The sequence below is a fragment of the Phyllobacterium sophorae genome (genome assembly GCF_003010965.1).
In the GTDB taxonomy this organism is placed as follows: domain Bacteria; phylum Pseudomonadota; class Alphaproteobacteria; order Rhizobiales; family Rhizobiaceae; genus Phyllobacterium; species Phyllobacterium sophorae.
In genome coordinates this window covers 1-115014 of the sequence record NZ_PGGM01000005.1, presented here as the reverse complement: position 1 = coordinate 115014, position 115014 = coordinate 1, and the positions used below count along the sequence as shown (strand labels likewise).

The window sequence follows — 115014 nt, the reverse complement described above, 5'->3', positions numbered from 1 at the left end:
GATGTGCCGCGGGAACTCGATCCCTTCGTCGGCTCGATCAACCATTTCATGGGGCGGCTCAACGAGCGGGTCGATTTGCTGCAGCGCTTCATCGCCGATGCTGCCCATCAGATTCGAACCCCATTGACCGCCCTGTCCGCACAGATTGATCTGCTCGGTGCTGACAAGCTCGACAAGGCCGGGCGCCAGCATTACGAGCGCGTACGGGAACGGACGGGTGAACTTGCGCGCCTGACCAACCAGCTCCTCAGCCACGCCATGGTCATCCACCGCGCCGATTCCGTGCAGCTGGAGCCGATCAGCCTGGTCGATGTGGCGCGCCGCGCCTATCGCGCCGCCATTCCGGTCACGGTCGATCCCGATATCGTCATTTCGTTCGAGGCACCGGATGATCGACCCTTCGTGCTTGGCGATGCGGTCAGTCTGCGCGAGGCCATTGTCAACGTGATCGACAATGCCCTGCGCCATGGCGCGGACCAGCGGCTGGAGGTGCGCGTCGGCGCGAATGCAGAACAGGCCTTCGTGGAGGTCGAGGATGACGGGCCGGGCATTCCGCCCGAAGGCTGGGAGAAGGCGACGCAGCGCTTCGCCACATCGAAGTCGCACGAGGGAAGCTCGGGTCTCGGCTTCGCCATTGCTCAAGAGGTGGCCAGCGCCCATGGCGGCACTTTGAGCTTCCGGGCCCGCGACGAGAGGGGATTTACCGTCGTGTTGACCCTGCCGCTGTATAAGGGTGACGCGAGATGATCCGCACATTTCTCGCGATCATAATTCCTGTTTTGATTGGCACCGCGGCTCTCGCTGCTGAGGATAACAAAACGCGGTTCCCTGCACCGCAGACCGAAGCTGGCAGGCTGACGATCTATTCGACGACGGACCTGGCGGCGATGAAGCCGCTCATCGAGGATTTTCAGAAAGCGTCCCCGGACGTGGCGATCGACTATATCGAATATCTGACCAATGAGCTGAATGCCCTTGCCAGCGAGGCCTGCCGCAAGGAGGAGCCGCTCGGCGATCTGTTGCTGTCATCGTCGGTCGACCAGTTGCTGAAGCTTGCCAATGATGGCTGTGCCGAGGCCCATACATCGCTCGAGACCGCCCGCGTTGCCGATTGGGCGAACTGGCGCGACGAGGTGTTCGGCTTCACCTATGAGCCCGCCGTCTTCGTCTACAACACGCGACTTGTGCCGCCGGCGGAAGTGCCGCGCACCCATGTCGAGCTCGCGGACCTTCTGCGGGAACGGCTCGAGTATTATCGCGGGCGTGTCGGCACCTACGATATCCGCCTGTCCGGCATCGGCTACCTGCTCGCCTTCAACGACGCCCGCCAGACCACCACCGTGTTCGGCCGCTTGCTGGAAAGCATGGCGCGCGCCTCAGCCGTGGCGCGCTGCTGCACCGGCGAAATTCTGGAGGAGGTCGCCAAGGGCAATCTCTACATCGGCTACAATATGCTCGGCTCCTATGCCTATGAAGCAGCGCTGCGTCACCCGGACCTTCGCGTGGTCGTGCCACGCGACTATACGCTGGTGCTCAGCCGCGGCGCTCTCATTCCGAAGGGTGCCAAGGGGGCCGATCTTGGCGCTCGGTTCCTCGACTATCTCCTGTCCGAACGGGGCCAGTCCATCGCCCGCACCAATGCCTTCTATTTCACCGAGACCGGCGGTTTGCCGCCGGATGTGGACGGTCCGCAGAACTTGAAAGAGTCTGGCATCGCCCAGCCGATCCGCATCGGACCGGCCCTCCTTGCCGTGCAGGACAGGGCACAACGCCAACGCTTCATCGAGGACTGGTCACAATCCCTGATTGAGTTGAACAGTCCGGCCTGGACACGCGAGTAGCGGATTCACTCTCGGACCGACCCAGAGCGATTGCGGCGGGAAGTTTGCGCAAGAATGTTTGAAATTGGCCTGCGACCGGCCGATTCTGGCCTGACAATTATCGATTCGTACCCGACTTCTTCAATCAAAGCGCGAAAAATGGTTGTGGTGACGCGAGCTGTTCCTAGAACAGCGAACCTTGCGACCCGCTCGGAACGGGTGGCTTTTTCACCGGGGAGGGACGCTCCGTTCGTATCCGTGGCGGACGCTCGTCTCCCTCTTTCGCCACGGCCTGGACCTCACCATCCTGGAACTTAAGGGTCAGCTCATCACCTGTTGCGATCGTTGCCGCCCGTTTGATAGGGACGCCTGAAGGATCAAGAACAACCGCAAATCCCCGCTCCAGAACCCCTTGATATGACAGGGTTTTCAACAGGCGCTCGAGTTCGCCGCTCCGCCGTTTCGCCCGGTCTAGAACAAGGCCGACGGCCTGTATTTGACGGCGGTCCAACTGCTGCAAATGCTGACGGCCGCGTTCGGCAAGTCGCGCCGTTGGTTCGATGGAAAGGCGGCCTGCACGTCTGGCGTAAAGCGATCGTCGATCACGCACGAATACCTTGAGTCCGCGCGGGAGCCGCGACGATAAGATGCTGATTTCACGGCGTTTTTCGCGGATACGCTGTTCGAGGAGGCGCGGTGACAATTGCCGTGCGCAGCCGTCGAATTCGCCGCGCTTCTTCTGCGTGTTTGCCTGTAATGCGCGGCCGAGGCGTGCCGCCGTTTCGTCGAAATGCCGTCTTGGCAGCGCCAGCAATTGATCGGCCGAGGGCAGGGCGCGGGCCAGCGCCCGTTGCGCCTGGCGGCGGCGGTCGAGGTAGCGCGACATGCCGGCAGATAGGCGGGCGCCCAATGTCGCCACTGTTGCCTGCAAATCCGCCTTGACCGGCACCGCCATTTCCGCCGCGCCTGTCGGCGTCGGGGCGCGGACGTCCGCCGCAAGGTCGATCAGCGTCCAGTCGGTCTCGTGGCCGACCGCGGAAATGAGCGGGATTTGCGAGGCGGCGACGGCGCGCACGACGGCTTCGTCGTTGAAGCCCCACAGGTCTTCGAGGCTGCCGCCACCGCGCGCGACGATCAGGACATCGGGTCTTGGAAGAGCTCCACCACGCTGTAACCCATTGAAACCATTGATCGCATTGGCAACTTCAGAGCCTGACGTCTCGCCCTGCACGCGCACCGGCCAGACGAGAACATGCAGCGGAAAGCGGTCAGTGATACGATGAATAATGTCGCGGATAACCGCACCGGTTGGCGACGTTATCACGCCGATGATGTGCGGCATGTATGGCAATCGCCGCTTGGCTGCCGGGTCGAAAAGGCCCTCGGCGCCGAGCTTGCGCTTGCGCTCCTCGAGCAGCGCCATCAGTGCGCCGGCTCCGGCCGGCTCCATCTGCTCGATGACGATCTGGTATTTCGACGAGCCTGGATAGGTCGTCAGCTTTCCGGTGGCGATGACCTCCATGCCTTCTTCCGGCCGGAAGCGCAGCTTGCTCATCGAGCCGCGCCAGATCACGGCTTCAATGCGTGCCTTGTCATCCTTCAGCGAGAAATAGGCATGGCCGGATGAATGCGCACCACGAAAGCCCGAGATTTCGCCACGGACGCGAACATGACCAAAAGTATCCTCGACCGTACGCTTGAGCGCCCCGGAAATCTCGGAAACTGTATATTCGGCGACGTTGGATGCCGATTCGGGCTTTTCACTCATGTCCTATTCCTAGTCGCGTGGTGATCAAGGTCAAGCCTCGGCAATCGTCGATTGCAGCATTGCCAGCGCGTAGAATATCGCCTTTAAGTGGGGGAAAAGGAGCCAACATGTCAGCAACAGCGTCTGTCACCGCCAAGGGACTGAAATTGCGCCATTATCTGTTGATCGCAGCGTTGCTGATTGCGGCAGCGGCCGCAATCCTGCTGCTGATGGGACGCAACCCGATATGTACCTGCGGTACGATAAAGTTGTGGGTGGCCGAAACGAATTCATCCGACAATTCCCAGCACATCGCCGATTGGTATACGCTTTCGCATATCATCCACGGCTTTCTGTTCTACGGAATTCTATGGCTGGCCGCGCGCAAATGGCCGGTCGGCGCGCGCCTGCTGGTCGCCATTGTGGTCGAAGCGGCCTGGGAGATCTTCGAGAACACCGACATGGTCATCAACCGCTATCGCGAGGCGACCATCGCGCTCGGCTATGTCGGTGACAGTGTGCTGAACTCCGTCAGCGACATATTGTTCATGGTCCTCGGCTTCTTCTTCGCAGCTCGGGCGCCAGTCTGGCTGACAGTGATCCTTGCGATATTCTTTGAATTGTTGGCAGGGTGGGTCATCCGCGACAACCTCACCCTCAACATCGTGATGCTTCTCTATCCTCTGGACGCGATCAAGGCCTGGCAAGGCGGGATGTAGTCCGCGTTACCAGCCTGGAACGAGTTCTGTCGCGCGTACCTGCCGCAGCCGCTGGTTCGCCAGAATTGGTGCGGAAGCCTGCGATATGGTGACGGGAGTGGGCATCGAAAGATTGTCGAGGCTTTCAACGATGTGCTGTGCCAGTGCATCGACAATGGCCGAAGGCTTCGTGTGACCGCGCATGATACCAATGCCGAATTCCGGCAGGCGGCCAAATCCGTCCGCTTCCGTCAAAACGCGCATTCCAGGACGCAAGGCGCATTCAGGCAATATGGAAACGGCAAGGCCAGCCAGCACGGCGGCGGCAAGCACCGTCGCCGACCAGCTGGTGAAGAGAATTCGGTAGTCATGGTGCTTGGAATTCAGCGCCTCGATGGCGGCTGCCCGCCAGATACAGGTTGGGCGGCCGACGGCGAGGGGAAGCACGAGTTCTTCATGCACATTATGATGCGCTGAGGTGACCCAGAGCAGCTGCTCACTCCGCACTACTTCGGACCGCCGGTGCTCGTCGCATTGGGTTACCAGTGCAAGGTCGAGCTGACCCTTGCGGATCATCTCATCGAGATTGACCGTCGGTTCGCAGACAACGGAGAGTTCGACGCGCGGATTGGAGCGCGAAAACCGCGCCATGATTTCGGGCAGGAAACGGTCGGCATAGTCGTCGGGCGTGCCGATGCGGATGTGACCCTGCAGCTGGGTATCATCAAAAGCTGCGATGGTTTCATTGTTGAGCTGTAGCATCCGGCGCGCATATGCCAACAGGCGCTCGCCATCCTCGGTGAGCCGGTTCGTGCGGCCATCCCGTTCAAAAAGTGCTTTTGAAACACGTTCTTCAAGCCTGCGCATCTGCATGGATACGGCAGATTGGGTCTTGTTCACCTTATCCGCAGCCCTGGTAAAGCTGCCAAGATCGGCGATGGCGGTGAATGTCTGCAATTGGTCGAGATCAAGCGGTGCGTTCATAGCGGTGTTCCCGTATGTTTGATCCATCATTATTATTGAACGTTTACATTAAAAACATTCGTTTGAATAATCAATTTTTATGGATCATTCTACAGATGTTCAGGAAGCGCCGGTGCCAGTGGTACGAAGCGTGGTGCGTGAGAAATGGTTTCCACGCGGTTTAACTTTCTTGATCAGCGCCCTTCAAAAGGAGTAACGGCGATGACGACGACAACGAGAATGACTGAAGTAAATGGTTTCACCCGCTCGATCGCAGCATTTGCGTCGCAGGCCGCCAACTTTGTCACCCGAATGATCGTCGCTCGCCGTAATCGTAAAACGATTTTGAGCCTCGGCGAATGGAATGACGAAATGCTGCATGACATCGGCGTCACGCGTGCTGATCTGCATTCGGCTATTGGCACTTCGCTGCTCGACGATCCAAGCGAACGGCTTGGCGCCCTGGCTGATGTCCGGGCCCGGCTTCGCGCCGCCCGCTCGATTGTCTAGGCTGACGATTTGACTGTTTAGCAGGCGCCCATTCACGCCGGAATCCCCTCCCGGCGCCCAGCCTGCCTCCTGCCCGGCCCACATTGCACATGCAACGTGGCCGGGCTTTTTCTTGCTTAGCGGTTCCGATCCATGCCGCGCAAATATTGATCGAAAATGGATTCCAGACCCTTCTGGTACTGATCGTTCGCCTGTTTTCCAGTTTCGAACATCTGGCCGAGTATGTCTTTCAGCGGGTTGTCCGATGGAGCAGTTTTTTGCTGTGGTTGTTGCGGCTGAGGCGGCGCTTCGGGGGCAGAACGCCGCTGCGCCCCGCCACCAAGCATCTCTTCGAAAATTTTGCCGAACGGATTGTCACCGAAAGGATTTTGTCCTTGTGCGGTGTCTTGAGGTGGATCGTCCTGCGGAGCTCTGCTGCGGGGCGTTGGCGCTTGCGGTGTAGCGGCGCCGGGAATACCACCGCGCATCATTTCCTCGAAGATCTTGCCAAGTGGATTGTCGCCTAGTGGATTTGTTTGGCCTTGCTGCTGTCCCGCAGTCCCTCCGCCAAACATTCCTTCGAGAATCTGGCCCCAAGGATTGGCAGCGGGTGCACCGCCTTGTTGGGAGGCGGATGGCTGCCCGCCACCTTGCCGCATCATCTGCTCGATGAGATCGCCAATGACATTGCCGCCGCCAAGACCGGCAGCCGCAAACTGACCGGTCGACTTCTTGTACAATCCTCCCATCATCATCGAGGCGACCACCGGCAGCATCTGCTTCAAGGTGGCGGCGCCGACACCTGCTGCGCTGGCAGCATGATCCGCTATGGCGCGCGACAGGTCTTTCGAACCGAAGAGCTGGCCAAGGACGTAATTGCCATCGGCAATGCCCGATGGATTAAAGGCCGCTTGAGGATTATCAAAATAGTTGACGTTCTGGCCGGCCGACAAAGCCTGGACGAACGCGCCAAAGCCCATCGGATCGGCGGCGTTTCGCTGCAGACCTTGCGAAAATGCCGGCATCAGTGCTTCGAGCGCTGCAACCGTCTGCTGCTGGGAAAGGTTGAACTGCCGGGCGAGAGCGTCGATATTCTGGCCCCCTTGTCCCTTCAGGAACATATCTATGAGATTCATGGCGCAGATCCTCCTTCGCGCTGGGCACGTGGAAGATTAGCGCCGCAAGTGCGCGAACTTCAATCTTTTTATGGAGTTAGAAAAAGCGCGCCAGATTCTTGCGGATGCGCTGTAGTGGATCTATCGCCGCATCGCCCGGTTCAAATTTCCGGTTGGTGATCGTCTCGTAGGCCTGAATATAGACTTTGGTTGTCGCATCGATCACGTCTTCAGGAATTTCCGGAATGTCGTCTTTGTATGGGTCGCAGCGCTCAACCACCCAGTTGCGGACGAAATCCTTGTCAAAGCTCATCGGCCGCTTGCCGGGGGCATAACTGTCGGCAAACCAGTAGCGGCTCGAATCGGGGGTATGGATTTCGTCAGCCAGCACGATGTTGCCTTCATCGTCGGTGCCGAATTCATATTTCGTATCGGCGAGGATCAGACCACGGCTAGCAGCAATTTCCTGGCCCCGGGCGAAGAGCTTGAGGGCATAGTTCGAAACCGCTTCCCACTGCTCCTTGCTCACCAGGTTCTGGGCTAAAATGGCATCCGCCGTGAGGGGTTCGTCATGGCCGCCGTCGAAGGCCTTGGAGGTCGGGGTGATAATGGGTGCGGGCAGCTTCTCATTGTCCTGCATGCCATCGGGCAGAGTGAAGCCGTACATATCGCGCTTGCCGGTCTTGTAGAGCGTCAGGATCGACGTTCCGGTGGTACCGGCAAGATAGCCGCGCACGACGATCTCCACAGGAAGGATGGTCAGCTTGCGGCAGATCAGAACATTCGGGTCAGGATATTCAATAACATGATTGGGGCAGATGTCCTGTGTCTGCTCGAATTGGTAGCGCGCGGTTTGGGTCAGAACCTCACCCTTGAGCGGTATGGACGCAAGGATACGGTCAAAAGCGCTGATGCGGTCGGTCGCGATGATAATGCGACGTCCATCCGGCAGGTCGTAATTTTCGCGAACCTTGCCTCTATAATAGTTCGGCAGTTCGGGAATATAGGCTTCGGACAGCGCTTTGTGTTTCGGCATGGTTCAGAAATCCGATTGAAAATGATCCGGCCCCCGCATAACACATATGGCCGCCGACGCGAGTCTAAATCGTCGGAATCTGCAGGCTTTCAGCGGCCGCCTGTCACATCGAGGAGAGCACCGGTCACATATGACGATGCATCACTGAGCAGCCAGACGATGGATTCGCCGACTTCATCGGCAGTACCGGCACGACCAAGCGGTGCGGTAACGCCGAGACGCTGCGCCCGGTCCGGCTGGCCGCCGCTGGCGTGAATGTCAGTCTCGATCAGCCCCGGGCGAACGGCATTGACACGGATACTCTCAGGCCCGAGTTCCTTGGAGAGGCCGATGGTGAGCGAATCCATTGCCCCTTTCGATCCTGCATAATCCACATATTCGTTAGGTCCGCCCAGCCGTGCAGCAGCAGAGGAAAGGAGTACGATCGAGCCCCCGTTTCCTCCGCGGGAGCGTGCAAGGTGGCGCGCGCCCTCGCGCGCGCAAAGATAGGCGCCGAGAATATTCACGTCGAAGACGCGGCGCATGCGCTCGATGTCCATATCCACCAGCCGCGAGGCAGGTGCTACGATACCGGCGTTGACTACGACGCCATCGAGTTTGCCGAGTTCGGCTGCTTGTTCGAACACCGAGATTACCTCGGCTTCAACGGCGACATCGCCTTGTATGGCCTTCGCCTTGCCACCGGCGGCGGTGATGGCGCTGACGACTTCTTCGGCCGCGGATCTATTGCCAACATAGTTGACGCCGACAGACCAGCCCCTCCGGCCGGCGAGGATTGCCGCAGAGCGGCCGATGCCACGACTGGCCCCGGTAATCAGAATGGTCTTGGTCATCGATGATCCTCCCCGCTTGATCAGTAGGCGTATTCCAGAAAGGCCGGTTCGACTGAACTGCCCCAGGCAGTATTGTACTGTGATAACATTTGTTCGGCGGAGGTCGTGCCACGCGCGACAACTTCCTCCAGGGACGCGAGGTAGTGCGTCTCGTCAAAGCCCTCGCTGTTCAACCGCGCACGGTTCGTCAGGCCGAGACGCGAAATTGCCAGCACATCACGGGCAATATCGTGCGCCGTGCGATTGCGCAAAGCTGCCCGCAGGCCCTTCGCGGGAACCTCATCGCGCAATGCCTGGACTTCGCGATAGGTCCAGTCGCGGGTTAGCGCCTCGGCGGCACTGAGAGCTTCGGCATCGTAGAGCAGCCCGACCCAGAAGGCGGGGAGGGCGCAAATACGCCGCCACGGGCCACCATCGGCGCCGCGCATTTCGAGAAAGCGCTTCAGCCGTACTTCCGGAAACAGCGTTGACAGGTGATTTGCCCAGTCGCCCATATTGGGCGTGCCCTCGGGAATATCATCCTTGAGTGCGCCGTTCATGAACTGCCGGAACGTCACGTGGGTACAATCGTGATAGCGGCCATGGCGCATGACGAAATACATGGGCACGTCTAGCGCCCATTCGACATAATCGGCAAAGCCGAAATTTTCATTGAAAATGAAGGGCAGGACACCGGAGCGATTGTTGTCCGTGTCGCGCCAGATATTCGACCGCCAGGAGAGAAGTCCATTCGGCCTGCCTTCGGTGAAGGGCGACATGGCAAAGAGCGCCGTTGCGATCGATTGCAGCTTGACCGAGACCTGCATCTTGCGGCGCATGTCCGTTTCGGACGAGAAGTCGAGATTCACCTGGATCGTGCAGGTGCGATACATCATGTTCAGCCCATCCTTGCCAACCTTCGGCATGTAGTTGGACATGATGTTGTAACGCGATTTCGGCATGCGCGGCGTTTCCGCAAGCGTCCATTTCGGACTGCCGCCAAGGCCGAGAAAGCGAATGCCGAGTGGTTCGGCAATTTCGCGCACCTGCGCCAGATGCGCATTGGATTCACGGCAGGTCTGATGAATGGAAAGGAGCGGCGCACCGGAAAGCTCAAACTGGCCGCCGGGTTCGAGCGAGATGGCGCCCTGACCCGTTGGCTCGACGAGGCCGATAATATTGCCCTCATCGATGATCGGTTCCCAGCCAAGCTTCGACTGCATGCCCTCGAGAATGGCGCGGATTCCACGCGGGCCATCATAGGGAACCGGGCTGTTGTCTTCCGTGTAGAACGGGAATTTTTCATGCTCGGTACCAATGCGCCATGCCGATTCCGGCTTGGATCCCTGCGCAAGGTACACTGCCAGTTCTTCGGTACCGGAGATGGGTGTTTCGTCTGTCGTGTCGCGCGCCATGGATGGTGCTTTCCGATAAGATGAGATTGTTGCGCGTGATTGGCGGTTTTCGGTCAGGAGCGCAAGCAAATTTCGCTTATGCTCTTATCAAGAGAATTTGTATCTCACCAATCGCCGATTGTCGCCTGAATCAGAGCGAGTGCTGCAACGGCCGCTGTGTCCGCGCGCAGGATCCGCTGGCCAAGCGGGATTGCGGTGACAAAGGGCAATTTACGCAGAACTTGACGCTCATGATCCGAGAAGCCGCCCTCCGGTCCAATGAGGACACCAAGCGGCCCTCGTGGAAGTGATTGCAACAGTGGCAGGGGATTGTACGTCTCGTGTCCCTCATCGCAAAAGATGAGGCGGCGATTGCCATCCCAGCCTTCGAGCAGTTTTTCCAGCTTCACCGGCTCGCGCGTCTGCGGGATCGCCAGTACCCCGCATTGTTCTGCTGCCTCGATTGCATTGGCTTCAATACGCTCGATTCCAATACGTGGGACCTGTGTGTGCTGGGTGACGACCGGCTGCAAGGTGCCGGCGCCCATTTCCACCGCCTTCTGCACCAGATAGTCGAGCCGGCCCTGTTTCAGCGGGGCGAAACAATAAATGAGATCGGGTGGGGCAGGCTGCTCGCGCGTCTGTTCCAGTGGCTCCAGTGACAGCTTCTTCTTGCTCTCAAACCGCAGCGCCGCGCGCCATTCGCCGTCGCGACCGTTGAAGGCAAGGATTTCATCGCCTTCCTTCATCCGCAGCACATTGGCAAGGTAATTGATGGCCTCAGGACCGGTCTCGGCGCGCTTTCCAGCGGTCAGACCGGCGGTGACATAGAGCCTCTGCATTTTGTAGTTGGCACGCATGGTATTTCCAGTGGAGCAGCGGTTCAGGAGAGAGGCGGCAAGCGGCGTTTGACCGGTGATGACTTGACGATCGAGGTGTTTGTCTCGGCTTTTTCCGCCAGCCGGTCAAGAATCGTATCGAGTTGCTCCATCGTTCGAAACTGCAGTTTTCCGATAAAACAGTCATCGCCCGTGACCTTGTCGCATTCAGTGATTTCGGGCGTCTCCTTGATCAGCCTTTCGACGATATGCAACATGCCGGGCAGGGGACGAACCCGCACGATTGCCGTCAGGCTGTAGCCGAGCGCCACCGGATCGATATCAACGGTGAACGAGCGGATCACCTTCTTTTCTTCCAGCCGCCGCAAACGCTCCGAAACACTCGGAGAAGAAAGCCCCACCTTCTGGCTGAGTTCCTTCAACGATATGCGTGCGTCATCGATGAGAATCTCGATGATCGTTCGGTCAAGTTCGTCAAGCATGGATTCCTCGTAAGGTGCTTCGCCAAATTTACCTGCAATATAAAGGTGAAGTGCAATTTTCGCCTTTCACAACTTATATCAAATTGGATGTCCGCCGCATAGTCTTCACCCATTGTTGAAATGGAGCGGTGACATGGAAAAAGATCTGTTCAGAGGCAGTGTCGAAATGACTGCCGCCATGATCATTTCAGGGACAATCGGCTGGTTCGTACTGATGTCCGGTCAGCCGGTTTTGTCCGTCGTCTTCTGGCGCTGCGCCATTGGAGCCGTCACGCTGCTCGCGGTCTGTGCAGCGTTGGGCCTGCTGCGGCCAGATGTCATCTCGCGCAAGCTTTTCGGCCTTGCCGTCATTGGCGGCGTCGCGATCGTGCTGAACTGGGTGCTGCTCTTTGCTGCCTATTCCCGCGCATCCATCGCCATCGCCACGACGGTCTACAATGTCCAGCCGTTCATGCTGGTTGGCTTGGGCGCATTAATTTTCAAGGAGAAGCTCACGGCCACCAAGCTGTTCTGGCTTGGCTTTGCCTTTGCCGGCATGCTCCTGATCGTGCAGGCCAAGCCTGGTGGTGCTTATAGCGGCTCGGACTACATGACCGGTATTGCATTGTCGCTCGGTGCTGCCTTCCTCTATGCGATCGCCTCCATCGTTGCGAAGCGCCTGAAGGGTACGCCGCCGCACCTTATCGCGCTTATCCAGGTCTGCGTCGGTATTATCATGCTCGTGCCGCTTGCCGACTTCACGAGCCTGCCGCAAAGCACAGGCCAGTGGGCAAGTATTGTAACGATTGGTGTGGTTCACACCGGCTTGATGTATATCCTGCTCTACAGCGCAATCCAAAGGCTGCCGACGCACATTACCGGCTCCCTGTCCTTCATCTATCCAATCGCTGCCATTATGGTGGACTACATTGCGTTCGGACATGCGTTGCAGCCGAGCCAGTTGGTCGGTTCCGCCGCTATCCTGATCGCCGCTGCCGGCACCAGCCTCGGCTGGACATTCCGCAGATCAGTCCCCGCCGATATCAGGGCCTGACTACAAGCGGATGAGCGGATCATAGCCCGCTCTCAAGGCCCGAACGGTCGAAGGCGGCGTAAGCAGCGAGACATTCATGGGGGGTGTCTGCGATGGTGCATAGCCTTCCCATGACCAAAGATGCGTCTCGCCCTCCATGACTACATAGGCAGTGTCGCCGCTGGCAACCATGGTGCCATCTGGTAAATCAGCGATCGAACCTTCGATATGATGATGCCGTTTGCCGCCTTTGGCGTCGATCCGCTCACCATGCAGGACTTTATCTATCGCTGGAGCCGATAAAGCAGCGGTTGTATTTCCTTCCGCCCAGGCCGCCTGAAAGGATTTTGCCCGTTGCCGCTGGCAATAGAAGCAGGGCCGGTGCCCCGCCGCCAGCGCCGCCGCTTCGTCAAAGAAGAACAGTTCGGTCCAGCTGCGGCGAGCCATCACGTCCCGCCGCACATCTTTGAATTCACACACGCAGATAATCCAGGCTCGGGTCGTCCAGCGTCTTTTCAGCAAGGTCCGGGTTGCCGGATCGTGAATGATGCCGCGATTGCCCATCAGCAAACCGCGCTGAGGAACTGCGACAATATCGCCAAAGGGCGTGACACGGTTTTGCAGGGGCATTTGACGGCTTCCGACTCTTGGGGGCCCATGCTATCCGAGAATCCCAGTCATTGCGATCAGTCAGGCAGGCTTCATGCGCGTTCTCGTCGTTCAGAACTATCAGCATACCGGGTTAGGACAGGTTGGCCACGCACTGGACGAGGCGGGCGCTATGGTTGATCTGCGTCAAGCCTATCTTGGAGAAGCTCTGCCCGCCGATGCCTCTGATCATGAAGCGCTGGTCGTCCTCGGCGGCGATCAGAATGCCCTTGCCGACGACGACTATCCCTACCTTCCCGCATTGGCGCGGCTCATCAAGCGGTTCGGCGATTCCAACAAGGCCGTACTCGGCATTTGTCTCGGCAGCCAACTGGTCGCGCGCGGCTACGGTGGGCACAATATTATTGGCCGGCCGACTGAATTCGGCTGGCATGAGGTAACGTGTAGGGTTGAGGCTGTGTCAGATCCCGTTCTCTCGTCAGTCCCCCAGCAATTTCCGATCTTTCACTGGCATAGTGATACGTTCTCGTTGCCCGACGGTGCAGTTCACCTCGCGTCCAGTGCCATGACAGCAAACCAGGCTTTTCGTATCGGCCGCGCTGTCTACGGCATCCAGTTTCACTTCGAAGCCGACACAAGGCTCGTGCAAGAGTGGACGCATGTCTTCCATGATCAGATCGCAACAAATCATGCGCAATGGCTGGATGACTTCGAAGCTCATGCCGGCCGTCATGGAACCGCTGCAGATGCGGCTGGCCTGGAGCTTGCTCGCGCGTGGGTCAAGTTGATCGCGTGACTCCGCGATTCAGTTGCAACTCTGCAACAGCCCAATTCTGAATTAGATCCCCCGCCACGATTCATGTGGAGCGTGTCTTTGATTCACTAGTTGGTAATGTTCGTGTCCTGTAGTGGCCGCACTGGTTAACTGGCATGAAGCCAGGCCAAGACAAACGATGGAAACGACCAAATGACCACCAAGAGTGCTGCACTTTTGACCGCCGTAATGCTCTCAGCCATTCTCTTCATGGGCGCAGGGCTGTTCTCGGTCGATGCCGGTGGACATGCGGTTTCCAGCGACGGCTACGGCGTCAGCACGGCTTCACGCTGAGGTCAGTTCTACACGCTCACTTCCAGGAAAAACTTGTTTCCTGCGTCGATCGCAATCGCGCTGAGCCTGCCACTGGCATAGGCGCCGGTGTCGAGATTGACCCGGTTCGTCCTGACTTCCACGTCGCTGACAGGCGTGTGGCCATGGACGATGATTTTGGGGTGAAGATGTGGATTTTCCAGAAATTCCCATCTGATCCAGATCAAATCTTCGGGGTCCTGATGGTCAAGGTCGACGCCAGGCCGGATCCCGGCGTGGCAAAAGAAAAAGTCACCAAAAACCATTGATCGCTGCAAACCGCGCAGGAATTGGACGTGCGACTGTGGAATTGCATCGGCCAGCGCCTTCCGTCCCGCTGCGACAGAACCCGGGTCTTCGAAATCGATATTAATGCCATAGGAAAGCGCTGTTTGACGCCCGCCATTACGCGCAAAAAGCCCGTAGCCGTCGCCTGTAGCAAGAAACTCGAGTAAACCAACGTCGTGATTTCCCGCGAGCGTCAACATTCGGTGTGTCTTCTTCTGTAGCTTGACCAATAGATCGAGCACGCCCTTTGAATCGGGGCCCCGGTCGACATAGTCGCCGAGGTGGACAACGACCCAGTCAAACGGCGGAGATTTTTCATTCTCAACCAGAATGCGCCGGTGCATCGCCTGCAATAGATCCAGCCGGCCATGCACATCGCCAATCGCATAGACCCGCAACTTGTCCGGACCGCGCGCATGTTTGAAGTCGACGGTGTTCATTTCGAGTTCAACTCCCGCTGATTGCGCCGCAGCCGGGAGACGTCCTGCCAGGCGCTGCTGCGCACCGCTTCTCTTTGTGCCTGCTCTATGAAGTCGATGTGTTCGCGTGCGGCTGTACGCGCTCCTGCCGGGTCCGACGCCATGATCGCATCGAATATCGCCCGGTGTTGTGCAAGGAGCTTGGCGCGTGCACCGGGAAATCCATAAATTACCGTACGGTTGTAGAAGACGTCATCGGCCAGCAGCCGGTAGCACGAGCGCAGCGTATGTAACAGGATGATATTGTGCGCGCACTCGCCGATGGCATTGTGCAACTCCACATCGAGTTCCGCTTCCCTTTTGAAGTCATCGGTCTCGTAAGCCTGCTCCATCGCCGCCATGATGCGGTGGAGCAAAAGCCGGTCATCCTCGGTGGCACGCTGGGCCGCATAGTCGGCCGCGATGCTTTCGATTTCGCGGCGATATTCGAGATAATCCGCCGCCGCCTTGCGGTGGCTGGAGATGAGGTCCATCATCGGCTTGGAAAACACCTCGCCAATGACATCAGCGACAAAGGTTCCGCCGCCATGGCGAGTCGTGAGCAGGCCCTTGGCTTCCAGTGTTTTGAGCGCGCTGCGCAGGATAGGTCGCGAAACATCGAACTGAGCGGAGAGATCACGCTCTCCCGGCAGACGGTCGCCAACGCGCAGCACTCCTTCAAGGATGAGCGTCTCGATCTGGCTGACAATGTCAGTAGCCGTGCGCGTAGACTGGATGCGGGCGAAGATGGGGCTGCTGCTCATGGATGATTCGATCCGCAGAAAACACTTGCAGTCATATCGTACCGGCAAAGAACGAAACTGGTCAATTAAATGATCCAATTTCTGAAGGGATCGTGGTCCTATTTGCCGCAGCCTTTGGTATGAGAAACGGTTGAAAGCGCAGCTCAATCCGTTCACGATCCCGTGACAGCTGATCAGCGAAGAAAAGACCGGTCAGGGGACGATGGGGAAGAGATTGAAGCCAGTAACAGCGCTTGCGAGCGCTGCGCCGAGCCCAGGTGGTGTCATGGGATTTCCCGCGCATGCGGAGCGCGCCATTGCGCTTGGCGAAGTACATGCGCGACCCTACCCCTTGGTGGATACGCCGCGCCTGTTGATCCAGCTCGCCTTCATGACCGAAGGCGGATCGAGCGTCGATCACGCTGTACTGGGAGAACTCAGTCGCAGTATTGGCATTGCGCCGCCGGCCCGCGACGCCCGGCACCACATCATGCCGTGGGGCAATGGCACATTACGCTGGGAGCGGCATACGGAGTTCTCGACCTACCTTTGGGAAGGTCCGGTACCGCGTAACAACAATGCTGCCCAGCATCCTTTCGGACACGGTTTCAACCCACCCGGCACGGTGATTGACGGCGTGCGGCTGGAGATCATCAAGAAGGATCGAAATGCGCTCGCGTTGGTTTCGGAATTCGATCCTGCGAGCCTGTGCTACAGCGATGTCGAGAACGGCTTGGCCTCGATCGTTACTGACTTCCGGCAGGACCGCGATGGTATGACGCGCATCCTGATTCTCGACAATGGCCTGTCGCCCGCTCGTGCCGGAGCGTTATCGCAACGCGTCATCGAGATCGAAACCTACCGGACGCTCGCCATGCTTGGCTTGCCGCTGGCACATTCGCTTTCGCCGCGAATCCGGCGGATCGAAGACCGGCTAGCCGGCCTTACCAACGAAATGCGCGATTCGACTTCAGACAGCCACAAATTGCTTGATGAACTGACCTCCCTTGCGGCGGAACTGGAAGCCGACGCGGCGTCCAGCCTGTATCGCTTTGGTGCGAGCCGAGCTTATAACGGCATCGTCCAGGAGCGTTTGGCCGCACTGCAGGAAGAGCCGGTAACGGGATATGAAACGTGGGGAGCATTCATCCAGCGGCGCATGGCACCGGCCATGCGGACCTGCCGTTCGGTCAGTGGACGCCAGGAGAGCCTTTCAGAAAAGCTCTCCCGCGCCGCGACATTGCTGCGCACATCCGTCGATGTGGAGCTTGAACGCCAGAACCGTGACCTGCTCAGTTCAATGGACAAGCGTGCGCAATTGCAGTTGCGATTGCAGCGTACGGTCGAAGGGCTCTCGGTTGCAGCGATCTCCTATTATGTCGTTGGGCTGTTCTACTATCTCGCCAAGGGTGCGGAAACTTATATTCCCGAACTGCATGCCTCTGTGCTGACGGCGATCTTTGTTCCCATCGCCATTCTGGCCATGTGGTACGTCGTCAAGGCCATACGCAAATCCCACGCGGACGATTGATCAATTCCGATCCCAAGGCGGGATTGGTCCGTAAAGCGCCGCGAGATAGTCGATGAAGAGCCGTACTTTCGCCGGCAGGTACTGCCGCGAGGGATACACGGCATAGATCGCGATGTTGCGTGACGCCGCGTAATCTCCAAGAACTCTCACAAGCAAGCCTGCTGCGAGTTCCGGCCCGATATCCCAGGTTGAGCGCAAAGCAATACCCAGTCCGCCGAGCACGGCTTCCCGCACCACCTCGCTGGAGTTCGTCAGGAGCGGACCAGCCGGGCGCCAACTGACGGCACCATAGGGCCCGACAAGCCGCCATGGATCGCCGTTGTGGGCAGCAAGGCAGACGTGATTCTCTAGATCGGAAAAAGATCTCGGTGTCCCATGTTCTGCGACATAGCGCGGTGCTGCTACAAGGAAGCGCTCTACGGGCGCGAGCTTGCGCGCCACGAGACTTGAATCTGATAGTTCGGCAATGCGGATGGCAAGGTCGTAACCCTCGCCGACAATATCGACGAATTCGTCGGCAAGCACGAGATTGACTGAAAGGTCGGGATTTGCTCGCATGAATGGCTCGAGATGCGGAGCAATATGCATACGCCCAAATGTCGTCGGCACGGCGACCTTCAGCAGCCCGTGCGCTTGCTCCGAGCGGCGCGAGACGAAGGCCTCTGCTTCCTCGACCCCTGACAGGATCGCCAGCACGCGCTGGTAATACCCCTGACCGGTTTCCGTCAGGGCGATCTGCCTTGTCGTGCGCTGCAGAAGCCGAGTACCCAGCCGCTCTTCGAGACGCCGCAACCGCTTGGAAACGACAGCGGGAGAAAGTCCAAGCTCCCGTCCTGCCGCCGACATGCTCCCGGCAGAAACCACGCGCGCAAAAATTTCCATATCGTTGAACTCGCTCATGCGCGCACTCTTCCGGCGGTCCATGATAAGGTCAAGTGCAAAGACGGGCGTGCGAAGAAACGCATCTTTACAAGACTGAAGCGCAAGAGGTAAACATAGTTTACCAGTGGTGCGAGGGAGTACGAGATTAGATGGCCGGATTGCTCATGCCGAAAGCCGATAACGCGACCATGTCTCGCCGTGCAGAGATTGTTGCGGCATTGCAAGCCATCGTGCCGGGCGAAGGCGTGGTTGATGTCACCAACGAAATGCGCGCCTTCGAATCCGATGCCCTTACGGCCTATCGCCAGCTGCCCCTGGTCGTCGTCCTGCCGCAAACGGTGGCGCAGGTATCACGAGTCCTCAAATATTGCTACGAAAACAATGTGAAAGTCGTCCCTCGCGGCTCCGGAACGTCATTGTCAGGCGGGGCTTTGCCCTTGGAAGATGCGGTGTTGCTGGTCCTGTCGCGCTTCAACCGGATCCTCGAAATCGACTATCCAAACCGTGTTGCCGTGGTGCAGCCGGGCGTGACAAATCTCGGCATCACCAAGGCAGTCGAGCATGAAGGCTTTTACTACGCGCCGGATCCGTCGTCGCAGATCGCCTGCTCGATTGGAGGTAACGTGGCGGAAAATTCCGGCGGCGTGCATTGCCTCAAATATGGTCTCACTGCCAATAACGTGCTCGGCCTCGAAATGGTGCTGATCACCGGCGAAGTTGTGCGGCTCGGTGGAAAGCATCTTGATTCCGAAGGTTATGACCTTCTCGGCCTGATGACCGGTTCGGAAGGGCTGCTTGGAGTTGTCACGGAAGTGACCGTGCGCATCCTGAAGAAGCCGACGAGTGCGCGCGCGCTGATGGTGGGTTTTCCAACGAGCGAAGAAGCTGGTCAATGCGTCGCCGATGTCATCGCGGCTGGCATCATTCCGGGCGGCATGGAGATGATGGACCGCCCTGCCATTCACGCTGCCGAGGACTTCGTCCATGCGGGATACCCCCTCGATGTGGAAGCCCTGCTGATCATCGAACTGGATGGTCCCGTGGTCGAAGTTGATCACTTGATCAGTATGGTTGAGACAATCGGACGGAAAAATGGTGCAACGACCTGCGTGGTGTCGCAAAGCGAAGAGGAGCGCATGGCATTCTGGGCAGGGCGCAAGGCGGCCTTTCCGGCAGTCGGGCGCATTTCGCCAGACTACCTGTGCATGGACGGAACGATCCCGCGAAAAGAGCTGCCGAAAGTGCTGGCGGGCATGCGCGAACTGTCAGAGAAATATGGCTTGCGCGTTGCCAATGTCTTCCATGCTGGCGATGGCAATCTGCATCCGCTCATCCTCTACGATGCGAATATACCGGAAGAGCTGCATAAGGCCGAGGATTTTGGCGCCGATATCTTGCGGCTCTGCGTCAAGGTCGGCGGTGTATTGACGGGAGAACATGGCGTCGGTGTGGAAAAGCGCGACCTGATGCCGGAGATGTTCAACGAAACCGATCTCAAGCAGCAGATCAGGGTCAAATGCGCTTTCGATGACAAGCACTTGCTCAATCCCGGCAAGGTATTTCCGCAATTGCACCGCTGCGCTGAACTTGGCCGTATGCACGTGCATCATGGTCAGGTGCCGTTTCCTGACATTCCGAGATTCTAGGCGTGACCACATTCAATCCTCACGCCGAAGGCGAGATCGTCGAAGCTGTCCAATGGGCGGTTGCAGAGCAGGCGCCTGTCGAAATCGTTGGTCAGGGCTCCAAGCGGGATCTCGGCCGCCCTTTACAGACCGAGCATACAATTATGCTCTCGGGTTATTCGGGCGTGACGTTGTACGAGCCAGACGAATTGGTCCTTGGCGCCAGGGCAGGTACGCCGATCGCCGAACTGGAAGCATTGCTTGCGGCCAATGGCCAGGCATTCCAGTTCGAGCCGATGGATTATGGCCCGCTGTTGGGAAAGCTTGCGGGGCAGGGCAGCCTCGGCGGCCTCCTGGCGACCAATTTGTGTGGACCGCGTAGCCTGAAGTCCGGTTCCGCCCGTGATCATGTGCTGGGCGTGCGCGTGGTGTCGGGACGTGGCGAACTGTTCAAATCCGGCGGCCGTGTCGTCAAGAATGTCACGGGCTATGATTTGTCGAAGGGGATGGCCAATTCCTGGGGGACACTCGGCATCGCCACGGAAATAACGTTCAAGGTCCTCCCTGCTCCGGAGACCGAGACGACGCTTGTCATTCGCGGTCTTGCCGACGATGAAGCAGGCCGCGCCATGGCGATTGCCATGGGTTCAAGCGGCGAGGTGGCATCTGCGGCGCATTTGCCAATCAATGTTGCAGGGCGGGTCCTCGACGGAGCGCTGAATGGGGAGGCTTCGACCGTGCTGCGCCTTGAGGGGTTCGCGCCCTCCGTCGCTGATCGAGTGGCAATGTTGAAGGGCCTTCTGGCGTCTGCCGGGACGATTGATACCATTTCCGGCGAAAGATCCCGCAAGCTCTGGCAGGAAATCCGTGACGTCGTCCCGTTTGCCGACGGCACCGAGCGCCCGGTGTGGCGGGTTTCCATGGTGCCGATGGAAGCCTACAAGCTTGTCGCCTCCCTCCGCATGGGAGCCGCTGTCGATGCCTATTACGATTGGCAGGGCGGCCTCGTCTGGTTGCGCATGGAAGGTGAGCCAGAAGCAGAAGCCGTACGTGCGCTGGTCCGCAAATATGGTGGCGGTCATGCAACTTTGGTGCGCGCGCCGACGAGCATACGGGCAGCGCTGCCGGTATTCGAACCGCAGCCAGCGTCCCTGGCCGCCCTTTCCAAGCGGCTGAAGCAGCAGTTCGATCCGAGCGGAATATTGAACCCGGGCCGCATGGTCGCAGGAGTATAGACGTGCAGACAAACTTTACCCCCGAGCAGTTGCTGGACCCCGGCGTCGCAGAGTCGGAAAAGATTCTGCGCAAATGTGTGCATTGCGGCTTCTGTACCGCCACTTGCCCGACCTACGTTACGTTGGGCAATGAGCTCGACAGCCCGCGGGGCCGCATCTATCTCATCAAGGATATGCTGGAAAATGGCCGCGCGGCGGATGAGCAGATCGTCAAGCACATCGATCGCTGTCTGTCGTGCCTCGCCTGCATGACAACCTGTCCTTCGGGTGTCAACTACATGCACCTCGTGGATAACGCCCGTGCCCACATCGAGAAGACCTACAAGCGCCCGGTCATCAACCGGCTGACCCGCGCGCTGCTTGCTCTTGTCCTGCCCTATCCCGGCCGTTTTCGTTTCGCCCTCAGTGTTGCAAGACTTGGCCGTCCCTTCGCTCCACTGTTCAGATCCGTGCCGGCGTTGAAGCCGATGGCCGCAATGCTCGAGCTTGCGCCCAAGTCCGTTCCCGCGAAATCGCGCTTTGCCCGGCCCGGTTCGCATGCATCTCAGATAGCGAAAAAAGGCAGGGTTGCAATTCTTACTGGCTGCGCCCAGCCGGTGTTGAAGCCAGGCATCAACGAGGCAACGATCCGGCTTTTGACACGGCTTGGCATCGAAGTCGTCGTACCAGGGGGCGAGGGTTGCTGCGGTTCGCTGGTGCACCATATGGGCCGCGAGGAAGAAGCACTCCACGAGGCCCGCCGCAATGTGGACGTCTGGATGCGTGAACTCGATGCGGGCGGTCTCGATGCGATCGTGGTAACGGCGTCGGGGTGCGGCACGACGATCAAGGATTACGGCTACATGCTGCGGCTCGATCCCGACTATAAGGACAAGGCAGCACGTGTTTCCGCACTGGCCAGGGACATCACCGAATATCTGGCAATGCTCGACCTGCCGGCGCCAAAGCAACCGGCGGGCCTCACCGTTGCCTACCACTCCGCCTGTTCGATGCAGCACGGGCAGAAGATCACGCGCCAGCCGAAGGATTTGCTTAAAGCGGCAGGTTTCATCGTCAAGGAGCCCGCTGAGGGTCATCTTTGCTGTGGTTCGGCCGGTACCTACAACATCATGCAGGCAGAGATTGCGCGTACGCTTCGTGACCGCAAGGTGAAGAACATTGAAGCTACAGGAGCCACCCTCATCGCTACCGGCAACATTGGCTGTATCACCCAGATCGCCAGCGGTTCGAAGCTGCCGATTGTGCATACCGTGGAGTTGCTCGACTGGGCCTATGGCGGCCCCAAGCCGGAAGGTATCGCCGCACCAGCGTTCTTGCAGGCGGAATAAAAGAGGGCAGCGGTTCCGAGGGAACCGCTGCCCAGTTCCCGGCACCGCCCCCGGTGCCGGCCCCCAGAACTGCTATCTCACAATAACCTTGGTACCGACATTGACGCGCTCGTAGAGGTCCGTGACGTCTTCGTTGCGCATGCGAATGCAGCCACTGGATACGGCATGGCCAATGGTCCAGGGAGCATTGGTGCCGTGAATGCGATATAGGGTCGAGCCGAGATAAAGCGCGCGTGCACCAAGAGGATTGGCGATACCGCCTTCCATATGCGCTGGTATGATGCGCCCCTTCTGTCGCTCGCGTTCTATCATCGATGCGGGTGGATTCCAGTCGGGCCATTCGGCCTTGCGGCTGATCGTATTGGTGCCGGACCAGCCAAAACCTTCCTTGCCCACACCGACTCCATAGCGTTGGGCCGTTCCGCCGGCTTCAACCAGGAAAAGGAAACGTTGTGACGTATCGATAACGATGGTGCCAGGCTTCTCGGGGCCGTCATAGGCAACTGTCTGCGGCAGGAATTCAGGGTCCATCGCCCGCTTCTTCGGCTGCCGGTCGTTCGCGGGCGATTCGGGGCGCTGGAATGACACTTCGCGAACTGCCGGATTTCCGGCTGCTGGGGCAACTTTACGATTGCGCTGCTTGGTATATCCGCGTGCAGGAGGCTCGCTGAAAACCACATAATTGCGCGGATTGACCGGCGAGCCCACTGGCCTTGCGCGCAGCTGCATCACCCAAGGTGCCGAGAGATCCGGGCTCATGACAACTGGCGGGCGTGTTGCGTAGCGTTCACTCGCCATCGCCCCGGTGGCAATGCCGGCCGTTAGGCAGGATGTCAGTAGCAAATATGCAATTCTCATCGGGTCTTTTCTCTAGGCGTGCAAACTCTGCTGACAGGTCTTGTCAGTTTTCGGATTGAGTTTGCCTGCGCTCAGGTAGAAAAAAGTGAATCGCGATCAATAAAATGCGATTCTTTGCGGAAACCATTTGGTGTGGTTACCGGCAGGTTTTCAAAACTGGTTAACATTCGAAAAAGGCAGGCGAAATGCAAGACGATACCCCGGTCAAGACTGGCCTGATCACCGGCGAGGATGGCGACATCAGGTGCTTCTGGCCCGGAACATTGCCTGAATATGTTCACTATCACGATCATGAGTGGGGCAGGCCCGTCACCGACGACACCCGGCTTTTCGAGAAGATTTGCCTCGAGGGATTTCAATCCGGCCTTTCCTGGCTGACCATCTTGCGCAAGCGCCAGAACTTCCGCGAAGCCTTTGATGGTTTCGATTATCATCGTATCGCGCGCTATGGCGAGAAGGATGTGGAGCGGCTGCTGGGCAATGCAGGTATCATCCGCCATCGCGGCAAGATCAATTCCGCGATCAACAACGCCAAGCGCGCCATTGAACTCGTCAAGGAAACGGGATCACTCGCTGCCTATTTCTGGCAGTTTGAGCCACCGGCAGACGAGCGCCCCAAGATTGTCGACTATCCCACCCTCATTGCAAACCCGACATCACCAACCTCGATCCGCCTGTCCAAGGACCTGAAGAAGCGTGGCTGGACCTTTGTTGGTCCGACGACGATGTATGCGCACATGCAGGCGATGGGCCTTGTCAATGATCACATTGAAGGTTGCAAGTGCCGCCAGGAGATCGAGAGGCTGCGAGCCAGGTTCAAGAGACCGGTTCCGGCTTCATAGAGTCGCGTATCCTTTGTCAGGGTCATCAATCCTTGCCCTTGAAGCGTTGATAGTCTAGAGCAAACGCGCTCCGGCAATCGCTAGAATTTCAAAGGTTTGGATCATCATCATGGCAACAAAGGCAGACAGGGTAAAAGCGCGGCTGCCGCGCGGTTTCGTGGACCGTGCGCCCGATGATCTGCGCGCCGCCGAAAAGATGATGGCGCAGATCCGCAAGGTCTACGAACTTTATGGCTTCGAGCCCGTCGAAACTCCGCTGATCGAATATACCGATGCGCTCGGCAAGTTCCTGCCGGATCAGGATCGTCCCAACGAAGGCGTGTTCTCGTTTCAGGACGATGACGAGCAGTGGTTGTCGTTGCGCTACGATCTGACCGCGCCGCTGGCACGCTATGTCGCCGAGAATTTCGAGAGTATTCCAAAGCCCTATCGCAGCTATCGTGCCGGCTGGGTGTTCCGCAATGAGAAGCCGGGCCCGGGCCGTTTCCGCCAGTTCATGCAGTTCGACGCCGATACGGTCGGTGCGCCTTCTGTCTCGGCGGACGCGGAAATGTGCATGATGATGGCCGATGTCATGGAGGCATTGGGCATCAAGCGCGGTGACTATGTGATCCGCGTTAACAACCGCAAGGTTCTCGACGGGGTGCTGGAGGCAATCGGCCTCGGCGGCGACGAGAATGTTGGCCGAAGGCTGACGGTGCTCAGGGCAATCGACAAGCTCGACAAATTCGGCCCACAAGGCGTGCGCCTGCTGCTTGGCGCCGGCCGGTGGGATGGCGGTAAGGAAGGTGAGGGCGATTTCACGAAGGGTGCGGGGCTCGACGAAGAATCCATTGATACGATCATGCTCCTTTTCACGCACGCGAGCGACCGTGCACCCGACTTTTTTATGCAAATGTCTCCCGATGAAGTGATGCAGGATGATGCATTGCTGCAAGGCGGCCAGAGTTCACAACCCTTAGTCATCGCCAATCCCCGCTTTCTTGACGTCTATGAGGAGCGGTTCCCACAAGCGTCGCTTTTCCAAGAGGGGTTGAACGAACTTCGCCAAATCAGCAGCCTCGTGAGAGCAGCGGGCTATGGGACACAGCGCATCAGGATTACAACCTCGGTCGTACGTGGTCTGGAATATTACACTGGTCCGGTCTTCGAAGCCGAACTCACCTTCGACGTCACGAATGAAAAGGGCGAGAAAGTTGTCTTCGGCTCGGTTGGCGGTGGCGGGCGTTATGACGGCCTGGTCTCGCGCTTCCGCGGCGAACCGGTTCCGGCAACCGGATTTTCGATCGGCGTTTCGCGCCTGATGACCGCCCTGAAGAACCTCGGCAAGCTCGACACTTCCGACAACATCGGCCCTGTCGTCGTTCTGGTCATGGACCGTGATACAGTAAGCCTCGGCCGCTACCAGAGGATGGTCTCGGATCTGCGTCAGGCCGGTATTCGCGCCGAAATGTATCTCGGCGGTTCGGGCATGAAGCCGCAGATGAAATATGCTGATCGCCGTGGCGCACCCTGCGTCATCATTCAGGGGTCGCAGGAACGCGACAACGGCGAAGTTCAGATCAAGGACCTGATCGAAGGCGCACGCCTTTCGGCTGAGATCGAGGACAATGTCACGTGGCGTGAAAGCCGTCCGGCGCAGGTCACCGCCAAGGAAGGCGATCTCGTGGCCGAGGTGCGCAAGATACTCGAGGCGCAGGCCGAAGATCGTGCCAACGCATCGAAGGGTCAGTAGTTTCCGATGACCGCTTCACGCGCCCCTGCTTTTTCTGGCGAACTTGCCGCGCTTATCGCTGGGCGGGATGCGGAGCTTGTCGATATTCCGGTCATCCAGCCGGCAGACCAGTTTCTGGACATGGCCGGTGAAGACCTGCGCCGCCGGATTTTTCTGACCGAGAACGAAAACGGCCAGAGCCTGTGCCTCAGGCCCGAATTTACCATTCCCGTTTGCCGAAATCATATCGAACGCAACGCCGCGACGCCGAAACGCTATGCCTACCTCGGTGAGGTGTTCCGCCAGCGCCGCGAGGGCGGCAACGAGTTCTTTCAGGCCGGGATCGAGGATCTTGGCGATGCCAACCGGGCCCGTGCCGATGCGCGTTCGCTTGCCGATGCCTTGGCTGCCATCCGGCTTGTTGCGCCGCACGCGGAACTGGAAACCCTGCTCGGTGACCAGGCAATTTTTGAGGCAGTGCTGGCAGCACTTGGCTTGCCGCGCGGCTGGCAGAAGAAGCTTGCACGCGCCTTCGGCAATCCTGGGCAATTGAAAGGTTTGCTTGAAGACCTTTCCTCCGATCGCCAAAATGGCGCGCTGCCGGATCGTCTTGCAGTGCTCGTGGCAAAGGGCGACGAAGCCGGTTTGGCGGCTGAGTTGGAACAGGATATGCAAATCGCGGGGATTTCGCCTGGTGCTGGTCGCGCGCCGATAGAAATTGCGCGTCGGCTGATCGAGAAATCAACGCTCGCTTCGGTAAAGTTGCCGGCCAAGGCATTCTCGGCGTTGGAAACCTTTCTTGCCATTCGCGTGCCGCTGCAATCTGCCGCGGGCCAATTGCTCAGCTTCGCGCGTTCGAACGAATTCGACCTCGGCCCTGCACTTGAACAATTCGAGGCGCGCGCGGCCTCTGTTATCGAGGCGGGAATCGGGCACGAGACGATCATCTATGATGCCGCATTCGGCCGCCCGCTCGACTATTATACCGGGCTGGTCTACGAGACCCGTGCGCTGAAATACGCCGGCACAGGCGCTATTGTCGGCGGCGGCCGCTATGATCGTCTGTTGACGATGCTCGGCGCCGTAGGGTCCATTCCGGGTGTCGGATTTTCGATCTGGCTCGACCGGCTCGAGCAAATTGCCGAGAGTGTTTCAGGAGATGCGCAATGACCATCACCTTGGCGCTTCCCTCCAAAGGCCGCCTCAAGGAAAAGGCCCTCGAAGTCCTTGAAAACGCGGGCTTGAGCGTAATCCTGCCGAAAGATCAGCGCAGCTACCGGGCGCAGGTCAAAGGCGAAAGTCAGATCGATATCCTGTTTCTCTCGGCATCCGAGATTGCTCGCGAGCTTGGCTATGGCAGCGTTGATCTTGGCGTGACAGGTGAAGATCTCATCCGCGAAACGCTGTCGTCTGCCGATGAGCGGGTGCAAGTCGAAGCCCGCCTCGGCTTTGGCCATGCGGATGTTGTCGTTGCCGTGCCGGACGTCTGGTATGACGTGTCGACAATGGCCGATCTCGATGACGTCGCCGCGGATTTCCGCCAGCGCCATGGCCGCCGTCTGCGCATTGCCACGAAATACTGGCGGTTGACCCAGCAGTTCTTCTCGCAAATGCATGGAATCCAGGTCTATCGCATAGTCGAGAGCCTCGGCGCGACCGAGGGCGCTCCTGCTTCAGGTTCCGCTGATATCATTGTGGATATCACCTCGACCGGATCGACTTTGCACGCCAACCATCTCAAGGTTCTGGATGATGGCGTGATCCTCAAATCGCAGGCGTGCCTGGTTTCGTCGCGCGGCACCACCGACGCCAATGCTGTTGAGGAACTATCTCAGCGCATTAAGGCGGCTCTGGCCGGCTGATCCTATCAACTCTGCGTGATTTAGAGCGAGTTCTGTAACCTTTCCAGCGATCCATACGTATTTCCCAGCAGAAGACCGAATATGATCGGTATAGTAACGCTAGGAGTTCAGTCATGATGACACGTCGAACGCTTTTTGGCGGTGCGATAGCGGGGCTCGGCGCATTCGTCGCGACACGATTTGCTGGCGCACCAGTCGCGCGTGCGGCAGGCCCGTTCGAAATCAAGCATACGGATGCGGAGTGGAAGAAACTCCTGACCGCCGAACAATATTACGTGCTGCGCGAGGAGGGGACGGAGGCCCCGTTCACCAGCCCGCTCAATCACGAAAAGCGTAAAGGCATTTTTGCCTGCGCCGGCTGCGACCTCCCACTTTTTGATTCAGATACGAAATTCGAAAGCGGCACCGGCTGGCCGAGTTTCTGGATGCCGATCAAGGGCGCGGTAAACGAGATTCCCGACCCTTCCTTCGGTATGACGCGTACAGCGGTCGAATGCCATCGCTGCGGTGGCCATCTCGGTCATGTCTTCGATGACGGGCCAAAGCCGACTGGCCTGCGCTACTGCATGAATGGCGTCGCGTTGACATTCAAACCGGCAGCTGCCTGAGATAGCAAAGGACCCAGATCCATGAAAGTTTATCATTTCCTGCTCGCTGCGACGATCTTGATTTCTCCCGGATGCGCGCTTGCTGGCGAAACTGTCACCATGGTTCCGCCACCTGCGGTCGATCAGACGGCCTCCGCGAAGCCTGAGACCATCGTCCTTGCCGGTGGCTGCTTCTGGGGCGTCCAAGGGGTCTACCAGCACATGAAGGGTGTAACGAGCGCTGTCTCCGGTTATTCGGGCGGCAAGAAGGAAACCGCAAATTATGAACTTGTGAGCAACGGCGACACCGGACATGCGGAGTCGGTGGAAGTAACCTTTGATCCGAAAGTCGTCAGCCTTGGCAAGATACTGCAAGTCTATTTTTCCGTGGTGCACAATCCCACGGAGTTGAATCGGCAGGGACCGGATTCCGGCACACAGTATCGCTCGGCGGTTTTCACGACCAGCAGCGAGCAGGAGAAGATTACGAGAGCCTATATCGCTCAGCTCGACAAGGCCAAGGTCTACTCGGGTCCGATCGTTACGAAGGTTTCATCGCTGGAAGAATTCTACCCCGCCGAAGCCTACCACCAGGATTATGCGACGATCCATCCTTCGCAGCCTTACATCGCTTACTACGATCTCCCGAAGATCGAAAACCTGAGCAAATTATTCCCGCAGGATTACCGCGACAACCCTGTGCTGGTCAGTGAGAACAAAGCGTCGAACTGAGACAACGCAACAAAAAAGGCCGCTCGAAGCGGCCTTTTTCTTGTTCAGTATCGGATCGATCAGCCGCGCTTGGCGTCGATAGATAGTGCGCCTGCCCCATGCTGAGCCAGCACAAAAAAACCGCCGGCAATCGCGAGGTTCTTGTAGAAGTTTATCTGGTTCGCCTGATCCCAGGGAACCAGATGACCGACGAGGGCAGCGCCGATCGTGAACAAACCGAGCAGGACTGCGGCGTAGCGAGTCTGGAAGCCAACCAGAACGGCGAGACCGCCAAGAAGTTCAACCAGGCCGACTATAACGGCAGTGATTGTTGGCAGTGGGAGCCCCTTGGAGGCGAAATAGCCCGCTGTGCCGCCAATAGCTGTGAGCTTGGCGAAACCAGCGGGAATGAACAGGATCGAAAGCAGGATGCGGCTGACAAGCGTAACAATAGCATTGTTGGACATTAGGAAACTTCTCCGGGGTTTGTCGTTACAGCCCAATATCTAGATTCGATTGTCAAGCAAAGCCACCATTTTCTCGACAGATTGTTCACAGTAAAATGATATTCGATTCCTACTCTGGTGCGATCATACGTTCTGGACGAACAAGGCGGTCATAATCTTCAGCCGAGACGTGACCGCTGGCGAGGGCCTCTTCACGCAAGGTCGTGCCGTTCTTGTGGGCAGTCTTGGCAATCTTTGCCGCATTGTCATAGCCAATCGCCGGCGCCAGTGCTGTGACGAGCATCAGCGAGCGCTCAAGCAGGTCCTTGATGCGGGCTTCATCAGCTTCGATGCCTTCGACACAGTTGTCTGCGAAGGAGACCATGGAATCCGAGAGCAGGCGGATCGACTGAAGAACGTTCAGCGCAATGACCGGCTTGAACACGTTGAGTTCGAAGTGGCCCTGGCTGGCAGCGACAGTGACCGTTGTTTGATTGCCGAAAACTTGCGCCGCGACCATGGTCAGCGCTTCGGCCTGCGTCGGGTTGACCTTGCCCGGCATGATCGACGAGCCGGGCTCGTTTTCCGGTAGTTTCAATTCGCCGAGACCGGAACGCGGACCAGAACCGAGGAAGCGGATGTCATTGGCGATCTTGAACAGGTCCGTTGCCAGTGCATTGAGGCTGCCATGGAAGTTAGCCAGGGCGCCATGGCTCGCGAGTGCCTCGAACTTGTTTGGGGCGGTCTTGAACGGCAGGCCGGTAATATCGGAAACCGCTTCGGCAAAACCTGTTTCAAAGCCGACAGGCGCATTGAGGCCGGTCCCAACGGCCGTACCCCCCTGTGCCAGCAGGAAGACGTCGGCAAGGCTCTGCTCGATGCGTTTGCGCGCGAATTCCAGCGCCGCGCGATAGCCCGAAAATTCCTGACCGAGTGTAACGGGCGTTGCATCTTGCGTGTGGGTTCGGCCGATCTTGATGATGTCGGCAAATGCCTTTTCCTTCTTCGCCAACGCGGCAGTCAGATGGTCCAGCGCGGGATAGAGCCGTTCGGTTGCCTCCACGGCCGTGGCGATATGGATCGCAGTCGGAAACGTGTCGTTGGAGGACTGGCTCATGTTGACGTGATCGTTTGGATGAACCGGCTTCTTCGAGCCCTTGGTTCCGCCGAGCATTTCAATGGCGCGGTTGGAAATGACCTCATTCGCATTCATGTTCGACTGTGTGCCCGAGCCCGTCTGCCAGACAACCAGCGGGAAATGCTCGTCGAGCTTACCTTCGATGACTTCTTCCGCAGCGACGGTGATGGCGCGGCCAAGCACTTCGTCGAGCTTCCCGAGTGCCATGTTGGTTTCCGCAGCGGCTCGCTTGGCAATGCCAAGGGCGCGCACGAGCGGGATCGGCATCCTCTCGCCGCCGATCCTGAAATTATGCAGCGAGCGTTCCGTCTGTGCGCCCCAATACTTGTCCGAAGCGACTTCGATGGGTCCAAAAGTATCTGTTTCGGTACGGGTAGAGCTCATCGTGTATTTTTCCTGTTGGGAGTTGGCGCAAGCACTACTGCGAAGCTCCGCGAGAGGCAAGGTTCGAGAGTGGAATGCCGACCTGGAATTCACGCGGGTTTGGGATAAAATCGATTAAAGGCAAAAAGCCACTTGAGGCGCCCCGCACATGTGCGCAACGGCTAGCGCCCTATTCGCAAGACTGCCTTGGTCATTTGAAAGTACGCATGCGAGTGACATTATCTGACTAATTTCCTGGTTCGTGCTAATTTTGAATTGAAAGTTTGATGTGTGGGGAGGACATCATGGCAACACATGAAGCGCGAACCCTTCAGATTTCCATTGGCCGCAATTGGCGTGATGTCTATGACTACGCCAGTGTTCCGGAACACCTGCCAGAATGGGCGTCAGGCCTTACATCCGGCTTGCAGAAATCCGGTGACGAATGGCTGGCCGATAGTCCCTCTGGCAAGCTTCGATTGCGGTTCGCACCTGATAACAAGTTTGGTGTTCTCGATCATTGGGTGACCACAGAAACGGGTGAGGAAGTCTATATTCCGCTGCGGGCGGTTGCCAATGGTGACAGCTGCGAGGTCACCTTCACCCTGTTTCGCCTGCCGGGCATGGACGATGAGAAATTCACTGCCGATGCCGCGTGGGTGAAGCGAGATCTGCAGAAGCTCAAGGATCTGCTCGAAGCACAACTCATAGAGTGAGAAAAGATATGGCAAGTTCAGGCAAAGACAAACGTATCGACTATATCGAATTCAATGTGAGTGATATTGGGCGCGCGCGCCGCTTCTATGGCGATGCCTTCGGCTGGACCTTCACTGATTACGGCCCCAGCTATTGCGAATTTTCCGATGGTGGTCTTAAGGGCGGCTTTACGTCAGAAGGCGAAGTCCGATCGGGCGGCCCGCTGGTCATCCTCTTTGCCGATAATCTTGCAGATGCATTGAAGCGAGTCGAGAAAGCGGGCGGAAAAATCCTGAAACCCGTATTCAGTTTCCCCGGCGGCCGGCGCTTTCATTTCGCCGACCCCGATGGATATGAGCTTGCGGTCTGGTCAGATAAATAGGATCCAGATCAGGACGCCAGTGTCAGCATGTAAGCGTCGTATTTCTTCAGAAACTCGCGTAACAGCTGCGGATACTCGACCGTTACTGCGTTTTGCACGCTAGGCCGCGCCGCAAGTGCCTTGCGCCATGCGCGAACTTTGGGATAGTTCGCAAACACCCCAAGGTCGCTGATCTCATCGAACGTATCAAAATACCGGAAGGCGGGCGCGAAGACCGCATCGACCAGGCTGAAATTGGCGCCCGCAAAAAAGGGGCCATCGCCGAGTTCGTCTTCTACACGCCCGAATTTGTCGATGAGAGCCTTGCGCTTTTCTTCGAAGACACGCACATCCCTGGTCGTTTCCAGCCCCCATATCTCGGAGAGAATGGAGGAGCCATATTCCATCCAGCCGCGATGGCGGGCACGCGTCAGGGCGTCTTGCGGGTGCAAGCGCGGTCCGGGTTGAGACTCATCGATATATTCGGCAATGACCGAGCTCTCGAAGAGAATTGCGTCGCTGCCATCCGGCCGGGGAACTTGCAGCAGCGGTACCTTTCCAAGCGGCGAAACTTTTAGGAACCAGTCGGGCTTCGTCTGCAGGTCAATGTAAATTTTCTCGAATGGAACGCCTTTTTCGGCAAGGGCTATAGCTGCGCGTTGCACATAGGGGCAAAGAGGATGGCTGATGAGGGTGAGGGAAGACAAGGCATGGTTCTCCGGATGATGGCCGCAAATGAAACGAGCGGCAGCCGAAGCCGCCGCCCTTCCGAGAATCAGGCTGCGCGAGCAGCTCTCAAAGCATTCGCCCACCAGACAAGCTGGGCGAGCTGGTTGTCGGCTGCCTCATTGAGATGCGCATAATCTCCAAGTTTCTTCTCGCCTTTAACGACGGTCAGATATTCGGGATAAGAGATATGAACCCCGGTCTTGACCGACGCCGAGCCCATTTCAACGAAGATCAGACGAAGCTGTTCCACTGCACGGGCACCGCCCACGCCGCCATAGCCGACAAAGCCGACGGGACGTTGCGAGAACTCACCAAGATCGATGGCGTTCTTCAACACGGCGGTCGGGCCGTGATTGTACTCGGCGACGGTCACGACGAAGCCATCGAATTCCCGCAGCTTTTTCTTCCACCGCTCCGCGGTTTCGTTTTGCTCCGTCGTGGTACGCTCTTCAGCAAAGAAATGCATCGGATAGTCAAGAAGATCGACGATCTCCACCTCGACATCGTCACGCTTGCCGGCAACCTCAGCGATCCATTTGGCAGGAAATTCGGCGAAACGGCCGATACGTGTGCTGCCAATAATGATACCGATTTTAGCTTTAGCCATTTCATGAATCCTTCATCTTGGGGGATGGTAACTATTTGTGACCGGCGCTATATAAGTGACTGTTCGAAACGGTCGCAAGGAGGCACTTTTTTGAAACCAGATCACTTCGAAGTAACCCCTGCATGTGCGGCGGTTCACCATCTCCTCGCACGCGTCGGCGACAAATGGACGGTGATGGTCGTCAAGTATCTCGGCAATGGGTCGATGCGATTCAACGAGCTGAAGCGGACAATCAATGGTATCTCTCAAAAGATGCTGACGAGTACGTTGCGTGGTCTTGAACGCGACGGATTTGTGACCCGGACAGTTTATCCGACCATTCCGCCACGTGTGGATTACGAGCTGACGGATTTGGGACGCGATCTGCTGGTGCCGGTAAAAGCGCTTGGAGATTGGGCGATCAAAAACGAGCAGCGCGTCAGCGAAGCCCGCGCTCGATTCGATGCAGCTAACGGCGGCAAGGAACCCCAGACTCCCTTCGCACAAGCTGCTGAATAGCTCCATTCGCCGGACGAATGAAAAAAGGCGGGTCGAAACCCGCCTTTTTCCATATGTCGTTGGGACAGGACTTCTTAGAAGTCCATGCCACCCATGCCGCCCATTCCGCCGCCTGGCATCTGGGGAGCGCCGCCATTGTCCTTCTTCGGAGCTTCGGCGATCATGGCTTCCGTCGTAACGAGAAGACCAGCAACCGATGCAGCATCCTGCAGGGCGGTGCGGACAACCTTGACCGGATCGACGATGCCGAGTGCGATCAGATCGCCATACTCGCCGTTGGCAGCGTTGTAACCGAAGGTTTCCTTCTTGTTGTCGAGGATCTTGCCGATAACGATCGAAGCTTCATCACCTGCGTTGGTTGCGATCTGACGGGCCGGAGCCTGCAGGGCGCGACGAACGATGTTGATACCTGCGTCCTGGTCGGCATTGGCGCCCTTGAGGGTAAGACCAGCCGAAGCGCGCAGGAGGGCAACGCCACCGCCAGGAACGATACCTTCTTCAACAGCCGCACGGGTTGCGTTGAGGGCGTCGTCGACGCGGTCCTTCTTTTCCTTCACTTCAACTTCCGTTGCACCGCCAACGCGGATAACGGCAACACCGCCAGCGAGCTTGGCAAGACGTTCCTGCAGCTTCTCGCGGTCGTAGTCGGAAGTGGTTTCTTCGATCTGCTGTTTGATCTGGCCGACGCGGGCGTTGATTTCGCCCTTCTTGCCATTGCCGTCAACGATCGTGGTGTTTTCCTTGGTGATCGACACCTTCTTGGCGCGGCCGAGCATGTCGAGCGTAACGCTTTCGAGCTTGATGCCGAGATCTTCGGAGATGACCTGACCGCCGGTGAGGATGGCGATGTCTTCGAGCATGGCCTTGCGGCGATCGCCGAAGCCAGGAGCCTTGACAGCAGCAATCTTCAGGCCGCCGCGCAGCTTGTTGACGACGAGCGTAGCAAGCGCTTCGCCTTCGACGTCTTCAGAGATGATGACGAGCGGCTTGGAGGTCTGAACGACAGCTTCAAGAACCGGCAGAAGAGCCTGGAGGTTCGAAAGCTTCTTCTCGTGGAGAAGGATGTAGGCGTCTTCGAGGTCAGCAACCATCTTTTCAGGGTTGGTCACGAAGTATGGCGACAGGTAGCCGCGGTCGAACTGCATGCCTTCGACAACTTCCAGCTCGGTGTCAGCGGTCTTGGCTTCTTCAACGGTGATAACACCTTCGTTGCCAACCTTCTGCATCGCCTTGGCGATCATTTCACCGATTTCGGATTCGCCATTGGCAGAGATCGTGCCGACCTGCGCAACTTCTTCCGAAGTCTTGATCTTCTTGGCGCTCTTGCCGAGCTGCTTGACGACTTCTGCAACAGCAAGATCGATGCCGCGCTTCAGATCCATCGGGTTCATGCCGGCAGCAACAGCCTTGCCGCCTTCCTGAACGATGGCCTGGGCAAGAACAGTAGCGGTCGTGGTGCCGTCGCCGGCAATGTCGTTCGTCTTCGAAGCGACTTCACGCACCATCTGTGCGCCCATGTTTTCGAACTTGTCTTCGAGTTCGATTTCCTTGGCAACAGTTACGCCGTCCTTGGTGATGCGCGGAGCGCCGAAGGACTTGTCGATGACAACGTTACGGCCTTTCGGGCCGAGCGTTACCTTGACAGCGTCTGCAAGGATATTGACGCCGCGCAGCATGCGCTCACGCGCGTCGCGGCCGAACTTTACTTCTTTGGAAGCCATTGTATCTCTCCTGGGGGTTATCCCGGTTTGATCTAAATTCGTTGGTGAAAGGACAGCCGGCGATTAGCCGAGAATGCCCAGAATGTCGGATTCTTTCATAATCAGCAGGTCTTCGCCGCCGATCTTGACTTCCGTACCGGACCACTTGCCAAACAGGATCAAATCGCCTGCCTTGACATCGAGCGGTACGAGCTTGCCGGCTTCGTCACGAGCGCCAGTGCCTACAGCGATGACTTCGCCTTCCTGTGGCTTTTCCTTGGCAGTATCCGGAATGATGATGCCGCCTGCAGTCTTTGCTTCGGATTCGACGCGGCGTACAACGACGCGGTCATGAAGCGGGCGGAACTTGGTCTTGGCCATGGTTAGAACCCTTGATGTTGGTGTCAAAACGATGTCGCGGACGGCTGCGCCATCCCCGTTATTAGCACTCGCCATAGGTGAGTGCTAACTGCGGCCGGAGATAGTGGGATGGCGCTGAAGAGTCAAGGGAAAGCCGTGCGAAATTTTCATGACAGCAGTTTCAGGATAGCTGCCTTTCCGGGGCTAAGCCGTTCCGGAATTCAAGCGGCAGAGACGAAAAGCAGCCTCCCATAATCATCGAACAATCCAGCGCTCAAGCAAAGTGCGGGTGCCGGCTTTGATCGCTTTCCATTGCAGCAGCTTATCCTTTGCAAAGGAGCCCTGTACGGCGATTTTCAAATCTCTGAAATAGAAAGTGAATTCGCAACCTATGTTGAAGCAATCGAGACGTGTGTCCCCTTGCTTTTGATCAAGATTTACGTAGATTTCTGACCAAAAATCGAGAGCCGAGATTCGGGTTAACTCGTTTTTGAAAGGGATGCGCTCCTTGTACATGTCCATGATGAATTCAATGCTTGAGAACGGAAATCCCGGTGCATCCTTGCCGTCTGGAATGGTTCGCACATACGGAACACGAACGAGATAGGACCCGCCTGGAGGATACCCTTCTTCAGGAGTCCATCCATTAGCATAGAATGCTTCTTTCTTCGAGGGAGCGAGGGTTGGCATCCAGAAGGCGAAGTCAAAACGATCCGGATAACAATTTACACGTTCCGGCGTTGGCCTGAAAAAAAGATAAGCATAGGGAATGTTGAAAGCCTGCGCCCCATCTTCCAAGCGGCGAAAAACGGGATATGTGGGGTCCATATTCTCTACTCTGAACCAGGCAGACTCGATGTCACCTTCAGGCTTGCACGGGTAGTCCTCGGCCATAGCGAACGTGCAAAAGGACGCGGTTCCGAACACGAACATGATCAGCATATACAGACGGGTGAACGTATTCTTCCGCATCAGATTCACCCAGAGGAAAGCCTAGTCTAAAACGATGAACGTCACGCGGCAATGCGACGTTCGTCGTAAGCTGGGTTCGGGCCTAATCTGCATTCTGCCAGGGGTGAAATTCTCCTTTGCTTTGCCGAATGTGGTAACGCATATTGAGCCTTTCGATTTTTGACCCATCGGTTACGTCGATTTCCTTAAGACGCTTATCCCGCGAAAACCAGCCGATCACGTTGTCATTTTCGTCAAAGCGGGGACGATAGCCATCAATATTATTAGGATCTCCGGCAAAACCGCCGCGCTCACCATTGATTCCATCAATTGCGCGATCAAGGATGTCAGATTTTATCTTTGCCGGCACCTGTGCGTTTAGCCCTTGAATTATCGCTTGGGCTGAATTTTCTGGATAGCGATCAAGTCTGAATTTTCTGACGGTATCAGCAAGGGCCTTGGCATTGACCGAAATGAACTTTTCATATTCGGCGGGGTATTTAGAAATACGGGAGCCCACCGTATCTCCTATTTCATTTGACAATGGTATATCCCAATAATTGAAAGCTCCGCCCCATCCTCCAATCGTTTGGTGCCCCCGTTCTTGGTCTGTTGCGGAGAGAGCATCTTTGGCAATGATTTCTTGCATGGATGGCAGCTTGCCATCCTGTAAAACGCTTCCCATGACATGCTCGCCAATAAGATTGGAGTTCGCCTGTATCTTCACAGGATCAAAAGGCATGCCATCAAAACGTAAGCCGTTTCGGGTTACGTTGCGAATAAAGAAACTGGCTTGGCTGTTCGGATCGTCGGCGTTGATTTCTCCCGCCTTGCGCAGCCAGAACTCCTGCGCTTCGAACTCTTTGCGGTCCATAATACTCAAACCAGGGTTCTGCAGACGATTTTGAACTTGCTGATGCAGATATTTATACGCTTCGACGTAGGCACCTTTTCCGCTGCCGATTTTGCTTCTGAGTTCGGCCTTCTGGCTTTCATTGAATTCAAGATTGCTGTGCTGTCCTCGACCGGAATATGAAGCAGGTTTGACACGACCGTTGTTGCTGCGCCGCTGAGCCGATGTAGCGTCTGTCTTGATCGGGTCAACAGATGGGCTCGATCGAAAAGAGCCGAACCTCCCGCCATCGGTCCATTGGCCGCCATCGGGATTACCCGCCGGTACACGCGGTTGGTTTGCGTCGTATTTGCGGGCGACCTCCTCCATTACGCGCAATCTCGACCGGTTAAAATCGAGGCCGAGCTCCACTTTGCGGATTTCCATGCGGGGATAGGTATTTGGCGGTGCCGACCGCATCAGCTTCAACCGCTCAGTCTCAGCGGTGACCATTGACCTGAGGTAAAGGATTTCGGAAATTTGGTAGGATGATAAGCCCATGAAATATTTTCCCGTTTAAAGGAAAATATTCCTATTGTGAGGTGAGCCTGTCAATTGGCAATTGGTCGTATGCGGGGTGTTCACCGATGGGCAATCCCGCTTGGTTTAGTCGTCGCCACTCTCCTCGCAGACGTGGTGCGCCATATCGACAAGCATATCGCTGACGTGTTTATCGGCCAGCTCGTAGAAAATCTGCTTGGCCTGCCGGTTGCCACGCACCAGACGCGCACCCCGTAAAAGCCGCAAATGATGGCTGACCAGCGATTGCGACAGGTCGAGGCTTGCTGCGATGTCGCCCACGGATCTTGGCGCCTCCAGGCAGAAAAACAGAATACGCAAACGCGTGGAATCGCCAAGCAGCCGGAATGTCTCGGCGAGGATCGTCGTCTCTGGCTGCGAGGGAAGGACCACCTTGCTCAATGCTTGTGGCCCTCGTGATTGTGGGCGTGAACACCGTGATCGTGGTCGCTGTGATCATGGTCCCCGTGGTCGTGGCTGTGCTCATGCTCGCCGTTGGAGTTCGTACAGAGACAGCAGTCGTCAGTGGCCATATCGGGCCAATCGATGGCGATCGTCGAATGCTCGATGTCGAATTTTTTCGCGAGTTCGGCCTCGACCGCCTTAACCAGAAGACGCGGGTCGGTATCGGCCTTTGGCAGCACATGCAATGTGGCGAGCGCCCTGCCTGACGTGATCATCCAGACGTGGACATGCCGCACATTGGCGATGCCAGGAATGGTCGTCTTCAAATACTGTTCAATTTCTTCCGGCGAAGCATTTGCCGGAGCGCCTTCGAGAAGGATGTGCATCGAATTTTGAAGAAGGGCCCAGGCACTGCGCAGGATCAGCAAGCAGACGAAGATCGACAGGATTGGATCGATGGGCGTCCAACTCGTATAATAAATGACGATCGCGGCAATGATGGTACCCACCGAACCGAGCAGGTCGCCCAGAACATGCAGCACAGCGCCCTTGATGTTGACATGCTCGCTATCGCCTCGAGTCAAGATCCAGAACACCGCTATATTGACGATCAATCCGATGGTCGCCACGATGAGCATGGGACCGGCCAGAACTTCGCCCGGATTGCGAAAACGATCGACAGCTTCGATGGTAATCCACACAAGTATGGCAAAGAGCGCGATCGCATTCATCAGTCCGGCGATGACTTCAAACCGCAAGTAACCGAAAGTGCGCCGCTCATCGGCAGCCCGCTTGCCAAAATGGAAGGCAGCATAGGCAAGGGCCAAGGCTGCCGCATCGGTTACCATGTGCCCGGCATCGGCAATCAGCGCCAGCGAGCCCGACAGAAGTCCGCCGATCACTTCAACGATCATGAAGGCAAAGGTAATAAAGAAGGCGATCAACACCTTACGCTGGTTGTCCGCCGTGATCTTCGGCGCGTGATCGTGACCTTCGTGCGAATGCGACATGGCTTGCTCTCGTTGCTAACAAACATATCAATACTTGTTCATATGTCTACTGTCAACGGCGGGCAGAGCATTTGATCCACCGGCGCCGGGGCCGGTGGATCGTGATCGGGGAGTGCCTATGCGGCGAGTCGTGGCTCGATCTCGGCGAGATCCACATGGCCGAGGAATTGGCCGCTTGTCACTGCTGGCTGACCATCCTCGATGGCGTGGGCAAAGATAACGCCCCTGTCTGTTTCAAGTTTCTGCAGGTAGCGCTGAAGCCCTGGATACTCGACCTTCAGATCGAAAAGCCTCAAGTCTTCGCCCCAGCGTGCGATGCCGATGAGGTAGGCATCGGCAATCGTCTTGCTGTCCCCGACAAGCCACTCGCGACCCTTCATATGCGTTTGCAGATAGGCGTAGCCTTCGGCAGCCTTTTCCCGGGCCAGGTCACGCAGTATTTTGATCGCCGGATCGCCATCCTTCAACTTGAACGCAACCCAGCCAGACGCAAAGGCGGAATGAAAGCTCGTGTGCAGATAGGCAAGCATCTGGTTGAGCCGGTCGGACTCTTTCGTTCCCTGCGCAAACCCCAGCTTGAGGCTCAGATCACGTGCCGCGATGTTTTGCAGAATGGCGAAGCTTTCGCTGAGCGGTTTGCCTTCCTCCAGAAGCAGAGCCGGCGTCTGCTGGTGGCTGTTGACGCGCCCATAAATATTGCTCTTCGTCTTGGCCAGCATGTCGATCCGGCTCAGGCGATAGGGCTGTCCCAGCCATTCCAGCGCAACAATCGATCCGAATGAGCAGCCATGCGGCACGCCATAAAACAGTACAGGTTCCATTTCCAATTTCCTTGATTTTGAGTTCACGAGCCGCGGTGAAATGGAACATGGCGATGGCGGTAACTATTGTAAAGAAGGCACAAAAATGTCATGATGGTACAAAATTTATACCAGCATCTAAAGATTGGACGAAAATGAAGGACACGGTTTCACACTGCCCCGTTGAAAACGCCATGCTCGTCCTTGCCGGACGCTGGCGCATCCTGTTGATCTATTATCTCCTGGAGGGGACCAAGCGATTCAGCGACCTTCGCCGCGACATGCCAAAGATATCCCAGCGCATGCTGACGCTGGATTTGCGTGCACTGGAGGCCGCTGGTTACGTCCGCCGCACCGTCTACCCTGAGGTTCCCGTGCGCGTTGAATACAGTCTCACCGAAGAGGGGCTGCGTTTGCGCTCGCTGGTCGATGTCCTTGGCGAATGCGGTGAGCGCCTGACCAGACATCGCGACGCAAAGGCAGCCTGAGCGCCTGTCCTCACCACAATCCCGCGTGACACGTTTGGCCCGATCGGTTAAGCGATTGCATCTCTGGGACTCGGAGCCAACACCACCCGCCTTCTGAAAGGATCGGCATGACCGACATGGTACATTTGCAGCGTCTCGACGCATTGATGGATCGTTATGACGTGCTTCTGTGCGATGTCTGGGGCGTCCTGCATAACGGTGTGGATTCATTCGCCGCTGCTTCCAGCGCCCTGTCGCGCGCGCGGCAGGCCGGTCTGACGGTGGTTCTCATCACCAATGCGCCGCGACCATTCGCTGGCGTTGCTCAGCAGATCCACGCACTCGGCGTGCCAGAAGCGTCCTATGATCGCATTGTCACATCCGGAGATGTAACGCGCGAACTGATCCGAAATGCGCCGCGCCAGATTTTCCACCTTGGGCCGGATCGTGATGAAACGTTGTATGACGGGCTTGATATCGAACTCGTCGAGGAGCGTGAAGCGGACGTTGTTGTCTGCACAGGCTTTTTCGACGATGAGACGGAGACACCCGAAGACTATGCTGAAATGCTGACGCGTCTTCGCTCGCGCAACCTGCCTTTCATCTGCGCCAATCCCGATATTGTCGTCGAGCGTGGAGATCGTCTCATCTGGTGCGCTGGCGCGCTTGCTCGCGACTATAGTCAGCTCGGCGGCCGCACGCTGATTGCCGGCAAACCGCACCGCCCGATTTACGAGGCGTCCGTTGCCGCCGCTGAAGCAGTACGCGGCAAACCTGTCGATCGTTCGCGTATTTTAGCTATCGGCGATGGCATGCTGACTGATATCAAAGGTGCCGACCAATTCGGCATCGATGCGCTCTATATATCCGGCGGTATTCATGCGGGGGACTATGTGATGGGCGGTGTCCATGATCTTGAGAAACTGCTGGCGTTTCTCGACAAGCATGGCAGTAATCCCGTCGCCACGATGCCCGCTTTGGCCTGAGGTATTATATGCCGATCTTGCGTCTGACTGATCCATCCCATCTGCCAGAGCATCTCAAGGATGCAGTCGTGGCGATCGGCAATTTTGATGGTGTGCATCGAGGACATCAGGCCGTTCTCGAACGCGCATTGGTAGCGGCGGATTCAGCAGGTAAACCTTCACTCGTCCTGACATTCGAGCCGCATCCGCGCAGCGTATTCGTCCCGGACCAACCGGTCGACCGGCTGACACCCGCCGCTGAAAAAGCTTTAATTCTGGAAGCGCTCGGGTTCGATGCGGTGGTTGAATGTCATTTCACCCGTGAGTTTTCTCAACTGACCGCGGATGTCTTCGTTGATCAGATTCTGGTCGGTGGCTTGGCGGCAAGCCGCATCGTTACCGGCTTCGATTTTCATTTCGGCAAAGGCCGCCAGGGTGGACCTGCCTTTCTAATGGACGCCGGCGAGAAACGCGGCTTTCACGTCACCCTGGTTGATGCTTTTCGCGATGAAGGCGGGCAGGCGATATCGTCGAGCCGCATCCGTGAGCTTTTTGGTGAAGGAGAGGTGGTGGAAGCTGCCGGTCTCCTCGGTTACCGTCACCGGATCAGGGCGGAAGTCGTTGCCGGCAAGCAGCTTGGCCGGACTATCGGTTTTCCGACGGCCAACATGATTTTGCCGCCCGAAACCCATTTGAAACATGGTATATACGCCGTACGCTTCCGTCGTGCGGACGGCACGCTTTACGACGGCGTTGCGAGTTTTGGCCGCAGACCGACAGTCGATACCGATGGCGAGCCGCTGCTCGAAACGTTCGTCTTCGACTTCAACGGCGATCTGTACGGTGAAATCTGTGCGGTGTCATTCTTTGGATATCTGCGCGGCGAGGAAAAGTTCGATGGCCTTGAGCCGATGATGCAGCAGATCAGGCGTGATGAGGAAGAAGCGCGAGCGCTTCTACAGGGCGTGAAGCCGCTTTCCGCTCTCGACCAGACGATCAACTTTGATTGAATTGGCAAATCGTTTACCAAAAGAATAAATCCAATTTTATCTATCTTTCAGTAGCTTCGCGCCAAAGCTTGCCGCCTCCCAGGCAAGATTCCGGAGTGATTTCATGTCCATTCGTCTTATTGGCGCTCTTTCGAGCGCAATAGTTTTTGCGGGCTCAGCAGCAGTCTTTGCCGATGAATATTACGCTGACAACCAGACAACCAGCAGCCCGCGCGGCGAGCATTGGTGGTCGGGTGACTGGTATCTGACGCTGGGGGCAAAAGGCTTCGTCGCGCCGCGTTACGAGGGCGCCAAGGACTATCTCCTGAGCGCCGCCCCAGTGATCTCGCTCGGTCGCGCCGGAAGTTCAGTTCGTTTCTCGTCACTCAACGACAATGCATCGTTGGGCTTCATCGATACCGGCGTTTTCCGTGCCGGTCTGACGGGTAAATTGATCACTGGCCGTGATGATGGTGATTCCGATGACCTCAAGGGCCTGAACGATGTCGACTGGGGCGTCGAGTTGGGTGGTTTTGCCGAGTTCTATCCGACGGACAATATTCGTGGCCGCGTTGACGTGCGCCGTGGCATTGGTGCACACGACGGTGTTGTTGCCGATGTGGCAATCGATGCCTTCCAGGACTTGACGCAGACCGTACGCGTGTCCGCCGGTCCCCGCGCAACGTTCGCCACAAAAGATTATTTCAAGGAATATTACGGGGTAAATGCCAGCGAGTCGGCGGCCTCCGGCCTCGCGCAATATTCGCCGGGTGGCGGTCTCAAATCGCTTGGGGTCGGTGGCCAGATCACCTGGCAGACGACCGAGAAGATCACCACCAGCGCCTATGCCGAATACAGCCGCTTGATGGGCTCGGCAGCAGACTCCAGCCTGGTGAAAGAACGCGGTTCTGCCAATCAAGCCACGTTTGGCGTCCAGGCAACCTATCGTTTCGATTTCTCGCTTTGAAGGACAGGACGGCAAACGTGAAGTTTATTGCGGCTGCCCCTTTATTCTCGCAGGCGTCGTTGCTAAAAGCGCGGTCATGAAAACCGTTTTCTGGACTTGCGTGCAGTCCATACCTATTCAGGCGATACGAATTACTGGCCCGGCCTTGCCGCATTCCTGAAGCTTCGGCTTTGCGGTGCGGAAGGTCCGGGGCGGCGCCGTTGCGCTTCATTGTGATTTCTTTAGATTCCCGCCTGCTGTGACCACGCGCGGGCCTTTATACAAGCTGGAAAAATGACCGATAAATCCACGACACTCGATTATTCGAAGACCCTTTATCTGCCGCAGACGGATTTCCCCATGCGCGCCGGCCTGCCCGCCAAGGAGCCGGAATTCGTTGCGCGCTGGCAGGAGATGAACCTCTACAAGAACCTGCGCGAGGACGCCCGGGAGCGCCCGCTTTATGTCCTGCATGACGGCCCCCCCTATGCCAACGGCAACATCCATATCGGCCACGCGCTGAACAAGATCCTCAAGGATGTTATCACTCGCTCGTTCCAGATGCGCGGCTACAACTCCAATTACGTGCCGGGCTGGGATTGCCACGGTCTGCCGATCGAATGGAAGATCGAGGAGCAGTATCGCGCCAAGGGCAAGGACAAGGACGACGTTCCGATCAACGAGTTCCGCAAGGAATGCCGCGAATTCGCCACCAACTGGATCAAGGTCCAGTCGGCGGAGTTCAAACGGCTCGGCATCGAGGGCGATTTCGAAAACCCTTACACGACGATGGCTTTCCATGCGGAAAGCCGCATCGCCGGCGAACTGCTGAAATTCGCCATGTCCGGCCAGCTTTATCGCGGCTCCAAGCCGGTGATGTGGTCGGTGGTCGAGCGCACTGCTTTGGCCGAGGCCGAGGTTGAATATGCCGATATTGAAAGTGACACGATCTGGGTGAAGTTCCCGGTCGCGAAAGGACCGTCTGATTTATCATCGGCGCATGTCGTCATCTGGACGACCACGCCTTGGACCATCCCGGGCAACCGTGCCGTCAGCTACTCGCCGCGAGTCGCCTATGGCCTCTACGAGGTCGAGGCGGTCGAGAATGATTTCGGACCGCGTCCTGGCGAGAAACTGATCCTTGCTGATGCGCTTGCCGAGGAATCGGCGATGAAGGCCAAATTGACGTTCAAGCGTATCCGGACCGTCTCCGCCGATGAGCTCGCGGCGATCACTCTCCTCCATCCGTTTGAAGGTTTTGGCGGCGGCTACGAATTCGTGGTGCCCATGCTGGACGGCGATCACGTCACCGACGACGCGGGCACGGGCTTTGTGCATACCGCCCCCGGCCATGGCCGAGAGGACTTTGAAGCCTGGATGAATGCCGCGCGCGACCTCGAAGCACGTGGCATCTCTCCTGCAATCCCTTTCGCGGTTGACGATGCAGGCTACTACACCAAGGACGCGCCGGGCTTTGGTCCGGATCGAGAAGGCGGGGCTGCGCGTGTCATCGACGACAATGGCAAGAAGGGTGACGCGAACAAGGCTGTTATTGATGAACTAATCTCCCGAAATGCGCTCTTCGCGCGCGGCCGCCTGAAGCACTCCTATCCGCATTCCTGGCGCTCGAAGAAACCCGTTATCTTCCGCAACACGCCGCAATGGTTCGTATACATGGACAAGGATCTCGGCGACCGGACCACGTTGCGATCCCGGGCTCTTGCTGCCATCGACGAAACCCGTTTCGTGCCGGCCGGCGGCCAGAACCGCCTCCGCGCCATGATCGAAGACCGGCCGGATTGGGTGCTTTCACGTCAAAGGGCATGGGGCGTGCCGATCTGCGTTTTTGCCGATGAGAACGGCAATGTCCTGAAGGACGACGGTGTCAACGCTCGCATCCTCGAAGCGTTCGAGCAGGAGGGCGCCGATGCCTGGTTTGCCGAAGGCGCTCGTGAGCGCTTCCTCGGCGAGAAGGCGAATGAGCCGTGGACGCAGGTTCGCGACATTCTCGATGTCTGGTTCGATTCCGGCTCGACGCATGTCTTCACCCTGGAAGACCGGCCGGACCTGAAATGGCCAGCCGATGTCTATCTCGAAGGCTCGGACCAGCATCGCGGCTGGTTCCACTCTTCGCTGCTGGAAAGCTGCGGCACCCGCGGCCGTGCGCCCTACAACACCCTCGTCACCCATGGCTTCACCATGGACGAGGAGGGCCGTAAGATGTCGAAGTCGCTCGGCAATACCGTGACGCCGCAGGACGTCATCAAGGATTCCGGCGCGGATATTCTGCGTCTCTGGGTCATGACGACGGATTACTGGGAAGACCAGCGCCTTGGTAAGAACATCATCCAGACCAATATCGACGCTTACCGCAAGCTGCGTAACACCATCCGCTGGATGCTTGGCACGCTCGCTCATGACGAGGGCGACGAGATTGCCTATGCGGACATGCCGGAACTTGAAAAGCTGATGCTGCATCGTCTTGCGGAGCTCGATGAACTCGTGCGGTCCGGTTACGATACGTTCGAGTTCAAGCGCATCACCCGTGCCTTGATCGACTTCATGAATGTCGAACTCTCGGCGTTCTATTTCGACATCCGCAAGGACGCCCTTTATTGCGATGCGCCATCGAGCATCAAGCGCAAGGCAGCGCTGCAGGTTGTCCGCCACCTGTTTGACCGCATCGTCACATGGCTGGCGCCCATGCTGCCATTCACGACCGAGGAAGCATGGCTCGACCTGCACAAGGATGCCGTATCGGTGCATCTTGAGCAGTTCCGGGATACGCGACCAGAATGGAGGAATGACGAACTTGCTGCCAAATGGCGCAAGGTGCGCGACGTGCGCCGCGTCGTCACTGGCGCGCTCGAATTGGAGCGCGCTGACAAGCGTATCGGCTCGTCGCTGGAAGCGGCACCTGTCGTCTTCATCACCGATCCTGAGTTGCTGGCCGCGGTGAAGGACCTCGACATGGCCGAGATCTGCATCACCAGTGCGATCACAATCAAGGGCGAGACTGCTCCTGCGGACGCTTTCATCGCGGATGAAGTCAAAGGCGTTGCCGTGGTGCCCGAACGCGCAACAGGTACGAAATGCGCCCGTTCATGGCGTTATACCCATGATGTCGGGTCGGACGCAGCCTATCCTGATGTTTCGGCCCGCGACGCCGCCGCATTGCGCGAACTGGCCAAACTCGGAAAGCTGGTGGCTTGAAAAAGAGATGCGGATCGTGATTTCCCGTAATCCGCATCTTTCTTGACAATAACTTTCACTGGCTTGCTTAAACTAGTTGGCCTCATGTAAAAGGATTGCCATTGAACTGCCTGATTTTAGAGGCAGGGCATAGATCAAGCAAATTTGATCAGCAGGCAATCTGCTCAAGGCTCGGGTTGGAAGTGGCAAGCATGGATTTGAACGGACGCATTACGGTTTTCGGTGCATTGATCGCGTCGCTGGCGCTTGGCGGCTGCGTTTCTTCGCCGACCTATGGCACGGATAAGACTGCCGGTGGCCAGTTGCTGGATGACGTTTCTAACCTCGCATCGTTTGGACCGAAAAAGCGCAATCAGATCGCCTACAACCCGCGTCCGGAACTGGTCCGTCCTGCCGAGGGCAAAGCGGCGCAATTGCCCGCTCCGCAGGCTGCTGTCGATACGGCGGGCAACCCAAACTGGCCTGAGTCGCCTGAGGCACGCCGTAAACGGATCCGCGACACGGCAACGGCAAATCAGAACAATCCGAACTTCACGCCTGAAGTCGAGAATGACATGCCGCTTGCCAAGGCGGATGCGGATAAATCCGATTATGGTTTCTTCGGTGACAAGGTGCCAAAGGTTGTACCTCACGGGCAAACGGACCAAAGCGCCGAGTTTCGTGCGCGCAAGCTTGCCTCGACCGCAGGGTCGCCCACGACACGCCGCTATTTAAGTGAACCGCCGCTGGAATACCGCGCGCCCGCGGCCACCGCTGCTGCCGATGATCTTGGTGAGGACGAAGCCAAGAAAGAGCGCGAGCGCAAGGCAGCTGCCCGCAAGGACAAGGGCTTCAGCTGGCGCAACCTTATTCCTTGGGAGTAAGGCCGTCCCACCCATCTGGTCTAGAATGCGCGCGGCGCCCTGCAAGGGCTTCCGAATAAAGTTTACACGAGTAAAGTATAAAACCAGCGCATGCTTATTTTCTGTCATATGGTGACTACAAAAACACGAATCGTGACGCCATAGGCAAATAAAGCGGCTGAATCCAACAAGTCAGAATTGCGTTCCATTTCTCACTTTGAGCGACTTTTTCTAGTGCAGATTGCAGAAAATATTTTGGTTGCATTTGGGCGATCGAGAGGTTGATTGATCATCGCCGCAGCAATGATCGCAATCCAGATAAATTAATCATTTCAAATAGTTATAAACAATCAATATCAATTGGCTTTGGCGGTTTCCTGCGACGGTAACACATCCCTCAATTGCCTATTCATTTTCATACAACGCTACCAAGGTCTAATTGACTTGGCTTTTTTGACCAGACTACACGGATTATACTCTACAAATTGAAGTCTATTTCGTGATGCCAATTAATCGGACTTTTATTTCCCAAGGAAGTAATTTTGAGCATTTCTCCAGCGGCTTTCATCAAAATGCATGGGTGCCTTTGACAACCTGACGTTGCCATCTCGGGAAGCAAGCATGTTCAGCTTTAGCGCTCGCCGCCATGGGGCAAGCGGCTTTTGCGCAGCAGATCACTGTAGGCGGCGACGTATTCTCCAATAATGCGCTGGTGACAGATCCCAACCCCGCAAGCGAGTGGGATGCAAAGACGAATTTTATCATAGGCAATACCAGCACCGGCACGTTGACGGTAGAAGGTGGCGGTTCTGTCAAACACACGGAACTGGCGGTTATCGGCAACGAGGCGGGCAGCTTCGGAACGGTGACTGTGACAGGCCCGGATTCAAAGTGGTCTGAGGAAGGGAGTTCAGACAGTATAGGACTGATGGTCGGCCTAAATGGCAAGGGCGGGCTTCTCATCGAAGCTGGCGGTGTTGTCGAACTTGCTGGACGCGCGGCGATTGGCCAGCAGATGGGTAGCAACGGAGCAATTATCGTGTCGGGCCCGGGTTCGTCACTATTGGCCAATGGTTCGGCGCGTAACACTCACTTTGGTTTGACTGTGGGGGAATTTGGCAGCGGAAATCTGATCATTGAGAAAGGCGGCACGGTAAAGAGCATGGGAAGCTCTCAGATTGGAACAGAAAATGGGGGTATTGGAACAGTTCGTGTCAGTGGTCCCGGTTCGTCCTGGGAGACAACAGACGGTGCGATGGCGGTTGGCAGTGGTAGAGGTGGGGTTGGCACCCTGATTATCGAAAATGGCGCAAGCGTGAGTGTAGAGTATTTTTCTGCCATCGGCTTTTCCAATGTGACTCCCCCCAGTACGGGTGTAGTGGAAGTAAACGGTTCAAAATCCGTCTGGAAAACGGGCACTGGCCTTGATATCGCTGTAGGAGGGACAGCTCGATTGACGATCACCGACGGCGGGTTTGTCGATAATGCCGGGGAGACATATGTCGGGGGTAGGGGCACTGTCACAGTGGACGGGTCCGGGTCAGGATTTAATACGGGCACTGATATGAAACTCGGCGGCTCGCTTGACATTACGAATGGCGGTCTTGTCAGCGTTGGCGCGTCATATGAGATTGGTATGACAGCGAGTGAAGCGGGCATCGCCAGCGTCAGCGGAGCGGGCTCAAAATGGACAACTGGAACTGTACTGACAGTTGGCGAGAACGGCAGTGGCACGCTCAATATCAGCAACGGCGGCGTGGTCACCAGCCAATCGTCTGTAATAGCGGGTCAGTCCGGTTCAACCGGCACGGTCAATGTCAGCGGAGAGGGTGCCCAATGGAACACGGAAAGTGTTCTGACTGTCGGTGACGCCGGCACCGGCACGCTCAATATCAGCAATGGCGGCGTGGTCAGCAGCCAATCGACGATCCTTGCGATCACAAACGCCAGCTCCATCAATATTGGCGAGGGCGGCACCTTCAATACCGACCTTCTAACCTTCAGCGATGGTGCCGGGACGCTCAATTTCGATACGAAAGCCGATTATGCCTTCGCAACCGACATGGAAGGTGCAGGCAATGTGAACATTCAATCCGGCCATGTCGATCTGATTGGCGACAGCGGCAATTTCAGCGGCAGGACGCAGGTCTTCGATAAAAGTGTTCTCTCCGTCAATGGTGTCCTTGGCGGCACGCTCGATGTGCTGGGCGGCGGGGTACTCGGTGGCATCGGCACTGTGGGTTCTACGACGATTGAAGATCTGGCGGCGTTGGCGCCGGGCAACTCTATCGGTACGATCCATGTCAAGGGCGATCTCACCTTCAACTCCGGATCGACCTATCGGGTTGAAACCAGCGCCGGCGGCACCGGTGACAAGACGGAGATTTCCGGTGTGGCGACGCTGAATGGCGCGCATGTACAGGTTGAAGCCGATAGCGGCAATTGGCAGCCGACGACGACCTACACGATCCTCACGGCTTCCGGGGGTGTGGCGGGGCATTTTAGCGGCGTTGAAACGAACCGCTACTTTCTTAAGCCGGAGATTGGCTACCCGGACGCCAATACCGTCATCCTGTTCCTGAAGCAGGATGAACTCCCGATTGACGGGAATTCTGAGCTGGTCGAAAATTTGCAGAAACTGGATAAGGAAAAGGGACCACGCACCGTTGCGCAGGTGCAAGGCGGGATTCATCCTTCGCTCTCCGGTGTGCTGCTCGATGACAGCCGCTTCATCAACGAGGCGGTCAACAACAGGGTGCGCTCGGCTTTTGGGGTTTCGTCCGCGCCCTTGCCCGTGCTGGCCTTCGGGCCGGACGGCGCGGACCTGCAGGCCGCCACGACCGATCGTTTCGCGCTGTGGGCGCAAGGTTTTGGCTCGTGGGAAGACAAGAAGAGCGACGAGGCCTTTACCGGTCTTGATCGTTCCATCGGCGGCATATTTGCCGGCGGCGATGCGGCGATTGGCGATCATGCCCGCCTCGGCCTCGTTGGCGGCTACAGCCACACGAAGCTCGATGAACCGGATCTCGCCGCTTCGGCCTCGGTGGACAGTTATTATCTTGGTGTCTATGGCGGCGCGCAGTTGGGCGCGTTTAATCTGCGCTCCGGCTCCAGCTATACCTGGCACGATATCGGCATCGATCGCCAGGTACAATTCACCAACACGCGCGAGTATCTCGCCGCAGACTATCATACGGCAACCGCACAAGCCTTTGCCGAGGCCGGTTACAATATCAAGACGGCCAAGGTCGATTTTGAACCCTTCGCCGGTCTCGCCTATGCCAATCTGCGATCCGGCGGCTTCAGCGAGACGGGCGGAACGGCGGCACTATCGGGTGCGGTATCCAACAATGATGTGACCTACACCACGCTCGGCCTGCACGCATCGACAGAACTATCATTTGGTTTTGCCGATACCAGGCTGCGGGGCACGGCCGCATGGCGTCATGCCTACGGCGATATCACACCTGTTTCCACGAGCGCCTCTGCTGGAGCCAATATCTTTGACATCTCCGGTCTGCCCATCGCGCGCGACGCGGCATTGCTGGCGGCGGGGTTCGACATGGACATAGCTCAAAATACGACGATTGGCCTGTCCTATCAGGGGCAGATCGCCAGCAGGGTTCAGGACCACGGTTTGAGGGCCAACCTCAATGTGAGGTTCTGAATCAGTTTAACAGGCAGTATGTGCCCGGATATGCAGGTCGCGTGGCAGGCTTGCTGCTATTGCAGAAGTACAACCAACTACATCAAAATGCATAGATTGTGATGACACTAATACTATAGTATTATCCCCATGCTTGAATTGGGGGCGCTCTGTTCTCTGGCATTGGCTGTTTTTCACTGCCAAGGCAAAGATGAGCGAAATTCACCATGGTGGCGGTTTTGATGTGGTTTCTGTTCCGGTGACGCGATCACTGGCGGACAAGATCAATAGGGGTATTTGGAAAAAATACCTGCTTCTTATCCTGCTCACTATCGGCCTCGCGGAGGTGCGGGATAACGCCATTGCGCAAGAGGTTGTGGTCAGCGGCGACGTGCTTACCGACCCTGATGCCGGCGTGGGCGTCAAACCGAACCCATGGAATGCCGGATATGTCCTTTACGTAGGAGCGTCGCAACAGGGCGCGTTATCCATCAGCAATGGTGGTATTGTCTTCCTGGGAACGGACAATCCCACCGGGTCATTCAAACATTCCCGCATCGGCGTATTCTCCGGAAGCGTCGGCGATGTCATTGTGACGGGAGAGGGTTCCACTTTCAATTTTGGGAATCTTCTTGTCGTCGGCGAAAGCGGGACAGGCTCGTTGACAATCGAGAATGGTGCCAGGGTGGTCAATGACGGTATCGCCATTGATGGCTCTGTTCCCCGATCGGCGATAGGGCTCAGTCCGGGCGGCATAGGCGTCGTTCGCGTTGCAGGAACGGATTCATTCTGGGCCCCCGGCGAACGCCTGTTGGTTGGGCAAGGCGGAACCGGCACGTTGGGGATCGCCGCCGGCGGTACCGTTCAAAGTTCCGTTGCAGTTGCAATCGGAAGGCTGGCAGGAGGTGATGGGACAGTCACCGTTCAAGGGACAGATGCGCTGCTGGATACAGGCCAGAACCTGTTTGTGGGGCTGGGTGGCACAGGCTCCATGACTGTGGCGAATGGTGGTTCCGTCCGCAGTGCCGGAATCACGGAAATCGGCGGGGGAGAAGGTCTTGCCTCTCAGAGCATCCTCCCGGGGGCAGGAACCGGCACTGTTGTCGTAACCGGAAGCGGTTCGATCCTTGCGGCCGGCGATGTGCTCAACGTCGGTTCGCGGGGCAATGGGACGTTGACGGTCGGCGAAGGCGCTGTGGTAAGCAGCGGATCGATCGGCAAACGGTACCATCAATCTCGAAGGTGGCACCTTGCAGGCTGATACCATCGCCTTCGGGCAAGGCACCGGCGCGATCAATTTCAATCACAATCAGATCTCGTACGTGTTCTCGCCTGGTATGAGCGGTGCCGGAACGTTGAATATGGCCTCCGGCAGGACAATCCTGACCGGCAACAGCGGTGGCTTTACCGGTAGCACCCATGTCATGGGTGGCCAACTCATCGTCAACGGTACGCTTGGCGGGGTGATCGATATTGGCGCTGGCACCTTGCTGGGCGGCAACGGCACACTAGGCTCCACGGCGATCGGCGATGGCGGTGTGCTCTCGCCGGGCAACTCCATCGGCACAATCAGCGTTAATGGCGATCTCACGTCCAATCAAGGATCGGTCTATCGCGTGGAGGTCGATCCGGCTGGCAGCAACGACAAGACACTCGTCTCCGGAGTTGCCGCCCTCGCCGGACATGTTGATGTCATCGCGTCAACAGGAAAATGGCGCTTTCAGACGGACTACACCATTCTTTCCGCTATGGGGGGTTTGAATGGCACTCGGTTCACGGATGTCTCGTCCAATCTACAATTCCTTGATCCCACGCTGACCTATGACCCGAACAACGTCATGCTGACTTTGCGCCGCAACAATATTGCCATTTCGGATCTGGCGGAAACGCCCAATCAGCGGAATGCCGCGCAGTCCATTGACGATTTTATCGCGAACAATCCGGCTGGGGATCATCCTCTGGTCCAGAACATGTTGGGACTCGATGCTGCAACTGCGCCTTTGACTATTGCCCAGCTTCCGGGCGAGATCCATGTCTCCATAACAAGTGTGCTGCTCGATGACAGCCGGTTCATCAGGGATGCCGAGAATAATCGGCTGCGTGCCGCGTTCGGTGGTGTTGCCGCGCCGGCAATACCAATACTGGCTTACGGTCCGGCCGGCACCGAACCCGATGCCGTAGCAACTGATCAGTTTGCTGTATGGGGACAGGGCTTCGGTTCATGGGCAGACTGGGACAGCAACGATAATGTACCAGGTGTGGACCGATCCCTGGGCGGTCTTCTGATCGGCGGCGACGCTCCCATCGGGGATAATGGGCGGCTAGGTATTCTCGCAGGCTATAGTTACGCCAGTATCGATGAAACCAGCCTTGATGCCTCCTCCTCGATCGATAGTATCCATCTTGGCATCTACGGTGGCGCAGAATTCGGCGCGCTAAGTCTGCGGTCCGGCGCAGGCTATACGTGGCACGATATCAGCACTGATCGGTTGGTTCAGTTCACGGGATCGCGGGAGCGTCTAACGGCAGACTATGATGGCGGAACGGCCCAGATTTTCGGCGAATTGGGCTATCGGATCAAGGCCGGGAGTGTCGACCTCGAACCTTTCGCCAATCTGTCCTATGCCAATCTCCACCTCGACGGCTTTGCTGAAGAGGGCGGCTCTGCCGTACTTTCGGCCAGCTCCTCAAACACCGACATAACATTCAGCACGCTCGGGCTGCGTGCATCGACGCAGCTGCCAATAGGGTCGATGGAAGCGACGATGCGCGGTATGATTGGTTGGCGCCATGCTTATGGCGATATCACACCGCTATCGCGCCTTGCTTTTACGGGAATGAATGCGTTCGAAATTTCTGGACTCCCGATAGCGCGCGATGCGGCGCTGCTCGAAGTGGGATTCGATGTCGATCTCGCATCGGCTACAACCTTCAGCCTGTACTACCAGGGACAGGTTGCCAGCGAGGTTCAGGACCATGGCGTGCGGGCCGATCTGACCGTACGATTCTAGTCTGAACCACCTCGTCCAAAAAATTGAACGGACAGATGCCTCGGTCCATTGTTTTCCTCTATAAGGATAATGCGTCGCTTCCATCCTTCCAATCGAGGACCGCAACAATTGTTCATCCTGCGCTTTCTTGGACTGATCCTGCTTGTCCTGCTGACGTTGTTTGGTTTCCTCTGGGGCGGATTTGCGCTCTGGTACCAATTGCCATTTGGTGTTGCCGGAAATATTGGCTGTCTTATTCTCTGGGCAGCTGCCGGCTTCGCGGTGCTGTGGCTTGAATTCAAGGGACGCCCGCGCCGTGCGCTGATCGTCTTGATCCCATTGATGATTGGCCTTGGATACTGGTGGAGTACGATCACGCCGTCCCTGAACCGTATCTGGGCTGAAGATGTAGCGCAGACCGTGACCGGTACGCTCAACGGCAACTATGTGACGTTGTCCAATGTGCGCAATTTCGAATGGCGGACGCCGGCGGATTTCACGCCGCGCTGGGAGGTCCGTACCTATGATCTTCAGGATCTGGCATCGGTCGATGTGTTTCTGTCCTATTGGTCCAATCCTGCCATTGCCCATACATTGGTCAGCTTCGGCTTCAACAATGGCGATCACGTTGTTTTTTCGGCGGAAATCCGCAAGGAACGGCACGAGCAATTTTCGGAAATTGGTGGTTTCTTCAAGGAGTTCGAACTGGCCATGATCGCTGCCGACGAGCGCGACATCGTTCGCCTGCGCACCAATATCCGCAAGGAAGACGTCTATCGCTACCGCATCAACCTCAAGCCGGAGACCCGCCAGGCGCTGTTTCTGTCCTACCTCAACAATGCCAACCAACTGGCCACGACTGCAAAATTCTACAACACGATAACGGCCAACTGCACGAGCGTAATTTTCGACATGGTGCGTGCGATAACGCCGGATATTCCGCTCGACTATCGTATTGTCCTGTCGGGCTATCTGCCGGGCTACCTTTACGACCTTGGCGCCATCGACCGGCAGCGGCCGCTGGTCGAGGTGATCAAATCAGCCCTGATCAACCAGCGCGCCCTGGATGCCGATAATGATCCGGATTTCTCTGCGAAAATCCGCGTTGAAAACTAGAGTCTTTTGGTGCGGAAGAATTCCTTGAGAATGACTTCCGCCTCCTGCTCCTTGAATCCGGAATAGACTTCCGGCGCATGCAGACAGGTGGGCTGCGCGTAAAACCGAGCCCCGTTTTCCACCCCGCCGCCCTTGATATCTTGCGCGCCGTAGTAGAGCCGCCTGATGCGGGCGAACGAGATCGCGGCGGCACACATGGTGCATGGCTCGAGCGTCACATAGAGATCGCACCCGGTAAGGCGTTCATTGTCGAGAATCTGGCAGGCTTCGCGAATAACAATAATTTCCGCATGAGCGGTGGGATCGTTCAACTCGCGCGTACGGTTTCCCGCGCTGGCAAGGATGGTTCCATCCTTGACCAGAGCGGCACCGATGGGCACTTCGCCACGCGCTGCGGCGCCATGCGCTTCAGTCAAAGCCACACTCATTGGGTCAGTTTTTTGGTTCACGCCGTCTCATTGTCCAGAATTTACTCGCAAGAGCACGTCATAGCTGGTAGTGAGCCCTGCTGAAAGGCAAACATTCCATGACAAGTTCAAATGACGACAAAAAGGGCGGGAAACGCCCCTTTGAAAAGCGCAGCTTCGACAAGAAGGACGGCGGCGGCAGCCATTTCGGTTCCAAGGGGCCACGCAAGTTCGATGATGCAGCTCCCGCAAAGCGCGGTTTTGTAGCACGCACATCGCATGACCAAGCACCTGTCGAAGAAGGTGAGCGAATTGCCAAGCGTCTGGCCCGTGCCGGCATAGCTTCGCGGCGCGAGGCCGAAACCATGATTGCCGCCGGCCGTGTCTCCGTAAATGGCAAGCGGTTGGAAAGCCCCGCCATCAATGTTCTGCGCACCGATCGCATCGAAGTGGATGGCAAGCCGCTGCCGGAAAAGGAGCGTACCCGGCTGTGGCTCTATCATAAGCCTGCGGGCTTGGTGACGACGAACCGCGACCCGGAAGGGCGCCAGACGGTCTTTGAATCGTTGCCCAAGGATATGCCGCGCGTTCTGTCCGTTGGCCGCCTCGATATTAATACTGAGGGCCTTTTGCTTCTGACCAATGATGGGGGACTTTCCCGCGCGCTGGAGTTGCCTTCCACCGGCTGGCTCCGCCGTTACCGCGTTCGCGCGCATGGCAGCGTCACCCAGGAAAAGCTCGATACATTAAAAGACGGCATCGCTGTCGATGGCGTCTTCTACGGCGCAATCGAAGCGACGCTGGAGCGCGAACAAGGCTCGAATGTCTGGATCATGGTTGGGCTGCGCGAGGGCAAGAACCGGGAAGTCAAAAATGTGCTCGGCGCACTTGGACTTTCGGTCAATCGCCTGATCCGCATATCCTATGGGCCGTTCCAGCTTGGCGACCTTCCGGAAGGCTCCGTACGGGAAATGAACGGTCGCACCTTGCGCGACCAGCTCGGCGAACGGCTGATCGAAGAGTCGGGTGCGGATTTCGATGCACCGATCATCAATGTGTTTTCAAACGAAGCTGTGAAAGGCGAGGCCGTGCAGCAGCCATCTGCAGAAGCACGCGAACGTCCTGTGCGCCGCTCGTCCGAATGGATTTCAAGCGCGCCTGTGGCTAAGAAGCGCCCGCCGCGCAAATCCAAAGATGAACAGCGGGAAGAGAATCTTTCGCGCTGGACGACGGCCCCTACGGACCGACCGGCAGCACCGCGCGCGAGCCGTGATGACCGGCCAGCAAGGGGAGCTCGCGACGAGCGGCCAGCCCGGCCACCCCGCGACGGTGAACAAAAGCCACGCGGCGGCGTCGCATCGAAAGCGGATCGCGAGCGCAAGGAGGACGAGGCACTTGCTCCGCGTAAATCCCGCTCGGCCAATGTTTGGATGGCGCCCGGCGCCCGTCCCATGGGTGCGGCGCGTGCCAAAGCTGTGGAATCGCGTAACCAGCGCAATCGTTCGGAGGGCGCGAGTCCCGACAAGCCAAAGCGTTTCGGTGAAGGCGCGGCGCGCCCAGCCCGTTCTCCCAGTGAACGCTCGGCCGGGGATCGCCCCCGGGAAGATCGCGACAGGCCAAGAACGGACCGTCCTGCCGGTGGATTTGCCGGCGGCGACAAGCCGCGCAGCTATTCTCCGCGCCCGCCGCGCGGTGATGATGACGGGGCAGAGCGTCCGAAGCGGGCTTTCGGATCGAACCGACCCGAAGGTACACGCGAAGACACGCGTCCCGCTCGCCCGCCACGCGTAGGCAAGAGAGAACGTGCCGAATTGAAAGAGCGCGAAGCTCGGGGCGACAAACCAGCCCAGTCTGAGCGGCCAAACCGTTCAGAACGTCCCTACGGCGCCAGCGGCAAGCCGACGCGTGCTCCTGGCCGTCAGGATGGCAAGGGCGGCGACCGGCCTTATGGTGGCCCGAAAAGTGCAGCACCTCGTAGCGGCTCACCACGTGGTGGCTCCGGCGGTGGTGCGGGTCGCCCGCCACGCGGCAACAAGCCTAAATCTTAAGGGCATGCTCTGATGCGGATTGTCGGCGGAAAATTTCGCGGGCGCGCTTTGGCGACGCCAGGCTCCAACGCGATCCGGCCGACGACCGACCGGACGCGTGAAAGCCTCTTCAACATTCTGGTACACAATTATCCGGAAAAATTTGAATCGACTCGCGTTCTCGATCTTTTCGCCGGGACGGGTGCGCTTGGTCTTGAAGCCCTGTCACGCGGTGCACGCTATGGCGTTTTCATCGAGGAATCGACAGAAGGGCGTGGGCTGATCCGCACCAATGTCGAAACATTTGGCCTGCTCGGCAACACCAAGATTTTCCGTCGCGACGCGACCAAGCTTGGAGATGCGGGAACCATTGAGCCGTTTGATCTGGTTTTCGCCGATCCGCCCTATGGCAGGGGCTTTGGCGAAATGGCATTCAAATCCGCGCTTGACGGCGGCTGGCTCAATCCCGACACACTTCTGGTGCTTGAAGAAGAGGCCGAGGCGATGGTCGATCTCGATCCGCGATTCCGCATTGTTGAGGAGCGTCCCTACGGCGGAACGGTTATAAGGCTTGTCACATTGAAGTCGTAAAGACCGCGATTGTATCGTCATCCTGAAACAGAACTGGATAGATCTGAATGTCCTTTGCTCCGAGCCGCGCGATTGCGGCATTTGTCTTGATCGGCGCCCTTACAGCCCCGGCTTCCTTTCTTGCGGCAAGAGCAGAAACATTAGCCACAGCGCCGGTAACAGCCGACAAGGCTGATGAGGACGACGTTTCATCTTTTCGTTTGGAAAATGGCCTTGAAGTCGTGGTGATCCCCGATCATCGCGCGCCGGTGGTCACGCATATGCTATGGTATCATGTCGGATCCGCGGATGAGGAACCGGGCAAGTCCGGCATTGCCCATTTTTTCGAACACCTGATGTTCAAGGCCACCAAGACCTATCCCGCCGGGGAATTCTCGCGCAAGGTTGCCGAGATCGGTGGTCAGGAAAATGCGTTCACTTCCTATGACTACACCGCGTTCTACCAGCAGGTCGCGCCGCAAGCGCTTGAAATGGTCATGACCTATGAGGCGGACCGCATGGAAAACCTCATACTCAATGAGGACGTGGTCAAGACGGAGCGCGATGTCGTGCTGGAGGAACGCCGCTCGCGCATAGATGGCGATCCGGGAGCCCTTCTCGCGGAAGAGGTCAATGCAACGCTTTATCAGAACCACCCTTACAGGATGCCAGTGATTGGTTGGCTGCATGAAATGGAGCAACTCAACCTCAAGGATGCGCTGGCATTCTATGAAAAATACTATACGCCCAACAATGCCACGTTGGTTGTCTCGGGTGACGTCGATCTTGATACGGTCAAGGCTCTGACGGAAAAGACCTATGGCAAGGTACCGCGCCGGGCGGATCCCGGCGCGCGCGTGCGTCCGCAAGAGCCGGAACAGAACACCAAACGGACGGTTTCCATGGCCGATCCGCGCGTGTCGCAGCCCAGTTTCCAGAAAATGTGGCTCGTGCCGTCCTATACGAGTGCAAGACCTGGCGAAGCAGAGGCGCTTGATCTCTTGAGTGAGGTGCTCGGCGGTTCGTCTCGCAGCCGGATCTATCAGGCGCTGGTCGTACAGGATGGATTCGCCGCCAGCGCCGGTGCCTATTATCAGGGCGGATCGCTTGATGACGGAAGTTTCGGTATCTATGGTTCCCCGCGCGGTTCCGCCACGCTAACTGATGTCGAGGCCGGCATCGACGCGCAAATCGCCAGAATCATCAAGGACGGCATTACTGCTGACGAACTTGAAAAGGCACGCAACCGCTTTCTCAAGAGCATGATCTTTGCCCGTGACAGCCAGTCGAGTATGGCCCGTATCTATGGTTCCACGCTCTCTACCGGGCAAACCATAAAGGACATCCAGGAATGGCCGGACCGGATCCGCGCGGTGAAAGTTCAGGACATTCAGGATGTTGCGAAGCGCTATCTCGTCGATGGCCGCTCAGTCACCAGCTATCTGATGCCCGAGGAAGGCAAGCCTGACCAGAAGGTTGAGGCAGAGACACCTGCGGCCGGAGAAACACAATTGCCGGAACCGCCGGCGCAGGGAGTCGTTCAATGACCGCACCAATGTTTAGGCGACTTGCTGCCACGCTGTTGTTGATGCTTTTTGCAGTTTCGCCGGGCCACGCCGTTGAAATCAAGGAAGTCGTCTCGCCCAAAGGCATCCGGGCCTGGCTGGTGCAGGATGATTTCGTGCCTCTGATCTCTATGCGCTTTTCGTTCAAGGGGGGCTCTTCGCAAGATCCGAAAGGCAAGGAAGGTCTCGCCAATTTGATGACCGGGCTTTTTGATGAAGGCGCAGGAGATCTGGATTCGGACACGTTTCAGGCGAAGCTCGACGACGTCGGGACTGAAATGGGATTCAACGCCGATGATGACCGCATCACCGGCTCTATTCGCATGCTTGCTGACAAACGTGACACCGCCGTCGATCTTCTTGCAGTTGCGGTCAACGAGCCTCGTTTCGATCAGGCACCCATCGATCGGATCCGCCAGCAGGTGGTTGCCGGGATAAAGGCATCCGAACGTGATCCGAATACGATTGCCGGACGCAAATTCGCCGAAGCCCTCTATGGTGATCATCCCTATGCGCGCCAATCCGACGGCACGGAGCAGAGTCTGACCACGATAACCCGTGACGATCTGGTTGCCTTCCACAAGCGCAACTTTGCGCGGGATAACCTGATCGTCGGCGTGGTCGGCTCGATCAGTCCAGAAGATTTGGCCCCGCTTCTCGACAAGGTTTTCGGCGATCTGCCTGCGAAAGCCGAGCTCCAGCCGGTAAGCGACGCCAAACTCGGTTTTGGTCAGACGACGCGCGTCGACTATGCTCTGCCGCAGACTTCGATTTCCATGGTCTATCCGGGTATACGCCGCCAGGATCCGGATTTCTTCCCTGCCTACATCATGAACCACATTCTGGGCGGCGGCACATTCTCTTCGCGCATCTACAATGAAGTACGGGAAAAGCGCGGCCTTGCCTATTCGGCGGGTTCAAACCTGGTCAATCGCGACCACATGGCGGCCCTCATGATATCGACCGCCACGAGGGCAGATCGTGCCAACGAAACCCTGCAGATCCTGAAAACGGAAATCGCCAAGATGGCAAAGGACGGCCCCACGGAAGAGGAACTGGTCGAGGCCAAGAAATATCTGGTTGGTTCCTATGCGGTGAACAATCTTGACTCGTCGTCGGCAGTTGCCAGCACGCTGCTTGGCCTGCAGGATGAAAACCTTGGACGGGACTACATAGACAAGCGCGCGGACCTGATCAACGCAGTGACGCTGGATGAGGTGAAGACAGTGGCAAGGAAACTTCTTGATACAGATCCGGCCGTTTTGATCGTCGGACCGCCGCAATCCTGATTGAGTAAAACGTCATGGTTGCACGCGGTCTGGCCGAGGGAAATGGATCAACCGAAGACGCCGGAGCAACCGGAGAACCCACTTTCGCCATCGCTTTCGGTGGTGGGGGAGCGAGGGGCCTTGCACATATAAATGTCATTGAGGCAATGGATGAACTTGGCATCCGCCCGGTGGCAATCGCCGGCTCCTCCATTGGAGCAATCATGGGAGCCGGCATGGCGGCGGGCATGTCCGGGCGCGATATCCATGAATATGCTGTGGCCACGCTGTCGCGCCGCGCCGAAATTGTTGCCCGGTTGTGGCGCCTGCGGCCAGCAAGTTTCGGAGAAATGTTCGGCGGGGGAATCCGGCTCGGCCAATTCAATATCGAAAGGGTCCTGAGAAACTTCCTTCCAGACCGGATCCCCGACACCTTCGAAGAACTACGCATTCCCTTGAGTGTCACCGCTACAGATTTCTATGGGCAGCGCGAAGTGCCAATCGCCAATGGCGACCTCTTCAGCGCCATTGGCGCTTCGGCAGCCATACCGGCATTGTTCCGGCCCGTCAGGCGTGATGATCGAATTCTGATCGACGGCGGCATCTACAATCCCGTTCCCTTCGACCACTTGAAGCACAAGGCGCAGTTTGTCATTGCCATTGATGTCGTCGGCGGCCCAGAAGGGGATATTGGCAGGTTCCCATCATCGATCGATGCGATGTTCGGGGCCAGCCAATTGATGATGCAGTCGATTATCGCAACACGGCTTCGCACTGATCCTCCGGCGATTTTCCTGCGTCCGAGCGTTGCCCGGTTTGGCGTCCTCGATTTCCTGAGGGTCGAACAGGTTCTGAGGGATTCTGCTGGCATCAAGGACGAATTGAAGCGGGCCGTTGATGCAGCCATCACCTATGCCGAACGTCGGGAGCCCGAGTGAAAGGACTTACTCAGCCGGTGTTGCATCGGCCTCGACCGCAATATCCATTTCTTCGTCTTTTACCGTATCGATACGCTTGGCTTCACGGGTCGGCCTGATCAAAGGCTCAGGCGTAACAGGCCGAGTCAACAGCAGATCATTGCCGGCTGTCAGGCCTTCCGACGCCTGAATATGCAGTCGGTCCTCGTCGCGACGCCTGATGTCCTGCATGATCTCGTAAGCGAGCTCTTCGCTGACTCCGAGCTCTTCCAGCGTCCGGCGGCCAAAGACCAGACCGGATTCGAACGTTTCACGCAACTCGTAGTGAACGCCGCGTGCCCGCAATTTCAGTGTGTGGACGCGATCATAGGAACGCACGAAAAGTTTGATGTCCGGATATTCCGCCTGGATCATTTCAACGATCTGGTCAGTTGTTTCCTTTTTGTGCGTGCAAACCGCAACGATTTTCGCCTGTCTGATTCCCGCCGCTTCCAGCACTTCCTTGCGCGTACCGTCGCCGAAATAGATGCGGAACCCGAATCGCCCCGCGGCCCGGATACGATCGGCCGAAGCATCGATCACGGTCACATCGCTACCGCCTGCCAGAAGGATTTGCGCGGCGATCTGCCCGTAACGCGAGAATCCGATCATCATAACGTCGGAGCCAGCACCTTCAAAATCCTCGTCGATTTCAACATCGGTGTCATGATTGACCAGAAACTTGTTTCCGAGCGCAACGGATAGCGGCATGACGGCCATTGACAGTGTTACGACGGCGATCAGTTCGGACGCAGTGGAGCCGCTCATCAATCCCGCCGCTGCAGCTGTCGAAAACAATACGAAACCGAACTCACCACCCTGCGGCAGGAAGAAGGCGATGCGGATGGCGTCGTTGTGACTGGAGCGAAACAGCCGCGCCAGTGCGTAGACGAGAAGCGCCTTGATGGCCATGAATACCGGCACGGCCAGAAGAATGTCGACCCAATTATTGAGAATTACCTCAAGGTCAAGCGAAAGCCCGACGGCGATGAAGAACAGGCCGAGAAAAACACCACGAAACGGTTCGATATCGGCTTCGAGTTCATGCCGATAGGACGATTCCGCCAGAAGGACGCCAGCAATGAAAGCGCCCATCGCCATGGAGAGACCGGCGAACTGCATCAGCACAGCAGCGCCAATCACGACGAAAAGTGCGGCCGCAATCATGACCTCGCGCGCGCCGGTATTGGCGATGAAGCGGAAAAGTGGATTGAGCAGATAGCGGCCAACAGCGACGATCGCGCCAATGCAGATAACCGCAATGAGAAATTGGCCAAGCGGATCGGCTTGGTGCTGCGCCGAGTCGGGCGCAAGAACAGGAATCATTGCGAGGAGTGGCACGATTGCCAGATCCTGGAACAGCAGGATGGCAAACGAAGTCTGGCCGTGCTGCGTTGCTGTTTCGCCGCGTTCTTCCAAAATCTGCATGGCGAATGCCGTTGAGGAAAGGGCGAGACCAAAGCCGGTCACGACAGCCGCTTGCCACATCATCAGATTGAATGCCAGGATCACGGCCGTCAAGGCAGCGCCCGTGACGATGACCTGTGCGGCTCCTAACCCAAAAATCGCGTGGCGAAGTGTCCATAACCGGGAAGGCTTGAGCTCCAATCCGATTACAAAAAGCAGGAACACGACGCCGAGTTCGGAAAAATGCAGGACCTGTTCGCCATCCGTTATAAGATTGGCAAGTGGCCCGATCAACAGACCCGCGGCGAGATAGCCAAGAACTGTTCCGAGCCCCAGCCGCTTGAAAAGCGGGGCCGCGATGATTGCGCCGGCAAGCAGTGCCAATGCCTGAAAATAAAGGTTGCCGCTTTGCGAAAGCATAGGTTCGTTATCCGGACTGGGAGATTGTTGCGTTCGGTTGCCTTGATAGACCCCAATTTGCACCATATAGGAAGGTATGCGTCTGACCTGTGTCAGATAAGTCCTTGCATCCTATCATGCAATCAACCTTAGAGACGAATATGACAGAGCCTGTAAATTCGCGCGAATTCGTAGATAATGCCACTGCGCTTGTCGAAGCTGCCAGGCGTGCGGGAGCGGATGCAGCCGATGCGGTTGTCGTACGGTCGCGTTCCTCCGGCGTCAGCGTTCGATTGGGAAAGGTTGAGTCCACCGAATCGTCGGAAAGCGACGAATTTTCTCTGCGGGTCTTTGTGGGCCGTAAGGTGGCAAGCATATCGGCGAATGCCGGTGCTGACCCAAAGGTGCTCGCCGAGCGTGCAGTCGCCATGGCAAAAGTCTCGCCGGACGACGCCTATGAGAGCTTGGCGGCACGGGAAAATCTAGTACGCAACATACGCGATCTCGACCTCTACGATGCCACGGTCGTCGATGCCGCGCAATTGACTGAGGTTGCCCTTGCCGCCGAAGCGGCGGCACTCGCAGTCGAAGGCGTAACCAACTCGGGTGGCGGCTCCGCATCCGCGGGCATGGGGGGGCTCGTACTCGTCACCTCGGATGGGTTTGCTGGACAATATATGGGTTCACGCTTTTCTCGTTCCGTGAGCGCCATTGCCGGAAGTGGTACGGCAATGGAACGGGATTATGATTTTTCGTCACGAATATATTACGATGCACTTGAAGATGCTGCGGCCATCGGCCGTTCGGCCGGGGAACGTGCGGTCAAGCGGCTTGGCGCACGTCAAGCCAGGACTGGCCGCGTCAACGTGGTCTATGATCCTCGTGTTGCGCGCGGCATGGCCGGCCATTTGGCCAGCGCAATCAATGGCGCATCGGTGGCACGCAAGACCAGCTTCCTGAAGGATCGCATGGGTGAAAAGATACTGAGCGAAACAATCACCGTCACCGACGATCCTTTGCGGGTTCGGGGCCCTTCGTCACGACCCTTTGACGGCGAAGGTCTGGAGGGTGTGCCGTTGAACATGATCGAAAATGGTGTTCTCAAGCACTGGTTCTTGTCGACATCGACCGCAAAGGAACTGGGGCTTACGACCAATGGCCGGGGCGTCCGTTCCGGTTCCACGGTAGTCCCGTCTTCGACAAATTTCGCCATCGAGCCAGGTGAACAGGACCCGGGAGAGCTCATACGCGCCGTCGGCACGGGCTTCTATGTGACAGAGCTTTTCGGCCATGGTGTCGATATGATTACCGGCGAATATAGCCGCGGCGCATCGGGTTTCTGGATTGAGAACGGCGAGATCTCCTATCCGGTGAGCGAAGTTACTATTGCTTCCAATTTGAAAGAGATGTTCCTCAATCTTACCGCAGCCAGTGACATCGACCGCAATTTCGGCGTGGCCAGCCCGACCCTCGTAATCGAAGGCATGACACTTGCCGGCAAATAAGCAAAATCGCGACGATCTCGAGCTTATACGTGAGGCAGCGGAAGGGGCTGGCAAGATTGCCTTGTCCTATTTCAAGCAGGCTCCGCAAATCTGGATGAAGACCGGCAACTCGCCAGTCACGGAAGCCGATCTGGCGGCGGACAAATACCTGAAGGACATGTTGCTGACGGCCCGGCCCGACTACGGCTGGATATCGGAAGAAACACACGACGAGCGGGCGGTGTCACAGCGTCAGCGTTTCTTTGTCGTCGATCCAATCGACGGGACTCGCGCTTTCATCGAGGGGTCTGATGTCTGGTGCGTCAGCGTCGCAGTCATCGAAAATGGCCGCCCTGTCGCAGGTGTCCTTGAATGCCCCGCCCGTAACGAGATCATTACCGCACTGCCTGGTCATGGCGCGCAGCAGAATGGCAATGTCATTCGAGTTCAGGCCGAAACCAGGCCATTCAAGGTTGCAGGACCAGGCGCATTCCTGAAGCGGCTACCGGAGCGTTTCCTTGCATCGATGGAACATGCTCCCTACGTAGCCTCTCTGGCATACAGGATAGCAATGGTGGCACGGGGCGATATTGCCGGGACGTTCGTGCGCCCCAATTCCCATGACTGGGATTTGGCAGCGGCGGATCTCATCCTTTCGGAAGCGGGTGGCAATGTCTTGACAGCCGAGGGCAAGGCGCTCACTTACGGCTTGCGCAACACCAGCACCGGTGATTACCGCCACGGTGCGCTCGTCGCAGCAAGCGGGCTACTAATGGATAACATGTTGGACGTTGTCGCAGAAACCGCCTTCGGCTAAACAAGCAACAATCATCATCGATCAATTTTTGGACGGGCAACCATGAGCGAAAACACATCCGAGCCGAAACAGCTGCTGCATCTGGTTTTTGGTGGCGAGCTGAAAAAATTGGGCGGCGTTGAGTTCCGCGATCTCGACAAGCTTGACATTGTCGGCATCTATCCCAATTTCGAGACCGCGCAGCGCGCATGGAAATCCAAGGCACAGCAAACCGTCGACAATGCCCATATGCGCTATTTCATCGTCCACATGCACAAATTGCTGGACCCCAATACGGGTAAGGCAGGTTGATCGCGCGTCGCGGTCCCGAATTGACAACGGCATGATCGAAAACAGCTCAGCAACAACCAAGGCCCCCCGGCGCAAAGGTGGGGCACTGAAACGTTTTTGGCGGTCGGTACGGGGGCCCTTGGCAAACTCGCCTATGGTTCGGTCCCTGATCGTCTGGCTGATCACCCAGTTTTTCCGGCTCGTGCACATCACCAATCCCCGGCTGCGTGGTTCCTCGGACTTGGAGGACATGAAGCGCGGCGGCGAACCGTTTATCGCTGTTGCCTGGCATGGACAGCATTTGATGGCGCCATTTCTTATGCCCCGTGGCGTTCGTTTCGTTGCGATGTTTTCCAAAAGCAAGGATGCGGAACTCAATGCACGGGTTGCGGAACGATTCGGGGTGGAAATCGTGCGCGGCTCTGGGGGGAGGGAGCGCGCGAGAGGAACGGAGAAGGGAGGCGCGAGAGCGCTTCTCGTTCTGAAAAAGGCATTGAAGGAGGGTAAGACGGCGGCGATGATTGCTGATATTCCTCATGGGACGCCGCGTGACTCGGGATTTGGCGTCATTCTCCTGGCGAAATTGTCTGGTCGTCCTATTCTTCCGATTTGTTATCTGACGTCTCGCCGGAAAGTTCTGGAGAAGAGCTGGGATAAGACCACCATTCCCTTGCCATTCGGCAAATCGGGGTTGATTGTCGGCGACCCAATCTTTGTTCCCGAGGACGCCGATGATGCGATGCTGGAAGCCAAGCGTGTTGAGTTGACTGATAGCTTGAATGAGAACACTAGACGGGTGCATGAGCTCGTGGATGGCGCGGCATGAGTGAGCGATGGGCGCGTCTGGTCCTGAGTACCTATCGATGGGTGGGTGCAGCGGCCTTCCCGGTTGTTGGCGCCTATGTTGCGTTCCGCGCCAGCAAAGGCAAGGAAGAACGCGGACGTCATGGTGAGCGTTATGGTGTCGCCAGCGTCGCACGCCCCTCCGGTCCGCTGATTTGGGTCCATGCTGCCAGTGTCGGCGAGACTTCCGCAGTCACTCCGCTGGTGGAAGCAATTGTCGATATGGGCATCCACGTTGTGTTGACGACGGGTACGGTTACATCAGCGAAAATGGTTCAGGACCGGTTGGGCGATCGTGTTATCCACCAGTATGTTCCGCTCGATCTAAAGCCCGCTGTTGACCGTTTCCTTACTCATTGGCAGCCGGATCTCGCGATTATCTGCGAATCCGAAATCTGGCCGATGACCATCCTCGAATTGGGGACCCGCAGGGTTCCGCAGGTTCTGGTCAATGGCCGCTTGTCGGATCGGTCCTTTGCCAACTGGCATAAGCGCCCTTCGATAGCGGAAGCTCTGTTCGAAAACCTCGCGCATGTCGTAGCGCAGTCTGAAATCGACGGTGAACGGTTTCGTACGCTGGGCGCAAGACCGGTAACGGTTTCTGGCAATCTGAAAGTCGATACGGCGATCCCGCCTGTGAACGACGCGGAACTAAGCGCGTTGCAACGGATGATCGGATCGCGGAAAACCTGGGCCGCCATCTCCACCCATCAGGGTGAGGAGCAGATCGTGGCGCAGGTCCACCATATGTTGAAAGCGCGGCATCGCGATTTGCTCACGATCATTGTACCGCGCCACCCGGATCGAGCGATAGAAATCGCTGCTGAAATCGAGAAGATGGGGATGAAGGTTGCGTTGCGTAGCCGCGGCGATCAGATCGCGCCGGATACGGATATATATCTCGGCGACACGATCGGCGACATGGGGCTTTATCTCCGCGTGACGGAAGTCGCCTTTGTCGGCCGCTCGCTGACTGCGCAAGGCGGTCAAAATCCGCTTGAACCGGCCATGCTCAGATCGGCTATCCTGTCGGGACGCAATGTCCAGAACTTCCGGGATTCGTACCAGCGTCTCATCAAGAATGGCGGGGCGAAGCTTGTGCGCGACAAGGATATGCTTGCGGGTGCGGTCAATTACCTCTTCAACAATCCGGAAGAGCGCCAGGTGATGATCGATGCCGGATTGAAAACGGTCGAAGATATGCGCGGCTCTCTGACGCGCACCATGACGGCCCTGGAACCGTTTATCCAGCCTCTTGTGTTGCAGGCCCGGCTGAGCAATCGCGAAGGCGGCTGGAAATGACGAGCGAAGCGCCTCCATTCTGGTGGGAAAAGCCGGATTGGCGCGCTCGGGCCTTGAGCCCTTTGTCGAGAATCTATGGTGCCGTCGCGGGCCGGCGCATTCGCCGCGCCAATCCTCCTGCTGTGCCCTTGCCGGTCCTGTGTATCGGCAATTTTACCCTGGGTGGTGCGGGAAAGACCCCGACGTCGATCGCCTTTGCGCAAGCGGCTGTTGCCGCCGGTCTCAAGCCGGGGATAGTCTCACGCGGGTACGGCGGGGCATTTTCCGGCCTGCACCGCGTTGATCCTGATCATGACAGTGCACGCCACGTCGGCGACGAGCCCATGCTCCTAGCGCGCCATGCTCCAGTGGTGGTTTCTGCGGATCGACTGGCCGGTGCCAAGGCCCTGCAGGCGGCTGGCTGCGACTTCATCATCATGGACGATGGTTTCCAGAGTGCCCGGCTTCATTTTGATTATGCCTTGATGGTCGTCGACGCCGGACGTGGCATCGGCAATGGTCGCGTGTTTCCCGGAGGTCCGCTGCGCGCGCCGTTGACTGACCAGCTTGTCCGTACCGACGCATTGTTGAAAATTGGCACCGCCAGTGGTGCCGACCAACTCGTGCGTAGTGCTGCACGTGCTGCTAAGCCTATCTATGAAGCGGTATTGAAACCCCGGACAGCAGAGATTTCGCGCGAGCCGTTGCTTGCCTTCGCGGGTATTGGCGATCCCTCCAAATTCTTCAGGACACTGCAGGAGGCAGGTGCGACGGTTGCGCAAACAAGGTCATTTCCCGATCATCACCCCTATACGAATGAGAACATCGAAGAGTTGATAAATGCCGCCGACAAGGATGGTCTCACACTGATCACTACGGCGAAAGATCACGTGAGGCTGTTAGATGGCGGCCTGGCCTCGAGGGCATTTGCCGAGCGCATATTGGTATTGGAAATCGAACTGGCTTTCAGCCATCCGCAAACTGCCTCGCGCATTATTCGTGAAACGCGTGAGCGCGCCCGGATGCGCGAGATCAAGCGCTCATAGTCTTCCGCGGAGCTTGAGCTTTGGTGGGGCTTCACGCATCGGGATATCAAGATTGCTGCCCGTCGTCTGACTGTACATCCGATCATTGGAGAAGATCACCGCGCCTGCGCGGCGAATTTCAACCGCCAGCGCGACGCGTTTCGGCCCGGACGCCGGCACCGCGATCTCATAACCAACCGGAAACGTAACATTGCGACCGAGAGTGAAGCTGGTAGAGGCGAGCTTGGGCATGGGCGCAGAGTTGCCGCCGGTGGCATCATGGGCCGCCACGAACACGACCGAACTTGCCGTAAGCTGATAATAGGGCGGCCCTTGCAAGTAGCCGCGAATGGTTTTCGTCGGTCCGCTGTAGGCTGGGGCGCGGCTTGCGCCGTCGGTCGTACAGGCGCTGACTGCAAACAGCCCGAGGGCGAATATTGAAGTCAGGGCCGCGCGCCGGGATGTCATTTGTCAGGCCTTCGTTCGCTGGCGCAGGGCGGGATTCATTTGGATTTCTCGCTCCAGTGAAATCCGCGCGTCCGCATAAGCTTCCTGGCGCGCGACACTCCAATATTTGAGCTCGTCGAGCGGGATCTTCTCCGAAGTCACCGCGCAGAGCACATAGGAACCTGGTGACAGGACCTGAAAGTCGCCGTCGAGATAGCGAATTTTGGCCTCACGGGAGCCCGGCCCCTCAAATCTGTTCATTAAATTTGTTCCAGTTCAATCATTCAGGGTCATTTACGCGCCAGCGGTCACGCCGGTCAAGACTTAGCGGCGGCCAAACAACCGCTCAATATCGCTGAGTTTGAGCTCGATATAGGTTGGCCGGCCATGATTGCACGTGCCGGAACCCGGCGTTTCCTCCATCTGCCGCAGCAGCGCGTTCATCTCATCGGGTTTCAAGCGCCGGCCGGACCGGACTGAACCATGGCAGGCCATGGTTGCCGCGACATGGTCGAGAATGGCTTTCAGGCCATTGGATGTGTCATGCTCGGCGATCTCGTCGGCTAGATCGCGAATGAGCTGCGGCGTGTCTATTTCACCTAGCATCGACGGTGTCTCGCGCACCGCAACAGCGCCAGGGCCGAAGGATTCGATGCCGAGGCCGAAGCGCGCTAGAGTCTCGGCATGCGCGACGAGCCGTTCGACGTCCTCCTCGGGAAGATCGACGATCTCCGGGATGAGCAGCATCTGGGCCGGCAGGGGCCGCGAATGCAGAGCGTTCTTAAGCGCCTCGTAAACCAGCCGCTCATGCGCGGCGTGCTGATCGACAATCACCAGACTGTCCTTGGTCTGCGAGACGATGTAATTCGCGTGAATTTGCGCTCGGGCCGCGCCGAGTGGATTCGACAGCAGGTCCGGTGCGACTTCTATCGTTCCGGCGCGCGCATCAGCCGCGAGCGCCTCTGCTCGATCGTAGAGGAATGTCTGAACCGTTTCGGCAAAACCATTTTCGCTGTTCTTGAAACCGGATTCCGGCTCAAGCGGGCGATAGGGCGACCGCTGCACATGGTAATTCTGATTGACCGCTCTTGCGCCCTGCCAGTGCTGCCCGGTGACACCCGGTGGGCTGGGTTCCCTTCCACCGAGGCGGAATGAATTCAGCATGGCTTCGGCGCCGCTCGTTGCCGCTCGAATGCCCGATTGGCCAAGAGCTTCGCGGATGGCGCCGACAATAAGCCCACGCACCAGTCCGGGGTCCCGGAAGCGTACATCAGCCTTGGCCGGATGCACATTGACGTCGACCAGCGCCGGATCGAGATTAAGAAAAAGTACGACGACCGGATGCCGGTCGCGTGAAATCACGTCGGCATAGGCGCCGCGGATAGCACCCCATATCTGCTTGTCGCGGACCGGCCGGCCGTTGACATAGGCAAACTGGTGCAGGCTGTTGGCGCGATTGAACGCAGGAATACCGGCAAAACCGGTCAAACGCACACCATCACGCATGGCGTCGATCGCAATAGCGTTTTCCGGAAACTCCTTACCCAGCACTTGCGAAATGCGCTCCAGCATTCCGGCCGAGCCTTCACCCGTTGCGGCGAGGTCCAGTGGCGTACGGTCACTACCGGCGATGGAAAAGCGAATATGCGGAAATGCAATGGCGACGCGCTTCACCACGTCACTGATCGCGGAAGCTTCTGCCCGGTCCGTCTTCATGAATTTCAGTCGCGCGGGGGTTGCGAAGAACAGATCGCGTACCTCTGCGATGGTTCCGCCATTCATCGGCGTTGGGCGCGGACCATCCATTCTCCCCCCATGCACGCTGATCTCGAAACCGGAATCGGCCTCTGCTTTGCGTGATTTGACCGACAGCCGCGATACCGAACCGATCGATGGCAACGCTTCACCGCGAAACCCCAGTGCGCGAATATCATGAACGTCGTCCGTGAGCTTGGATGTACAATGACGTGAAACGGCTAGCGACAGCTCGTTCGAAGGAATGCCTGAACCATTGTCGGTGACACGTATCAGGTTCTTACCGCCACCTGCCGTGACGATCTCGATGCGCGTCGCACCCGCATCGATGGCGTTTTCGACAAGCTCCTTCACGACACTCGCGGGCCGTTCGATGACTTCACCTGCGGCAATCTGGTTGATGATGGTTTCTGTGAGCTGTTTGATGGCCATTTAAGACATATAGTGGATTCGGTTCACTGCGGAAATCCGGCCGCTTCACAAGTCCCCGGAAAATATTTTAAGCTGAAAACATCTGGTCAGCACCACGATTTTGATGGTAGGTCTTTTCCAAGTATCAAGGAGGAAAACCCATGGCCAATTCCAAGCCGTCCTTTGTCTGGACTGATCCCTTTCTCTTGGAAGATCAATTGACCGAAGACGAGCGGATGATCCGTGACAGCGCGCGCGCCTTCGCGCAGGGCGAACTTTTGCCACGCATCGAAGAGGCCTATCTTGAGGAAAAGACTGATCCGGAGCTCTTCAGGCTGATGGGTGAATCGGGCCTTCTCGGCGTAACCCTACCCGAAGAATATGGAACCGCCGGCGCATCCTATGTCGCCTACGGCCTCGTAGCGCGTGAGGTCGAGCGAGTTGACAGTGGCTATCGCTCGATGATGAGCGTCCAATCATCGCTGGTTATGTATCCGATTTATGCATATGGCTCGGAAGAGCAGCGAAAGAAGTACCTGCCAAAGCTCGCATCTGGTGAGTGGATCGGTTGTTTCGGACTGACCGAACCCGATGCCGGTTCTGATCCTGCTGGCATGAAGACCCGCGCGGAAAAAGTGGCGGATGGCTACCGCCTGTCCGGTTCGAAAATGTGGATATCCAATTCTCCGATTGCCGACGTTTTCGTCGTCTGGGCAAAATCCGATGCGCACGATGGCCAGATCCGTGGTTTTGTGCTGGAAAAAGGCATGAAAGGTCTTTCCGCCCCGAAGATCGGCGGTAAGCTCTCCCTGCGAGCCTCCATCACCGGCGAAATTGTTATGGATGGCGTCGTCGTTGGTGAAGAGCAACTGCTGCCAAACGTCTCGGGATTGAAGGGTCCGTTCGGATGTCTCAATCGCGCCCGCTACGGTATTTCCTGGGGAGTCCTGGGTGCCGCGGAAGATTGCTGGCAGCGAACGGTGCAATATGGCCTCGACCGCAAACAGTTCGGCCGGCCGCTTGCGGCAACGCAGCTTTTCCAGAAAAAGTTCGCGGATATGCAGACGGAAATTGCGTTGGGCCTCCAGGCTTCGCTGCGCGTTGGCCGCTTGTTCGATGAGGGCAAGGTCACGCCGGAAATGATAAGCTTGGTCAAGCGCAACAATTGCGGCAAGGCACTCGATATTGCGCGCGTCGCCCGCGATATGCATGGCGGTAACGGCATCCAGATCGGCTATCACGTGATGCGCCACGCGCAGAACCTCGAGACGGTCAACACGTATGAAGGCACGCATGACGTGCACGCTCTTATCCTTGGCCGTGCGCAGACCGGTATTCAGGCGTTCTTCTGAGCATGGAGTGGACGTCCGACCATCGATCGCGATGGTCAGACTTATTAATTCACGGGTTGTGAGCGAGGGCCGTACAGTGCTTTTCAAGCGCGGCCAGAAGAATGCATAGCGCAATGCCTTCCGAAGCCAGCCGAACTTCCTGAAGTGATGGATAGGTCGGGGCGAGGCGCAGGGTGCGATCGTGCGGATCACGGCCGTACGGGGAGGTGGCACCAGCCGGCGTCAGAACCACGCCAGCCTGCCGCGCAAGATCGACAACATGCTTGGCCGTCCCTTCCATGGCGTCCACGCAGATGAAGTAGCCGCCCTCGGGCTTGGTCCAGTTAGCAACACCGGTCCCGGCCAGCCGCTTTTCCAGCGCTTCGATGACCGTATTAAACTTTGGAGCAATCAGGGCGCGGTGCGCTTCCATGTGCTGATGCAGGCCGTCGATGTTTTTCAGAAAACGCACGTGCCTGATCTGGTTGAGCTTGTCGGGTCCTATCGTGCGTTTCCCGGCGCGGGCGAGATACCACTTCACATTCACTGCGGAAGACGCGAACAATGCAAGGCCAGCGCCGGCGAGTGTTACCTTCGATGTAGAGGCGAAGACGAAGGCCCTGTCAGGATTGCCCGCTTGCTCGCACAAGTCGAGAATGTTGGCGATTTCGTGCCGATGTACCGTCAGGTGATGCACCGCATAGGCATTGTCCCAGAACAGCCGGAAGTCAGGTGCTCCCGTCCGCATGGATGCAAGACGCTCCAGAACCTCAGTCGAGTAGACCTCTCCCGAAGGGTTCGAATACTTCGGAACGCACCACATGCCCTTTACATCGGGATCGGCGGCCAGTTCCTCGACCATGTCCATATCCGGTCCATGTCCCGTCAGAGGAACAGGCAGCATGCGAATGCCATATTCTTCGCAAATAGCGAAATGCCGGTCATACCCCGGCACTGGGCAGATGAAGGCTGGTGTGCCCGATTGTTGCGACCATGGCTCAATCTCGTTTGAAACGCCTTTGAACAGCGACCAAACAAGACAATCATGCATGAGAGCAAGGCTGGAATTGTCTCCGACCACGATGCGGTCGGCAGGCGCACCCATGATTGAGGAAAACAGCGAGCGCACCTCCGGCAGGCCTTGCAGACCACCGTAATTGCGTGCGTCTTCGCCAGCTTCGCTGAAGTGATCGCCATTCCCGGGCAGCGCAAGCATTCCATTGGCAAGATCCAGCTGTTCCGGGCTCGGCTTGCCTCGCGTCATATCGATCTGGAGGCCGCGGGCACGAAAAGCTTCGTAGTCACCCAGGACCTTATTGCGCAGCGTTTGCAGGTCATCGGCGTTCAAATCAGCAATTGTAACCATGTCCACTCAGCCTTTTTGCTGCTGAACAATGCCGTAAATATTGGTCGACCGTGCGCCGGAGCGGCAATAGGCGAGAACCGGTCCTTCAGCTTCTTCCAGGGCGGTGGCCATGGCGTCAACATCATCCTGGGTCAACTGACCCGACACGACGGGAACATAATAGACCGGAATGCCTGCTTTTTCGGCAACTTGGGCAATCTCGGCGAATTCAGGCTGATCTGCTGCTTCGCCATCGGGACGATTGCAAATAATTGCACTATAGCCCGCAGCAGCAATATCGCGCACATCATCCGGTGAAATCTGCCCGGTCACGGCAAAGCCTTCGTCAATTCGACGGATATCCATTTTCTGTCCTTGGAGAGAGTTAATGTCGACACCACCATACATCAAAAGAAGGTTAACGCCATATCAAAGCAATTTCACGATTGGTATGTGCCTATTAATTAATCAAATTAATTTACATGACTAAAGTATAAGCTGTGCGGGAACACCCGCTTTCGCGGGTCTAATTCTGATTGCGGGCGGCACTCAGGCAAAAGTCGATAATATGCTGATAATTTTGAACAATCCATAAAACATGCCCTACGCGGCCGAGTTGGCATGGTCGTTGCTTTGACTCCCTTGGTGCATACAACCAAAAGAGGGGTTTACCTGAATGTGCAATCTAACAGCCAGATTTATTGGTACCTTGGCAGCCGCGGCAATCGGCGCGTCGCTGGCCCTGTCGCCGGCGACAGCCGCAGAGGAAACGATCAAGGTCGGTATTCTGCATTCGCTATCCGGGACGATGGCGATCTCCGAGACCACGCTCAAGGACACGATGCTGTTCCTGATCGATGAGCAGAACAAGAAAGGTGGTGTTCTTGGTAAGAAACTGGAAGCGGTGGTTGTGGATCCTGCCTCCGACTGGCCGCTTTTTGCTGAAAAGGCACGTCAGCTTGTTGAACAGGACAAGGTTGCGGCCGTATTCGGCTGTTGGACTTCATCCTCGCGCAAATCCGTTCTTCCGGTATTCGAAGAACTGAATTCACTGTTGTTCTACCCAGTCCAGTATGAGGGTGAAGAAAGCTCGCGCAACGTCTTCTACACAGGCGCGGCTCCAAACCAGCAGGCCATCCCTGCCGTCGATTACCTTGCCAAGGAAGAGGGCGTCGAGCGCTGGGTGCTCGCTGGTACTGACTATGTATATCCGCAAACCACCAACAAGATCCTGAAAGCCTATCTCAACGCCAAGGGCGTCAAGGATGAGGATATCATGATCAACTACACGCCATTCGGTCACTCCGATTGGCAGACGATCGTCTCCGACATCAAGAAATTCGGTTCCGCAGGCAAGAAGACGGCCGTTGTATCAACCATCAATGGCGATGCCAATGTGCCATTCTACAAGGAACTCGCCAACCAGGGCATCAAGGCAGAAGACATTCCGGTCGTTGCCTTCTCTGTTGGTGAAGAAGAGCTTGCCGGTCTCGATACCAAGCCGCTTGTAGGACACCTCGCGGCCTGGAATTACTTCCAGTCGGTCGATGCCGATGTCAATGCCGAATTCATCAAGGAATGGCATGCCTATACCAAAAACGACAAGCGCGTGACCAACGATCCCATGGAAGCAACCTATATCGGTTTCAACATGTGGGTGAAGGCTGTTGAAGCTGCAGGCAGTACGGACTCCGACGCAGTGATTGACACCATCGTTGGCGTTTCGGTTCCGAACCTTTCCGGTGGTTCTTCCACCATGATGCCAAACCACCACATCACCAAGCCGGTGCTCATTGGCGAGGTGCAGGATGATGGCCAGTTTGACATCGTCTACCAGACACCTGGCCTCGTCGTTGGTGACGAATGGTCCGACTACCTGCCGGGCTCCAAGGACCTGATTTCCGATTGGCGCAAGCCGATGTCGTGCGGCAACTTCAACGTTGTCAGCGGCAAGTGCGGTGGGGTCACCAACTAGGGTTCGAACTCCTCCCAGGCTTCGGGTCAGGGGCATCGTCCGAAGCCGGTTCCACCTCCGCCACGGCGGGGGTGGAACCCCCTGGAGACCTTCAACGCAGGATTATTCCATGCAATTCACACGCTTGCTGTCTGCACTTGTCCTGATGCTCGGCATCCTTGTCCACGCTGTTGGATCAAATGCGCAAACCGTTGATGACGGAACATTGGGGCTTCTCATTCAGGCCCTCGCAGGCGAAAATTTCGACGATACCACCAGGGCCGTTTCAGATCTGGTCAAGTCCGGTGACCCGCGCGCATCTTCCATCCTGAATGCCCTTAGCGCTGGTGATCTCTACGTTGCCAAGGCCGGCAAGACGGTATTTATCGGCAAGCGCGATGGTTCGGACTATGCCGCAATTGATCCAATTACGGGTTCCAAACTCGCCCCGGTACCTCGCTCTGCTGCCGAAAAGATCAAGGTAAACAACCGGTTACGCCGCGATATTGCTGCTGCGATTGGCGGTTTGACGCTGATGAGCGATAAGGCCGATGAGCGCCGTTCGGCCGCCGAAGCCATATTGAAGACCAGAGACCCGGAATCGATTCCGCTGCTCGACAAGGCTATTGCTGCGGAAAAGGATGCGAGCATCAAATTACTGATGAACCAGGCCAAGGCTGCCGCGGTACTCAATTCGGGCGCCACCGGTGAAGTGAAGATCGCGGCCATTGCCGAAGTCAGCGCCGGTAACAGTCGCGATGCGTTGGGTCTGCTCACTCCGCTTGCCGGGGTTGAAGGTCCGGTCGGCGAAGCTGCCCGCGCGGCGATTGACAGCATCAACTCTAAACTCGCCCTCTGGAACGGCATCCAGAATATTGTGTATGGCCTGTCTTTAGGTTCCGTTCTGCTGCTCGCCGCTATCGGTCTCGCCATCACCTTCGGTGTTATGGGCGTCATCAACATGGCGCATGGTGAGATGGTTATGATCGGCGCCTACACCACGTTCGTGGTTCAGCAGATCATCCGCACGTCTGCACCTGGGCTCTTCGACTATTCGCTCCTTATTGCTCTGCCTGCCGCCTTTCTGGCTTCGGGCGCCATCGGCGTTGTCATCGAGCGGAGCGTCATCCGCTTTCTCTACGGACGTCCGCTTGAGACATTGCTCGCCACATGGGGCATCTCCCTGGTGCTGCAACAAGCAATCCGCTCCTGGTTCGGCGCATCGAATGTGCAAGTCGGTAATCCATCCTGGATGGCCGGATCGTTCGACCTTGGGCTGTTGACCTTAACCTGGTCGCGGCTGTGGATCATCGTTTTTGCCCTGGCTGTTTTTGCCATTCTGCAACTTCTTTTAAAGAAGACCATGCTGGGCCTGCGCATGCGTGCCGTCACGCAGAACCGGCGCATGGCTTCGTCCATGGGCATAAGGACGCCATGGGTTGACGCTCTGACTTTCGGCCTTGGTTCCGGTATCGCCGGTATCGCCGGTGTGGCGCTCAGCCAGATCGACAATGTCAGTCCCAATCTCGGCCAGGGTTACATCATCGACAGCTTCATGGTCGTGGTCTTTGGCGGCGTCGGTAATCTCTGGGGCACGCTGGTCGGAGCCATGTCGCTCGGCATCGCCAACAAGTTCCTCGAGCCATTCGCCGGCGCGGTCCTCGGGAAAATCCTCGTGCTCGTCCTGATCATCCTGTTCATCCAGAAGCGTCCGCGCGGTCTCTTCGCACTCAAGGGAAGGGCTATAGAGGCATGATAACCCAATGGTTTTTCACCCATGTCGACCGGCGCGGCGGCGTTGCCATCGTACTGCTCGTTGCACTCGGCTTGCTGGTCCCGCTGTCCAATCTACTACTGCCGGTCACTTCGCCATTTCATATTCCAACCTATCTGGTTTCGTTGATCGGCAAATATCTCACCTATGCCATGCTGGCAGTCGCACTTGATCTGGTCTGGGGCTTCTGCGGTATTCTTTCACTTGGCCACGGCGCATTCTTCGCTCTCGGTGGATATGCCATGGGCATGTATCTGATGCGCCAGATCGGGCCGCGTGGCGTCTATGCCGACCCGATCCTTCCGGATTTCATGGTCTTCCTTAACTGGAAGGATTTGCCGTGGTTCTGGCATGGATTCGACAATTTCTGGTTTGCGGCACTGATGGTGGTGCTGGTGCCAGGCATTCTGGCATTCGGTTTCGGCTGGCTGGCTTTTCGCTCGCGCGTCACTGGGGTCTATCTCTCGATCATAACCCAGGCCCTGACCTATGCGCTGCTGCTCGCGTTTTTCCGCAACGATATGGGATTCGGCGGCAACAACGGTCTCACCGACTTCAAGGACATACTCGGCTTTAACGTGCAGGCGGGCAGCACCCGCTCCGCGCTCTTCGCCGCAACAGCGCTGTTCCTGGCGCTCGCGGTCTTTGTAAGCAGCTTCATCGTCCGATCCAAGCTCGGCAAGGTGCTGGTCGGTGTCCGCGATGCGGAAAGCCGCATGCGCTTCCTCGGCTATAGGGTCGATCGCTACAAACTTTTCGTCTGGACAATCTCGGCCATGATGGCGGGCATCGCCGGGGCGCTATACGTGCCGCAAGTTGGCATAATCAATCCCTCGGAATTCGAACCCGCCAATTCCATCGAGGCGGTCATATGGGTGGCTGTTGGCGGTCGTGGTACGATCATCGGTCCCATCATCGGCGCGGTGCTGGTCAATTTCGGCAAGACCTATTTCACCGCAGCTTTCCCGGAAATCTGGCTTTTTGCCTTGGGGGCGCTGTTTATTGTCGTCACCCTGTTCCTTCCGAAGGGCATTCTCGGCGTTTATGGCTCGTGGAAGGCGCGGAACTCTGATCACGTTGCGCGGAAAAAGGAGAGCGCGCCAGCGGCCGCCGACGAGACCCTGCAGATCCCCGAACCTCAGGCAGCGGAATAGATCATGAAAGCTCAGAATACATTGCTCTATCTCGATGGCGTTTCGGTCTCCTTCGACGGATTCCGCGCCATCAACAATCTCTCGCTCGTGCTTCAGGCCGGCGAGATGCGCGCGATCATCGGCCCCAACGGCGCTGGGAAGACGACGATGATGGACATTATCACCGGCAAGACCAGGCCAGATGCAGGCGACGTCTACTTCAATGGGGATGTGGATCTCACCAAATATGATGAGGCGGAAATTGCGCTGCTCGGGATCGGCCGCAAGTTTCAAAAGCCAACAGTGTTTGAAAGTCATACGGTGGAAGACAATCTGGTGTTGGCCTTGTCGGGTCCAAGGTCAGCATTCTCGACCTTGTTCCATCGCCAGAGCCGGGATGAGGCCGAGAGGATCGATGATATTCTTTATACGATCCGCCTCAGCGAAAAGCGTGACTGGCTCGCTGCGAACCTGTCGCATGGCCAGAAGCAATGGCTCGAAATCGGCATGCTTTTGGCCCAGGACCCGAAGCTGTTACTGGTGGACGAGCCTGTTGCCGGCATGACCGATGCCGAAACGGCCGAGACGGCGAAACTGCTCCGCGAGATAGCAAAGACGCGCTCGGTGCTCGTCGTCGAGCACGACATGCATTTTGTGCGGGAGCTCGACGTCAAGGTAACGTGCCTGCATGAAGGTACGGTGCTGGCCGAAGGCTCGCTCGATTTCGTCAGCAACGATCAGCGGGTGATCGAGGTCTATCTTGGCCGGTGAAGAAGGAAGTGTCTCATGCTGACCGTTGAAAATGCCTCCCTTCATTACGGTGCGGCCCAGGCCTTGCGGGGTGTGTCGCTCGAGGTGAAGCCGAACTCGATCACTTGTGTCCTCGGGCGTAACGGCGTCGGCAAGACCAGCATGCTGAGAGCCATCGTAGGGCAGCATCCGCTATCGTCCGGCTCGATCAGTTTCGATGGGACGCCGCTCGGAAAGAAACCGCCTTACGACCGGGCTCGCGCCGGCATCGCATTTGTCCCGCAGGGACGCGAGATTTTCCCCTTGCTCACCGTACGCGAGAACCTGGCAACCGGCTTTGCGGCTGCAAGTCGCAGCAATCGCACTGTGCCGCCAGAAGTCTTCGAACTGTTTCCGGTGTTGAAAACCATGCTCGGGCGACGCGGTGGCGATCTTTCCGGCGGCCAGCAGCAGCAGCTTGCCATTGGCCGAGCACTGGTGACGCGACCAAGACTTCTCGTCCTCGACGAACCCACAGAAGGCATCCAGCCATCGATTATCAAGGATATCGGCAGGGCGATCCAGTTCCTGCGTGATCAGGCCGGCCTTGCGATCCTTCTGGTCGAGCAATATCTCGATTTCTGCCGTGAACTTGCCGATCATGTCTACATCATGGACCGCGGCGAGATCGTCCATTCCGGCGACGCCGCCAGTCTTGACAGGCCGGAAGTGCGCAAGTTCCTGACTGTTTGAAAACTTGCCTTGCTGACACGATATAATCATCGTTAGGGTCGCCCCGGAGGATGGACCCCTATGATAGACAAGCTGGAATTTTTCATCGCCTTGGCGCGCCATCGGCATTTTGGCAGGGCCGCGGAAGAATGCGGTATCACCCAGCCCACGCTCTCAGCCGCCATCCGCCAGCTTGAAGACACACTCGGGGTCGTCCTGGTTCAGCGCGGCTCGCGCTTCAAGGGGCTGACGTCCGAAGGTCAGCGCGTGCTTGAATGGTCGCGGCGTATCGTTGGTGATGCGCGCACCATGCGAGAGGAAATTCGCGCTGCCCGATTTGGTCTTGCGGGCCATGTTCAAATTGCTGCCATTCCGACGGCGCTTGCCATGGTCTCGCGGTTGACCACGCCATTCCGCGAAAAACACCCGGATGTGACATTTTCAGTGACATCGCGCACTTCACTCGAAGTGCTTACGCTGCTCAGTAATTTCGAGATCGATGTCGGTATCAGCTATCTCGACAATGAACCACTCGGACGCGTGACCTCCGTGCCGCTGTATTCCGAGCGGTACCAGTTGATTACTTCGGCGGGGAATACCTACTCTGACCGGGAGTCGGTGACCTGGGCCGAGGTCGGGCAATTGCCGCTCTGCCTTTTGACCATGGATATGCAGAACCGCCGCCTTATCAACAAGCACCTTGAAGAGGCAGGCGTAGAGGTTCACCCCACGCTCGAATCAAACTCCATGATCGTTCTTTTCTCGCATATCCGCACCGGAAAATGGGCGAGCATCATGCCGCTTAATCTTGCAGAAACGCTGGGGTTCGCCGAGCCGATCCGTTCCATTCCGATTGTAGAGCCCGATGCGCGCCACCTTGTCGGCCTCGTTGCGGCAGATCGTGAGCCCCACACGCCGCTGGTCTCTGCACTCCTGCACGAGGCCAGGGCACTTGCATTGAGCCTGAATAAAGATCGATAGAAATCTTCTATCGATCAACGAGTCTGCTGTATTGATATCTCGTGGTATATTTGATCTGTTCTAAGGAACGGGGAGAAGAAAACAAGGGAGGGCCTTGCACCGTATGCAAAGCGCAAGTACCGATATCGCGGCGAGAGCGATAGGCATTATCGATCAACTGAAGGGCAAAGAAGGTCCTCTGCTTCCCATCTTGCACGAGTTGCAGGACGAATTCGGCTATGTGCCGCAGGAAACGCTGCCGTTGATTGCGACAGCCCTCAATATTTCGCGCGCCGAAGTCCATGGTGTTTTCACTTTTTATCATGACTTCCGCGATCATCCCGCGGGTAGGCATGTGCTGAAGCTTTGCCGGGCCGAAGCTTGCCAGTCCATGGGCGGCGCAGCGCTGGCAGACAGGGCGCGTCAGCTTCTCGGCGTTGATTGGCATGGAACCACCCCTGACGGTGCCGTAACGCTTGAGCCGGTTTATTGCCTCGGCCTTTGTGCCTGCGCACCGTCGGCAATGCTCGATGGCGAGGTCATCGGTCGTCTCAATGCCGACACGCTTGAAGAAATCGCGACCGAGGTACGGCTATGACGGTCACCTTCTACGTTCCGCGTGATTCTGGCGCTCTTGCGCTGGGCGCCGAAAAGGTCGCCAGGAAATTCCAGGCAGAAATCGAATCGCGCAATCTCGATGCGCGGATTGTCCGCAACGGCTCGCGCGGCCTTTACTGGCTTGAGCCCATGGTTGAGGTCGAGACGCCGAACGGTCGTGTCGCCTATGGCCCGGTCAAGGCCTCCGATGTGGCTGCGCTCCTCGACAACGGCATCGCCGAGGGCAGGGTGCATCCGCTTTGGCTCGGATTGACCGACCAAATGCCGTTTCTCGCGAAACAGACTCGCCTGACTTTTGCTCGTTGCGGCATAACTGATCCAGTTTCGCTTGAGGACTACCGCGCACATGACGGTCTTAGGGGTCTGGAGAACGCGCTTAAGTTGACACCCGCTGAGATTGTGGCGCAGGTGACGGAATCCGGCCTGCGCGGTCGCGGCGGTGCGGGTTTCCCGACCGGGATCAAATGGAAGACTGTTCTCGATACCAAAGGCGAACAGAAATACATCGTCTGCAATGCTGATGAAGGCGATAGCGGCACCTTTGCCGACCGTATGATCATGGAGGGCGATCCTTTCGTCCTGATCGAGGGCATGGCCATTGCCGGCATCGCCGTCGGCGCCACCAGAGGCTACATCTACACACGTTCCGAGTATCCCCATGCCATCGCCGTCATGAACGAAGCGCTCGACGTTGCCCGCAAGGCGGGTGTTCTTGGTGCTTCCGTACTTGGGTCCTCCTATGCTTTCGACATTGAAGTGCGCGTCGGTGCAGGTGCCTATGTCTGCGGCGAGGAAACCGCACTGCTCGAAAGCCTCGAAGGTCGCCGTGGTATCGTTCGGGCCAAGCCGCCCCTCCCGGCGCATAAGGGCCTTTTCGGCAGGCCGACGGTCATTAACAATGTGATCTCGCTCGCTTCCGTTCCGGTCATTCTCGACAGGGGAGCGGTTTTCTACAAGGATTTCGGTATGGGCCGCTCGCGCGGTACGATCCCGCTGCAGATTGCGGGCAACGTCAAGCACGCGGGGCTGTACGAAACTGCCTTTGGCCTCACACTCGGCGAAATAGTCGATGATATCGGCGGCGGCACCGCTACTGGCCGCCCGGTCAAGGCCGTGCAGGTCGGTGGTCCACTTGGCGCGTACTTCCCGCGCGCACTTTTCGATACGCCGTTCGACTATGAAGCCTTCGCCGCCAAGGATGGCCTGATCGGCCATGCTGGCCTGGTGGTGTTTGATGACAGCGTCGACATGCTGAAAATGGCGCGGTTTGCCCTGGAGTTCTGCGCGGTGGAGTCGTGCGGCAAGTGTACCCCTTGCCGCATAGGCTCGACACGCGGTGTCGAGGTCGTTGATCGCATCTCGGCCAATATTGAACCTGAAAAGCAGATCGAAGTTTTGACCGATTTGTGCAATACCATGAAGTTCGGCTCGCTATGCGCCCTGGGCGGCTTCACTCCCTATCCTGTCATGAGTGCGCTGACGCACTTTCCTGAAGATTTCCGCCCGGCGCCAAGCACGCATTTTGCCGCCGTGGCGGCGGAATAGGAGCATAAGATGTCCCTGATTCAAGAAATCGATTACGGCACACCCGCCAGTACCTCGGAGAAGATGATCACGCTGACCATCGACGGAAACGAGGTTACCGTGCCCGAAGGTACGTCTATTATGCGTGCTTCCATGGAAGCCGGGATAAAGGTGCCGAAGCTCTGCGCTTCTGACATGGTCGATGCATTCGGTTCCTGCCGCCTCTGCCTTGTCGAGATTGAAGGCCGCAATGGCACTCCTGCATCCTGCACGACACCCGCGGTGGAAGGTCTCGTCGTCCGCACTCAGACCCAGCGGCTGAAAGACATCCGCAAGGGTGTGATGGAACTCTATATTTCCGATCATCCGCTCGATTGCCTGACTTGCGCTGCCAATGGCGATTGTGAATTGCAGGATATGGCAGGAGCCGTGGGCCTCCGCGATGTTCGCTATGGCTATGAGGGTGACAACCACGTTTTCGCGAAAGCCGGTGTTGTTGCCAATGACCGCTGGTTGCCGAAGGATGAATCCAACCCTTATTTCACCTATGATCCATCGAAATGCATCGTCTGCTCGCTTTGCGTGCGCGCCTGTGAGGAAGTGCAGGGCACGTTTGCGCTGACCATTGAAGGCCGTGGCTTCAACAGCCGGGTCGCTTCCGGCGCGCGTGAAAGCTTCATCGAGAGCGAGTGTGTGTCCTGCGGCGCTTGTGTCCAGGCTTGCCCGACGGCGACGCTGACGGAAAAATCAGTCATTCAGATCGGTCAGCCGGAACATTCGAAAGTCACGACCTGTGCCTATTGCGGCGTCGGCTGCTCGTTCAAGGCCGAGATGCGCGGCGAGGAACTGGTGCGCATGGTGCCGTGGAAGGATGGCAAGGCCAATCGCGGTCATTCCTGTGTCAAGGGCCGCTTCGCTTATGGTTACTCGACCCACAAGGACCGCATTCTCAATCCTATGATCCGCGAGAAGATTTCGGATCCCTGGCGCGAAGTCACTTGGGATGAAGCATACAAGCACGTGGCGAACGAGTTCCGCCGTATCCAGTACCAGTATGGACGCAATTCCATTGGTGGCATCACATCCTCGCGCTGCACCAATGAAGAGACATTTCTTGTCCAGAAACTGGTTCGCGCTGGCTTCGGCAACAACAATGTCGATACCTGCGCCCGCGTCTGCCATTCGCCAACGGGCTACGGCCTGAAGCAGACCTTTGGCACTTCGGCAGGCACACAGGATTTCGACAGCGTCGAGCATACCGATGTGGTGATTATCATCGGCGCCAATCCGACCGATGGCCATCCGGTTTTCGCCTCGCGCCTCAAGAAACGCCTGCGTAAGGGCGCAAAGCTGATCATCGTCGATCCGCGCCGCATCGACCTCGTGCGCTCGCCGCATGTGGAAGCCTCGTATCACCTGCCGCTGCGTCCCGGCACCAATGTCGCCGTCGTCACCTCCATGGCGCATGTGATCGTCACCGAAGGTCTCTTCGACGAGAAGTTTATTCGGGAACGCTGCGATTGGGCCGAATTCCAGGATTGGGCCGCCTTTGTATCCTCTCCGGAACATAGCCCGGAAGCGATCGAGCAGATTTCCGGCGTTTCTCCGCAGTTGCTGCGTGAGGCCGCTCGTCTGTTCGCCACCGGCGGCAATGGCTCGATCTACTATGGCCTTGGCGTCACCGAACACAGCCAGGGCTCGACGACTGTCATGGCCATCGCCAATCTCGCCATGGCGACCGGCAATATCGGACGCAAGGGCGTCGGTGTGAACCCTCTGCGCGGCCAGAACAATGTGCAGGGTTCTTGCGATATGGGTTCCTTCCCGCACGAATTGCCGGGCTATCGCCATATCTCCGATGAATCTACGCGCGATATTTTCGACAAGCTCTGGGGCATCAAGCTGCAGGATGAACCGGGGCTGCGCATTCCCAACATGCTCGACGCGGCCGTCGATGGTACGTTCAAGGGCATCTATATCCAGGGCGAAGACATTCTCCAGTCCGACCCGGACACGAAGCATGTCGCTGCCGGTCTTGCTGCGATGGAATGTGTCGTTGTGCACGATCTCTTTCTCAACGAAACCGCCAACTACGCACACGTCTTTCTGCCTGGATCGACCTTCCTTGAGAAGGACGGCACTTTCACCAATGCCGAGCGCCGTATCAATCGTGTACGCAAGGTGATGAGTCCACTCAACGGCTATGCCGATTGGGAAGTCACGCAAAACCTTGCCAAGGCGATGGGTCTCAACTGGAACTACCAGCATCCCTCCGAGATCATGGACGAAGTTGCGCTGACGACGCCGAGCTTTGCTGGTGTGTCTTTCGACCTCCTCGATCGGGAGGGTTCGGTGCAGTGGCCATGCAATGAAAAGGCGCCATTGGGCACACCGATCATGCATATTGAGAGCTTTGCTCGTGGACGGGGCAAGTTCATCCGCACCGAATATGTTGCAACGGACGAGCGTACCGGACCGCGTTTTCCATTGCTGCTCACGACTGGCCGCATTCTCTCGCAGTATAATGTCGGTGCGCAGACTCGCCGCACGGATAATGTCATCTGGCATGAAGAGGACCGGCTTGAGATTCACCCCCACGATGCCGAGCAGCGCGGTATCCGCGACGGCGATTGGGTGAAGGTCACCAGCCGTTCGGGAGAAACCACCCTGCGGGCGCTTATCACCGACCGCGTATCGACGGGAGTGGTCTATACGACCTTCCACCATCCAACGACGCAAGCCAACGTCATCACCACTGACTTTTCCGACTGGGCGACCAATTGTCCCGAATACAAGGTCACGGCCGTTCAGGTCGGTGCCTCGAACGGTCCGAGCGATTGGCAGGTCAAGTATGACGAACAGGCGCGCCAGAGCCGGAGGATCGCACCCGTTCTGGATGCGGCCGAGTAGCCATGGTCGAGCGCCTCACACGGCTATCTGTTCCGCGCATCACCCGCCGCCGCAAGGGTGCCGGTGAAGTCTATGCGACGGACAGGCGGATAGTGCCCGAGGAGACGCCGGTTGCGTTTAGCTATAACGGCACAACCCATGCGGTCATGATGGCGACTCCGGCCGATATGGAGGATTTCGCCGTTGGCTTCAGCCTGTCAGAAGGTATTATTTCGCGGATCGAAGAGATCAGCGAAATTGCTGTCGAGGAACATGATGATGGCGTCGATATCCAGATACGTCTCGCCAGCGAAGCGGGGCAGGAGCTCACCGATCGCCGCCGCCGCATGGCCGGACCCGTTGGCTGCGGCCTTTGCGGCATCGAGTCGATCGAGCAGGCGCTGAAGCCGGTCGCATCGGTCGACAGGGCCAGGCTCAAACTCATGCCGGACGAAATCGCCGAGGCAGTCAGGCTCTTGTCAGCGGTCCAGCCACTGCATAGTGAGACGGGTGCTGCCCATGCCGCCGGGTTCTATGTTGCGGGCAAAGGCATCGTTGCGGCACGCGAGGATGTCGGCCGCCACAATGCACTCGACAAGCTTGCCGGGGCGCTCTGCCGCACCGGAATGAGAGGTGAAACCGGTGCAGTCGTCATCACCAGCCGCGTGTCCATCGAGATGGTGCAGAAGACAGCCATTATCGGCGCGCCCATCCTGATTGCGGTTTCCGCACCAACCTCCTTGGCGATCCGCACGGCGCAGGCAGCTGGAATGACCCTGATTGCGCTGGTGCGCGGCGACGAGTTCGATATTTTCACGCGGCATGAGCGCATTCCGCTGGCCGGCGAAACGCTCGCGGAGGATGTCACGCTGAACAATCCGGCCACCAAACCCAATCCGGATTCTGCCGCATCGAGCCTCGTTCAAAGTCCCACAGTACGATTGGTGCAATATGGATAGTGAAAGTCACAAATCGACCGCAGACAAGCTGGTTTATATGGCCAACCAGATCGCCACGTTCTTCCACACACAGCCGAAGGACGAAGCCGTGGCAGGTGTTGCCGATCACATCAATCATTTTTGGGAGCCGCGCATGCGCGCGCAGTTTTTCACGATACTTGAGCAACCCGATAACGGTCTTGATCCACTCGTTGTCGAAGCAGCAAAGCACATCCGCAAGCCGGGCCCGGTTCCGGTCTAACGCTTTCGCACTTCCCGGTACTTACACACCCGATGCCTTCTGAGCGCCTGCGCAATTGGTATGGTATTGGTAAAAGTGTCATTTGCGTATTGCTCATATTATTTCAATACGCAACTTGATAAATTCCCCGGGTTGCGTCTACGATGAAACGGATTGGAGTATATTAAAACCAATCTAATACCTTACTGACGAACCAATTGAATATTGCACTGTTTTAATCAAATGAATTTGGAGAATGATTCCATGGGAAATAACCCATTCAGATTTTTATCCCGAACATGCCTCAGTCTGTGTCTTGCAATGGCGATGCTTGGTGTAGCGCCCGCGACGCCGTTTGCTGCGGCCATATCGGACGGTGAGTTCTTTTTGAAATCAACGTGGCCCTCCTCAATAACCGGAGATTTTATGCTGACGAGCGCCAGCAGGATTATCGTGGTCGGCGATGTTGACGAGAAGCTGGAAGAAAATGGAAAGACCGATGGCAAGGGCGACCTTGCCGCGCTTCTGGATGAGCCGCGCGGCTGGGCGCAGAAACTACGCTATGCGACCGGCTTTGAATTGGAGATTGTTTCTAACGTCTCGGACGGGAAAGCATCCGACATTGTCCTCAGGAGGGTTCCCGTAGACTCGGTTGATTTCATCGCCCCAGGCTACGGTATGTTTGTGGTTGCCAACCCCAGCGATCCCAATTCAACAAAGAAAAAGATTACGAAGAATTATAAGCAAGAGGGCTATCTGTTTTCAGCAAACGCTACGGGACTGACGATCACCTATGCCAAGACGCTGGGCGGGTTTCGCGGCTTTCAGACAGCGACGCTGATGGTGATGAACGATGATGATAAAGCTGTTGGAACACATAGAACGATTCAAGGGATAAACGGCTTCGACTATCCGCAATATGAAAACCGCCGCATCATGTTGGATGTCGCGCGCCAGTTTGTACCGGTCGATCAGCTCATCGGCTATATGGACAAGATGAGCATGCACAAACTCAATGAGTTGCATTTGCATCTCAATGACAGCACTGCTCCGGAGCTCGGCGGAGCAAAAAATGGTTATTTCCGGTTATATAACGAGTCCAAACCGCGTGAACTTTTGATACCAGCTGATCAGCCGATAAAAGATGGAAAACCGGTTTTTGCTGCCGGCAAAACAGTTTACGATTCCAAAGATTGGGCCAATCTCGAAAAGGCAGCCTACCGCTATGGCATCAAGCTTGTCCCTGAATTTGACGCTCCTGGCCATGCCAGTGCGTTCAAGGACGATGGTGCTGGTTCACTCCAATATGCTCCTGTTGATCGACTTACTCTACTTTCAAAACCTTGGGCGATCTCTGATTCAATTTTGACCAATGATGTAGGTGATCGGTGGACACCTAGTAAAAATCTGGAAAATACAGTCACTTATTTTGAAAGCCTTATACGGGATTTCAGGCCTTGGTTCAAATCAGACACGATCCATATTGGCGGTGACGAAGCCGACCCAAACAAGTATCCGGATACGATCAAATACATCAATACACTATATGACAGGATCAAGAAAACTCCACAGAACAAGGATGGGTTTACGCATGTCTGGATGTGGGATGACGGCATACATATGGTTAATGGGATGCCCGGTTTGTACCAGGGTGCTAATTCCGAAATTGGAATCGTAAGATGGCAAGATTGGTTCGACAAGTCATTTCTTCAAATCAAGAATCGCCCAGAATCTAAATGGATTGATGCCGAGGGAACAGAATTCTATTATACCCCAAGGAACTTCCTGCCCAATAACTACACGAGCATTGGTAAAACCTCGCCTGAAATATACAATTCCTATCTGCGAAGATTGGCGCTTTATTCTTCTATCGGGACGATACCTAACGGGATTCAATATACGCAGTGGAGCCATCTGGCAGGATTCCCAGGGAATCAGATTAATCCAGACTATATTAATGCCGGCCTGTCGAAGACATTCCCAGGCATCGGATATTTCACTTGGCATGGAGCCGACGACATTCCAAATCCCGTGGTGCAGATTGTCGGACTTACACCGTCGCGCATATTCAGACCCTATGACTATATTTACATTGAGCGTCTGATCAATGTTTCTCAAGAAATGTCGGCCTTCTGGGTTCATGAGCGCCTCAAAAAGAGTGTGGCGGAAGCGAAGGACGTTCTAATGAAGGCATCCAAGCATCGGGAACTGTATCGGGAATTCTTCGGCCCGGTGCCAGGTGACATCAGGGAAACAACAAATGCAGACACAGACTGGATGGGCTGGGATGTATCGGATATGGCTTTGGCATTCACAGCCGCGGATGCGGAAGCCAAATAGAAATAGACGTATGGGAAATAACCAACCAACAGCAGGCCCCCGTCGGGGCCTGTTCTCTTATCTGCCCTATTGTCTGTGGACCGCCTGGGGATCGAAGGGCAGGTCGGCCAGTTCATCGAGCTCCATGGCCTCCAGCGCCGGATGCGATAGCGGATCCCTGTACCAGTCATTCGCAGGGTCGCGGTCAGACTGGGTTAGACCATTGCGAAGCCACATCTCCAAGCCTCGTATCAACAAGAAAATCTTCATCTGACATATCCATGACCACGGAAACATGTGCTATTTTGTCTGCAATTAGTGCCGATCACAATCAAGATTGCCGAAACCATTATAAAGAAAATCTTCATGAAGAACCTCAACAGGTTTCATCTCAACGGTTTGAAGGCAGTGGAGGCGATCGGGCGCCTCGGGTCGCTGCCAAGGGCCGCCGAGGAACTCGGTGTCTCGGTGAGTGCGGTCAGCCAGCAGCTGATACGCACCGAGGGACAGATGGGCCAGGCGATCTTCGACCGGACGCGAGCGGGCCTGGTTCCGACCTCCTTTGGCAAGACCCTTCTCGCCAGGCTCGAGGAAGGGTTCCAGCAGCTTTCCAGGGCCGTGGCACTTGCCGATGGCGTTGACCAGACATTGCTGCTTTCCGTTGCCCCGACATTCGCATCGAAATGGCTCGTGCCGCGCCTCGGGCGGTTGCGAGCCGCGCATCCGGATCTGAAAATCCGCATCGATCCTTCTCCCGGCGTGCTTGATCTCAAAAGTTCCGATATCGACCTGGCGATCAGACTCGGTAGTGGCGATTGGCAGGACGGCACCCCGGAATGTCTGCTGCCGCAGAAAATGTTCCCCGTTTGCACCCGCGCCTTTGCCGAACGTTTGCGCGGACCGGCCGACATCTTCAACCAGCCGATCATCTGCTACGAGAACCCGATGTTCAGCTGGGATGACTGGCAGGCGGCGACCGGTCTTGCAGGTCCCTTGCCATTCGATGGACCAACATTCTCCGACCCATGGCTCGGTCTCGAAGCGACGATCAGCGGCCAGGGCATCATGCTGGCCTGGGATCTCTTTGTCGAAGACGCACTTGCCGATGGCCGGCTGGTCGCGCCATTTCCAACCCGGGTGCCATCGTCGATCGCCTATTGGCTGGTCTCGCCGAAAAATCGCAAACCAACGCCGCAAATGCTTCATTTTCAGAACTGGATACGAAGCGAAATTGCACAGGGCAATGCGACCACAGAACATCGTCTGATGCTCTAAACTGTTTGATCTGTTGACAAATTATACTGAAGTTTGAAGAGTGCCGCTCATCTGGATTAGCAGCGGTTGGAGGGCTCTATGTCTATGCGCGCGGTAATCGGGTTTTCGGCGTTTCTTCTCTCCGTTTTCGCTGCCGCAATTCCGGCTGGCGCTGCAGAAACCAATCGCGATGTCGTCACGACGAAGGATGGCGACTATTTCGGTTTTGACCTGCGCACGGAACAGGATGTCACGCTCGATCAGTGCGAACTGGTCTGTCTTGCGGACCGGTCCTGCAAGGCTTTCACCTACAACCCAAAGGTGAAATGGTGTTTCCTCAAGTCTGATTTCAATCAATTGAAAAGCGCGCCGGGCTCGGTTGCCGGCAAGGTAATCGAAACTGCTGCCGAACCCGATATCGGTGCTCCGCCGAAGTTGCAATTTGTCTCCGACCAGCTCGTTCAGGACGCGCGTCAGGTCAAGGCAAGCCTGTTCCTGACCGACGAACAGAAGGCGCAGGGCGTCGATGGGCTCGTCGCGACAGCGCGGCGGGAGCTTGGCGCAGGTAATGTGGCCAGCGCACTCAATGCCTTCAAGGGCGCGCTGGCCATCACACCCGACGATGGTGCGTTGTGGATCGAGACAGCTCGCGCTGCCAACCGCGATAGCAAGAACACCTACGTTGCCGGGCAGGCATCGCTTGCGGCATTGAACGGTTATCAATTGACGCGCACTGCGCAGAGCCGGGCAGACGCGCTGGCGGCGTTGGCGGCAGCGCTGCAGAACGTCGAAAACTACCGCGCCGCGCTCAGCGCATATAAAACCAGCCTGACGCTGGTCAACGACAAGACCGTAGAGGCCGCCTATCTCGATCTGAGGGCACGACAGGGTTTCCGTGTCGTCAATCACACGATCGACGCGGACAGTGCCACGCCGCGTGCCTGCGTGCAGTTCTCTGATCCGCTGGTGAAAATGGGCACGGATTATGCTCCATTCGTGACGCTCAATGGCGCGGCGCCGAAGGCCGTCGAAGCCAAGGGAAGCGAGATTTGTGTCGAAGGTCTCGAGCATGGCCAGCGCTACAAGCTGGCCTTTCGCCCGGGCTTGCCGTCATCAGTGGGCGAATCGCTGGAAGCACCGGTTGATCTCGACATCTACATCAAGGATCGCTCCGCCATGGTGCGCTTTGCCGGCGACAGTTTCGTCCTGCCGAGCACAGCACGCCGTGGTATTCCAATCGTATCGGTCAACACGACGAGCGCCAATCTCAAGCTCTACCGCATCGGTGATCGCGGCCTTGCGCCACTTTTGACCAGCTCGCAGTTTCTGACGCAAATTGACGGCTACAATGCGCAGCGGCTGCAGGACGAAGCGGGCGAACTGGTGTGGCAAGGCGCCATCGATATCCAGACTGACCTTAACAAGGATGTCGTCACCAGCTTCCCTGTCGATGAGGCACTGCCGCAGCGCAAACCCGGTGTCTATGTGCTGACTGCGGTTTCGCCCGACGCGAAGACCGAGGAATGGGACGCGCAGGCAACGCAGTGGTTCGTCGTCTCCGATATCGGACTTTCCACCTATGCGGGCACCGACGGCCTCAACGTCTTTGCCCGCTCGCTCGCCACAGCGCAGCCGCTCATTGGCGTCGAATTGCAACTGCTCGCCAAGAACAATGAAATTCTCGGCACCGCCGTTACCGACACCGAGGGCAGGGCAACTTTCACCGCGGGCCTGATGCGTGGCACGGCGGCAATGGGTCCGGCGGTCATTACCGCCAAGAACGGCGATGCGGATTATGTCTTCCTCGACATGACCCGCGCGGGCTTCGATCTGTCGGATCGCGGTGTCACTGGCCGCGCCGCTCCCGGCGCCATAGACATTCTGGCCTGGACCGAGCGCGGCATTTATCGCGCTGGAGAAACCGTGCATGCTTCTGCTCTGGCGCGTGACAATGCGGCCAATGCTATCGAGAAGTTGCCGCTAACCTTCGTATTCAAGCGGCCGGATGGCGTTGAAGACCGGCGCATGGTCAGCGATGGTGCCAATCTCGGCGGTCATACGCTGGACCTTGTCCTTCAAGCCAATTCCATGCGTGGCACCTGGACCATGCAGATATACACCGATCCCAAGGGATCGCCGATATCGGAGAAGCAGTTTCTGGTCGAGGACTTTGTTCCGGATCGGGTTGAATTCGATTTGACCAGCGATGCAAAGTCTTTGGAAGTCGGCAAATCCACGCCGGTTAAAGTCGACGGGCGTTATCTCTATGGTGCTCCTGCCGCCGGGCTTGACCTTGAAGGCGAAATCGCCGTCAAGCCGACGCGTGAAAGCACTGACTTCAAGGGTTACTTCTTCGGCCTTGCAGACGAACAGGCAAGCGAGGACACGCGCATCCCACTGGAGGATTTGGCCCAGCTTGACGACAATGGCAAGGCAACGTTCGACGTCTCGCTGAACGACGTTCCCTCGACGACGCAGTTGCTCAACGCCGATGTTGTCGTGCGAATGCAGGAGGCCGGGGGCCGTGCCGTCGAACGCACACTGACGCTGCCGGTCAAACCACAGGGATCGATGATTGGCATCAAGCCGGAATTCTCCGGCGACCTTGCGGAGAATTCCGTTGGTAAGTTCCATGTCATTGCCGTCGACCAGAATGGCCAGAAACAGGCCATGCAAGGTCTGGAGTGGAAACTCCTCAGCGTCGAGCGCAATTACCAGTGGTACCGTGATGGAAGTTCCTGGAAATATGAGCCGATTCTGTCGACCAAGCAGATCGCCAACGGGCAGGTGAGTACAACACCGGACGGCGCTGAGATTTCGGTACCGGTCACCTGGGGACGTTTTCGCCTCGAGGTGGAAAGCGCCGAAGCGGATGGCCCGGCTTCGAGCGTGGAATTCGATGCCGGCTACTATGTGGCCGCGACATCGACGGAAACGCCAGATGGGCTAGAGATTGCGCTCGACAAGGACAATTACGTTGCCGGCGATACGGCAAAGCTTAAAGTTTCGCCGCGTTTTGCTGGTGAGCTGCTCATCACGGTCGGTGCCGAAAACCTGTTGGCAACCAAGAAGGCCAGCATTCCTGCTGAGGGCGGTGAAGTGGAATTCTCCGTCAACGCCGATTGGGGCGCCGGTGCCTATGTCACCGCCACTCTGTTCCGTCCAGGCAATGCACAGGAAACCCACATGCCGATGCGCGCTATTGGCATCAAATGGCTCAATGTCAGCCCGGGCGACCGCCACCTCTCCATGAAGCTCGATGCGCCCCAGAAAACCGAGCCGCGCAAGCCGCTGAATATCGCTTTGCAAGTAACGGGCGCTGGCGCCAATGAAGACGCTTTTGTCACCGTTGCCGCGGTCGATGTCGGCATTCTCAATCTGACCCGCTACGAAGCACCGAATCCCGATGGCTGGTATTTCGGCCAGCGCCAATTGGGTCTTGAGATTCGCGATCTCTACGGCCGGCTGATCGACGGTTCATTGGGAGCGCTGGGGAAACTGCGAACCGGCGGTGATGGTGCGCAAATGCCGATGCAGGGTAGCCCGCCCACCGAAAAACTCGTCGCTTTCTTCTCTGGTCCTGTAAAACTGGACCCGCAGGGCAAGGCGAATGTCAGCTTCGACATTCCGCAGTTCAACGGCACCGCCCGCGTCATGGCTGTTGCCTGGTCAAAGACCGGTGTCGGTCATGCGACGTCCGACGTGGTCATTCGCGATCCGGTCGTTGTCACCGCGAGCCTGCCGAAATTCCTCGCTCCTGGCGACAAGGCTTCGTTGCGGCTCGATGTCGCCAACACTGATGCACCGGCCGGCGACTACCAGCTGCAGGTGACAAGCAATCCGGTCGTGAGCGTCGATCAGCCCGGAGCATCACAGACGGTTAACCTGACAGCAGGTGGCAAGTTCGATATCACGCTGCCGGTGACCGGCGAGCATCCGGGCGATGGTGTTGTTTCGGTCAAGCTATCCAACGCCGCCGGGCTGTCGCTTGAGCAGACGCTGAATGTCCCTGTCCGGCCGGCCACGCTGCCGGTCACGTTGCGCAAGCCAATCAGGGTGGCACCGAACAGTAGCCTCAAGGTGGATGGCGAACTCCTGGCGGGCAGCATCCTGCAGGGGGCTTCTGTCAGCCTGAACGTCACCCGTTCTGCGGCGTTTGACATTCCAGCTCTGCTGATGACGCTCGACCGCTACCCCTATGGTTGTGCCGAGCAAACCACCAGCCGCGCCTTGCCATTGCTCTACATGAGCGAACTCGCCAAGCAATCCGGCATTGCCGAAGACGGCGAGGTGCAGAAGCGCGTGCAAGAGGCCATCCACCGCGTCCTGTCATACCAGTCTTCGTCTGGAAGCTTTGGCTTGTGGAGTCCGGGTTCAGGCGATTTATGGCTTGATGCCTATGTCACTGATTTCCTGACCCGTGCCCGTGAACAGAAATATGAAGTGCCGGAACAGGCGTTGGTTCAAGCGTTGGAAAACCTGCAGAACTCACTGAGCTATGATGTGAACGTGAAGGATCAGGGCAATGAGATTGCCTATGCCCTCTATGTTCTGGCGCGCAACCGCAAGGCCGCGATCAGCGATCTGCGCTACTATGCCGACACCAAGCTCGCTGAGTTTCCAACGCCGTTGGCGCGGGCTCACTTGGCGGCTGCTTTGTCGCTCTATGGCGATGCGCAGCGCTCGCAGAGCATTTTCACCAATGCCCTGCAACAGTCGACACTGGTGACCAATGTCAGCCTGGTCCGCTCCGACTATGGTTCATCGTTGCGCGACGACGCGGCGGTTCTGGCATTAGCAGCCGAGAGCCGTCCGGTCCCGCCGATCATTCCGCAACTGTCCAAGATCGTCGCCAACGCATGGGAGCGCAAGATTTATACGAGCACGCAGGAACAGACGTGGATGCTTCTGGCAGCACGTGCCATACAGGGCGGCGATGCGGATCTTAAGCTCGATATAAACGGCGCCGCACACGCCGGTGGTTATGTCGCGCGGTTGACGGGTGATGAACTTCTCGCCCAACCTGTCACAATCACCAATGCTTCGGCAGAACCCGTGTCTGCCGTCGTTACGACTGTTGCTTCTCCGTCGCAGCCGCTGCCGGCAGGCGGCGATGGCTTCAGCATCGAACGTACCTACTACACGCTCGACGGCCAGCAGGCCAATGTCAGTGAGGCAAGACAGAACGAACGCTATGTGGTCGTTCTGAAGGTGACGGAAACCAACAACTGGCCGTCGCGTGTGTTGATCACCGACCTTCTGCCCGCCGGTTTCGAGATCGATAATCCTGGCCTCGTTAACAGCGCGAGCCTGTCGAATTTCGACTGGGTCGGCGAAGTGGAAGCCGCGCATACGGAATTCCGCAGCGATCGTTTCGTCGCCGCTTTCGATCGCACATCCGGCGATAATGGTGAAATCACGCTGGCCTACGTGGTGCGCGCCGTAACACCTGGCACCTATGATCATCCGGCCGCCAGTGTCGAGGATATGTACCGTCCGCAGTTCTCGGCCCGCACCGCGACCGGTCGTATGGAGGTCGTCGCAGGACAATAATGGCGGCTTGGCGCATATTCTGCATCGGCGTATCGGCCAATCTGGTTTTGGCAACAGTGCTGGCCTTTGGTCTTGATGCAGCCGATCATGCCTTCCCGCCGCCATTGGAAAATGCGCGGGAGATCTCAGCGGAAGTGCTCGATGCCGAGGGCCAACTGCTGCGAGCTTTCGCGACGTCAGAGGGGCGTTGGCGCCTTGGCACGACGGCCACGGATGTCGATCCTCAATTCGTCCGCATGCTCATCGCCTACGAGGATCAGCGTTTCTGGCAGCATCGTGGGGTCGACCCCATCGCCCTGGCCCGCGCTGCGGTCCAGTTCGTCGGCAATGGCCGCATCGTTTCGGGTGCATCGACGCTGTCCATGCAGGTGGCCAGGCTGATCGAACCGCGAGAGGGACGCTCTCTCACCGCAAAATTCCAGCAGCTCGTGCGCGCCCTGCAGATCGAGCGCCGTCTGGGCAAGCCGGAAATTCTTGACCTCTATCTGACGCTTGCACCCTATGGCGGCAATCTGGAAGGCATCCGTGCTGCAAGCCTTGCCTATTTCGGCAAGGAGCCGCGCCGCCTGACCGTAGCGCAATCCGCATTGCTCGTTGCATTGCCGCAGCTCCCGGAGCGGCGCAGGCCCGATCGCAATCCGGCTCTGGCCGAAATCGCGCGTGGCCGCGTGCTGCAGCGCATGGCGGTAGAGAAGGTTGTAGGTGAGGGGGAAGCGGAGCGGGCCGGCCTTGCGCCGATCCCGTCGCGCCGGTTGCAATTGCCGGCCTATGCCGCGCATTTGGCGGAAGCTGCGCAGCGCAAGGAACCGAACGTCAAGCGCCACCAGACCACATTGCACCGGTCTATCCAGCAGGGTCTCGAAACGGTCGCGAAAGATGCAGCAGGCAAGCTGGGAGCGAAAGTCTCCGTTGCCATGGTCATGGCCGACGTGCGCACTGGTGAGATTGTCGGCGAGGTGGGATCTGCCGATTATTTCGATGCCAGCCGCTCTGGCTGGATCGACATGACCCGGATCAACCGCTCGCCGGGCTCGACGCTGAAACCATTTATCTATGGCCTTGCCTTCGAAGACGGGCTGGTCAGCCAGGAAACAATCATCGAGGATCGGCCGTCCGATTTCTTCGGCTATCGGCCACGCAATTTCGATATGAGCTATCAAGGCGATGTCAGTATCAGGCAGGCGCTGCAATTGTCGCTCAATGTGCCTGCGGTGCGCCTGCTCGATGCTGTCGGCCCAACGCGGCTGATGGTGCGGTTTCGCCGCGCAGATGTCCGGCCGGTCCTGCCGCCCAACGAGGCGCCGGGTCTTGCCATTGGCCTTGGCGGTGTTGGTATCACGCTGAAGGATCTGGTGCAGCTATATGCGGGGCTGGCCAATCGCGGCAGACCGATGCAGCTTGGCGATGGCATCCAGGACAAGCCCGAAACCATCGAAGGTGAGCCGCTGCTCGAGCCGGTGGCTGCGTGGAACGTTGCCGATATTCTCTCGGACGTTTTGCCGCCTGCAGGCGCGGGCCAGCGTGGCATCGCCTATAAGACCGGCACCAGCTACGGCTACCGCGATGCCTGGTCGGTTGGATTTGACGGCAATTATGTGCTGGGCGTCTGGGTCGGCAGGCCGGATAATGGTGCTGTACCCGGCCTGACCGGTTATGGAGCCGCAGCGCCGATCCTGTTCGAAGGCTTTGCCAAGTCCGGCATTGCCGTTACACCACTGCCACCGGCACCCGCCGGGGCCGTGCGCATCGCGCAGGCGCAGTTGCCGGTCAGTCAGCGGCGCTTTTCCATGAATGCGAGCGGGTTGCTGGCCGCGTCAACGCGCGAACCCGCGCCGCAGATTATCTTTCCGCCAGAGGGAGCGCGCGTCGAACTTGGTGCAAAAGCTGGCGGAGACATCATGCCGCTTGCATTAAAGCTGCAGGGAGGGCGAGCGCCGTTCCGCTGGCTCGCCAACGGCAAGCCTCTGCCGGAAACCTCGCGTCGCCGCGTCAATCAGTGGGTGCCAGATGGTGGTGGTTATTCGACGTTGACCGTGATTGACTCAGTTGGCCGTGCAGCCAGTGTCCGCATATTCGTCGATTGAATTGGAAAGGCGGCGTCTGATGACACCGCCTTTGTTGTTGTCGAGGTTCTGACCTTAACGAGCCTGAACGAGTGCCGAAATTACACCAGAGGCGACGCTGATCATCACGTAGTCATTGTCGGCCCTTACCCACTGGTAACCGCGTGGTGGCGTGCGCAGGTGGTAACGATGATAGTCGCGCACGACATTGCGGCGGTAGCTCGAAGGAAGGGCGTGACCGCGTGACCAGCGGCTGCCATGCTTTACCACGACCTTCTTCTTGACGATGACGTGCTTCTGCTGGTGGCCATAGAGATGGCCCTTGTAATTCTGCTGCTGCGCGAATGCAGCGGGTGCTGCGATCAGGGAGATGGCAAGTGCTACCAGAGCGATCTTTTTCATTCCGTTTCCTCGTCAGTTGCGTGGGGATTAAAAACCACGAGTTGTCTTGGGGACACGCTCTGGTTTTAGGCCCGACGAGATGAATGAAAACTGAATGCCAACCTAAATAATTTGTAATGTTTCAAATGGGTTAGCACTGATTGCTGTTTCGCCCGTGCAATGTCAGCCATACCGGCTGATATTGAGCGGAGAAGCATCGACATCCGGCGATTTGCCTGAGACCAGATCTGCCAAAACCCTGCCGGACCCGCACGACATCGTCCAGCCAAGTGTGCCGTGCCCGGTGTTGAGGTAGAGATTGGAATATTTGGTGACGCCGCCAATGATCGGCGGTCCGTCCGGCGTCATCGGCCGCAATCCCGTCCAGAAAGTCGCTTTGCTGAGGTCGCCGCCGCCAGGGAACAGGTCGCCGACCGAATGGTGCAATGTCGCCCGCCGCGCATCCCGCAAGTTGAGATCATAGCCCGAAATCTCCGCCGTACCGCCCGCACGGATGCGGTCTCCAAGCCGGGTAATTGCGACTTTGTAGGTTTCGTCCATAATGGTGGAGACAGGCGCGGCATCCTTGTCGGCAATCGGGGCGGTGATGGAATAGCCCTTTACCGGGTAAACCGGGATATGCACCCCGACCCGGCGCAGCAGGAAGGGCGAATAGCTGCCGAAGGCCACAACATAAGCGTCCGCCGTCAATTCTTCTGTTTCGGTTGACACGCTGGCAATGCGATTGCTGCTCGTGTTGATGGAGGTAACGGTCGTGTTGAAGCGAAACGTAACGCCGTTCTCCGCACACAGGGCCGCCAGTTTCTCGGTGAACATCTGGCAGTCGCCGGTTTCGTCGCCGGGAAGGCGCAGACCGCCGACGAACTTGCCTTTGACATTGGCAAGCGCTGGCTCGGCCGCCATGCACCCGGCCGGGTCGAGAAGCTCATATGGAACGCCGAATTGCTTTAGCACCTCGATGTCCCCAGCCGTACCGTCATACTGTTTTTGCGTGCGAAAAAGCTGCAGCGTCCCCTGGGTGCGTTCGTCATAGGCAATACTGACCTCCGAACGAAGCGCCTTCAGGCAATCGCGGCTATATTCGGCAAGTGGCACCATGCGCGCCTTGTTGCGGGCATAGCGTGCAGAGGTGCAGTTGCGCAGCATACGCACGAGCCAAAGCGCCATATAGGGATCGAATTTCGGCCGCACGACCAGCGGGCCAAAATGCATAAGCATCCATTTGATTGCTTTGATCGGCACGCCAGGTCCGGCCCACGGGGACGAATAACCGGGTGATATTTCCCCTGCATTGGCAAAGCTTGTTTCCAGCGCTGGTCCAGGCTGCCGGTCGACCACCACGACTTCATGTCCCGCCTGCGCCAGATACCAGGCCGATGTGACACCGACAACGCCACTGCCAAGGACAAGAACTTTCATGATGAGGAGACTCCTTCAGACAATGCGATACCCGTTTGAGAGGGCAGTAGAGATGACTCGCACTGTGTGATGGCGAAATATTTCTTTCCAGACTTTTCTTGGCGATGCGCTGAAATGTCTTGGTTTTTTGCCATTCATCCAGAATTTGGACAAAATAAAAGGCCGGGAAAACCCGACCTTCTCAAATTCATCTCTGCTATCAGTGCCAGTACATCCGTGGTCAAAGACGCGAAGACGAATTATTTTTAGCCAGCCTGAAGCTGATCAGCAGTCATCTTGCCGGACTTGTTGTCACGGACCAGCTCGAAGCTGATCTTCTGACCGTCATTGAGGCTGCGCATGCCAGCGCGCTCAACGGCAGAGATGTGTACGAATACATCTGCTGAACCATCATCTGGTTGAATGAAGCCGAAGCCTTTTGTGGAATTGAACCACTTAACTGTTCCAGTGCTCATGATGAACCCTTTCAATGGAAATATTGTAATACAGGGCACGACGCGCCATGCAGTTTTTAGCTCGATTTTTGAAGAAGGATCTTTCAGAGCGCCTGAAGCGCAAAAAAGTTAGTAACAAACTACCAAATACCGATGGTTGTTACATAGGGCTAAGTGGCTGTTCCGTCAATGCCAAGGTTGAAGAAATAATTCGGAAAACAGAAAAAGCGTCCTTCCTTCGGCACTTTTTATTATGATATATTTTCGCATCATCCCGGTACTGGCGCTGTATAACGCTTCAAATTTGCTCAGCGCAAATCGTTTCGAAAAGGGATCGAACGGTCGAATGTTGCCTTGATGTGCGGTTCCGGGGCGTTATTTGGCTTTGGCGGTACGGCCAGATTTCGCCTTTGTCTTGGCGGCCGCGGGCGGCCTTGCGGCGATCTCCGCCTGCTCTTCGGCTTCCTTGGCAAGACGCAATGCCTTCAGGCGTGCTGTCTTGTTTTCCCATTTCGCAGTTTCATCATTAATGATGGCGGCTGCGGCAGCGGTGGTTGCCAGACTCTTCTGTTCCGAAGGACTTAAAACCCGTTTTGGTCGGACACCAACTTCAGGCATCTGTTTTGGACTATGTTTCATTGCATCTCGCATTGCTGGATTTGCAACCATCGCACGCGCGGCCCTCCAAGTCTATCGTGCAAACTTTTGCTGACCAGGCTTCCAGCCTCGCGCGAATCCATAGGACATGGCAAGCGAGGCGTATTCAATCTCTCGCAACAGGAACTCCCGTTCGGCTAGAAGGGCGGCAATCGTGGCCCGAACATCGCCCTGATGATAGGCCAGTGCTTCATTGATTTCATCTTCCGGTTGTTTGGATATGGCGTTCATCAGAATCTCCTTCTCAGGAAAGATTGCCACAACCGGGCATATAAGAAAAGGAATTTGTTCCTGTTTTGTTCACATTTCCAGTGGCATCAATCTGAACGCAGATCGATGCCGCCATTGATAGTTACTGAACGCGGAGCAGTTGTTATGGGACGCCAGCGAAGTTAGTCTCGTTTGTCGAAATTGCAGGACGGGCAACGATCCGCATCAAGCCGGGAGGCAGACCATGGGCAAAGTCGTACTCTCTTTTACGATGTCTCTGGACGGCTTTATCGCCGGGCCCAATGTTGGCGAGCAAGAACCGATGGGTGAGGGTGGCGAACAATTGCATCAATGGCTGTTCGACAAGACGTCGGAAGTTGACCAGGAAATGGCGAACGGCATCTTCTCGCGCGTTGGTGCGGTCATCCTCGGCAGGCGCACCTTCGATTTAGGGTTGGAGCACTGGGAGGATACGCCGTTTCCCGCTCCAAGCTTCGTTCTCACCCACGAAACGCGCGAACCAATGCAAATGAAGAGTGCCACGTTTACTTTCACTACCGATGGCGTCGAGAGCGTTGTGGAGCAAGCAAAGGTAGCGGCGGCCGGCAAGGATGTTGTCGTCATGGGGGCAAATGTTGCCCAGCAACTGCTGGAAGCAGGACAGGTAGACGAGATCGTTCTTCAGATTGCGCCCATTCTCCTCGGGCGAGGCATCCGCCTGTTCGATCGTATTGGCAGTCAACAGATCGACTTGAAGCGCACAGCAGTCATCGAGTCGCCGCTGGTCACCCATTTGCACTTCCAGGTACTTTAACAACAAAAGCCCCGGGCGTTGCCGGGGCGATCATTTCGTCAAATGGCAGTTCAGCTCTTCGGCTTGCCCTTTGGCGTTGCGCTCTCCGCCTTCTTCAGCATTGAGCTGAAGGGCACTTCCGCCTTGGCCGCAACCTTTTCCTTTTTTGGTTTTCGTACTTCGCGATTGCTGCGCTGTTGACCCTTGGCCATGATGCTCTCCTACCGATTGAAACAGATTGAACTGGGTGCGTATGAAATCGGCACTTTGGAATGAGATTGGCGGGTCGAGAACCTCTGACGCCGCGAAGAGCCAAGCTTGGCCAAAAGACGATTCAACATTGTTCGCCGTCATTTGCGGTTTTATTGCGGCTCAAGCGTAGCACATCCGGCAAGAGCAATAGACTGGCAACCTGGCGCCAGACTATCGCGGTAAAGCGAATGGTGTTAGAGTGCCGCCACTTGCCGAAAAACCGACGATTTTCCGCTGGGGTCACCGCCCCACCGCGGTTCTATGGCATTTGGAGGCCCCATGATGTTTATGCACGCAATGACGTTCCTGAAGAAGCTGAAGGCACCCGTTCCCAGACCACAGAAAACAATCGTGAAAACCACGGCGTCGTCTGTTGGGCCACTCGCACGGCGCGTAAACCCGGATAGCGATGGGAAGCTGCGGCGCATGCGGCAGCTTGTCGAGCATAACCGCCTGATCTGACAAACTGCCAAGTCGCGCCGGTGCCGTTTTCACACGGCGCCGGTTTTTGGCCTGATCGTGGAACCAAACGATAGTCAAAGCTTCAGCCAAGCTGTCACACTTCAGTTCTGCGTAAAATCAACGGAGATATGCGCATTCTTCTGCCGCTGCTCACGCCGGTGCAGTCTCAAGGCACCCAGCCTCGCATCTTTGCAGCGGTGAGGCTTGGCCCGACTGGGGAGGGTTTAAGTTGCAGTTGCGCCGCGCCAAGCCCCCGCTGACAGAATTTGGGTCAGCCCAATATAACGCGCGAGGGGACAACTGGTTCCAATAATCTGAGCGGCTTGTGTGGCCTTTTGGGCAAATGCCGATCCGATCAGCCAAATAGCTATTAAAAATATCAAAGCGATCGCAGCCAACAACAAAAGGCCGGTGATCGTAACCGGCTGGTGATCTCGCTCGGACATTCTGTACGTCTCTAAATTGTGTTGAGCGCCTTATACAACTTATGCGCGAATTATCAATAAGAACATGTGTTTGGCCGGGCGATCAAAAGAAGGGGTTGGAGCTCAAATGAAGCAATGGGCCGCGGCGAAAGCTAGCACGGAAATATCTCAAGCCCCACCGCGATAAGTTAATCCCTTGGAGCTATAGGTGTGCGAACGGATCGGAAACAGCGGGAGAATATCGACCGCGGGCGTTCGTATTCTTGCACGTTTCCTATTTTGCCCCGAGCCCTTGGATATTTGGCAAAGCATGTTACATTAACGCTAACGTTAATTACAAAGCGTCCTGCCTGCGTCCTTGATGGTTCGCGCGGCGCTCGAAGGATAAGATTTTGAAAGACCCCGAATCTGGCGTGTCAGACGCGCCGAATGGAGGGGCGTCTGGTGGTAAAGTGCTCAACGGCACTGCAGATTCCGCCAAGAACGGACCCGGGCCACATGGGGATCCTGCTCCGCACAAGCAGGAAAGCCAGTCCGATTCTGAAGGCAGACGCTTCGACAAGAGCCCAAAGAAACGCGCACGCCGTCGCAGGCGAGGCAAGTCGAAACAGATCACTGTTCCGGCAGAGCAGGTGCTTGCCGCAACGCCTGCCGTTGCTGCCGCCGCTGACGCCAGCAACGCGCCGCAACGGACGGGCAAGAAGCGGCGACCCAACAGGTTTCGCCGTCGAGGACGTTCGGGTGTCAAGCCGGCTGACGTTGCACCCGCCGTTTCGGCACTGCCGAGCGGGTCTCTACAACCTCCACGGGAAATGCCTCGGCATGAACCCAAATACATAGGCGCATCGCTTTATGCAGCTCTTGATCTGGGCACCAACAATTGCCGGCTTCTGGTAGCGTCGCCGACGCGTCCCGGACAGTTTCGCGTCGTCGATGCTTTCTCGCGAATCGTTCGTCTCGGTGAAGGTCTCGGTGCTACCGGGCGTCTGAGTGCCAATGCCATGAACCGCGCCATCGAGGCGCTAAAGATCTGCCGCGACAAGCTCGACAATCACGACGTGCGCAAGGCCCGTCTCATTGCTACCGAAGCCTGCCGTCAGGCTGAGAACGGGGCAGAGTTTCTTGCCAGGGTGAAAGACGAGACCGGACTGGAACTGGAGATCATCAATCGCCAGACCGAAGCTCGGCTCGCAGTTTCGGGCTGCGGTACCCTGGTCGAGCGGGAAACCGATGCCGTCGTTTTGTTCGACATAGGCGGTGGTTCTTCCGAGATCGCCCTGATAGATGTTTCCGAACGCCGCTCGCCGCGTCTCGCCGAGCACATCATCGCCTGGACATCGCTGCCGGTGGGAGTGGTGACGCTGGCGGAACGTTTTGGCGGGCGCGATGTGACGACGGATAATTTCGCCGTCATGGTCAATCATGTCGCCGATCTTCTCAATGATTTTTCCGAGCGTCACAAACTCGGCGATCTGGTCAAGAGCCAGAACTTTCACCTGCTCGGCACGTCCGGCACGGTAACGACGCTTGCGGGCATTCATCTTGGGCTCGAGCGCTATGACCGCCGCCGCATCGATGGTATCTGGATGCAGAATGACGATGTTACGGAGATGACCAGCAGGCTCCTGTCCTGGAGTTTTGATGAGCGGGTTGCCAATCCATGCATCGGCGCTGATCGCGCCGACCTCGTTCTCGCCGGTTGCGCCATTCTTGACGCCATCCGCAATGTCTGGCCAAGCCAGAAGTTGCGCGTGGCCGATCGCGGTTTGCGCGAAGGTATTCTAACCGAACTCATGTCGCGCGATGGTGCGTGGCGTAATCGCTGGCACCGCGCCCAAGGGGCGTAAAATCGGAGTGCACATGGCTAAGACAACAACAGGCGGTCGCGGTGGCACCGGCACACGCGGCCTGCACACCAAAATCAAGAAGAAGGCCGGCACGATCAAGGAATCCTCACGCCGCTGGCTGGAGCGTCACATCAACGATCCCTATGTCCAGCGCTCGAAGCAGGATGGCTATAGATCACGTGCGGCCTATAAGCTGATCGAGATCAATGATCGCTACAAAATACTGAAAAAGGGCCAGCGCATTATCGATCTTGGGGCCGCGCCGGGCGGCTGGAGCCAGATTGCCGCCTCGATCGTCGGTTCCCCGGATGATTTTCCGACGGTGGTCGGCATCGACTATTTGCATGTCGATCCCCTGCCGGGGGTAACATTGCTCGAAATGGATTTCCTTGATGATGCGGCGCCTGACAGGCTGATGGAAGCACTTGGCGGAGCGCCTGATATCGTGCTTTCGGATATGGCGGCGCCGACGACCGGCCACCGCCGCACGGATCACATCCGTACGACGCACCTGTGCGAAGTCGCCGCGGATTTTGCTGTTGCCGTTCTGAGCCCCGGTGGACATTTCCTCACCAAGACATTTCAAGGGGGGACCGAAAACGAGGTGCTTACCCTGTTGAAGAAGCACTTCAAATCCGTGCATCACGTCAAACCACCCGCATCCCGGGCGGAGTCCGTCGAGCTCTATTTGCTGGCGCGCGACTTCAAGGGTTGACTTACGCTCGAGCCGCGATCTTGGACACAGGCAAAACCGCGCCGTACACTGGAAACGCAAGGTTTGTGCTGCGTCTTATTCGGCCGGCGCTGCAATCTTGATCAGTGGCCGATGCCCCGATACCTCAGCACCTGCGTCCGGGTTCAAGCCTCTGAACGACAGGCAGGCCAGGGCGGACACAGCTGCCACGATAAAGAAGGCGATGTGGAAATCGGAGAGCTGCAGCGGTCCGCCATGGATATTGGTGGAAACCTCGAGAATGCCACCCGCAACCGCAACCCCAAGTGCGATGGAAATCTGCTGGGCGACGGAACTGATGGGGGTTGCCTGGCTGGTCTGCTCGTTCGGAATATCCGCATAGGCGAGGGCATTTGTGCCGGTGAAGAACAGCGAACGGAAGAATCCGCCAGCCAGAAGCAGCAGGATCATCAGCAAGTACGGCGTCTCCGGGGTGAAGAACCCGTTGATGGCGATGAAGCCAGCAGCGACCAGCGATCCGTACATCAGCGAATTGCGGAACCCGGTCTTGCGATAGAACCATGTAGTCACGAGCTTCATGCTCATGGCGCCGAGCGCCGACACAAAGGTGATCATGCCCGACTGGAATGGTGTCATGCCGAAACCGATTTGAAACATTAGAGGCAGCAGGAATGGCACGGCGCCAACACCAATGCGGAACAGGCTGCCGCCGATTATCGCCGCCCTGAACACCTGATTGTTGAACAGATTGAGGGCCAGCAGTGGCTCTGCCGTCCTGCGAGCGTGCAGGAGGTAGAGGATGGCCGATACGATCCCGACGGCAAGCGTCGAGAGGCCCACCCATGAGGGCAAGGCCGGAAGACTGACGACGGACAAGCCGAAGACGATGCCGGAGGCCGCGATGCCGCTGAGGAAAAAACCGGTGACATCGAGCGGCCGCTGGATCAGAGTTTCGACCGCGGGAAGATAGCGTGTGGCAAACCAGATGCCGATCACGCCAATCGGCACATTGATCAGGAAGATCCAGTGCCAGCTGAAATAGGTGGTTAGAAAGCCCCCGACAGGTGGCCCCAGCAGCGGTCCGATAAGGGCAGGCATCGTCAGCCAGGCCATTGCTCCGACCAATTCGCTGCGCGGTGTCGACCGCACCAGAACCAGGCGTCCGACCGGCGTCATCATCGCCCCGCCAACGCCCTGAAAGAAGCGCGATACAACGAATGCAAGCAATGAGTCAGACACAGCGCAGGCGATGGATCCAAGGACGAATACTACAATTGCCGCCCGGAACACGTTTTTCGCACCGAATCGGTCAGCCATCCAGCCGCTGACCGGAATGAAGACGGCGAGGGAAACGAGATAGGCCGTCAGGGCCAGTTTCAATGCGATCGGGCTCGTACCGATATCCGCGGCGATCGCCGGCAGCGACGTCGAGATAACGGTCGAGTCCATTTGCTCCATAAACAGAGCTACGGCAAGCACGAGCGGAACGATGCGATTCACGATGGATTCCAGTTCTCACAGATCAGGAAAACAGGAGGCAGGTCCAGAAGGAGGGACTTGAGTCTGTTGGTGCGAGTTCCGATAGCATTGCAGATGTACTTGCTCAAGCGTCGATCAAACAGAAGTGATCCAGCCGCCGGTTCTTGTGATCGATTTGGAAGGTGCAGACCAGCGACGTCCATGCGGCGCGGTGTAGACTGCGGCAGTATCAATGGCTGCCTCAAGGAGATAATTCATGTCGACATTCGAGATTTCGCGCCGCGACCTTTTCCTTGCTTCCAGTGCGATGGCAGGAGGATTGGTAATACCGCAACTAATGACCACAACTGCCGATGCAGCCGTGCCGCAATCAGATGCCAAGACTCCGGGCTTCAAGCGGTTCAAGCTGGGAGATTTCGAGATCACCACATTGCTTGACGGATTGCGGCCCGGCGATGGCCCGCATCCAACCTTTGGTGCCAACCAGAAGCCCGAGGCGGTCGCCGAACTGATGAAGGCGAACTTTCTGCCAGAAACAAAAATGGTCAATGGTTTTACGCCTGTTCTGGTGAATACGGGGTCTGAACTGGTGCTGTTCGATACCGGGTTTGGCGCCGGCGGCCGCGAAAATGGGCTCGGCCAGTTGGAGGCCAATATGAAGGCTGCCGGATATACACCGGACCAGGTCACAATTGTCGTTATTACGCATATGCACGGCGATCACATTGGCGGTCTCATGAATGGCGAGACGCCAGGCTTTGCCAATGCGCGCTATGTCGCCGGCCAGGTCGAATATGACTACTGGACCGATCCTGCCCGCACGGGAACGCCGGCAGAAAACGGTGCGAAGGGTGTCAGCGCCAAGGTCAAGCCACTCGCTGAAAAAACCACCTTCATCAAGGCTGGTGATTCTGTCGTTTCAGGCATTGCCAGCGAGGCGGCGTATGGTCATACGCCGGGACACATGATTTTCCATATTGAATCGGCCGGGAAACATATTGTCCTGACGGCCGATACAGCCAATCACTATGTCGCTTCGCTGCAGCGTCCCGATTGGGAGGTCGCCTTCGACACCGACAAGCCGATGGGTGCGGCCACGCGCAAAAAAGTATTCGACATGATCGCGACCGACAAAGTGCCTTTCATCGGCTACCATATGCCGTTCCCGGCCGTCGGCTATGTCGAAAAACAGGAGACGGGCTACCGCTTCGTACCGGCTACCTATCAGTTCGATGTTTAGGCAGATCGTGATGTTCGGCGCGCGTGCGTTGGACCGCACGATTCGAGAATCGTCAATATTATGCGCCTCGATAGTCGCAGGCGTGCCAGTAATTGCGTTTACGTCTTTTCAAACCGGCATATCCATGTTACCAGCCCGTGCCAATTCACTTGAACACAACTGACTCGGCGCGCCACCACCGTGGTGCGCCCTTTAGTCGTATCAGCCGTATTGTAAGGAATTGGTCATGGCAAAAATCGTTGAATCCGCGACAGGCGCACTCGCACTGACATTTGATGATGTCCTGCTGCAGCCCGGTCACTCCGAGGTCATGCCCGGCCAGACCGACATCCGCACCCGCATCGCACCCGATATCGAACTCAATCTGCCGCTGCTGTCGGCAGCCATGGACACGGTCACCGAATCGCGTCTCGCCATCGCCATGGCGCAGGCAGGTGGCATGGGCGTCATTCACCGCAATCTCACACCTGAGCTGCAGGCCGAAGAGGTTCGCCAGGTGAAGAAGTTCGAATCCGGCATGGTCGTCAATCCCGTCACCATTGGACCGGATGCGACACTGGCCGATGCACAGGCGCTGATGCGTGCCCATGGCATTTCCGGCATTCCGGTCGTTGAGAATGCGGGAGAGGGCAGCCGCAAGCCAGGCCGTCTCGTCGGCATCCTCACCAACCGCGACGTGCGCTTCGCCTCCGATCCCGCTCAGAAAATCTACGAGCTGATGACGCGCGAAAACCTGATCACCGTGCGCGAAAACAATGTTGAGCATGAAGAAGCCAAGCGCCTGTTGCATCAGCACCGTATCGAAAAGCTGCTGGTCGTCGACGATAAGGGCTATTGTGTTGGCCTGATCACTGTCAAGGACATGGAGAAGTCGCAGCTCAACCCGAATGCCGCCAAGGATTCGCAAGGCCGGCTTCGCGTCGCCGCCGCATCCAGCGTCGGCGAGGACGGTTTCGAACGTGCCGAGCGCCTCATTGCCGCTGGCGTCGACGTGCTTGTCATCGATACGGCCCACGGCCATTCCCAGCGCGTTCTGGATGCCGTTACCCGCGCCAAGAAGATGTCCAACGCCGTGCGCATCATCGCCGGCAATGTGGCAACGGCTGCGGGAACGCAGGCGCTCATCGATGCGGGCGCCGACGCGGTCAAGGTCGGCATTGGACCGGGCTCGATCTGCACCACGCGTATCGTCGCCGGTGTCGGCGTCCCGCAGCTGTCCGCCATCATGTCCGCAGTCGAAGCTGCGCATAAGTCGAACGTGCCGGTCATTGCCGATGGCGGTATCAAGTATTCCGGTGATTTCGCCAAAGCGCTCGCTGCCGGTGCGGCTGCTGCCATGGCCGGTTCGGCGCTGGCCGGTACTGAAGAAAGCCCCGGTGAGGTCTATTTGTACCAGGGCCGCTCCTTCAAGGCCTATCGCGGCATGGGCTCTGTTGGCGCCATGGCTCGTGGCTCGGCGGACCGTTATTTCCAGGCCGAAGTGCGTGATGAACTAAAGCTCGTGCCCGAAGGCATCGAAGGTCAGGTTGCCTACAAGGGGCCGGTCTCCGGCGTCCTGCACCAGCTGGCGGGTGGCCTTCGCGCTTCCATGGGATATGTAGGCGCAAAGAATTTGGAAGAATTCCGCGAAAAGGCTACATTCGTGCGCATCACCAATGCTGGCCTGCGCGAGAGCCACACCCATGATGTCACCATCACCCGTGAGAGCCCGAACTATCCGGGCGGCAACTGACAAACAACGCGGAGGGCGCGATGTCTGACACCGCCCTTCGCGATCATTTCTCGACCATGGCCCGCAACAGTGCCTGGTCGAATCATCGGCTCCTGAGTGCTTGTGAGCAGCTCACCGATGCGGAATTCGCGCAGGAGCGCACCAGTTTCTTCCCATCCATCCAGCTGACCCTCAACCACAATCTTATCGTCGATCACATTTACATGGCCGATATGATCGGCAAGGGCCGCAAGAATATTGGCCTCGCTGGCAATATTCCCTATCCGAAAGCTACGGAACTAAAGCTTGCCCAGACCGAGTTCGACAACAGCCTTATCGGCTTTTGCGATGATCTCGCTCCGGAAGACCTCGACAGGATTATCTCGATCACATGGGGCACCGGCGAGACGTCGCAGGAACCCATCTACCTGGTGCTGTCGCATCTCTTCGTTCACCAGATTCATCATCGCGGGCAGGCACATGCCATGCTGGCGGGGACCAACGTTCCACCGCCGCAGCTCGACGAATTCTTCCTGAACTATGACAAGCCGCGACGGCAGGGTGAGCCATTTACGGAGTAAGGCTCCCAACTCATGGAATGATCTTCCGCTCCCGCAGATCGCTGAACACGCGCAGGAACATCTCTTCCGTATCGACATACTCGTGAAAGCCGGCGCGCCGCAATTTCGTGCCATCGGCAAAGAAATCATAGTTCCAGCCGAAGACGGCATCGCCAAATCCCCAGGATGACACATCGCTGTAGGGCGTATGCATAAGACTGTGCTTGTCGACCATCCTGTTCCACAGCGTCTCCTTGTCGGACATGACGACGGTTAGCGACATGGGAAGCGGCGGGGCGAGCTGCAGATCGAAGAACTTGGCGATCTTTGGCCACATCTCGCTCCAGCGGAAGAGGTCGCCATTATTGATGTTGTAGGCCTGGTTCCCGCATTGCGGGTTCGTCGCGATGAACACTGTCGCCCGCGCCAGCAGTCCTGCGTCGGTCATTTCCAGAAGACTGCCATAGGCGCCGGGTTTTCCGGGAAAGCGCAGCGGAATCCCAAGTTCCTTGGACATCGATGCATATACCGCAATAACAGAAGCGAGGTTCATCGGATTGCCGAGCGCAAAGCCGACAACGACGGACGGGCGCAGCGCCGACCAGGTCCAGGCCTTGCCCTTCTGCGATGCCTCCAGAAAGTCTTGCTGATCGATGTTGAATTCCGGCGGCATGTGGTTGGCATCGGATTCGCGCGCCGGTGTCTTGAACGGACCGAGATGCGCGCCATAGACCTTGTAGCCCTGCATCAGGCTGATGTGCTCCAGACCGGGCGCAATCGGCTCGATTGCATTGACGACATTGACCAGCATGGCGAGGTTGGGCGGCACGAGTTCTGCCCAGCTTGGCCTGTCCTGATAGGCCGCATAGAAGATGTGCGTCGTGTCCGTAAGATCAGCGAGTTTCGCCTTCGCATCTACCGCATCAAGTAGATCGACTGCAATATGCCTGACTTTCCCGGCGGTTTCACCGCCGCGCCGCGACAGGCCAACGACTTCCCAACCTCCGAGCTCAACGAGATGCGTGATGAGATTGCCGCCGATAATGCCATTGGCGCCGACAACAACTGCTTTCTTGGTCATTTCGAAATCTCCGGTTCAAATCACTGAACCAGATATGATCCATTCATATATCTTTGCGTAGTAGCGAAGTATTGATATCGTTCATAAGAAATTCTTTGAGGTAATTATGGACAGATTCGCTGCGATGAAGACCTTTCTCCGCGTCGCGGAGCTTGGAACCTTGTCAGCTGCGGCGCGCGAGCTTGGTCTGACCCAGCCGGCCGTCAGCCAGCAGATCGCGGCGCTGGAACGGCACCTCCGTACACGGCTGTTCCACCGCTCGACCCGCCAGCTTGCCCTGACGGAAGGTGGTGAGACCTATTACCAGCATGCACGGCAGATCCTGCAGGCGGTCGACGAGGCGGAAGAAAGCACAGGTGAATTCTCGGCGGGCCTGCGTGGCAAGTTGCGGTTGCATGGACCGGTGGGGTTTGGCCAGATGCACCTTTCGCCCATTGTCATCGAGTTCCAGCGTCTGCATCCGGAATTGACAATCGAACTTGTTCTCGATGACCGTTTTGCCGATCTGATCGCCGAAGGTGTCGACGTCGCGATCCGCTTCGGCGATCTGAAATCTTCCGATCTCGTCGCCAGAAAACTGGCGACATTCGAGCGTGTTCTCGTCGCCTCGCCGGCCTACCTTGCCGCTCATGGCAATCCGCAGACGCCGCATGATCTCTCGCAGCACCGGCACATCCGGTTTGTCTGGTCGCCGCAGGGCGAGGCAATTCCGCTTGTCGGGCCGGGCGGTCCGGTTACCGTGCCGGTGCGCTCGAGCTTTCTTGCCAACAACGCCTTCGTGCTCAATGAAGCACTCTGCGCTGGCCTTGGCGTCGGCGGCGCGCAGGTGCCCTTGATTAAATCGCTCCTCGACGAGCGCAAGCTGGTACGGGTGCTGCCGGATTATTCCTATGCGCCGATGGAGATTCATGTGGTCTATGCGACTGTTCGATTCATGCCGCGCAAGGTGCGCGCCTTCATCGATCATCTGGCCTCTGGTCTCAAACAGGTGCCGGGCTTGCGCATGGTCCACATCCCTGAAAAGAACGTATAGGCAAGTTCAGGAGGGCATCATGTCGCAAACCGCAATTTTCTGGCCGATGATCGCACTGACGGCCTTGATCTATCTGGTCTATGCACTGGTTCTGCTTCGGCGCAGGAAGGCTGTGACGAGCGGACAAGCGTCGCGACGTGATTTCAAGCTTCCCCTCAATGAACCGGAAGCCAGTGTCACGGCCATACGGAACCTGATCAATCTTTTTGAATTGCCCATGCTTTTCTACGTGGTCTGCCTGGCGCTCTATGCAGTAAACGGCGCTACCTTGCTTGCGGTTATTGTCGCGTGGTGTTTTGTTGCCATGCGCATCGCCCACACCCTCGTTCATGTCACAACAAACCGGCTCAGATTGCGTCAGCCGATCTTTGCAATCGGTTGTGCCCTCAATGGAATGCTGTGGATCCTCCTGGCGCTGCATATCGCGGTGCCTCCAACAGCCTAGAGTATCCGTTTTGATCAAGTGGCTTTTTGGTTCCATTTTCGGTTGTCGCGCAGGAGCGCGTTGGCGAGGACGATAAGTTTTCGCATGATTGCAGTTATAGCGACCTTTGGCGGTTTTCCAGTCCCG

Annotated in this window: 107 protein-coding genes and 1 pseudogene (1 of these 108 only partly in view); 66 read left to right on the top strand and 42 right to left on the bottom strand. The window is 57.4% G+C overall.

All coding sequences use genetic code 11. The features are described 5' to 3' along the window. Positions 1-747, top strand: partial view of a sensor histidine kinase gene (locus tag CU103_RS13135; protein ID WP_106664390.1) — the 3' portion only. The gene continues 654 nt to the left of window position 1, outside the view; only the last 747 of its 1401 coding nucleotides appear in the window; its start codon lies off the left edge, out of view; it ends in the stop codon at positions 745-747. Beyond that, a complete protein-coding gene (locus CU103_RS13130; protein WP_106664389.1) occupies positions 744-1841 on the top strand; it encodes an ABC transporter substrate-binding protein in 1098 nt (365 codons plus the stop codon). Before CU103_RS13135 ends, CU103_RS13130 begins: the two co-directional genes overlap by 4 nt. A gap of 163 nt (positions 1842-2004) precedes the next feature. Here the strand turns inward: CU103_RS13130 and xseA are convergent, their stop codons facing one another. Further along, positions 2005-3588, bottom strand: a complete 1584-nt coding sequence (gene xseA, locus CU103_RS13125) for an exodeoxyribonuclease VII large subunit (protein ID WP_106664388.1) — start codon at positions 3586-3588, stop codon at positions 2005-2007. Positions 3589-3695: 107 nt separating this feature from the next. On the opposite strand from xseA, the gene CU103_RS13120 reads away from it, so the two are divergent. Further along, positions 3696-4286 (top strand): DUF2585 domain-containing protein, encoded by a 591-nt coding sequence (locus CU103_RS13120; protein ID WP_106664387.1) that lies wholly within the window; start codon positions 3696-3698, stop codon positions 4284-4286. A gap of 6 nt (positions 4287-4292) precedes the next feature. On the opposite strand, the gene CU103_RS13115 is transcribed toward CU103_RS13120, so the two are convergent. Further along, positions 4293-5249 (bottom strand): LysR substrate-binding domain-containing protein, encoded by a 957-nt coding sequence (locus tag CU103_RS13115; RefSeq protein WP_106664386.1) that lies wholly within the window; start codon positions 5247-5249, stop codon positions 4293-4295. A 201-nt stretch (positions 5250-5450) separates the two neighbouring features. Here CU103_RS13115 and CU103_RS13110 point away from each other — a divergent pair, with 201 nt between their 5' ends. Then, complete coding sequence (locus CU103_RS13110; protein ID WP_162707113.1) at positions 5451-5738, top strand: DUF1127 domain-containing protein; 288 nt, start codon at positions 5451-5453, stop codon at positions 5736-5738. Positions 5739-5854: 116 nt separating this feature from the next. On the opposite strand, the gene CU103_RS13105 is transcribed toward CU103_RS13110, so the two are convergent. From CU103_RS13105 to CU103_RS13080, 6 genes are all read right to left on the bottom strand, one after another. Further along, a complete protein-coding gene (locus CU103_RS13105; RefSeq protein WP_106664384.1) occupies positions 5855-6853 on the bottom strand; it encodes a DUF937 domain-containing protein in 999 nt (332 codons plus the stop codon). Positions 6854-6929: 76 nt separating this feature from the next. Then, on the bottom strand, positions 6930-7868 hold the full coding sequence (locus tag CU103_RS13100) for a phosphoribosylaminoimidazolesuccinocarboxamide synthase (RefSeq protein WP_106664383.1): 939 nt from the start codon (positions 7866-7868) through the stop codon (positions 6930-6932). An 89-nt stretch (positions 7869-7957) separates the two neighbouring features. Beyond that, positions 7958-8701 carry an SDR family oxidoreductase gene (locus CU103_RS13095; RefSeq protein WP_106664382.1) on the bottom strand — a complete coding sequence of 248 codons (744 nt, stop codon included), beginning with the start codon at positions 8699-8701 and terminating at the stop codon, positions 7958-7960. A 20-nt stretch (positions 8702-8721) separates the two neighbouring features. Further along, positions 8722-10095 (bottom strand): glutamate--cysteine ligase, encoded by a 1374-nt coding sequence (locus tag CU103_RS13090; protein WP_106664381.1) that lies wholly within the window; start codon positions 10093-10095, stop codon positions 8722-8724. A 104-nt stretch (positions 10096-10199) separates the two neighbouring features. Beyond that, positions 10200-10934 carry a 16S rRNA (uracil(1498)-N(3))-methyltransferase gene (locus CU103_RS13085; RefSeq protein ID WP_106664380.1) on the bottom strand — a complete coding sequence of 245 codons (735 nt, stop codon included), beginning with the start codon at positions 10932-10934 and terminating at the stop codon, positions 10200-10202. 23 nt (positions 10935-10957) lie between these two features. Then, the gene (locus tag CU103_RS13080; RefSeq protein WP_106664379.1) at positions 10958-11395 is read right to left on the bottom strand and encodes an Lrp/AsnC family transcriptional regulator; all 438 of its coding nucleotides are present in this window, start codon (positions 11393-11395) and stop codon (positions 10958-10960) included. 133 nt (positions 11396-11528) lie between these two features. On the opposite strand from CU103_RS13080, the gene CU103_RS13075 reads away from it, so the two are divergent. Continuing rightward, a complete protein-coding gene (locus tag CU103_RS13075) occupies positions 11529-12428 on the top strand; it encodes a DMT family transporter (protein ID WP_106664378.1) in 900 nt (299 codons plus the stop codon). On the opposite strand, the gene CU103_RS13070 is transcribed toward CU103_RS13075, so the two are convergent. Continuing rightward, positions 12429-13037, bottom strand: a complete 609-nt coding sequence (locus CU103_RS13070) for a hypothetical protein (protein WP_106664377.1) — start codon at positions 13035-13037, stop codon at positions 12429-12431. Between the two features lie 73 nt (positions 13038-13110). Here CU103_RS13070 and CU103_RS13065 point away from each other — a divergent pair, with 73 nt between their 5' ends. Continuing rightward, the gene (locus CU103_RS13065; protein WP_106664376.1) at positions 13111-13812 is read left to right on the top strand and encodes a type 1 glutamine amidotransferase; all 702 of its coding nucleotides are present in this window, start codon (positions 13111-13113) and stop codon (positions 13810-13812) included. Positions 13813-13983: 171 nt separating this feature from the next. Then, complete coding sequence (locus CU103_RS31400) at positions 13984-14124, top strand: hypothetical protein (RefSeq protein ID WP_170117032.1); 141 nt, start codon at positions 13984-13986, stop codon at positions 14122-14124. A gap of 8 nt (positions 14125-14132) precedes the next feature. Here the strand turns inward: CU103_RS31400 and CU103_RS13060 are convergent, their stop codons facing one another. After that, complete coding sequence (locus CU103_RS13060) at positions 14133-14870, bottom strand: metallophosphoesterase family protein (RefSeq protein ID WP_106664375.1); 738 nt, start codon at positions 14868-14870, stop codon at positions 14133-14135. After that, positions 14867-15652, bottom strand: a complete 786-nt coding sequence (locus tag CU103_RS13055; protein WP_106664374.1) for a FadR/GntR family transcriptional regulator — start codon at positions 15650-15652, stop codon at positions 14867-14869. The genes CU103_RS13060 and CU103_RS13055 overlap by 4 nt, the downstream gene beginning before the upstream one ends. Positions 15653-15917: 265 nt before the next feature. Here CU103_RS13055 and CU103_RS13050 point away from each other — a divergent pair, with 265 nt between their 5' ends. Beyond that, positions 15918-17162 carry a DUF3422 family protein gene (locus CU103_RS13050; RefSeq protein ID WP_106664594.1) on the top strand — a complete coding sequence of 415 codons (1245 nt, stop codon included), beginning with the start codon at positions 15918-15920 and terminating at the stop codon, positions 17160-17162. Here the strand turns inward: CU103_RS13050 and CU103_RS13045 are convergent, their stop codons facing one another. Continuing rightward, on the bottom strand, positions 17163-18062 hold the full coding sequence (locus CU103_RS13045; protein WP_106664373.1) for a LysR family transcriptional regulator: 900 nt from the start codon (positions 18060-18062) through the stop codon (positions 17163-17165). It lies immediately after the preceding gene. Positions 18063-18193: 131 nt separating this feature from the next. On the opposite strand from CU103_RS13045, the gene CU103_RS13040 reads away from it, so the two are divergent. The 3 genes from CU103_RS13040 to glcF are packed head-to-tail and all read left to right on the top strand — an operon-like array spanning position 18194 to position 22232. Next, positions 18194-19690 (top strand): FAD-linked oxidase C-terminal domain-containing protein, encoded by a 1497-nt coding sequence (locus tag CU103_RS13040; protein WP_106664372.1) that lies wholly within the window; start codon positions 18194-18196, stop codon positions 19688-19690. Then, complete coding sequence (locus CU103_RS13035; protein ID WP_410010371.1) at positions 19684-20904, top strand: FAD-binding protein; 1221 nt, start codon at positions 19684-19686, stop codon at positions 20902-20904. Before CU103_RS13040 ends, CU103_RS13035 begins: the two co-directional genes overlap by 7 nt. A 2-nt stretch (positions 20905-20906) precedes the next feature. Next, the gene (glcF, locus tag CU103_RS13030; protein ID WP_106664370.1) at positions 20907-22232 is read left to right on the top strand and encodes a glycolate oxidase subunit GlcF; all 1326 of its coding nucleotides are present in this window, start codon (positions 20907-20909) and stop codon (positions 22230-22232) included. Between the two features lie 72 nt (positions 22233-22304). On the opposite strand, the gene CU103_RS13025 is transcribed toward glcF, so the two are convergent. Further along, positions 22305-23090, bottom strand: coding sequence for a L,D-transpeptidase (locus tag CU103_RS13025; RefSeq protein WP_106664369.1), 786 nt, complete (start codon positions 23088-23090; stop codon positions 22305-22307). A gap of 185 nt (positions 23091-23275) precedes the next feature. Here CU103_RS13025 and CU103_RS13020 point away from each other — a divergent pair, with 185 nt between their 5' ends. The 6 genes from CU103_RS13020 (at position 23276) to msrA (ending at position 28827) form a co-directional block, all read left to right on the top strand. Then, positions 23276-23932, top strand: a complete 657-nt coding sequence (locus CU103_RS13020; protein ID WP_106664368.1) for a DNA-3-methyladenine glycosylase I — start codon at positions 23276-23278, stop codon at positions 23930-23932. Positions 23933-24041: 109 nt separating this feature from the next. After that, positions 24042-25667 (top strand): histidine--tRNA ligase, encoded by a 1626-nt coding sequence (hisS, locus tag CU103_RS13015; RefSeq protein WP_106664367.1) that lies wholly within the window; start codon positions 24042-24044, stop codon positions 25665-25667. 6 nt (positions 25668-25673) lie between these two features. Further along, on the top strand, positions 25674-26816 hold the full coding sequence (locus tag CU103_RS13010) for an ATP phosphoribosyltransferase regulatory subunit (RefSeq protein WP_106664366.1): 1143 nt from the start codon (positions 25674-25676) through the stop codon (positions 26814-26816). After that, the gene (hisG, locus tag CU103_RS13005) at positions 26813-27508 is read left to right on the top strand and encodes an ATP phosphoribosyltransferase (protein WP_106664365.1); all 696 of its coding nucleotides are present in this window, start codon (positions 26813-26815) and stop codon (positions 27506-27508) included. Before CU103_RS13010 ends, hisG begins: the two co-directional genes overlap by 4 nt. 113 nt (positions 27509-27621) lie before the next feature. Next, positions 27622-28116 (top strand): peptide-methionine (R)-S-oxide reductase MsrB, encoded by a 495-nt coding sequence (gene msrB / locus CU103_RS13000; RefSeq protein ID WP_106664364.1) that lies wholly within the window; start codon positions 27622-27624, stop codon positions 28114-28116. Between the two features lie 21 nt (positions 28117-28137). After that, positions 28138-28827 carry a peptide-methionine (S)-S-oxide reductase MsrA gene (msrA, locus tag CU103_RS12995; RefSeq protein ID WP_106664363.1) on the top strand — a complete coding sequence of 230 codons (690 nt, stop codon included), beginning with the start codon at positions 28138-28140 and terminating at the stop codon, positions 28825-28827. A 59-nt stretch (positions 28828-28886) separates the two neighbouring features. On the opposite strand, the gene CU103_RS12990 is transcribed toward msrA, so the two are convergent. Together CU103_RS12990 and fumC are read right to left on the bottom strand one after the other, a co-directional pair. Then, entirely contained in the window at positions 28887-29273 is a 387-nt protein-coding gene (locus CU103_RS12990; protein ID WP_106664362.1) for a DoxX family protein, read from the bottom strand. A gap of 109 nt (positions 29274-29382) precedes the next feature. Next, positions 29383-30774 (bottom strand): class II fumarate hydratase, encoded by a 1392-nt coding sequence (gene fumC, locus CU103_RS12985; protein WP_106664361.1) that lies wholly within the window; start codon positions 30772-30774, stop codon positions 29383-29385. A 284-nt stretch (positions 30775-31058) separates the two neighbouring features. On the opposite strand from fumC, the gene CU103_RS12980 reads away from it, so the two are divergent. After that, entirely contained in the window at positions 31059-31469 is a 411-nt protein-coding gene (locus CU103_RS12980; protein WP_106664360.1) for an SRPBCC family protein, read from the top strand. Between the two features lie 8 nt (positions 31470-31477). Next, positions 31478-31831, top strand: coding sequence for a VOC family protein (locus tag CU103_RS12975; protein WP_106664359.1), 354 nt, complete (start codon positions 31478-31480; stop codon positions 31829-31831). Positions 31832-31839: 8 nt separating this feature from the next. Here the strand turns inward: CU103_RS12975 and CU103_RS12970 are convergent, their stop codons facing one another. Together CU103_RS12970 and CU103_RS12965 are read right to left on the bottom strand one after the other, a co-directional pair. After that, a complete protein-coding gene (locus CU103_RS12970; RefSeq protein WP_106664358.1) occupies positions 31840-32517 on the bottom strand; it encodes a glutathione S-transferase family protein in 678 nt (225 codons plus the stop codon). A gap of 68 nt (positions 32518-32585) precedes the next feature. Further along, positions 32586-33146 carry an NADPH-dependent FMN reductase gene (locus tag CU103_RS12965; RefSeq protein ID WP_106664357.1) on the bottom strand — a complete coding sequence of 187 codons (561 nt, stop codon included), beginning with the start codon at positions 33144-33146 and terminating at the stop codon, positions 32586-32588. 90 nt (positions 33147-33236) lie between these two features. On the opposite strand from CU103_RS12965, the gene CU103_RS12960 reads away from it, so the two are divergent. Next, positions 33237-33644: a winged helix-turn-helix transcriptional regulator gene (locus CU103_RS12960; RefSeq protein WP_245448767.1), complete on the top strand. Its 408-nt coding sequence runs from the start codon at positions 33237-33239 to the stop codon at positions 33642-33644. 74 nt (positions 33645-33718) lie between these two features. Here the strand turns inward: CU103_RS12960 and groL are convergent, their stop codons facing one another. The 7 genes from groL to CU103_RS12925 all read right to left on the bottom strand — a co-directional run bounded on the left by groL (position 33719) and on the right by CU103_RS12925 (position 40302). Next, entirely contained in the window at positions 33719-35365 is a 1647-nt protein-coding gene (gene groL, locus CU103_RS12955) for a chaperonin GroEL (RefSeq protein ID WP_106664355.1), read from the bottom strand. Between the two features lie 63 nt (positions 35366-35428). Further along, positions 35429-35725 (bottom strand): co-chaperone GroES, encoded by a 297-nt coding sequence (groES, locus tag CU103_RS12950; RefSeq protein ID WP_027230208.1) that lies wholly within the window; start codon positions 35723-35725, stop codon positions 35429-35431. A gap of 234 nt (positions 35726-35959) precedes the next feature. After that, entirely contained in the window at positions 35960-36676 is a 717-nt protein-coding gene (locus CU103_RS12945) for a hypothetical protein (RefSeq protein ID WP_146147791.1), read from the bottom strand. Between the two features lie 82 nt (positions 36677-36758). Further along, complete coding sequence (locus tag CU103_RS12940; RefSeq protein WP_106664353.1) at positions 36759-38048, bottom strand: hypothetical protein; 1290 nt, start codon at positions 38046-38048, stop codon at positions 36759-36761. 105 nt (positions 38049-38153) lie between these two features. After that, positions 38154-38459 (bottom strand): ArsR/SmtB family transcription factor, encoded by a 306-nt coding sequence (locus tag CU103_RS12935; protein WP_425350602.1) that lies wholly within the window; start codon positions 38457-38459, stop codon positions 38154-38156. A gap of 5 nt (positions 38460-38464) precedes the next feature. After that, the gene (locus tag CU103_RS12930) at positions 38465-39481 is read right to left on the bottom strand and encodes a cation diffusion facilitator family transporter (protein ID WP_106664351.1); all 1017 of its coding nucleotides are present in this window, start codon (positions 39479-39481) and stop codon (positions 38465-38467) included. Positions 39482-39597: 116 nt separating this feature from the next. After that, on the bottom strand, positions 39598-40302 hold the full coding sequence (locus tag CU103_RS12925; RefSeq protein WP_106664350.1) for a glutathione S-transferase family protein: 705 nt from the start codon (positions 40300-40302) through the stop codon (positions 39598-39600). Between the two features lie 134 nt (positions 40303-40436). Between CU103_RS12925 and CU103_RS12920 the strand changes: the two genes are divergently transcribed. The 10 genes from CU103_RS12920 to CU103_RS12875 all read left to right on the top strand — a co-directional run bounded on the left by CU103_RS12920 (position 40437) and on the right by CU103_RS12875 (position 55455). After that, the gene (locus CU103_RS12920; protein ID WP_106664593.1) at positions 40437-40769 is read left to right on the top strand and encodes a winged helix-turn-helix transcriptional regulator; all 333 of its coding nucleotides are present in this window, start codon (positions 40437-40439) and stop codon (positions 40767-40769) included. 116 nt (positions 40770-40885) lie between these two features. Then, positions 40886-41734 carry a TIGR01459 family HAD-type hydrolase gene (locus tag CU103_RS12915; RefSeq protein ID WP_106664592.1) on the top strand — a complete coding sequence of 283 codons (849 nt, stop codon included), beginning with the start codon at positions 40886-40888 and terminating at the stop codon, positions 41732-41734. Positions 41735-41742: 8 nt separating this feature from the next. Continuing rightward, the gene (locus CU103_RS12910) at positions 41743-42723 is read left to right on the top strand and encodes a bifunctional riboflavin kinase/FAD synthetase (protein WP_106664349.1); all 981 of its coding nucleotides are present in this window, start codon (positions 41743-41745) and stop codon (positions 42721-42723) included. Positions 42724-42826: 103 nt separating this feature from the next. Continuing rightward, a complete protein-coding gene (locus tag CU103_RS12905) occupies positions 42827-43669 on the top strand; it encodes a MipA/OmpV family protein (RefSeq protein WP_106664348.1) in 843 nt (280 codons plus the stop codon). A 273-nt stretch (positions 43670-43942) separates the two neighbouring features. Continuing rightward, a complete protein-coding gene (gene ileS, locus CU103_RS12900; RefSeq protein WP_106664347.1) occupies positions 43943-46861 on the top strand; it encodes an isoleucine--tRNA ligase in 2919 nt (972 codons plus the stop codon). Positions 46862-47052: 191 nt separating this feature from the next. Next, positions 47053-47724 carry a hypothetical protein gene (locus CU103_RS12895; RefSeq protein WP_106664346.1) on the top strand — a complete coding sequence of 224 codons (672 nt, stop codon included), beginning with the start codon at positions 47053-47055 and terminating at the stop codon, positions 47722-47724. A gap of 625 nt (positions 47725-48349) precedes the next feature. Beyond that, on the top strand, positions 48350-51370 hold the full coding sequence (locus CU103_RS12890; RefSeq protein ID WP_106664345.1) for an autotransporter domain-containing protein: 3021 nt from the start codon (positions 48350-48352) through the stop codon (positions 51368-51370). A gap of 190 nt (positions 51371-51560) precedes the next feature. After that, on the top strand, positions 51561-52610 hold the full coding sequence (locus CU103_RS12885; RefSeq protein WP_146147790.1) for a hypothetical protein: 1050 nt from the start codon (positions 51561-51563) through the stop codon (positions 52608-52610). After that, a complete protein-coding gene (locus CU103_RS12880) occupies positions 52600-54360 on the top strand; it encodes an autotransporter family protein (protein ID WP_106664343.1) in 1761 nt (586 codons plus the stop codon). Before CU103_RS12885 ends, CU103_RS12880 begins: the two co-directional genes overlap by 11 nt. A gap of 108 nt (positions 54361-54468) precedes the next feature. Continuing rightward, positions 54469-55455, top strand: coding sequence for an Lnb N-terminal periplasmic domain-containing protein (locus CU103_RS12875; protein WP_245448765.1), 987 nt, complete (start codon positions 54469-54471; stop codon positions 55453-55455). Here the strand turns inward: CU103_RS12875 and CU103_RS12870 are convergent. Beyond that, the gene (locus CU103_RS12870) at positions 55452-55883 is read right to left on the bottom strand and encodes a nucleoside deaminase (protein WP_106664341.1); all 432 of its coding nucleotides are present in this window, start codon (positions 55881-55883) and stop codon (positions 55452-55454) included. The two genes, CU103_RS12875 and CU103_RS12870, sit on opposite strands and share 4 nt — an antisense overlap. Before the next feature lie 98 nt (positions 55884-55981). Between CU103_RS12870 and CU103_RS12865 the strand changes: the two genes are divergently transcribed. Genes CU103_RS12865 through CU103_RS12845 form a run of 5 tightly spaced genes read left to right on the top strand, consistent with a single transcriptional unit; the run spans position 55982 to position 62230 of the window. Then, positions 55982-57910: a pseudouridine synthase gene (locus CU103_RS12865; RefSeq protein ID WP_106664340.1), complete on the top strand. Its 1929-nt coding sequence runs from the start codon at positions 55982-55984 to the stop codon at positions 57908-57910. A gap of 12 nt (positions 57911-57922) precedes the next feature. Beyond that, entirely contained in the window at positions 57923-58480 is a 558-nt protein-coding gene (gene rsmD / locus CU103_RS12860) for a 16S rRNA (guanine(966)-N(2))-methyltransferase RsmD (protein ID WP_106664339.1), read from the top strand. Positions 58481-58527: 47 nt separating this feature from the next. Then, positions 58528-60006 (top strand): M16 family metallopeptidase, encoded by a 1479-nt coding sequence (locus CU103_RS12855; protein WP_106664338.1) that lies wholly within the window; start codon positions 58528-58530, stop codon positions 60004-60006. Further along, the gene (locus CU103_RS12850; RefSeq protein ID WP_106664337.1) at positions 60003-61313 is read left to right on the top strand and encodes a M16 family metallopeptidase; all 1311 of its coding nucleotides are present in this window, start codon (positions 60003-60005) and stop codon (positions 61311-61313) included. The genes CU103_RS12855 and CU103_RS12850 overlap by 4 nt, the downstream gene beginning before the upstream one ends. Before the next feature lie 14 nt (positions 61314-61327). Next, a complete protein-coding gene (locus tag CU103_RS12845; protein ID WP_106664336.1) occupies positions 61328-62230 on the top strand; it encodes a patatin-like phospholipase family protein in 903 nt (300 codons plus the stop codon). A 6-nt stretch (positions 62231-62236) separates the two neighbouring features. Here CU103_RS12845 and CU103_RS12840 read toward each other — a convergent pair whose 3' ends face one another. Then, entirely contained in the window at positions 62237-64075 is a 1839-nt protein-coding gene (locus CU103_RS12840; RefSeq protein WP_106664335.1) for a monovalent cation:proton antiporter-2 (CPA2) family protein, read from the bottom strand. Positions 64076-64215: 140 nt separating this feature from the next. On the opposite strand from CU103_RS12840, the gene CU103_RS12835 reads away from it, so the two are divergent. Genes CU103_RS12835 through lpxK form a run of 6 tightly spaced genes read left to right on the top strand, consistent with a single transcriptional unit; the run spans position 64216 to position 69795 of the window. Then, a complete protein-coding gene (locus CU103_RS12835; RefSeq protein WP_106664334.1) occupies positions 64216-65559 on the top strand; it encodes a TldD/PmbA family protein in 1344 nt (447 codons plus the stop codon). Beyond that, a complete protein-coding gene (locus tag CU103_RS12830) occupies positions 65546-66355 on the top strand; it encodes a 3'(2'),5'-bisphosphate nucleotidase CysQ (protein ID WP_106664333.1) in 810 nt (269 codons plus the stop codon). Before CU103_RS12835 ends, CU103_RS12830 begins: the two co-directional genes overlap by 14 nt. Before the next feature lie 42 nt (positions 66356-66397). Next, positions 66398-66646, top strand: coding sequence for a DUF4170 domain-containing protein (locus tag CU103_RS12825; protein WP_106664332.1), 249 nt, complete (start codon positions 66398-66400; stop codon positions 66644-66646). Between the two features lie 31 nt (positions 66647-66677). Next, positions 66678-67451: a lysophospholipid acyltransferase family protein gene (locus CU103_RS12820; RefSeq protein ID WP_106664331.1), complete on the top strand. Its 774-nt coding sequence runs from the start codon at positions 66678-66680 to the stop codon at positions 67449-67451. Further along, a complete protein-coding gene (gene waaA / locus CU103_RS12815; protein ID WP_106664330.1) occupies positions 67448-68770 on the top strand; it encodes a lipid IV(A) 3-deoxy-D-manno-octulosonic acid transferase in 1323 nt (440 codons plus the stop codon). The genes CU103_RS12820 and waaA overlap by 4 nt, the downstream gene beginning before the upstream one ends. Beyond that, positions 68767-69795, top strand: a complete 1029-nt coding sequence (lpxK, locus tag CU103_RS12810; RefSeq protein WP_106664329.1) for a tetraacyldisaccharide 4'-kinase — start codon at positions 68767-68769, stop codon at positions 69793-69795. The genes waaA and lpxK overlap by 4 nt, the downstream gene beginning before the upstream one ends. On the opposite strand, the gene CU103_RS12805 is transcribed toward lpxK, so the two are convergent. The 3 genes from CU103_RS12805 to mutL form a co-directional block, all read right to left on the bottom strand. Next, positions 69790-70242: a hypothetical protein gene (locus CU103_RS12805; protein ID WP_106664328.1), complete on the bottom strand. Its 453-nt coding sequence runs from the start codon at positions 70240-70242 to the stop codon at positions 69790-69792. The two genes, lpxK and CU103_RS12805, sit on opposite strands and share 6 nt — an antisense overlap. Positions 70243-70245: 3 nt before the next feature. Continuing rightward, positions 70246-70482: a DUF2093 domain-containing protein gene (locus CU103_RS12800; protein WP_106664327.1), complete on the bottom strand. Its 237-nt coding sequence runs from the start codon at positions 70480-70482 to the stop codon at positions 70246-70248. A 63-nt stretch (positions 70483-70545) separates the two neighbouring features. Continuing rightward, positions 70546-72408, bottom strand: a complete 1863-nt coding sequence (gene mutL / locus CU103_RS12795; protein ID WP_106664326.1) for a DNA mismatch repair endonuclease MutL — start codon at positions 72406-72408, stop codon at positions 70546-70548. Between the two features lie 140 nt (positions 72409-72548). Between mutL and CU103_RS12790 the strand changes: the two genes are divergently transcribed. Further along, positions 72549-73739, top strand: coding sequence for an acyl-CoA dehydrogenase (locus tag CU103_RS12790; protein WP_106664325.1), 1191 nt, complete (start codon positions 72549-72551; stop codon positions 73737-73739). 49 nt (positions 73740-73788) lie between these two features. On the opposite strand, the gene CU103_RS12785 is transcribed toward CU103_RS12790, so the two are convergent. Then, complete coding sequence (locus CU103_RS12785; protein ID WP_106664591.1) at positions 73789-75084, bottom strand: aspartate aminotransferase type Ic; 1296 nt, start codon at positions 75082-75084, stop codon at positions 73789-73791. Positions 75085-75090: 6 nt separating this feature from the next. Beyond that, on the bottom strand, positions 75091-75429 hold the full coding sequence (locus tag CU103_RS12780; protein WP_106664590.1) for a protein tyrosine phosphatase family protein: 339 nt from the start codon (positions 75427-75429) through the stop codon (positions 75091-75093). Between the two features lie 310 nt (positions 75430-75739). Between CU103_RS12780 and urtA the strand changes: the two genes are divergently transcribed. From urtA to CU103_RS12720, 12 genes are all read left to right on the top strand, one after another. Beyond that, positions 75740-77038 (top strand): urea ABC transporter substrate-binding protein, encoded by a 1299-nt coding sequence (urtA, locus tag CU103_RS12775; protein ID WP_106664324.1) that lies wholly within the window; start codon positions 75740-75742, stop codon positions 77036-77038. A gap of 109 nt (positions 77039-77147) precedes the next feature. Beyond that, on the top strand, positions 77148-78773 hold the full coding sequence (gene urtB, locus CU103_RS12770) for an urea ABC transporter permease subunit UrtB (RefSeq protein ID WP_106664323.1): 1626 nt from the start codon (positions 77148-77150) through the stop codon (positions 78771-78773). Beyond that, positions 78770-79945 carry an urea ABC transporter permease subunit UrtC gene (gene urtC / locus CU103_RS12765; RefSeq protein WP_106664322.1) on the top strand — a complete coding sequence of 392 codons (1176 nt, stop codon included), beginning with the start codon at positions 78770-78772 and terminating at the stop codon, positions 79943-79945. Before urtB ends, urtC begins: the two co-directional genes overlap by 4 nt. 3 nt (positions 79946-79948) lie before the next feature. Beyond that, positions 79949-80695, top strand: coding sequence for an urea ABC transporter ATP-binding protein UrtD (gene urtD / locus CU103_RS12760; protein WP_106664321.1), 747 nt, complete (start codon positions 79949-79951; stop codon positions 80693-80695). Positions 80696-80710: 15 nt separating this feature from the next. After that, a complete protein-coding gene (gene urtE, locus CU103_RS12755; RefSeq protein WP_106664320.1) occupies positions 80711-81406 on the top strand; it encodes an urea ABC transporter ATP-binding subunit UrtE in 696 nt (231 codons plus the stop codon). A 60-nt stretch (positions 81407-81466) separates the two neighbouring features. Further along, entirely contained in the window at positions 81467-82366 is a 900-nt protein-coding gene (locus CU103_RS12750) for a LysR family transcriptional regulator (RefSeq protein WP_106664319.1), read from the top strand. Between the two features lie 103 nt (positions 82367-82469). Next, entirely contained in the window at positions 82470-82943 is a 474-nt protein-coding gene (locus CU103_RS12745) for a formate dehydrogenase subunit gamma (protein ID WP_106664318.1), read from the top strand. After that, positions 82940-84508 (top strand): formate dehydrogenase beta subunit, encoded by a 1569-nt coding sequence (locus tag CU103_RS12740; RefSeq protein ID WP_106664317.1) that lies wholly within the window; start codon positions 82940-82942, stop codon positions 84506-84508. The genes CU103_RS12745 and CU103_RS12740 overlap by 4 nt, the downstream gene beginning before the upstream one ends. A gap of 9 nt (positions 84509-84517) precedes the next feature. Further along, positions 84518-87397 carry a formate dehydrogenase subunit alpha gene (fdhF, locus tag CU103_RS12735; protein WP_106664316.1) on the top strand — a complete coding sequence of 960 codons (2880 nt, stop codon included), beginning with the start codon at positions 84518-84520 and terminating at the stop codon, positions 87395-87397. A gap of 2 nt (positions 87398-87399) precedes the next feature. Next, positions 87400-88335: a formate dehydrogenase accessory sulfurtransferase FdhD gene (gene fdhD / locus CU103_RS12730; protein WP_106664315.1), complete on the top strand. Its 936-nt coding sequence runs from the start codon at positions 87400-87402 to the stop codon at positions 88333-88335. Continuing rightward, positions 88328-88576, top strand: coding sequence for a formate dehydrogenase subunit delta (locus tag CU103_RS12725; protein ID WP_106664314.1), 249 nt, complete (start codon positions 88328-88330; stop codon positions 88574-88576). The genes fdhD and CU103_RS12725 overlap by 8 nt, the downstream gene beginning before the upstream one ends. A 243-nt stretch (positions 88577-88819) precedes the next feature. Continuing rightward, on the top strand, positions 88820-90895 hold the full coding sequence (locus tag CU103_RS12720) for a family 20 glycosylhydrolase (protein ID WP_162707115.1): 2076 nt from the start codon (positions 88820-88822) through the stop codon (positions 90893-90895). Between the two features lie 66 nt (positions 90896-90961). Here the strand turns inward: CU103_RS12720 and CU103_RS12715 are convergent, their stop codons facing one another. Next, entirely contained in the window at positions 90962-91144 is a 183-nt protein-coding gene (locus CU103_RS12715) for a hypothetical protein (protein ID WP_106664312.1), read from the bottom strand. Between the two features lie 96 nt (positions 91145-91240). On the opposite strand from CU103_RS12715, the gene CU103_RS12710 reads away from it, so the two are divergent. The 3 genes from CU103_RS12710 to pbpC all read left to right on the top strand — a co-directional run bounded on the left by CU103_RS12710 (position 91241) and on the right by pbpC (position 99765). Next, on the top strand, positions 91241-92149 hold the full coding sequence (locus CU103_RS12710; RefSeq protein WP_106664589.1) for a LysR substrate-binding domain-containing protein: 909 nt from the start codon (positions 91241-91243) through the stop codon (positions 92147-92149). Between the two features lie 84 nt (positions 92150-92233). Continuing rightward, positions 92234-97681, top strand: a complete 5448-nt coding sequence (locus CU103_RS12705) for an alpha-2-macroglobulin family protein (protein WP_106664311.1) — start codon at positions 92234-92236, stop codon at positions 97679-97681. Next, positions 97681-99765 carry a penicillin-binding protein 1C gene (pbpC, locus tag CU103_RS12700; RefSeq protein ID WP_106664310.1) on the top strand — a complete coding sequence of 695 codons (2085 nt, stop codon included), beginning with the start codon at positions 97681-97683 and terminating at the stop codon, positions 99763-99765. The genes CU103_RS12705 and pbpC overlap by 1 nt, the downstream gene beginning before the upstream one ends. A 54-nt stretch (positions 99766-99819) precedes the next feature. Here the strand turns inward: pbpC and CU103_RS12695 are convergent, their stop codons facing one another. From CU103_RS12695 to CU103_RS12670, 5 genes are all read right to left on the bottom strand, one after another. Further along, positions 99820-100146: an RcnB family protein gene (locus CU103_RS12695; protein ID WP_106664309.1), complete on the bottom strand. Its 327-nt coding sequence runs from the start codon at positions 100144-100146 to the stop codon at positions 99820-99822. Between the two features lie 162 nt (positions 100147-100308). Further along, positions 100309-101565, bottom strand: a complete 1257-nt coding sequence (locus CU103_RS12690) for a D-amino acid dehydrogenase (protein ID WP_106664308.1) — start codon at positions 101563-101565, stop codon at positions 100309-100311. Positions 101566-101810: 245 nt separating this feature from the next. Then, on the bottom strand, positions 101811-102020 hold the full coding sequence (locus CU103_RS12680; protein WP_091881096.1) for a cold-shock protein: 210 nt from the start codon (positions 102018-102020) through the stop codon (positions 101811-101813). 354 nt (positions 102021-102374) lie between these two features. Continuing rightward, positions 102375-102638, bottom strand: a complete 264-nt coding sequence (locus CU103_RS12675; protein ID WP_245448763.1) for a hypothetical protein — start codon at positions 102636-102638, stop codon at positions 102375-102377. Between the two features lie 51 nt (positions 102639-102689). Next, on the bottom strand, positions 102690-102887 hold the full coding sequence (locus tag CU103_RS12670) for a hypothetical protein (protein ID WP_106664306.1): 198 nt from the start codon (positions 102885-102887) through the stop codon (positions 102690-102692). A gap of 223 nt (positions 102888-103110) precedes the next feature. Between CU103_RS12670 and CU103_RS12665 the strand changes: the two genes are divergently transcribed. Next, positions 103111-103680, top strand: a complete 570-nt coding sequence (locus tag CU103_RS12665) for a dihydrofolate reductase family protein (RefSeq protein ID WP_106664305.1) — start codon at positions 103111-103113, stop codon at positions 103678-103680. Positions 103681-103730: 50 nt separating this feature from the next. Here CU103_RS12665 and CU103_RS31395 read toward each other — a convergent pair whose 3' ends face one another. After that, positions 103731-103871, bottom strand: a complete 141-nt coding sequence (locus CU103_RS31395; protein WP_170117031.1) for a hypothetical protein — start codon at positions 103869-103871, stop codon at positions 103731-103733. 319 nt (positions 103872-104190) lie between these two features. Between CU103_RS31395 and CU103_RS12660 the strand changes: the two genes are divergently transcribed. Further along, positions 104191-104373, top strand: coding sequence for a hypothetical protein (locus CU103_RS12660; RefSeq protein ID WP_106664304.1), 183 nt, complete (start codon positions 104191-104193; stop codon positions 104371-104373). Positions 104374-104597: 224 nt separating this feature from the next. Here CU103_RS12660 and CU103_RS31070 read toward each other — a convergent pair whose 3' ends face one another. Then, positions 104598-104819, bottom strand: a complete 222-nt coding sequence (locus CU103_RS31070; RefSeq protein ID WP_146147789.1) for a hypothetical protein — start codon at positions 104817-104819, stop codon at positions 104598-104600. Between the two features lie 371 nt (positions 104820-105190). Between CU103_RS31070 and CU103_RS12655 the strand changes: the two genes are divergently transcribed. Together CU103_RS12655 and CU103_RS12650 are read left to right on the top strand one after the other, a co-directional pair. Further along, positions 105191-106645, top strand: coding sequence for a Ppx/GppA phosphatase family protein (locus tag CU103_RS12655; RefSeq protein WP_106664303.1), 1455 nt, complete (start codon positions 105191-105193; stop codon positions 106643-106645). A gap of 13 nt (positions 106646-106658) precedes the next feature. Further along, positions 106659-107360, top strand: a complete 702-nt coding sequence (locus CU103_RS12650; RefSeq protein WP_106664302.1) for an RlmE family RNA methyltransferase — start codon at positions 106659-106661, stop codon at positions 107358-107360. A 75-nt stretch (positions 107361-107435) separates the two neighbouring features. Here CU103_RS12650 and CU103_RS12645 read toward each other — a convergent pair whose 3' ends face one another. Continuing rightward, a complete protein-coding gene (locus CU103_RS12645) occupies positions 107436-108839 on the bottom strand; it encodes a DHA2 family efflux MFS transporter permease subunit (protein ID WP_106664301.1) in 1404 nt (467 codons plus the stop codon). Positions 108840-109074: 235 nt separating this feature from the next. Here CU103_RS12645 and CU103_RS12640 point away from each other — a divergent pair, with 235 nt between their 5' ends. The 3 genes from CU103_RS12640 to CU103_RS12630 all read left to right on the top strand — a co-directional run bounded on the left by CU103_RS12640 (position 109075) and on the right by CU103_RS12630 (position 112350). Next, the gene (locus CU103_RS12640; protein ID WP_106664300.1) at positions 109075-110058 is read left to right on the top strand and encodes an MBL fold metallo-hydrolase; all 984 of its coding nucleotides are present in this window, start codon (positions 109075-109077) and stop codon (positions 110056-110058) included. A gap of 226 nt (positions 110059-110284) precedes the next feature. Next, entirely contained in the window at positions 110285-111790 is a 1506-nt protein-coding gene (gene guaB, locus CU103_RS12635) for an IMP dehydrogenase (protein WP_106664299.1), read from the top strand. Positions 111791-111810: 20 nt separating this feature from the next. Next, positions 111811-112350 (top strand): DinB family protein, encoded by a 540-nt coding sequence (locus CU103_RS12630; RefSeq protein ID WP_106664298.1) that lies wholly within the window; start codon positions 111811-111813, stop codon positions 112348-112350. Positions 112351-112360: 10 nt separating this feature from the next. Here CU103_RS12630 and CU103_RS12625 read toward each other — a convergent pair whose 3' ends face one another. Further along, positions 112361-113410, bottom strand: coding sequence for an SDR family oxidoreductase (locus tag CU103_RS12625; RefSeq protein WP_106664297.1), 1050 nt, complete (start codon positions 113408-113410; stop codon positions 112361-112363). Between the two features lie 106 nt (positions 113411-113516). Between CU103_RS12625 and CU103_RS12620 the strand changes: the two genes are divergently transcribed. Together CU103_RS12620 and CU103_RS12615 are read left to right on the top strand one after the other, a co-directional pair. Then, positions 113517-114443 (top strand): LysR family transcriptional regulator, encoded by a 927-nt coding sequence (locus CU103_RS12620; protein WP_106664296.1) that lies wholly within the window; start codon positions 113517-113519, stop codon positions 114441-114443. A 19-nt stretch (positions 114444-114462) separates the two neighbouring features. After that, positions 114463-114888, top strand: coding sequence for an MAPEG family protein (locus tag CU103_RS12615; protein WP_106664295.1), 426 nt, complete (start codon positions 114463-114465; stop codon positions 114886-114888). Between the two features lie 14 nt (positions 114889-114902). Here the strand turns inward: CU103_RS12615 and CU103_RS12610 are convergent. Further along, positions 114903-115014, bottom strand: a pseudogene (locus tag CU103_RS12610) (IS110 family transposase); the annotation flags it as partial.

Bases quoted from the DNA above. Each gene is read 5' to 3' on its own strand.
- CU103_RS12630 (WP_106664298.1), top strand. From the start codon at position 111,811: ATGTCTGACACCGCCCTTCGCGATCATTTCTCGACCATGGCCCGCAAC.
- CU103_RS12720 (WP_162707115.1), top strand. From the start codon at position 88,820: ATGGGAAATAACCCATTCAGATTTTTATCCCGAACATGCCTCAGTCTG.
- CU103_RS13075 (WP_106664378.1), top strand. From the start codon at position 11,529: ATGGAAAAAGATCTGTTCAGAGGCAGTGTCGAAATGACTGCCGCCATG.
- CU103_RS12825 (WP_106664332.1), top strand. From the start codon at position 66,398: ATGAGCGAAAACACATCCGAGCCGAAACAGCTGCTGCATCTGGTTTTT.
- CU103_RS13055 (WP_106664374.1), bottom strand. From the start codon at position 15,652: ATGAGCAGCAGCCCCATCTTCGCCCGCATCCAGTCTACGCGCACGGCT.
- CU103_RS12820 (WP_106664331.1), top strand. From the start codon at position 66,678: ATGATCGAAAACAGCTCAGCAACAACCAAGGCCCCCCGGCGCAAAGGT.
- CU103_RS12890 (WP_106664345.1), top strand. From the start codon at position 48,350: ATGGGGCAAGCGGCTTTTGCGCAGCAGATCACTGTAGGCGGCGACGTA.
- CU103_RS12750 (WP_106664319.1), top strand. From the start codon at position 81,467: ATGATAGACAAGCTGGAATTTTTCATCGCCTTGGCGCGCCATCGGCAT.
- CU103_RS12905 (WP_106664348.1), top strand. From the start codon at position 42,827: ATGTCCATTCGTCTTATTGGCGCTCTTTCGAGCGCAATAGTTTTTGCG.
- CU103_RS13025 (WP_106664369.1), bottom strand. From the start codon at position 23,090: ATGAGAATTGCATATTTGCTACTGACATCCTGCCTAACGGCCGGCATT.
- CU103_RS13120 (WP_106664387.1), top strand. From the start codon at position 3,696: ATGTCAGCAACAGCGTCTGTCACCGCCAAGGGACTGAAATTGCGCCAT.
- CU103_RS12990 (WP_106664362.1), bottom strand. From the start codon at position 29,273: ATGTCCAACAATGCTATTGTTACGCTTGTCAGCCGCATCCTGCTTTCG.
- CU103_RS12780 (WP_106664590.1), bottom strand. From the start codon at position 75,429: ATGGATATCCGTCGAATTGACGAAGGCTTTGCCGTGACCGGGCAGATT.
- CU103_RS13060 (WP_106664375.1), bottom strand. From the start codon at position 14,870: ATGAACACCGTCGACTTCAAACATGCGCGCGGTCCGGACAAGTTGCGG.
- CU103_RS12920 (WP_106664593.1), top strand. From the start codon at position 40,437: ATGAAGGACACGGTTTCACACTGCCCCGTTGAAAACGCCATGCTCGTC.
- fumC (WP_106664361.1), bottom strand. From the start codon at position 30,774: ATGAGCTCTACCCGTACCGAAACAGATACTTTTGGACCCATCGAAGTC.
- CU103_RS12845 (WP_106664336.1), top strand. From the start codon at position 61,328: ATGGTTGCACGCGGTCTGGCCGAGGGAAATGGATCAACCGAAGACGCC.
- CU103_RS12910 (WP_106664349.1), top strand. From the start codon at position 41,743: ATGCCGATCTTGCGTCTGACTGATCCATCCCATCTGCCAGAGCATCTC.
- CU103_RS13010 (WP_106664366.1), top strand. From the start codon at position 25,674: ATGACCGCTTCACGCGCCCCTGCTTTTTCTGGCGAACTTGCCGCGCTT.
- CU103_RS12615 (WP_106664295.1), top strand. From the start codon at position 114,463: ATGTCGCAAACCGCAATTTTCTGGCCGATGATCGCACTGACGGCCTTG.
- CU103_RS12725 (WP_106664314.1), top strand. From the start codon at position 88,328: ATGGATAGTGAAAGTCACAAATCGACCGCAGACAAGCTGGTTTATATG.
- fdhF (WP_106664316.1), top strand. From the start codon at position 84,518: ATGTCCCTGATTCAAGAAATCGATTACGGCACACCCGCCAGTACCTCG.
- CU103_RS13050 (WP_106664594.1), top strand. From the start codon at position 15,918: ATGGGATTTCCCGCGCATGCGGAGCGCGCCATTGCGCTTGGCGAAGTA.
- CU103_RS12925 (WP_106664350.1), bottom strand. From the start codon at position 40,302: ATGGAACCTGTACTGTTTTATGGCGTGCCGCATGGCTGCTCATTCGGA.
- CU103_RS12620 (WP_106664296.1), top strand. From the start codon at position 113,517: ATGGACAGATTCGCTGCGATGAAGACCTTTCTCCGCGTCGCGGAGCTT.
- CU103_RS13085 (WP_106664380.1), bottom strand. From the start codon at position 10,934: ATGCGTGCCAACTACAAAATGCAGAGGCTCTATGTCACCGCCGGTCTG.
- CU103_RS13065 (WP_106664376.1), top strand. From the start codon at position 13,111: ATGCGCGTTCTCGTCGTTCAGAACTATCAGCATACCGGGTTAGGACAG.
- CU103_RS13105 (WP_106664384.1), bottom strand. From the start codon at position 6,853: ATGAATCTCATAGATATGTTCCTGAAGGGACAAGGGGGCCAGAATATC.
- CU103_RS12665 (WP_106664305.1), top strand. From the start codon at position 103,111: ATGGGCAAAGTCGTACTCTCTTTTACGATGTCTCTGGACGGCTTTATC.
- CU103_RS12695 (WP_106664309.1), bottom strand. From the start codon at position 100,146: ATGAAAAAGATCGCTCTGGTAGCACTTGCCATCTCCCTGATCGCAGCA.
- groL (WP_106664355.1), bottom strand. From the start codon at position 35,365: ATGGCTTCCAAAGAAGTAAAGTTCGGCCGCGACGCGCGTGAGCGCATG.
- pbpC (WP_106664310.1), top strand. From the start codon at position 97,681: ATGGCGGCTTGGCGCATATTCTGCATCGGCGTATCGGCCAATCTGGTT.
- CU103_RS12640 (WP_106664300.1), top strand. From the start codon at position 109,075: ATGTCGACATTCGAGATTTCGCGCCGCGACCTTTTCCTTGCTTCCAGT.
- msrA (WP_106664363.1), top strand. From the start codon at position 28,138: ATGAAAGTTTATCATTTCCTGCTCGCTGCGACGATCTTGATTTCTCCC.
- CU103_RS12865 (WP_106664340.1), top strand. From the start codon at position 55,982: ATGACAAGTTCAAATGACGACAAAAAGGGCGGGAAACGCCCCTTTGAA.
- xseA (WP_106664388.1), bottom strand. From the start codon at position 3,588: ATGAGTGAAAAGCCCGAATCGGCATCCAACGTCGCCGAATATACAGTT.
- CU103_RS12740 (WP_106664317.1), top strand. From the start codon at position 82,940: ATGACGGTCACCTTCTACGTTCCGCGTGATTCTGGCGCTCTTGCGCTG.
- CU103_RS12670 (WP_106664306.1), bottom strand. From the start codon at position 102,887: ATGAACGCCATATCCAAACAACCGGAAGATGAAATCAATGAAGCACTG.
- CU103_RS12680 (WP_091881096.1), bottom strand. From the start codon at position 102,020: ATGAGCACTGGAACAGTTAAGTGGTTCAATTCCACAAAAGGCTTCGGC.
- groES (WP_027230208.1), bottom strand. From the start codon at position 35,725: ATGGCCAAGACCAAGTTCCGCCCGCTTCATGACCGCGTCGTTGTACGC.
- hisS (WP_106664367.1), top strand. From the start codon at position 24,042: ATGGCAACAAAGGCAGACAGGGTAAAAGCGCGGCTGCCGCGCGGTTTC.
- CU103_RS12715 (WP_106664312.1), bottom strand. From the start codon at position 91,144: ATGAAGATTTTCTTGTTGATACGAGGCTTGGAGATGTGGCTTCGCAAT.
- urtB (WP_106664323.1), top strand. From the start codon at position 77,148: ATGCAATTCACACGCTTGCTGTCTGCACTTGTCCTGATGCTCGGCATC.
- CU103_RS12945 (WP_146147791.1), bottom strand. From the start codon at position 36,676: ATGCGGAAGAATACGTTCACCCGTCTGTATATGCTGATCATGTTCGTG.
- CU103_RS12965 (WP_106664357.1), bottom strand. From the start codon at position 33,146: ATGGCTAAAGCTAAAATCGGTATCATTATTGGCAGCACACGTATCGGC.
- rsmD (WP_106664339.1), top strand. From the start codon at position 57,923: ATGCGGATTGTCGGCGGAAAATTTCGCGGGCGCGCTTTGGCGACGCCA.
- CU103_RS13095 (WP_106664382.1), bottom strand. From the start codon at position 8,701: ATGACCAAGACCATTCTGATTACCGGGGCCAGTCGTGGCATCGGCCGC.
- CU103_RS13080 (WP_106664379.1), bottom strand. From the start codon at position 11,395: ATGCTTGACGAACTTGACCGAACGATCATCGAGATTCTCATCGATGAC.
- CU103_RS12975 (WP_106664359.1), top strand. From the start codon at position 31,478: ATGGCAAGTTCAGGCAAAGACAAACGTATCGACTATATCGAATTCAAT.
- CU103_RS12800 (WP_106664327.1), bottom strand. From the start codon at position 70,482: ATGAACAGATTTGAGGGGCCGGGCTCCCGTGAGGCCAAAATTCGCTAT.
- mutL (WP_106664326.1), bottom strand. From the start codon at position 72,408: ATGGCCATCAAACAGCTCACAGAAACCATCATCAACCAGATTGCCGCA.
- hisG (WP_106664365.1), top strand. From the start codon at position 26,813: ATGACCATCACCTTGGCGCTTCCCTCCAAAGGCCGCCTCAAGGAAAAG.
- CU103_RS12940 (WP_106664353.1), bottom strand. From the start codon at position 38,048: ATGGGCTTATCATCCTACCAAATTTCCGAAATCCTTTACCTCAGGTCA.
- CU103_RS12840 (WP_106664335.1), bottom strand. From the start codon at position 64,075: ATGCTTTCGCAAAGCGGCAACCTTTATTTTCAGGCATTGGCACTGCTT.
- CU103_RS12790 (WP_106664325.1), top strand. From the start codon at position 72,549: ATGGCCAATTCCAAGCCGTCCTTTGTCTGGACTGATCCCTTTCTCTTG.
- CU103_RS12930 (WP_106664351.1), bottom strand. From the start codon at position 39,481: ATGTCGCATTCGCACGAAGGTCACGATCACGCGCCGAAGATCACGGCG.
- CU103_RS12785 (WP_106664591.1), bottom strand. From the start codon at position 75,084: ATGGTTACAATTGCTGATTTGAACGCCGATGACCTGCAAACGCTGCGC.
- guaB (WP_106664299.1), top strand. From the start codon at position 110,285: ATGGCAAAAATCGTTGAATCCGCGACAGGCGCACTCGCACTGACATTT.
- CU103_RS12855 (WP_106664338.1), top strand. From the start codon at position 58,528: ATGTCCTTTGCTCCGAGCCGCGCGATTGCGGCATTTGTCTTGATCGGC.
- CU103_RS12660 (WP_106664304.1), top strand. From the start codon at position 104,191: ATGATGTTTATGCACGCAATGACGTTCCTGAAGAAGCTGAAGGCACCC.
- CU103_RS12980 (WP_106664360.1), top strand. From the start codon at position 31,059: ATGGCAACACATGAAGCGCGAACCCTTCAGATTTCCATTGGCCGCAAT.
- fdhD (WP_106664315.1), top strand. From the start codon at position 87,400: ATGGTCGAGCGCCTCACACGGCTATCTGTTCCGCGCATCACCCGCCGC.
- CU103_RS12915 (WP_106664592.1), top strand. From the start codon at position 40,886: ATGGTACATTTGCAGCGTCTCGACGCATTGATGGATCGTTATGACGTG.
- urtE (WP_106664320.1), top strand. From the start codon at position 80,711: ATGCTGACCGTTGAAAATGCCTCCCTTCATTACGGTGCGGCCCAGGCC.
- CU103_RS13090 (WP_106664381.1), bottom strand. From the start codon at position 10,095: ATGGCGCGCGACACGACAGACGAAACACCCATCTCCGGTACCGAAGAA.
- urtD (WP_106664321.1), top strand. From the start codon at position 79,949: ATGAAAGCTCAGAATACATTGCTCTATCTCGATGGCGTTTCGGTCTCC.
- CU103_RS31070 (WP_146147789.1), bottom strand. From the start codon at position 104,819: ATGTCCGAGCGAGATCACCAGCCGGTTACGATCACCGGCCTTTTGTTG.
- CU103_RS31400 (WP_170117032.1), top strand. From the start codon at position 13,984: ATGACCACCAAGAGTGCTGCACTTTTGACCGCCGTAATGCTCTCAGCC.
- urtA (WP_106664324.1), top strand. From the start codon at position 75,740: ATGTGCAATCTAACAGCCAGATTTATTGGTACCTTGGCAGCCGCGGCA.
- CU103_RS12870 (WP_106664341.1), bottom strand. From the start codon at position 55,883: ATGAGTGTGGCTTTGACTGAAGCGCATGGCGCCGCAGCGCGTGGCGAA.
- CU103_RS12835 (WP_106664334.1), top strand. From the start codon at position 64,216: ATGACAGAGCCTGTAAATTCGCGCGAATTCGTAGATAATGCCACTGCG.
- CU103_RS12745 (WP_106664318.1), top strand. From the start codon at position 82,470: ATGCAAAGCGCAAGTACCGATATCGCGGCGAGAGCGATAGGCATTATC.
- CU103_RS12710 (WP_106664589.1), top strand. From the start codon at position 91,241: ATGAAGAACCTCAACAGGTTTCATCTCAACGGTTTGAAGGCAGTGGAG.
- CU103_RS13070 (WP_106664377.1), bottom strand. From the start codon at position 13,037: ATGCCCCTGCAAAACCGTGTCACGCCCTTTGGCGATATTGTCGCAGTT.
- CU103_RS12885 (WP_146147790.1), top strand. From the start codon at position 51,561: ATGAGCGAAATTCACCATGGTGGCGGTTTTGATGTGGTTTCTGTTCCG.
- CU103_RS13130 (WP_106664389.1), top strand. From the start codon at position 744: ATGATCCGCACATTTCTCGCGATCATAATTCCTGTTTTGATTGGCACC.
- CU103_RS13110 (WP_162707113.1), top strand. From the start codon at position 5,451: ATGACGACGACAACGAGAATGACTGAAGTAAATGGTTTCACCCGCTCG.
- CU103_RS12895 (WP_106664346.1), top strand. From the start codon at position 47,053: ATGGATTTGAACGGACGCATTACGGTTTTCGGTGCATTGATCGCGTCG.
- CU103_RS12690 (WP_106664308.1), bottom strand. From the start codon at position 101,565: ATGAAAGTTCTTGTCCTTGGCAGTGGCGTTGTCGGTGTCACATCGGCC.
- CU103_RS12805 (WP_106664328.1), bottom strand. From the start codon at position 70,242: ATGACATCCCGGCGCGCGGCCCTGACTTCAATATTCGCCCTCGGGCTG.
- lpxK (WP_106664329.1), top strand. From the start codon at position 68,767: ATGACGAGCGAAGCGCCTCCATTCTGGTGGGAAAAGCCGGATTGGCGC.
- CU103_RS31395 (WP_170117031.1), bottom strand. From the start codon at position 103,871: ATGGCCAAGGGTCAACAGCGCAGCAATCGCGAAGTACGAAAACCAAAA.
- waaA (WP_106664330.1), top strand. From the start codon at position 67,448: ATGAGTGAGCGATGGGCGCGTCTGGTCCTGAGTACCTATCGATGGGTG.
- CU103_RS13020 (WP_106664368.1), top strand. From the start codon at position 23,276: ATGCAAGACGATACCCCGGTCAAGACTGGCCTGATCACCGGCGAGGAT.
- CU103_RS12650 (WP_106664302.1), top strand. From the start codon at position 106,659: ATGGCTAAGACAACAACAGGCGGTCGCGGTGGCACCGGCACACGCGGC.
- CU103_RS12625 (WP_106664297.1), bottom strand. From the start codon at position 113,410: ATGACCAAGAAAGCAGTTGTTGTCGGCGCCAATGGCATTATCGGCGGC.
- ileS (WP_106664347.1), top strand. From the start codon at position 43,943: ATGACCGATAAATCCACGACACTCGATTATTCGAAGACCCTTTATCTG.
- CU103_RS13040 (WP_106664372.1), top strand. From the start codon at position 18,194: ATGGCCGGATTGCTCATGCCGAAAGCCGATAACGCGACCATGTCTCGC.
- CU103_RS13100 (WP_106664383.1), bottom strand. From the start codon at position 7,868: ATGCCGAAACACAAAGCGCTGTCCGAAGCCTATATTCCCGAACTGCCG.
- msrB (WP_106664364.1), top strand. From the start codon at position 27,622: ATGATGACACGTCGAACGCTTTTTGGCGGTGCGATAGCGGGGCTCGGC.
- CU103_RS12675 (WP_245448763.1), bottom strand. From the start codon at position 102,638: ATGAAACATAGTCCAAAACAGATGCCTGAAGTTGGTGTCCGACCAAAA.
- CU103_RS12705 (WP_106664311.1), top strand. From the start codon at position 92,234: ATGCGCGCGGTAATCGGGTTTTCGGCGTTTCTTCTCTCCGTTTTCGCT.
- CU103_RS13045 (WP_106664373.1), bottom strand. From the start codon at position 18,062: ATGAGCGAGTTCAACGATATGGAAATTTTTGCGCGCGTGGTTTCTGCC.
- CU103_RS12850 (WP_106664337.1), top strand. From the start codon at position 60,003: ATGACCGCACCAATGTTTAGGCGACTTGCTGCCACGCTGTTGTTGATG.
- CU103_RS13115 (WP_106664386.1), bottom strand. From the start codon at position 5,249: ATGAACGCACCGCTTGATCTCGACCAATTGCAGACATTCACCGCCATC.
- urtC (WP_106664322.1), top strand. From the start codon at position 78,770: ATGATAACCCAATGGTTTTTCACCCATGTCGACCGGCGCGGCGGCGTT.